The sequence below is a fragment of the Leptolyngbya sp. BL0902 genome (assembly GCF_016403105.1).
GTDB lineage: Bacteria > Cyanobacteriota > Cyanobacteriia > Phormidesmidales > Phormidesmidaceae > Nodosilinea.
On record NZ_CP046155.1, the window covers coordinates 4143764 to 4259106 of the forward strand.

Sequence of the window (115343 nt, forward strand, 5' to 3'; positions counted from 1 at the left end):
TTGTATTGCAGAGGCGTCATCGAAATGTAGCCGTCTTGGATGGCTTGGACATCCGTGGAGATGGCCAGAAGGTCGTCCCGTAGATGGGGCGGATAGGGCAACTGGGCGGCGGGGTCTTCGACGTCCTCTATAGCTTCTCCGGCCAGCCAGTAGTAGGTTTTGCCCCGTGGGTCGGTGCGTTTCGCGAATTGCTCGTGGTAGCGGCGGATGCCCTGGCGGGTGATTTTGGCCCCTTTGATGTCGGTGGCGGGCAGATTGGGGACGTTGATATTCAGCAGCAGCGCCGGAGACAGGGGCAGATGGCCATCGGGGCCGAGCAAATCCCGCACAAAGGCGGCGGCCAGGTCGAAGTTGCCGCCGCTGTAGCTGGTGAGGCTGACGGCAATGGCGGGCATTCCTTCCAGCGTGCCTTCCATGGCGGCGGAGACGGTGCCGGAATAGAGCACGTCCGTCCCTAGGTTGGCCCCGTGGTTAATGCCGGAGACCACCACATCGGGCGGGGTGTCCATCAGTGCCCCTAGGGCCAGCTTCACGCAGTCTGAGGGCGTGCCCGAACAGGCCCAGGCGTCGATGTCGGCGGGGTAAATCTCGGTGACGGGTTCGGCCCGCAGGGGCTTGTGCATGGTGAGGCCGTGGCCCGTAGCGGATCGCTCTCGGTCGGGGCACACCACCGTGACCCGATGCCCAGCGGCGGCGAGGGTTGTGGCGAGGGTGCGCACCCCCAGCGACAAAATGCCGTCATCGTTACTGACTAGGATGTTCATGCAGTTGACCCATACCCCATTAAAATAGTCAAAGCTTAGCCATCTTTGTACTATAGTCCCGCACCGCGTAACCCAGGATGACCACTGCACCCACCAGCCTAGAATCGGATTTGATGGCGCTAAAAGCCGCCGCCCAGGAGGCCATTGCCGCCGCCGCCACCCTCGACGACCTGGAGCAGTTGCGGGTGGGCTATTTGGGCAAAAAGGGGCAGTTGTCTAAGGTGTTGGGCGGCATGGGCAAACTGTCCGCCGAGGATCGCCCCCGCATTGGGGCCTTGGCCAACGAGGTGAAGGATCTGATTCAAGGCCAGCTAGAGCAGTCTAAAACCGCCCTGGAAATGGCGAAACTGGAAGCCCAACTGGCGACCGAAACCCTGGATGTCACCATGCCGGGGGTGTTTTGGCCCCAGGGGCGGGTGCATCCCATCAACAGCATCATCGACCGCATTGTGGATATTTTTGTGGGACTGGGCTACACCGTCGCCGATGGCCCGGAAATTGAAAACGACTACTACAACTTCGAGGCGCTGAATTTTCTGCCCGACCACCCCGCCCGCGACATGCAGGACACCCTCTACCTGCCCAACGGCGACCTGATGCGGACGCACACCTCCAACACGCAAATTCGCTACATGCAAAGCCATGAACCGCCCCTGCGGGCCGTGGCTATTGGCCGCTGCTATCGCCGCGACACCGTAGACGCCACCCACGCTGCCGTCTTCCACCAGATCGAATTCTTCGCGGTAGACAAAAACATCACCTTCACCGACCTGCGCGGCACCATCAAAGTGTTTTTGGAAGCCCTCTATGGCGACCTGCCCGTGCGCTTCCGCCCCAGCTATTTCCCCTTTACGGAACCCTCCGCCGAGGTGGATGTGCAGTGGCAGGGGCAATGGCTAGAGGTGCTGGGCTGCGGCATGATCGACCCCAACGTGCTCAAAGCCGTGGGCTACGACCCCGATGTCTACACGGGGTTTGCCGCTGGCCTAGGGGTCGAGCGCCTCGCCATGGTGCAGCACCAAATCGACGATATCCGCCGCCTGTATTCCAGCGATCTGCGCTTCCTGCGGCAGTTTTAAGGGGGGGCAACTCAGGCGAGTTCCCGCCAACATTCGACCGAGCGAAAATAACCGTTCAATGGATATTAAAAATCCTGCGCTACGAGATGATATCTACCAAATCGTGCAGTCTCTTTTGGGTAACGTTTGATAAATTCTCCAACCGGGTTCAAGTCGCCCAAGCGTAACAAACTATGACGGCTTCGTTGCGGTCTACAAACCTGTGCAACGTTTCTGGGCAGGGGGTTCCGTCTAGGGGAACTTACTGATAGAACAGGAACACCAGTCATTTTCGGCGGGTGGTCTTGCCATGGTCAAGTCTTCGCTCAACCCGTTTCAGCAGCGGCGTCAGGGGGATGTTCCAACCCATCACACCGCCCAGTTGGCCCTAGCAGTCGCCGATGAGGTCTACCTGCGGGCGTTATTAACCGATAGCCTGCCCACCCTCGCCCAACCCTACGAAATTGGGGCGATCAGCATTCAGGTGGGGGTGCCACTACGGGATCATCCCCAGTACAGCATCGATGGCGTCCTCACCTTCGAGCATATTCACTGCGTCCTAGCGGGGTCTGGGCCGGAGGTGCCGCCCCTGCCGGAATTTCACACCCACACCGAGTACCAGTCCGTTACCCACTGCCATTCCGACCTTGCCACCCTAGCCGAAAATGTCGCCCCCTCCGAGGCCGTGAACCTCTTGGCGCGGGCCGGATTCGACGCTGACCACATCCGCCAAATTCTGCAACTTCCCTCCCAGGCTTGGCACCATTCCTGGTGGTATGCCCTTGGCCCAGAGGGCTTTTTGACCGTGCCCTTCCAGCGCCACATCCGCAGCCGTTGCTTTGCCGATGGCACCTTCACCCTGCAATTCAAGGACGACTACGCCCAGGATCGGCCCCACGGGTTCCGCAGCCAGTCCCAGGCGGTTCCGGTGATGGTACACCAAGACAGCCTCAGCTTTGGCGAAAACCTCACCCGCCTCAACCGCGCCCGCCGCGAACTGAACGGTTCCCAAGCACTACTCATCGCCCCCGATCTGACAGAACTCGAAATTGAAGGCTACCTTCGCCAAAACGTCAGCCTCAGCAATCCACGCGGGTTGCAGCGATCCCTCACCGCCCACTGCCGCCTCTGCCACCGAGACCTCTGCCCCCTCCACGGCGTCGATTCTTCCCCGGTGATGGCCTGCCGATCCTTCCTCCCGGCAGAAGCGGTGATTTGACCGCTTAGGAAAAGCCTAGAAAATGACAATCAACACGGTTCTTCTCAGATGCTAGGGCTCGTCCGTGGGTAGATTTTTGCGCCAAGCAGAAGGCTGTCGATGAAGATGCATAATCGAAATGATGATAACCATCTCACCGTCAAGGGTATAGATGATGCCGTAGGGAAACCGTCTCAATCGACAGCGACGAACGTCCTGATCCAGCACTTGCCACGCTTTTGGATTTGCCACAATGCGTTGAATTGTGGCCTCCAGTTCATCTAGAAATTCACGGCCTAGATCGGGGCGATTGGACTCGTAAAATCGAGACGCCATCTCTGCTTCCACGAGGGCAGGCGTCAAAAAGCGATAGGGCTTCACCGGGAGAGTCTTTCCTTTAAGTCTGACAGCGACCGCTCACCGTCCACCGCTTCGATGTCACCTTGGCGGTAGGCACGAAGCCGATCCTGAGACTCCTCTAACCAAGCTTGATCGATAGCCCCTTGATCCGAGGAATCGAGACTTTGCCAGAGAGCATCAATCAACTGGGCTCGCTCAAAGGGAGAGAGCTTGAGGGCTTCTTCGATTAGCAAAATGCCGTCCATGTTGAAAAATGCGACTCCCAACAAAACTGTAGAGGTAAAAATGGGGGATTGCGTCAGCCCCAAGCGCGAGGATTGAACGCCAGCCTTACCACTCCTCCGCTTCGCCACCCACGACCACGTTTTTGATGCGCAGACTGGGGCCACCGCAGCCCACGGGCAGACCATTTTGCCCTCCCTTGCCGCAGCCGCCGGATTCGTCCCAATAAAAGTCATCGCCGATGGCCACAATATCCGCCAAGGTGCGAAACACATTGCCCGACAGGGTGACATCCCGCACGGGTTCCGCCAGTTCGCCGTTGCGAATCATCCAGGCTTCCCCGGCGGTGAAGGTGAACATTTCGCCGTTGGTCATCCCCTCCAGCCAGTTGCGGGCATAGACGCCTTCCTTGATGTCGGCAAACAGGTCGTTGACGGGGGTGGTGCCGCGCTCAATCCAGGTGTTGGTCATCCGCACCAGGGGCGAGTAGTGGTAGTTGAGGCAGCGGGCGTTTCCGGTGGGTGCTTCGCCCAGTTTGCCAGCGGTTTCGCGGGAATGCAGCCGCCCCACCAACACACCGTCTTGGATCAGTTGGGTGGTGGTGGCGGGGGTGCCTTCGTCGTCGTAGAAATAGCTGCCCCGATGGCCTTGGGGGGAGGCTCCGTCAAAAATTTGCAGTGCCTCTGGGCCAAACCGACGGCCCATGCTCATGGCCTCCAGCAGGTCGGGGTTTTCGTAGGCCATGTCGGCCTCGGAGAGGTGGCCAAAGGCTTCGTGGACAAACAGCCCGCTCAAAATCGGGTCAATCACCACTTCGTAGGCGGCTCCGCGCACGGTGGGTAAATCCAGGGCATCCACGGCACGTTTGGCGGAGGCCATTACCTGTTGATCCAGCCCCTCCAAATCCTCGTAGGCGCGGCGAGATCCGGTGGTTTCGCGCCCGGTTTGCACCTGATCCCCATCGCGGGCGGTGGCGGCAAAACGCATTTCCATATCCGACCACGCCTGATCGATGTGGCTGCCCTCGGACGTGACCAGCAGCACCCGCTGGGTAATGTCGCCGTAGCGAACGGAGGTGGTGGCAATGCGGTCGTCGATGCTCTGCAACAGGTCGGCGTAGTGGCGACAGAGGTCTTTTTTGCGGGCCAGGGAAATGTGGCGGGGGTCGGTGCCCGTCAGGGGGAGACGTTGCACCACCTGCACCGGATCCACCGGAGCCAGCAGAGTTTCGTCTTGGCCGACCATCCGCGCCGCCGACACCGCATCCTCCACCTGGGCCGCGAGTTCAGCTAAATCGTTAAAACTGGCAAAGCCCCAGCCGCCTTTGTAGCAGGCCCGCACATGGCCCCCAATCGCCAAGCCCTCGCTGAGGGTTTCGATGGTGCCGCCGCGCAGAAAAATATCGGTGCCCTCCGATTGCTCTAGGCGGATGGCCAGGTAATCGACCCGTTTGCCCCAGGTGGCGCAAAGCTCGTCTAGGCAGGTCTTAGCGTCATCGATGGAAAATGCCATGGCGTTAGGGAATCGAAAGCCTGCCTTACTGTAGCACTGGGCTGGCCTCTCCCAACCCTGGCTTACCGGGTTATTCGTCCCGATTTAGCTATCCAATCCAAAGGCTTGGGCCGGGGGCAGTTGCAGCAGAATTAGCAGGCCATCCAGCATATATTGCACCGCCAAAGCTGCCAGCAAAACCCCCAAAACTCGCGTCACCACATTAATCCCAATTTGGCCTAAGACCTTAGCAAGCGGTCGAGATAAAAGCAGAAAAATATAGCACAGCAAAATGACCACTGCCGCCGCCGCCAATACCACACTCAACCCTAGGTAATAGTTGGTGGATTCGCGTGAGAGCACTAAGATACTCGCCAAGCTGCCGGGGCCAGCAATCAGCGGAATGGCCAAAGGAAACACACTCACATCCTGGCGCGATTCGGCTTCCTTGGCTTCGGCCTGGGTTTCGCGTTCTTGGTGGACAAAAATCATATCTAAGGCAATTTTAAACAGCAGCACTCCTGCCGCAATTTGAAAGGCTTGCAGGCTGATGCCGAGGTTGTGCAGCACGTAGGCTCCTGCCAACCCAAAGGCGAGCAAAATGATTGCCGATACCACCACCGCCCGAATCGCAATTTGTGATTGCTCCTCCTCGGATCGGTCGTGCACAAGGGCTAGGTAGAGCGGCACTAGACCCACCGGATCAATCACAACAAAGAGGGTGAGAAATGCCTTGGCAAACAGCGGCAGAATAATCGGCATGGTAGCAGCACAACAACTGCCTTAAATGTATAGCGAATTTGAGCTAAAAGACAAAAGAACAGCCCCAACCCTGAAATCAGAGTCGGAGCTATTCTACAAACTAGACGGAAATCAAACGAAAATGAGTTGAACGAAATCGAAACAATGAAAGTGAACCACTGAGGATCTCAGCAGTGCCCAGACCAGCTACTTAGGAATGCCTTCTCACATAGAGACTGATACTTTAGAGATGGGTCGATACCGTCGTGAAGAGATGGTTACGTTTCTAGGTATCTAATGCAGGGCTCTCTATCAGGCTAGGGGTAGAAACATCAGTAGCGTGAAGTAGGGCAGGGCTGACGTTGAAGCTATAGACTGAGATGTATCCGAAGTAACAACCTCCTGAAATCAAGAAGACTGAACTTTTCAACCATGAACAAAGGCGGTCTATCTCTTCAAGAGAAAAGATGTATCTACAGCCTTCCCAATGCCATGTGAGGGATTTCCTCAAATAGGTTTCAACTAAGTAAAGATGGGTCGATACCGTCGTAAAGGTTGTTGCGTCTCTGGGTATCTAATGCAGAGCTCTCTAGGGATTAGGGGAGGAAATATCAGCCGAGAAACGGAAAGGCTGCGTTGTTGTGCGAGATAGATTCAGACGTTAACGAGATAACAACCTCCTATTTAACGGGGACTGAACTATTCGATGTGGGAGGGAGGCTTGCCTCACCTCTTGTTATTACCATAGCGCTTTCTAGAACCACTGCTAGGGAATGATACTAAAGTTTATCTTTCGGTTAAGGGTTACTCTCATGGAAGCTAAAGGATGTGTTTAGGATCCCAGAACCTTTGGCAGAGTTCCTTTGGCAGAGTTGGGCTCCACGCCGTTCCCCCTAACTGACTGGGACAAACAGGGATCACGCCTCGGTTTGGGTGACATTGTAGATTTGGTAGCGCTCCTCAATTAGGCGATCCACGTCCTCGGAGGCTAGCCGTTTCACATAGTTCAGTTTCACTTCTTCTAAAAAGTCCACTAGCAGGGTTTCCAGTTCCTCTAGGTTTTCGCTTTCTTGGATCTGCCGTTTGAAGGTATCGGTGAACTTCTTCACCAGCGATTGGGTGAGGGCAACGCCTTCCTGGTCTTCTAGGCCACCCTTCAGCACACCGTAGGCGTTGGTAGAGAGTTGGGCCACCACCCGCTGAGCAATTTGGTCGGGCAGGTTGCCGAGCCCCGGCAGTTGGCGAAATCCTTGATAACCGGGGGCCTGATCAAAGGCCGTGGTGACGGTGTGCTTCAGCAGCGCATCCAGTTCGGGCTTGAGTTGGGGCAATACGCTGTAGACCGTGAGGGTTCCGAGGCGCTGGGCCAGCACTTCCAAATCGTTGACGCCACTGACATCAATGTAGCGGCGGTTGCCCTGGTCGCGCAGCAGCATTTGAGACAGGCTACCATCCCGAATCAGCGACTGCATTTGGTCGATGATGCGGAGCACCACAATTTCCGTGATTTCAACGGCCACATGGCTGATGGCAAAGCGGCTGATGCTGTGCTGGACAGGCTCTAGGTCAATCAGGTTGGACTGGTTGATGCGAATGACGACGGGGATCGCACGGGACAGGGCCAGCCAGGGCATCCGCAGGGCACTGAAGGGAATGATCAGCAGCAGATCGTACCAGCGCCAGAGCATGGCATCGCGCCAGGTGAAGTTTTTGTAGCGCCGCCCCAGGTAAAAACTACGGGCCAGGAGTTCTACCGCAAATAGGAGATTAAACCAAACATCAATGCGCCAAAACAGGTCAGTAAAGCCGCCATGTACCGCCAAACTGCGAAAAAAGTTGGTTTCAATCCGAGGCCGCACCTCGCTGTGGAAAAAGGCGATTTCCTGGGGAAAACCCGCCTCGCTCAGGTGCTCATAGCTCCAAAAGGTGGTAAACGACTCGGTGGCCGACTCCAGCCCGATCCGATCCCGCATGTCGTTTTTAATCTGCTCCAGGGTACCGGATCGATTCGCCAACTGAAACGGATTTTCCGCCACCATGGCCGCACTCTGCTGCTGCAAATCCGCCAAAATCTCCTGGGCCTGGGGAGAGGTCAGCCCCGTCAGCGCTACCTGTTGCTCCAGCTTGGCCACCGTATCTAGATAGTGGGTGGTGAAGCGGTGGGGCTCAATGCCCTTAAAGGTTTCGCCATACCAAGTAGTGGCCCTGGGCAGAAACCGCAGGTACAGATCTCGCATGGGAATGTAGCTCAAATCCAACACCACTAGGCCCAGGTTTGCCATCGCGATCAACGCCATCAACCGCTCGAACCATCGCGCCCCTGCCCGCCGCGCATCGTACTTAGAAAACTGCCGACTCTTTGTCGCTGACCGAGGACGAGATAGCGCTGCCATAGCCTCTGAACTCCACCTATTTCAATGCCACAATGCCCCGGATTGGTCGGTTTGTCACCTGGGCGGCGATGGTGCCCCAGATTCGCTACTATTTAGGTTAAGTTTTGTAAAATCCTCTCGCAGCATCACTCTGTAACCTCTCATCCCTGTGTAATCCCCGCCATGACTGCCACCCTCCCCGCCACCGCCTACCGCGCCCCCAGCCAGTACTGGACTTGGCGAGACCAGGCCATCCACTACGTCGTGGCGGGGGAGCCGCACCCCAGCCGTCCGCCGCTGCTGTTGGTGCATGGCTTTGGCGCTTCCACCGACCACTGGCACAAAAACATCCGGGGTCTGCAAGCGGATTTTGAGGTGTGGGCCATCGACCTGCTGGGGTTTGGGCGTTCTGCCAAGCCCAACTGGGACTATAGCGGCAGTTTGTGGCAGGCCCAACTGCATGAATTTATCCAGGAAAAAATCGGACGTCCCACGGTGCTGGCCGGGAACTCCCTGGGGGGATATACCTCCCTTTGCGTGGCGGCGAACCATCCCGAATCCGCCGCTGGGCTGGTGTTGCTGAACAGTGCGGGGCCATTTTCGGACTCAGCTTCCGATTCAGCCCCCGCTGCCAAGCCCAACCCCGTGGCCAAGTTCATCCAATCGGTGATGCTGCAACCGTTGCCCAGTTGGCTGTTGTTCCAGTACGTACGCCAGCCCTCGGTGATTCGCCGCACCCTGAATCAGGTGTATGTGGATAAGTCCGCCATCACCGACGAACTGGTGGAGGACATCCGCCGCCCCTCCTGCGATCCGGGCGCACCCCAGGTGTTCGCCTCGGTATTCAAATCCCGCCAGGGCGAAAAGGTGGACGAACTGCTGCAAAAAATGGCCTGCCCCCTGCTGATGCTGTGGGGCGAGGGCGATCCCTGGATGAACTGCCGCGACAAGGGGGCCAAATTCCGTCAGTATTACCCCGCCCTGACCGAGCACTACCTGCAAGCAGGCCACTGCCCCCACGACGAAGTGCCCGACCAGGTAAACGGCCTGCTGCGGGATTGGGTGATCGGGTTAGGGGCGTAGGCTGGCGCTACTCCACAATCACGCAGGCTCCACTGCGGCGGGCATCGCCAATGCCAGAAAAGTCTCCGGTTTCTGAACGACCGACGGCATGGACACCGCCAAAGAACATATTGGGCGCTTGCCACCAGGTACAGTCGTCCTCGGCCCCAATGCCCTGCTGTTCTAGGGTTGAGCGGTCATAGCCCGGTTCGAGGTGGAAGGATCCCCGTTCCCAGTGGATCCGAGGAGCGGTAACGGCGGCTTCAATATCCATGCCGAAGTCCAGCACGTTGGAGACCACCTGCAAAATGGCGGTGCGGATGCGGTTGGATCCGCCTGACCCCAGCACCAGCCGAGGCTTGCCCTGCTCCAGCACCATGGTCGGGGCCATCATCGAGGAAATGCGCTGGTTGGGTTGCCACTGGTGGAAGCCGTTGGGGTTGAGGTCTTCCTCGCCCAGCATGTTGTTCAGCATCACCCCGGTGCCGGGGATCACGTAGGCGGAACCTTCGCCGTTGGAGGTGGTCATGCTGACGGCATTGCCCTCGCCATCGATAACGCTGATGTGGGTGGTGCTGCCCCATTTGTTGAGGGTCGTCGGTTGCAGGGCGTCGAGTAGCTGCTGACGATAGGGCGCGAGGTGTGGAGAGCCTAGAAACTCTTCTAAAACGTCATCGCGATACAGATGGGCATCGTAGCCATCCTGACGGGCCAGGTTGGTGAGGCGCATCACCTCCCGCAGGGTAGCGACGTGGCGAGGGCTGCGGTGCTCGGTGAGGTCGGCGGTGGCCAAGAGTTCCAGCGCAAAGGCGATCAGTGCCCCGCCAGAGCTAGGGGGTGGGTTGGTCAGCAACAGAGCATCGCGGTAGGGAATGGCGAGGGGTTGGCGTTCAATCACCGGGTACTGCTGTAAGTCGTCCATCCTCAGATAGCCGCCCTGGCGTTCGCTGGCTTGAACGATCTGCTCAGCTAGGGGGCCGCGATACATCAGGTCGGCTCCGTCCTGGGCGATCTGATCCAACAGGGCCGCAAAATCAGGCAGGTACAAGCGATCCCCTTCCTTCAGCAAGGTGCCCTGAGGGGCGTAGAGGGCGCTGGCGGCGGGGGTGGCGGTGAGGATGCTGGCCAAGAGCTGGTAGCAATAGGCTTGAAACCCGTTGACCGTGATTCCCTGGGTGGCCCAGTGCTGGGCGGGGGCCATCACCGTTTTGAGCGGCAAGCGTCCCAGTTGTTCGTGTACCGTCAATAATCCGGCCAACGTCCCCGGTACCGCCACGGAGCCCAGGCCAATGTGAAACTCCTGCACCGTGTCGCCAAAGTTAGCCTGGATGGGGAAAAACTGCACTTGGTCAGCGGGGATCTTGTGGCGGGGCGTTTGGCAAAAGAAGTCGAACAGACGGTTTTCGCCCTCGGCGGTGTGGGCCAGCAGAAACCCACCCCCGGCGAGGGAGGTCAACACCGACTCGGTCACACAGGCCGCAAACGCCGCCGCCACCACCGCATCAAAGGCATTGCCCCCCTGGCGCAGCATCTCCGCCCCCGCCTCTGCCGTCAGCGGATGGCCCGCTGCAATCACCCCTCGACCCGATTGAACTGAAGCAGCGGCCATGGCAGATGGTGGAAGATAAGGAATGTGCTAATCAAACGGATTTTTCGCGCCGCTGTCAATTTTTGCCCTCGTTGCACCCATGAAGACCCAATACTACACAGCCAGCAGTCTCGATGGGTTCATCGCCACCGAGGCCGACTCGATAGAGTGGCTCTTTCCCCTCGGCGATCCCCAAGATTCTAGCTATCCCGACTTTGTGGCGGAGGTGGGAGCCCTGGCCATGGGATCGGCCACCTACGATTGGATTCTGCGCCACGGCGATAGTGTCATGGCCGAAACCGGATCTCCCTGGCCCTACACGCAGCCTGCCTGGGTGTTCACCCGTCGCCGATTGCCCACCATCGCTGGGGCCAAAATTCACTTTGTGCAGGGGGATGTGCGCCCCGTTCACCACGCTATGCAGACCGCAGCGGCAGGGAAAAATCTCTGGATTGTGGGCGGTGGCGACTTGGCGGCCCAGTTCTACGACGCCGGACTCCTCGACGAGATCATCGTTCAGATTGGTTCAGTGACCTTGGGTGGCGGCAAACCCCTGTTTCCCCGACGGGTACTCAGCCCCCAGCTATCCCTAAGTTCGGTGCGGCACCTCGGCCCTGGTCTGGCAGAACTCCGGTATGCCATTCACAGAGAAGATGAAGCCCTTGCCGACCTCATCGAAGCCGTAGAAGACGATGAATCCTATGAACAATCCGAAGGGATGGAAGTCTATCGCGCCCTGCTAGATCCAGACCCAGCCCACAAAAAAGGACAGCCCTAAGACCGTCCTCTGCGGAGATTGCATCATGGTTGAACCGGACAAACTTATTCGCTCAGAGCGTGCAGAACAATAGCATCCCAATCATCAAACCAGAGCGACTCAATCTCAGGAACCCTAGGCCAGGGTTTCGGGGCAATAGCCCAGCCCCATCACAAACTGGCGGCGGAAGGCTTCAATTTCATCCCGATCAGGCCGACCGTGGGACACGATGGCGACTTGGTAGCGGCGCATCACATCTACGGGAGACTGGCCTGTTTCGAGACCCCACAGGGCCATGCGAACACGGATACCCGGATCGTAGGCGATCCCCAGTTCGTTCATGTAGGCCCGAAAATCTTCGGAGTCGTCAGCACAAAGGCTGTCATTCATTTTGATGCGAATGACCCAGCCGTCGATCTGATGGATCACCGTCATAAATTCGAGGGGTAGCCTGGGGGTGCCCAGCAAATGCTCGACCACTCGGAGAGTCAGGCTAGCGTTCGCGAGATAGTAGGTGTATTCCATCGGATGACCTTTGACCAGGTGCTACATTTCTATTGTTGCGTCCAGGCCCCCTTTCCGTTAGGGGCATTCCCCCCGTCCTGACCTGGGTGTATACCCCCAACCTTTCTGACCTATGCCCGAATCCGACTCCCTCGACTACTCCCTCTCCGCCTATCAATACCACCTGCCACCGGAGCGCGTCGCCCAAAATCCTGTTACACCAAGGGATACGTCTCGGCTGTTGGTGGTCGATTCCTGCACCAGTCACCGCCATCAGAATTTCTATGATCTACCCAACCTGCTGCAACCGGGGGATCTGCTGGTGGTGAACAATACCCAGGTGATCCCCGCCCGCCTGCTGGGCTACAAGCCGGAGGGGGCCAAGGTGGAGGTCTTTTTGCTGGAGGAGAAGGGCCATCACCAATGGCTGGCGCTGGTGAAACCCGGTCGTCGCCTCAAGCCGGGGGCCATCATCCACTTTGGCCATGATCCCCAGCAGCCCGATCTCATCGCCCACGTCCTAGAGACCGATCCCGACACCAACGGTCGCCTGCTGCGGTTCGAGTTTGGCGAAAACCAGCCCCCCGGCGAATCCCTCTATGCCCTGTTTGAGCGGCTGGGTAATGTCCCCCTCCCCCCCTACATCACCGAGACCACCGCTTCCCCAGAGCAGTACCAGACGATTTACGCCGAAACGCCCGGAGCCGTGGCCGCACCCACCGCAGGGCTGCACTTCACTCCCCAAGTGTTTGAGGGGCTAGACCAGCGGGGGATTGCCCGTGCCCAGTTGACCCTCCATGTGGGGGTGGGCACCTTCCGGCCTGTGGAAGCCGAGAACATTCTGGAACACAAAATGCACGGCGAATGGATCGACCTCCCTGCCGACACCGTGGAGAAAATTCTGGCCACCAAGGCCAACGGCGGACGGGTGATTGCTGTCGGCACCACCGTTGTGCGTGCCCTAGAGGGAGCTGCCCAAGGGGGATCGCTAGAACCCCTCCAGGGCAAAACGGAACTCTACATCTATCCCGGCTACCAGTTCCGGGTCATCGACGGCATGATTACCAACTTCCACCTGCCTGGATCCAGCCTGATGATGTTGGTCAGCGCCTTAATCGGTCGGGAACGGCTGCTCAGCCTCTACGAAACCGCCATCCAAGAGTCCTATCGGTTCTACTCCTTTGGCGATGCCATGCTGATTTTGCCGGAGGCGAGAGTCATTTAGGCAGCGGGGATCCGCTTAGCCTAGGGGCATGGTTAAAGGTGGCTCAGTAAATTCTAAAAATTCTCCAAAAAATACTTCCTAGGGGCGTAAATTTTGAACCGAAACCGCTATCTTAGTATTGTGTTGATTTACTGACGAGCAATGCCGTAGCTGCCGCCTAGAAATTGCTTCTGGGATGGGTCTGGCTAGGGGTTGGGAAGCCTATCCCAATGGATGAATTGCCCGCCAAAATCATCATCAGCGATGGGTAGCCGACGCTAGAACAAGCCCATAGTTTGGTTTTGCATAGTTCGTCTGCGATACAGAGCGTTTGCCTTTGAAGCTGAGGCCACGACGGTATCGGTCGTTTTGAATGCTACAGATTCACCGTCCATAGGCTGGGGTCAAGTCACACTTGGCTCTACTTTTGGCGGCCTAACTTCAAAGCAAGATCGTGCGCTTCCTAGATGAGCGTTGATCGTTTCATTCGATGAACGCCCATTCATCTATAGGTGCTCTGCCTCTCCACTTCTATAGTTAACTTCCTAAACAACTGAAATCAATGGCTATTTTTGAGACCGTAGCTCAACCGTTTTCCCTAGCGTTGATGACCGCAGCCATGATAAGTACAGCGGGAGGTCTGAATCAATCGACGTCCCTATCGGTCATGGCCCCATCGGTGGCCCAGGCGCAATCCGTTGATCCCCAATTTTTAGACAATGCTCTCCCGGTGGAGGTTTGCCTAGACTTGCCCCACTGGCAACGGCCCTCGCCCCAAGCCCAGCAAAAGCACCTGCAAACGATCCCCCAGTACGGTGCTGCGCTACAGTCTGAGCCGTTACTGAGCGTGGCCAAAGACTGGTGGAGCCATGAAATCTTTTCCTTTACCACCTACGGCCTCAGCGCCCGCACCGATCCCCTCTATCTCTCAGGGCTGTGGACGGTGGTGGATCAAACCTGGGCCTGCTACGAAGGCACCCAGCCAGAGGCCATCAACCAGGGCACCTTGGCGGAGGTCTGGCTGATGAATCATCGTCTGCTGGCGGTGCAGTGGCAGCAAGATCGCTACGTGATGACGGTGGAACCCGCCGAATCGGGGCTGCAACTGGTGCAGTTTCCCCGCCAAGAACAAGGCCCATCTCTGCCCATCGCCCTGATGACCCTAGCCGGAGATACCCTAGCCGTCATGTCCGGTGACTGGTAAAACCAGCGATCCCCAGATGCCAACCCCTTAGGGGCGAGGTCTCCTCGCCCTTCCACTCCATGGAGATCATGAATCCGAATTTAGGCTGAATTGGGGCCGAATTTGGCTGAGCTACCGAGACCGATCCCAGGGTGCTTGATCCAGGGGCGACGGCCTAGAATTCACCCAACCTTAGAACCCTGGGATCTCGCGGCACAGGTTAATCAATCGCTGAAATCGTTTGGGCCAGGGCGAAATCTTTTTCCGTCAGGCCACCCGCATCGTGGGTGGTCATTTCAATCACGACCTTATTGTAGGAAATGGAGAGGTCGGGATGATGGCCTGCGGCCTCAGCGGGTTCGACGAGGCGGTTTACAAAATCCACCGCCGCAATGAAGTTTTTGAAGGTGCGGGTGCAGGTAATTGCCTTGCCCTTGAGGCTCCAGTCGGGCAGGTCGCTAAGCTTGGCTTGAATGGCATCGGCGCTGAGTAGGGTGGCCATGGTGGGGTTTCATAACGCTACGCCCTGATCCTAAAGCATTCCAGCCTAGCGATCCCCGTGACAGCGATGGGGCTAGAGGTACTCACCCAGGCTTTAACGTCTGCCACCCCGTTTAAAAGACTATCCGCCCTGCCTGGGGAAGAGAAACTCTTCAAAGGCGAGGGCGGTCTAGCTGGATCTTCGGTTAAACCTGACTGCCGGGAGGAACCCTTATCAGCCAGCTTCAGAAGCTTAGTTCGCTAGGCGAACACTGAGTCTTAGAGAACGGCCCCGGCGCACAGCCGGCTATCGTTAACCTGAAGACCCATACGTTTACTACTCTCTTGCATGGGCATCACCTCCTGAAGGACTAAAGGGTACAATCTCAAGGGTTCTCCTGCTGGACTTGTCAGCATTAGTGGTTAAGGTAGCACAGTCTTTTTGTCTGTGGTAGAACTTTACCCGTTGTTACGTAAAAAATTAGTCCCAAACCTCATCTATCTTGAAATCAGGCTTGGCCCTCACCCCCAGCCCCTCTCCCACGGGGAGAGGGGAGCTAGAGGGATACTTCAAAGTCCCTCTCCCAATTTGGGAGAGGGATTTAGGGTGAGGGCCAAGACAACGCATTTCACCATGGACTTTGTTTATGCCCTCCGATTTACCCCTTTCTCTGCCCGCCATTCTGCTCGATCCCCCCCTGCAAAGCTGGCTGCAAGAGGACATTGGCCGAGGCGATTGGTCTACGGCGGGCCTAGGGGACTTGGCGCGGCGACCGGGGGAGGCGATCTGGGTGGCCAAGGCTCCGGGGATCATCGCTGGGTTGCCCGTGGCGGCGCGGGTGTTTCACTTGCTGGATCCAGCGTCGAGGTTTGATCCCCAAGTGGCCGAGGGCACATTCTGTGAACCGGGAACCGTGGTGGCCAAGCTGCGGGGATCGCTGGGCACCCTGCTGATGGGGGAACGGGTGGCGCTGAACTTGGCCATGCGACTGAGCGGCATTGCCACGGCCACGCGGCAGTATGTGGAGGCGCTGGCGGACTCTCCCACCCAGTTTGTGGATACCCGCAAAACCACCCCCGGATTGCGCCTGCTCGAAAAGTACGCCACCCGTGTGGGCGGAGCCTGCAACCATCGCCTGGGGCTGGATGATGCGGTGATGATCAAAGACAACCACATCGCCGCTGCTGGGGGCATTCGGGCGGCGGTGGAACAGGTGCGAAAAGCGATTCCCTACACCCTCAATATCGAAGTGGAGACCTCAGATTTAGATCAGGTCAACGAAGCCCTGGATTGCGGAGTAGACATCATCATGCTCGACAATATGCCGCCCGATTTGATGGCCGTGGCGGTGCAGATGATTCGGCAGGCCAACCCCCGCATTAGGATCGAAGCCTCCGGCAACGTCACCCTCGATACCCTGCGCCCCATCGCCGAGACGGGGGTGGATTTTATCTCCAGCAGCGCCCCCATCACCCGCGCCCCCTGGCTAGACCTCAGTATGCGGATGGTAGAGTAGGTCGCTAGAGTCAGCCTCCTCAGCCAATCCCCCATCCGCCGTTGCCTGCTCAGGATCCAGACTCTCGCCGGACATGATGCGGTTGCGCCCCTCCTGCTTGGCCCGGTAAAGCTGCCGATCCGTGGACGCCACCAGCCGATGGGATGCCTGACCAGCCTGCGGCACCACACTCACCACCCCCAGGCTGAGGGTGATGTAGTGGCTCACTTGGGAACTGGCGTGGGGAAGCTGAAGCTGGGCCACAGCGGCCTGCATTTGGTTAGCCAGGGCGAGGGCACCGGACAAATCCGTGTCTGGCAAAATGACGGCAAATTCCTCCCCGCCATAGCGGCTGACCAAATCCGTGGGGCGATTGACGCTATTTTGCAGGGCTTGGGCCACGTAGGTGAGACAGCTATCGCCGAGGAGATGGCCGTAGGTGTCGTTGTATTGTTTGAAATAGTCAATGTCGGCCAAAATGAGCGAAATGGGGGACTGTTGATCGGTCATCAATGGCCACTGTTCCGCCAAATATTCATCAAAACGGCGGCGATTCGGAATTTGGGTGAGGCTATCTACCCCGGCAATATGATTCGCTTCTTGAACTTTGGCGTGCCATTGATCATGAATAGCATCCCCATGTTCGCGCAGGGTGTCGAGGATGATTTCTAAATCAACATTGCGCTGGGAAATAGCGGCCACTAACATTTGCAGACGAGCTTCGGCCTGCTTTCTTTCTCGAATTTCAAGCTGGAGTCTTTTATTGGCCGTTTGGAGTTCCGCCTCAATGAAACTGCCGTGATCGGCCATAATTTGAATCACAACTTCTAAATCACGAAGCTGATCCTTCAGCTGATTATTCTCTGCCTGCAAAGTTTTGATTTGTTGCTCAAAATTTGGGGATGGCGGGTCGCTCGGCATGGCAGGGGAAGGGGAAAGACGCAGGGACAGAGAGGAGCGGTGGGCCGGGGAGGTATTATCGCTCTGACAGGGACGGGGCGCATGGGTGCTGAATCTCCCCACGGACAAAGTGAGACTCCAAAGCCTGAGAGTCTTTACTTTAGGCTGGCTACAACCGGGGGCTATGCAGTCATTTTAGTCGGAAAAATGCCGTAGGATGGCAGTATAGGTCACACTCTTAGTCTGAGTAATGGCTGAATAGCACGTCCCCCCGACGCGATGCCCCTCCACCCCTGACCCGTTACCCCAATCGATGGCCTCCACCTTCCAACCAAGCCGCAGGATTTCTCTGCGATCCCTGCTTATCGTCCCCTTTGTGCTGCAAATTGTAGGGGCTGTCGGCTTAGTGGGCTATCTCTCCTTTCGTAATGGCAACCGCGCCGTTAATGATGTGGCGGCCCAACTACGGAATGAACTCACCGCCCGCATTGATCAACAACTGCGGGACTACATCGAAATTCCCTTTCGTATCAACCAAATCAACGCAGCCTCCTTTGGGCGTGGGGAGATTGTGCTCACACAGTTGGAAGATGCCTACCCGTTTTGGCAACAATCTAAGACCTTTCCAACGACCAATTTAATCTACTGCGGTGGCGAGGCCGATGGCGCTTTTTTGAGCGTAGGCCGCGACAACAACCTAGAGATCCGACTGCTGTACAGCAACCCTGCTACAGACCTGCTCTTGCAATACCGAGAACTGGATGCGGAAGGCAACATTGGAGCACTCACCCAGGTGGGTCAAAGCCCCTACGATCCCCGCCTGCGCCCCTGGTATGAAGCAGCCGAAGCCGCCGGAGTGGCCACTTGGAGCGAAATTTATCTAGATTTTGATGCCCAAGTACCTGTGGTGACGGCTAGTCAGCCTGTTTATGACGCAACGGGTGCCTTGAAAGGCGTGTGTGCCACAGACTTTTTGCTGTCTGTGGAGATGGATGAATTTCTAGGACAGTTGCAGATTGGCCGGTCGGGGGAAGTGTTTGTGATGGAGCGGTCGGGGCGACTGGTATCTAGCTCCACCGCCGATGAAGAAGGTCTGATTCGGGGCGAGGGGGATGCCATCGAGCGCATTGCCGCCACCGAGAGCCAAAACCCCCTAGTTCGTAGCACGGCCCAATATTTGCTAGATCGATTCGGCGACCTTAACGCGATTCAGGCAGCCCAGCAGCTCAGCTTTGTGCTGGATGGGCAGCGAGAGCTAGTGCAAGTGTCGCCCTTTCAAGATGATCGGGGTCTAGATTGGCTGATTGTGGTGGCGGTGCCCGAAAGTGATTTCATGGCCCAAATTAATGCCAATACTCGCAATACCATTCTCCTAAGTTTAGGGGCGCTAGGGCTGGCGACTGCCCTAGGATTGTTGACCGCCACTCGCATTGCAAAACCTATTTTGCAAATCAATCAAGCCTCCCAAGCCATTGCCGATGGCCAACTCGATCAACACATTCCGGCCCAAAATATCGGTGAACTGGATGGCCTAGCCCAATCCTTCAACGGCATGGCCCAGCAGTTGCAGCAAGCGTTTCACGCCCTAGAGGCGGCCAATCGAGATTTGGAAAAGCGAGTTGAAGAACGCACTGCTGAATTGCAAGCCGCCAATGATAAGATTCTTTCCCTAAATCAACAATTGCAGTCTGAAAATCTGCGCATGAGCGCAGAACTAGCCGTAGCTAAGCAAATTCAGCAAATGATTTTGCCTCGGCAAGAAGAACTATCTCAGCTCGAGGAATTAGATATTGCTGGATTTATGCAATCTGCCGATGAAGTAGGTGGTGATTACTACGATGTCTTGCGCCATAATGGAAAAATTAAAATCGGCATTGGTGATGTGACTGGTCACGGACTAGAGAGCGGCCTCGTGATGCTAATGACGCAAACGGCTGTTCGCACGCTGCAAACCCACGACGAAACCGATCCTGTGAAGTTTCTGGATACTTTAAATCGCACTATTTATGACAATATCCAGCGGATGAATTCAACTAAAAACCTCACGCTTATGCTGCTAGATTATGCAGAGGGCCATTTGCAGCTAAGTGGCCAGCATGAAGAGGTTATTGTGGTTAAGGCTGACGGTGATACTCAGCAAATTGATACCTTTGACCTTGGCTTTCCCCTTGCTCTAGAAAACGATATCCGACCCTTTATTCAGCCCCTACAGCTTCAGCTAGACTCAGGAGATATCGTGGTTCTTTATACCGATGGTCTGACAGAAGCTATCAATGCCCAAAAACAGCAGTATGGACTAGAGAGATTAAAAAATATGATTCAGAAGCATCGCCAGCAGTCTGCCACTGACATTCGACATGCCATCATTGCTGATGTGCAAGACTATATTGGAGAAGAACCACTACGCGATGACTTAACCCTTGTTGTGCTCAAACAAAAATAATCCATCTCTGGTACCCCCCCCCATGAGTCACGTACTAACGGCCCAAACCTTTGGCGATTTTCAAGATGAAGCCATTGTCAGTCGCGAATATTTAACTATTGTTTTTTCGCCTAGTTCCTTACCTCTGAGAGAGCGCTGGCGCACTAATCGGCTGTCGGCTAACTTTCTGGCAGACTACTTTTCAACGTTTTTCCCTGGAGAGGGACAGCCCGCTGGTATGAATGATCCAAAGTCAGAACTCATGGGAATAATTACTTTCATCGCCAATGAGCTTTTAGAAAACGCGATGAAATTTAGTGATGTTGCTGCCACAGAGGCTGTTATGTTAACTCTGCAACTCTACCCTAACCGACTTGTCTTCCTAACTAAAAATCAAGTGAGCGAAGCAACCAAAAGTCAGTTTTTATCCTTTATTCAAAATCTAATTATCTCCGATCCTTCAGAACTCTACATCCAACATATTGAACAACAGGCGATGGATGAAGCTTCTACCAGTTCTGGGCTTGGAATTCTCACTATTGTGAATGACTATGCTGCCCGGATAGGGTGGCGTTTTGAACCTGTTGAGGGGGCTGGGACTAGCGTCACAACAAAAGTGCAGCTTGAAATTTAGCCTGCCCACTCTGCTAGATACTGCTGCTGACTATTAAATAGATAACGATTAACAAACCTATGGAAGCCCAAGCGAAAAATCAGGACATTCAAGGCGATGAATATAATGTTCGCTACGATGCTGCAACCTCAACGGTATTTTTTGAGGGTTCCCTCAGCCTGCCTGGGCTCGAAGACTTTACTCCGGTGATCAATCTACTCAATGCAGTGCTGGATAGTGCACCACCAAGACTTATCTTAAATCTCCGACAACTTGAATTTCTCAACAGCTCTGGAATTAGTATTCTCTCTCGTTTTGTGATTAAAGCCCGTGGCCAGTCTGAAACGACACTGATGCTCCATGGCTCGGAGACTATTATTTGGCAAAAGCGATCTTTGAGAAATCTTCAACGGCTCATGCCTTCTATAGAACTGGAGTGGGTCTAGGCAGGTTGCGCTAGCCCCTGTCAAGGGCTTCACGCGGAATCAGATCATGATGATGCCCAGGATCGCAATCTCAATGCTAAGGTCTTGCTTCCCTGGGAGAGAGGAGCTAGAAGGAGTCAAAGTGCCCCTCTCCATGGAAGAGGGCTGTAGGGTGAGGCCCTAAAGGGCAGATGGAAGGCGTTTCTCACGATTGCAGTCCTAGTCCGATCCCGACCTCAGGTTAAGCCAGGTGGATAATGCCAGAGATGACTGGGCCCAATGATCGGGTTAACAGCGCTGATAGCGATGGCTACCGGGGGGCGTTTGGGTAACGAGGCCCTCAAGTTCCAGATGCAGCAAGCTACTGAGGATATCTCCAGTGGGCCGATTGAGGGTTTGCACCAGGTAGTCCAGGGTAATGGGGGCGGTGGTGACGGCGGCCAAGACGGTGGCGAGATCGGAGGGGAGGTCTGCTGGGGCGGCTGTGGGCACGGGTAAAACCTGGGGATTTGCGGATTTTGGGGCGGTGAGGGCGGTGGCAGATTGGGCCGAGAGCGGCGGAGCATCGAGTTGAGGAATTTGACCGAGGTCTCGGATCAGGGTGGTGTCGTCCCAAATCATTTGGGCACCTTGGCGAATCAGGTCTAGGCACCCCAGACTGGAGGGGCTATCTAAGGAACCGGGCAGGGCGTAGACTTCGCGGCCATAGTCATTGGCAAGGCGGGCGGTGATCAAAGCACCGGAGCGCAGGGGGGCTTCAGTAACGACGGTGGCACGGCTAAGTCCGGCGATGATGCGGTTGCGGCGGGGAAAATGCGTGCGGTCGGGCGGGGTGTTGTTGGGGTGTTCGCTCAGCAGCAGCCCTTCTTTGGCAATGCGAGCTTGGAGGGCACGATTCTCCCAAGGGTAGCTATGGTCTACCCCAGTACCCAGCACGGCGATAGTCAGCCCTTTGCTGTCGAGGGCTTGGCTGTGGGCATAGCGATCAATACCACTGGCCAGCCCCGACACCACAATCACATCATGGCTGGCTAGTTGTTGCACAATGCGGCGCGTCCAGCGTTGGCCATAGGCCGATGGTTCGCGGGTGCCCACCATGGCCACCGAGGGCATGGTTTGTACAGCCTGGGCTAGCTCGGTGCGACCTTTGTAGTAGAGCAGGGGGGGTGGGTCAGTAATTTCGTAGAGCAGGGCGGGATAGTCTGGGTCGGCGGGAGTCCAAAAGTTGGCTCCCTGTTCCTCGTGGTGGCTCAGAACGTCATCGGGGTTCGTCCGCTGGCGATGCTCCGACATTTGTGCCGCCAGCAATAGCCCAATGCCCTCCACCTCCAGCAGGGCCGACTCTTCCGCCTGCCACGCCGTCGCCAAGCTACCAAAGTGGCTATGCAACCGCTTCAGCAATACTGGCCCCATCCCCTTGGCCTGAGCCCAGGCTACCCAGTAGGCACGTTCTGTGGTCAATGGTTCATCCCCCATGGTGTGCTGTTATTGTGCCCACGCCAGGGCGGTTATACACCCCATGGTCGTGGGCTTTCCTCCCTGCCCTCCCACCACTTCAACCGCCATGATCAAAGTAAGCCACGGAGAGGACGCATCGGCCAGACGTTCCCCTCGGTTCTCCGCCAGATTGCTGATCCGTACCTTCGGGCTACCGCTGTTCCATTGCTGCCAGGGAGGACGTTATGCCAAATACCCAATGGTCATCCGTTTGGGATCTCGCCGCTGCCCAGGCGCAACTTGAGGCCATTACCACCGCCATCATGCCGCTGGCGGTGGCTTCCCCAGGACGGGCACAGGTGCCCTCTATCGAAATCCAAGAGGCGGAAGAGACAGTCATTGTCACCGCCTTCTTTCCCGGTGTAGATCCCCAGGCTGTGCAGGTACGAGCCAGCGCGACGGGCCTCACCTTTTTGGGACAGCGCCAATCGGGCTATCGTCGGCCCCTCGGCCAGGGCCTCAGCCTCAACTACTTTCAGCACAGCGTACCCCTGCCTGCCCCTGTACACGATGGGGCCATGGAGGTTCGCTATAGCCAAGCATCCCTTATCGTTGCTTTGCCAAAACGTAAGGCCCTATGGCAGCGGGGATGGGTCATCCTAAAAAGCGCCTACCAGCGAGCTATCGCCAGGATTACGGCCATTGCAAAGAGTTTCTGAGCACATCCATTCTGCACATCCATTCTAATGTGAGCGCTTTTCTGTCTGGCTATCCTGCTGGTAATCCCTCGGATAGCCCTGTTTTTCCAGGCACCAGAGGTTAAGATACGTAACGACCCATCAGTGTCGATGATACTTAGCGGGTCGTTACTTTTTACGGTTAAATTCGGTACCTTCGTGCAATTAGAGTCTCTACATCTTCAACCGGAAGGGTTGCCTCAGGGAAATAGCGCCACCGATTCTGGCTTACCCTTTACCCTTCAAGATTTAAAAAACGCCATTCCAGACTATTGTTTTCAGCCCTCTGCTGGGCGATCCATTGCCTACTTCCTGCGGGATGTGGGCTTGGTGGTGGCTCTCTACGTTGCGGCCTATACGTTAGATGCCTGGTGGTTTTACCCCATCTTTTGGTTTTTGCAGGGCACCCTATTCTGGGCTCTGTTTGTGGTTGGCCACGACTGCGGCCATGGGTCTTTTTCCAAACTGGGTTGGCTAAATAACCTGGTCGGGCACCTAGCCCACACGCCGATTTTGGTGCCCTACCACGGCTGGCGCATCAGCCACCGCACCCACCACGCCAATACGGGCAACATCGACACCGACGAAAGCTGGTACCCCCTCTCGGAAACCCAGTACCGCACCCTGCCCGCCGCCCAAAAATTTGTGCGGTTCTACGCCGCCCTGTTTGCCTATCCGCTGTACTTGTTCCTGCGCTCTCCCGGTCGCCAGGGGTCTCACTTTCTGCCCAGCAGCCCCCTGTTCCGGCCCTCCGAACGGCGCGGCGTGATGATTAGCACCCTATGCTGTGCGGCCATGGTGGCGCTGCTGCTAGGGCTGGGGGTGCAGTTTGGCTTAGGCTTTGTCGTTAAGTTCTACCTGATGCCCTACCTGGTGTTCGTGGTCTGGCTGGATCTCGTCACCCTGCTGCACCACACTACCCCCGAACTACCCTGGTACCGCAACGAAGACTGGAACTTCCTGAAAGGGGCCGTCTCCACCATCGACCACGACTATGGCCTGTTCAACGACATTCACCACAACATTGGCACCCACGTTGCCCACCACATCTTTTTGGGCATTCCCCACTACCACCTGAAAACCGCCACCGAGGCCATCAAACCTGTGATGGGTAGCTACTACCACAAGTCCACAGAATCCATCTGGACGAGCTTCTGGCGGGCCTTTTGGGAATGTCGCTATGTGCCCGATCAGGGGGTTAAGGTCTATTACCAACCCGATACCCAACAACGAGCCTAAGCGGCTTGGCCTAGGTTACTGGGGTCGTCCTCGCACCCATGGGGTCTAGGCGTGAGATGTCCCTACCCAGCCCGTCTATTCCTAGGCGGGCTTTTGTATGAGCGGCCATTCCTACGGCCCCTGAGTTGGGAATTATACTAAATCCTGGCTGTCTACCCCTGATTGAGAAATCTATCCCGCTCCGCCTGGACTGGTCGAAGCCTAGACTTGCCGAAACCTAGACTTGCTGAAGCCTGGACTGGTCGAAGCCTGGACTTGCCGAAGCCTCGATTCCGCTCTGGCGGAGCTTGTCGTTGGTGTAGCCTTCTCAATGGGGAAAGCCTCAACTTATACAGGGGTTTTCTATTCGGATATCTGCCACAAAGACTTCAATCACCCATTGCAGCCTAGCTTCGCTGAAGCGCGGCTTGGGCCTGATAGAGAGCATCAGCCCTGGGCCAGGGCAACAGATCGAGACTGGCAAAACCAGGGGCGGTGCGGGTCGCAGGCTCCAGGGTCAGGCTGAGATCCAAGGCCGAAAAAGAAAGCCGCTGGTCGGATAGGTCAACCCGTACTCGCCCATGGGTAGATCCTTGGCACACCTTGGGAATGGTCAGGGTAGCCGTGAGGCCATAGTCCCCCGGCGGGAGGTCAAAGAAACAATAGTGGCCATCGCCTCCGGTGAGGGTTTGGTCGGGTCGCGGAGCCACCAACCACTGATGGCGCTCGAAGGTGTTGAACAACAGTTGGGCTAGTTTGAGGGTGTCTGGGGTGATGGGTCGATCACAGGTGAGTCGTCGATAGCTGGCGATGAGGTGGGGATGATCGGCTAAGGAGTCTTCTAGAACCTTCAGAAAACCTTGAACACAGGCGGCAGGAGCGTGGGTAATACGCACCATCACCTGGGGTAGACCCTCCTGGGTGGCGGCGTTGATCACCGTTCCAGCAATGGCGACGCGCTGGGGTGAGGCCCCCTGGGCGACCTGACGAGCGGGCTGATGGACTGACGTAAGCATGTCCGATTCTCCCTTGCGACGTGAGTATGAAATTGATGCGGCAGCACAGCGCTTAATTTTCCTAGAGCTGTCTTTTAGGACGAAATCATCCCGATATTTAGCCTGCTTGTGGCAGCCTTTTTCATGGTTCTTGATCTGCTAGAGCCCTATTCCAGGACAAAACGGCTGTCATCACAATTCTGGACAGGGCACCTTACCCTGGCCTCAGATACCCCTACCCCAGGCCTATCCTACTGTGAATTACTTCAGGGCGGTGGGATCATTGCGGGAAGTTCGCACAGGCGCAAGTCCTACTCTAGCGCCAGACTAGCGCCAGACTTTGGCACCGGATGACCTAGGCACGGGCTAACGCAGCAACGGCAAAGAACACAGCGGCAGCGGCGAAGGCTAGGGGTTGGCCCCATCGGCAATGAGAGGCGACAGGTGCAGATGATAGCGATAGAGGGCAACGGGCTGGCCAAGGGCAGCCAGAAAGTCAGGATCTTGGGGAGACAGGTAAACCGCCGTAACCTGGTCAGCTTCGATGTGATCCCCTAAATTCCAGTAGTCTGTCGTGGTTTCTACTTCGTTGAGGTAGGGCACCGCCGTACCGCGAAACACCTGCTGAAAGCGCTCGGCGGTGATGAAGCGATCCGCTTGGGGGGCCTCTGTGGTGCGGGCGGTGACGGTGGATTCGAGCTGTCGGCCTTGATCGAGCAGGGTTAGTTGGCGATTGGGATTGTTGGGGTCAACCTTGACCGCTTTCACCGCTGCTTCTCCAAGATACGCCTGGGCCATGTTGAGGCCGTTAAAGGCCCGATCCGCCACAATATCCCCCTGGCTAAGCACCCGTGGGAAAAAGCCGCTCAAAAGCGTGGGTGCTTCCACAAACCGCACCACGCAGGTAATGGGCTGATCCAGCATCGACTGGTTGCTCTCAAAGCCGGGGGTGACAATGTCGGGGGCGAGGGGAGCGGCTAAATCCACCAGGGTGCTGGTCAACTCCCAGGTGCCTGCCATCCAGTCAGGATAGGCCAAATCGCCCTTGGCCCCCGGCAGGGGCAGCTTCTCCCAGGCGGGAAAGTCCTGGAATCGATCCGACAGCGGCAGAGCCACGGCCTCCCCACTGCACAACAGCCAGACCGTCAGCAGCAGCAACAGCCAAGACAGGCGACGGCGGATCAAAATACGCAGGGGGCGAGGCATGGGACGGGCACGAAAAAGGACAGGGCTTGCTGCATTCTACCCTGCCCTTTTCGGGGTCTGCTGTCCACCCTACAGGTCTAGCCGTTGTCGGGGGGACAAGGCCCACCTCACAACCGACCTAGAACAGGTTGAGGTCAGTGACGCCACCCCGGCTGCTGGAGGACACCAGTTTGGCGTACTTGGCCAACACGCCTCGCTTATACCGAGGGGTGGGGGGCACCCAGGCAGCACGGCGCTGGGCCAGTTCTTCCTCGGAGACGTTCAGTTGCAGCAGGTTGTGATCGGCGTCGATGGTGATGGAGTCGCCCTCTTGCACCAGGGCAATGGTGCCGCCCACCGCCGCTTCGGGGGCCACGTGGCCCACCACCATGCCGTAGGTGCCGCCGGAGAAGCGTCCGTCGGTGATTAGGCCCACGGAATCACCCAGCCCTGCGCCGATGATGGCGGAGGTGGGGGCCAGCATTTCCCGCATACCGGGGCCACCCTTGGGGCCTTCGTAGCGCACCACCACGATATCCCCCGCCACGATTTTCTTGTCCAGAATAGCCCGCAGGCACTCTTCTTCGGACTCGAACACGCGGGCGGGGCCAGTGATGTGGCGGTTTTTCACCCCGGTCAGCTTGGCCACAGCGCCCTCGGTGGCCAGGTTGCCCTTGAGGATGCCCAGGTGGCCGATGGGGTACATGGGGTTGCTGAAGGGGCGAATCACGTCCTGGTCGGCGCGGGGTTCGGCGGGGATGTCGGCCAGCACTTGCTCGATGGTTTGCCCGGTGATGGTGAGGGCGTCGCCGTGGAGCAAGCCGTTGACCAACAGCATTTTCATCACCTGGGGAATGCCGCCCGCTCGGTGTAGGTCGGTGGCCACGTAGCGACCGGAGGGCTTGAGGTCGCACAGCACAGGCACCCGCTGCCGGATGGCTTCAAAGTCATCCAGAGTCAATTCCACGCCCATGGTATTGGCAATGGCCAGCAGGTGCAGCACCGAGTTGGTGGAGCCGCCCACCGCCATAATCACCGAAATAGCGTTTTCAAAGGCTTTGCGGGTGAGAATCTGGCTGGGCAGAATTTGGTTGCGGATGGCGTTCACCAGCGCTTCAGCGGATTTTTCGGTGCTGTCGGCCTTTTCGGCATCCTCAGCGGCCATGGTGGAGGAATACATCAGGCTCATGCCCATGGCTTCAAAGGCCGAGGACATGGTGTTGGCGGTGTACATGCCGCCGCAGGAACCCGCCCCCGGGCAGGCGTTGCGTTCAACGCCCAGGAGCCGTTCTTCGCCGATTTTTCCAGCGCTGTATTCGCCCACGGCCTCAAAGGCGCTGACCACGGTCAGGTCTTCGCCCTCGTAGTGGCCCGGTTTGATGGTGCCGCCGTAGACAAAAATCGCCGGAATGTTCAGGCGAGCCATGGCAATCATGGCTCCGGGCATGTTCTTGTCACAGCCGCCAATGGCCAGCACGCCATCCAGGCTTTGGCCGTTGCACACGGTTTCGATGGAGTCGGCAATCACATCGCGGGACACCAGGGAGTACTTCATCCCCTCGGTGCCCATGGAAATGCCATCGCTGATGGTGATGGTGCCAAAGAGTTGGGGCATCCCTCCGGCGGCGCGAACTCCGGCTTCGGCGCGGCGGGCCAAGCCGTCTAGGCCCATGTTGCAAGGGGTAATGGTGCTAAAGCCATTGGCAATGCCCACAATGGGCTTTGTAAAGTCGTTGTCGCCAAACCCCACGGCCCGCAGCATGGCGCGGTTGGGGGTGCGTTGAACGCCTTGAGTCACCACTTGGCTTCTGCGGTTGTCGGGCATGATCAATCCTCTAGGTGCAATGCGTTAATATTTCTATCCCACAGGGTTAGATTTTCCCTCAAAATTAAGACCATGGGAGAATCCTGCTAAATTTATTTGGCTTCTGGCCTGGCCGCTGCGTTAGCGTCTGGCTGTGCTTCTCCATTCGTTTAGCTTGAATCGTTCCAGTTCCGCCCATCGTCACCCTAGAGATCTCCTTTGGATAACCCGCAAGACCACCCCCATGCTTCCCTCCCGGTACCGCCGCCTCCGGTTGCCATCACAGCGGAAGACCTCCTAGAGCGCTATGCCCTTGGCGAGCGTGATTTTCGCAACGTGCAGTTGATCGGGGCCAACCTGTCCCGCCAGGACCTAAGCGGCGCTAACTTTCGGCAGGCCGTTCTGCGCGGCAGCAACTTTTCAGAAGCCAAACTGGTGGGCGTTAATTTTCGAGAGGCAAGGCTGGACGATACCAACTTTTACAAGGCCAATCTCACCCTCTGCAACTTTATCGGCGCTGATCTGACCGAAGCGTCTCTGGTGGAGGCCAACCTCACCGAGGCCGGGATGCGCAGTGTCAATCTGATTCGCACCAACCTGAGTCGGGCCATCCTGCGGGAGGCCAACCTGAACGAGGCCACCTTTGACCACGCCGTTCTGCCCCATGCCAATCTGACGGAGGCCAGCCTCAGCCGCGCCAAAATGCTGGGGGTGGCCATGCCCCACGCCATCCTCGATCACGCTAACCTCACTAGCGCCCTGATGAACGGCATTGGCCTAGAGGAAGCCACCTTGGTCGAAGCCCTGCTCAGCGGCGCTACCCTAGAGGGTGCCAACCTCCAAGGGGCTGACCTTAGCCGCGCCAAAATGACGGGCTCCCACTTGGTCAACGTCAACCTCTCCAGGGCTACCCTCCGGGGCACCAACCTAAGCTGGAGTACCCTGCGCGGGGCTAACCTGCGCGGAGCTACCCTCTACCGCACCAAACTCTGCTGGACTAACCTGAGCGGGGCCGATCTCGCCGATGCCGTGATGATTAACGCCAAGCTCGACTATGCCAACCTGCGCCATGCCGACGTCCAGGGCACGGTTCTTCCCGATGGATTCATCCGCTAGGGCGTCGGGTGGTTGGGGGGCGGGGTTTGGGCCTGCATCCGCCCAGGTCGGGAGGGCTGCGTTAGAGCCGCGAGGGATGGGGACGGGTTGCGCAGATACGTCACCACCTGGCGCTGGAGCAGTTGGATCTGATCTTGCCACAGCATCGACTGAAGCCGCAGCAGTGACGGCCCGTAGGCAAGGCGGCTGGCCCGTTGGTAGTTTGTTTGGTGCTGCAACCGAGGCCATGCCAAGAGCCGAGGCGGCAGAGTTTGGTTGAACCCTAACCCTAGTTCTGGGGTAGAAAATACCTCTGCGTAGGTCGGGGACAGAAAGCCTGCGTAGGCCGACGCCTGATCGGTCTGCTGCAAAATAAAGCTCAGACTTATGCCTTGCAAGAAGATGCGTAAATTGCCGCTACTGGCATCGGGCAGGGCAGGCATGAAGGGAATGGCTTGTAGGTTGGGATTGAGGTTTTCTGGATCTCCCACACTGAGGTGAGAAGCCCCCATGGCGGTAATTAAATACTTGGGCCCTGCCAATTGGCTAAAGGGGCCAAGCTGCTGAGCGGCCATCGGCGTGACGCTATCTTGGGTACCCGCCAGCATCAGCGTGGGCACCGTTACCCGGCTGAGGCCCGATTCCCCAAACAACAGCCCAGTGAGGGGGTTAATCAAGACGAGCTGGCGAATCCGGTCATCGCGCAAATTGGCATACTTGACCGGGAGATCCAGCGCCGCACACTGGAACCAGTCCGATGGGGATAGCCGGACGGGATCTATCTGCTTGCAGGCTTGACTCAGCAGGCGCAGATCCAGGGGTGCCCCCGCCAAGGCCAGCCCTGTATAGCCCCCCAGGGAATGGCCAATCAGGGTGACTTGGTTGGTGTTGATGCGACCCCTCAGGCTGTAGGAATAGCGATCCAGCCGATCCAGCCGACTCAGCACGTAGGTGATATCTCGAGGCCGATCTAAAAACTCTGTGGCCGGGAGGACGCGACTGCCCCGACTCGCCTCCGCCTCACCCGCCTGGGGCATCGACAGGAGCGCCGCCACATTACTGCCGGGATGCTCCACCGCCGCCACCGTCAGCCCATGGGACGCCAAATGCTCAGCCAAGTAGGCCAGAAAGCGGCGGTCAGCCCCAAAGCCGTGGGAGATCACCACCAGCGGCCCATGGCTGGCTTGGCTCCAATAGATATCCACCGGAATATTGCGATTGCGCTCTCGATCCCGCAGCAGCATCTCCCAGTGCTCCACCGCCGCTGGCCCGGTAGAGAAGGGATTAACGCGGCTGGGGGGCCAAATCTCTGGATCGGGAGTTTCCATATTGCGGTGCAGAATTTGCCCTAGCAGCGCACTTTCTCGCTGGGCCAGGTGAAACTGCGACGCCCAGGCTAACCAGGCCCCCACATCCACCTCCAGGGTATCCTGGGGCAACTGCTGCACAACGGTCAACAGCGTTGGCGGAAGTTCTAGGCTGGAAACCTGCTCTAGGGCCTGCTGCAAATCCGTGGGCTGGAGGTTGGGGACTAGGGCCTGGAGCGTAGCCAGCAGGGGCATCCCCCCAGGGGTATGCAAGATTTCGTCGAGGATAACCTGCCCCACCGCCGGATCCACCGCCAGCTCACTGTTTAGGGTGGCTTGCACCTGGGCATTCAGCAGAGGCCGATACAGTCGCAACCCTTGGGGCACTTGGCCTGTGGCGGCAAAGGTTTCGAGATCAGCAATGCGCACCGTTTGAGACAGAAGGCCCCAGCGCAAGGTCAGCCACTCTGCCGCCTCGGCCTGCTGTCCGCCACCGATCACCATGAGCAGGGCTAACCCTGCACGCACCCACCACCGGGCCAAATCACGTCGGCGGGAAAGACCAGGACGGAAAGGGTTTAGCACAGTCACCACATTAACAAGACCACCTATCATTTAGGGGACGATGCCCAGAGGCCAAAGGTTGCGACCGAATCCCATTTTTTTTCTGTGGATATTTTCTCTGTGGATTAGCTTAATCTAAACCACTGGAGAACGGGGGGAAGGAGGCACAATCGTCAACTTTCGTTGCACGGTTAGCGGCAGGGAGCGGCAGGCGGTGCCTTCCCCTGTAGCGGTTCACTTCTGGGGGCGTAGGGCGGTTAGGGGGTTCCCCGCATCCTGAGAATTCTCGCTATCATCGTAGGCAATCCGTCATGGGTTTCCCGCCCCAGTGAGCGTCTGGGCATACCCTAGGAATATCCGTCCTCAGCCTCACTCCCTATCCTGCCCCTAGGTGCTGCTCCTATGCCTGATCCCCAGCCCCCCTCCAAGGACGATTTCCTGTTTCCGCGCAGCAAATACTGGGGCGAGTTTAGCCCTCAGCATTTGGCCTTTAACGCCAACCTCCAGGAGTTTGCCCAGCGGGTGTCGTTCATCTGCAACCTAGAAACCGGGGGGAAAATTCCGCCCAAGCAAGCCTACGATGAAATTAAGCGCCTGTGGAAAGACCTCAAGCGCTCGAAGGCTAACTTGATAGACCCCACGACTCCCACGGACGGGTCGGCAGAGCCACCCAGCCCTGATCCCTAGACGGTCAATCTAGCCTGGGTCTGAGAAGAGAACGCCCTAGCAGCAGACATCGTCGCGGGTTGGCAGGGCCATGGACGAGAGCACGGAGCGCTAGAAGCCCTAGCGGGGCTTACCTTAAACGGCCGGAGCCTCTAGCCAGCCAGCGCTGAGGATGACGGTCAGGCCCATGAACAGCGCCGTCAGCGCCCAGGTGACTCGGTTGAGGGTGGTTTCAGCGCTCTTGGTGCTGGTGAACAGTTGCGCCTGACCGCCCAATCCGCCGAGGCCATCCCCCTTGGGACTGTGGAGCATGACCAGCGCCGTCAGCCCCAGGGCCGAGACTAACCACAGCACTTGCAGAATCGTTTTGACAATCATGGGCGCGTTCCGTTTTCAAGAGTCAGGGTCAAAAAACTTGGCTGGAGTTGGGCAACGGTAGACGCCCCATCCCAGCACAGCCTTCCTATTCTAAGCTGATTTTCAGACGACTCCCACAATCATGGCAGTCGTCCGGCTGCTGCTAGATGGACAGCCGAACCGGAGTGCGGTTGGCACGGATGTCTACGTCGGCGGAGAGGATCATGGATCGCCCCGTCATTTCGACAGGCTGGGGCAGGTTGAGGATTTGCAGAATGGTAGGGGCCACGTCCGAAAGGCGGCCGTCTTCCCGCAGTTGCACATCGCAGCCGTGGGCGGGTACCTTCAGCTTTTCCCCTTCAATCAAAATGAAGGGCACGGGGTTGGTGGTGTGGGCCGTCCAGGGTTTGTTGTTTTCGTCCCACATCAGTTCCGCGTTGCCGTGGTCGGCGATGATGATGGCAGTGCCCCCAGCTTTGCCGATAGCGTCAATCAGTTTGCCTAGGCTATGATCCACCGCTTCGATGGCGGAGACAGCAGCCTCCATTTTGCCCGTGTGGCCCACCATGTCGGGGTTGGCGTAGTTGATCACCACCAGCGAGTAGATACCCTTTTCGACGGCAGCAATGGCGGTCTTCGTGACGGCCTCGGCGGACATGGCCGGGGCTTTGTCGTAGGTGGCCACCATGGGGCTGGGCACCAGTTCGCGGTCTTCGCCCTCTAGGGGTTCTTCGAGACCACCGTTGAAAAAGTAGGTGACGTGGGCATACTTTTCGGTTTCGGCGGTGCGGAATTGCTTGAGGCCGTGACTAGCCACCACTTCACCCAGAATGTTGCTGAGGTTTTGGGGCAAAAAGGCCACCTCCACGGGCAACTCTGGGTCGTACTGGGTCATGGTGACAAAGGCGAGGTTGGGGATCAGTTCCCGCGCAAAACCCTTGAAATTGGGATCTACGAGCGCCTGGGTAATCTGGCGGGCGCGGTCGGGCCGGAAGTTGAAGAAAATCACCCCGTCCCCAGGCTCGATAGCACCAGGGGCGAGGCGGGTGGGTTCCACAAATTCGTCGTTGATATCCTGGGCGTAGGACTCGATCAGGGTTTCCACGGCGGTTTTACCTGTGCCTGTCCCTGGGTCGGTAATCACCTTGTAGGCTTTTTCTACCCGATCCCAGCGGTTATCGCGATCCATCGCATAGTAGCGTCCGCTGATGGTAACGAGGCGACCAAGCCCAGCCTGTTCGACGTAGTCCTGAATTTTTTGGATGGCGTTTTTGCCTTCGGTGGGTTTGGTGTCGCGGCCATCGGTGATGACGTGGATGCAGACTTCGTCGATGTCTTGGGCCTTGGCCATATCAATCAGGCCAAACAGGTGGTTGAGGTGGGAGTGAACGCCGCCCTCGGAACATAGGCCGATCAGGTGGAGCTTACTTTTTTGGTAGCGCACCGTCTGGCAAACCTTCAGTAGCGCTTCGTTTTCTTGCAGCGTACCGTCTTCCACGGCGTCGGAAATTCTGACCAATTCCTGGGGCACAATGCGGCCTGCGCCAATGTTGAGGTGGCCTACTTCCGAGTTACCCATTTGGCCATCGGGCAAGCCAACATCCTTGCCGGAGGTGCGAATGAGGGTGTGGGGGTAGGCCGCCCAAAGGCTGTCCATCACAGGCGTCTTGGCGGTGGCAATGGCGTTACCGTCCGCAGTATCTCGATATCCCCAACCATCGAGAATAATGAGTACCATCGGCGGCACAGACGTCTGATTCATGGGTGAGAATCCTTGTGGTTGTGACTAGCGTCTCAGCGATCATAGCATTGGCATTTTAGGGGATATCACTTGAAAAAGGCGCTTTCTTTGGCGGATAAAGCCAAGCCGCCCAGTGAATCCTCGGTTTTTAATTAGCCCCGAAAATCCTTGACTTAGCCAGGGAAAGGGCGTTGGTCTGAGCTAGATCGCACCCTGGGAAGTGCCCCGTGGGTAGGGAGTCAGGGAGGCTGGAAAACAAGTTAAAACGGGCTTTATAAAAGTTTTATAAAAGGGATTTTACTCTACAACCGTCAATTTTTATAATCTGCCCAGCATTTGCCAAGGGGTTGTGGGCTACCCCCAGGGCGGGGATCATTCCCTAGTCCGTTGATGCAGCGGATTAGACCTTAGATGGGGCTGGGCAGTTTCCGACTAAAGACAGCCCCGTCCCTACCCCGCCAGCCCGTAGGGGCGAGGTTTCCTCGCCCGTTGAAACAGTGGGTCAGCCAGCAGAACAGAAGCAGCCTAGAACTATCAGTTCAAGGCCCAGAGAGGGGTGGATTACCAGCGGGGATCGCCTAGGACTGAGCTTTTCCAACTTTGGGGGATCGCCTAGGACTGGGCTTTTCCAGCTTTGGCCGTCTGCTTGTCTTTCTGTTTTTCCTTTTGTTTTTGGCGCTTAGCCTCGGCCTTGGCTTGGCGTTCGGCTTCTAAGGCCGCTTGCTTCTCGGCTTCGGCTTCCTCGGCCAGTTTGTCCAAGTAATAGTGGTAGTCGCCCCGGTAGAGCCGCAGTTCGCCGTCGCGGATTTCCACGATTTTGGTGGCCACGCGGGAGATGAAGTAGCGGTCGTGGGAGACCAACAGCACGGTGCCGTCGTAGTGTTGCAGGGCTTCCTCCAGCATTTCCTTGGCGGGAATGTCGAGGTGGTTGGTGGGCTCGTCCAGCATCATCAGGTTGGCGGGGCGCAGCAGCATTTTGGCCAGGGCAAGGCGGGCCTTTTCCCCACCGCTGAGGGCTTCTACCCGTTTGTAGACCATGTCGCCGCTGAATAGGAATCGGCCCAGCAGGGTACGCACTTCCTCATTTGTCCAGTCGGGCACTTCGTCGTGGACGGTTTCGAGAACGGTTTTGTCTAGATCCAGCGCTTCGGCCTGGTTTTGCTCAAAGTAACTGGGGATCACATTGTGGGAACCCATCGTCACCTTGCCGTCGGTGGGGGGTTCCAGCCCAGCAATCAGCCGCAGCAGGGTGGATTTTCCGGCCCCGTTGTGGCCCAAAAAGGCGATGCGATCCCCCCGCTCGATCAGCAAATTCGCCCCCAAAAAGAGGATTTTCTCGTCGTAGGTGTGGGTCATGTCTTCGATCATCACCACCTCCCGACCGCTGCGGGGGGCGGGGGGAAAGCGAAAATGCAGCGTCCGCACCGAACCTGTCGGGGCTTCGATGCGCTCAATTTTGTCGAGCAGTTTCTCGCGGCTCTTGGCCTGGGTGCTGCGGGTGGCGCTGGCCCGAAACTTCTCCACAAAGGCTTCCTGCTTGGCCAGTTCCTTTTGTTGCCGTTCGTAGGCGCTGAGTTGGGCGGATTGGTTTTCTTCCTTTTGCAGCAGGTAGGCGCTGTAGTTGCCCAGGTACGTGGTGGAAACGCCGCGCTCGGTTTCCACAATTTGGGTGCAGAGGCGATCCAAAAACTCCCGGTCGTGGGAGACGATCACCATCGGCGTTGTGAGTCCTTTTAAATAGATCTCCAGCCACTCGATGGTGTCCAAATCCAGGTGGTTCGTCGGTTCGTCCATCAGCAGGACATCCGGCTCTTGCAGCAAAATTTTGCCCAGGCCCATCCGCATCTGCCAGCCGCCGCTAAACTCGCTGACGTAGCGATCCCCATCTCCCGCTGCAAAGCCAATTTCCGGCAAAATTTTCTCAATCCGCGCTTCTAACCCGTAGCCATCCATGGCCTCAAACCGCCGTTGCAGTTTGTCCATCTCGTGGATCAGCTTGTCCAACTCGTCGGGGTCAGCCTGCTCCATCAGGGTCGGGATATGGTGCAGCTTCGATTGCACCTCGTTGGCCTCGTCGAACACCGTCCAAAATTCTTCGCGCACGGTGCGGCTGGGGTCTACCTCAAATTCCTGGGACAGGTAGGCAATTTTCAGGCTCGGTGCCCGCACAATGGTTCCCGCCGTGGGTTCTTCTTTTCCGGTGATGATCTTGAGCTGGGTGGACTTTCCGGCTCCGTTGACCCCCACGAGGCCAATGCGATCCCCGGCCTTCACCTCCCAGTTCACATCCTTGAGAACTTCCCCGGTGGGATAAATTTTGCTGATGTGCTCTAAACGCAGCATGGAGGGTCTCCAGAGGTGAAGGATGACGGGGCTTTACAAAGAGTAACTAAAAGTGAGGGCGAGGCGGTAGGGGGTGGGCTGGCAAAGGGCTAAACCGCCAACGTAAAAAAACAGGACGCAGCTAGAGAGCGACGTCCTGGCACAACGTTGTGAGATGGGGTTGGCTAGGGACTACTTTTTGATGTCCTTGGCCATTTTGCGGAACATATCCAGGTTGGTGTCGGTTTTGAGGTTGCGGCTGGTGAAGCTGCTGCTGGAGGGGGTGGACTGGGTCGTAGACTCGGTGGGGATGGTCTTGGCCTTGGGCAAGCCGCTTTCGTCCAGCTTCACGGCTTCCATGGCCGAGATTTTGCGCACGCTTTCCTTCTCTTCGGTTTCGCCCCGCTTTTTCGCAAAGGTGCGGCGCACAGTCTTGGAGGTGCGCATAAACTCGATGTTGCCGAAGCTCTTGGCATCGTCGGGTTCGAGGAAGTAGGCACCGCCAGCGGATTCGATGGTGGGCGGGGCCTGGGCGGGCCGATCCGCTTCACCGGGGTTCTTGGCCTTGCCGCCAAACAAACCGCGAATAAATCCAGTCATAACTCAGTAGCTCCTGCGTCGGTAGGGTGGGGTCGCCAAGCCGAGGGAAAATGCGCCTGTGGGGGCGTCACTACCGAAACTGACCTGGCTAAAGTTTTGTTAATACCCATGTTAACTTTTGTTGGTCAAAACGCGGGGGCTAATTGGCTGAAAAGATTGAATTTTCTGCGGTTGACTGTTTCTGAGAGCGATGATCCTGCGGTGCGGGAGGGCATGGCTCCTCGGCGGTGTCGTTTTGCACGGACGGGGCCAATCTGACGCCATGAAAAACCCCTCTCCCGTGGGAGAAGGGTTGGGAGGGAAGCGTCCTCGCCGCAGCAGATGACCCGGTATAGGCTAGACCGACCCAGCCGCCGCCGGAACGCCCTTGGCCGATTCGTCATCCAGGCCCACCAGCTTGGCGCTCAGATCCCACAGTTTGCGGGCCTTGGCGTCGTCCTGGGCTTCATTGGAGACTTCCTGGGCAAAGGAACGGCGACCGGGCTTTTGGCGGTTGCCCCAGCTCCAGTACATGCCAGATTCCTTCAGATCGGCATCGGCCACCACAGCGGCCACCCGCTCCCCGGCCAGTTGTTGGGTGACATAGCCGCCCGTAACGTTCTTTTGGAACCAGGGAAAGATCACCTGGAACGCCTTGAAGTGGTTGCGGAACAGGGGCGTATCGGCCACACAGCCCGGATAGAGGGAGCTGAAGGTGATCCCGGTTTCGTCGTGGTAGCGGCGGTGCAGTTCGCGCATGGTGAGCACGTTGCAGAGCTTGCTGTCTTTGTAGGCCTTGCCCGACTTGAACTTCTTGCCGTTGATCATCGAAATCGGCGCTTTGAAGCCCGCCTCGAAGCCCTCCAGGTTGCCCAGATCCGGCGGGGCGGGGATGGGAATCTTGCCGCCCAGTTCCTTGGGGTTGGCGGTGACGGTGCCGAGGATAATCAGGCGCTTATCGGCGGCGGTGGACGCCTTCAAATCCGGCAGCATCAGATTACACAGCAGGAAGTGGCCCAGGTGGTTGGTGGCCACGCTGACTTCGTAGCCATCTTCGCTGTAGATTGGCTCTTTTTCGAGGGGCAGATACACCGCCGCATTGCACACCAGGGATTCCAGCGTGCGGCCCGTGGCCCGAAAGTCGCTGACAAACTGGCGCACACTGGCCAAAGACGCCAAATCCAAACGCAGAATCGTGTAGCTGCCAGCGGGCATACCAATCTCGTTGGCGGCGGCCTGGGCCTTCTCTAGGTTGCGGCAGGCCATTACCACATGCCAGCCCAGGTCGGCCAATGCCTTGGCGGCATTCAGCCCCACCCCAGACGAGGCCCCAGTCACAATCACGGTTTTTTGCTGTTCCATAGCGGTTTCAAAGACGGCTGAAATGCTTCTAATTCTCCAGTCTTAAGGATTCCACACACCATGCCGCTAACTCTTAATGTTTTTTGAGATGTCGTTACATCCGACAACTTTTCTTAGGGAGGGCGTTGGGGACTAGGGCTGCTTTTCCGCCTGGGCTTGGATGGCGGTGATGGCGACGGTGTTGATGATGTCCTCCACGGTGCAGCCTCGGCTGAGGTCGTTGACGGGTTTTTTTAGCCCTTGCAGGATGGGGCCGATGGCGATGGCTCCGGTTTCGCGCTGGACGGCTTTGTAGGTGTTGTTGCCCGTGTTGAGGTCGGGGAAGATCAGCACGGAGGCTTTTCCGGCGACTTTAGAGTCGGGCATTTTTTGGGAACCCACGGCGGCATCCACGGCGGCGTCGTACTGGATGGGGCCTTCCAGGAGCAGGTCGGGGCGGCGTTCGCGGGCAATTTGGGTGGCTTGGCGCACCCGTTCCACGTCTTCCCCTTGGCCAGAGTCGCCGGAGGAGTAGGAGAGCAGGGCGATTTTGGGTTCCACGCCAAAGGTGCGGGCGGTGTCGGCGGAGGAGATGGCGATTTCCGCCAGTTGTTCTGCCGTGGGGTTGGGGTTGATGGCGCAGTCGCCGTAGACCAGAACGCGATGCTCTAGGCACATGAAAAACACTGAGGACACCACGGAAAAGCCCGGTTTGGTTTTCACAAATTGCAGGGCGGGGCGAATGGTGTGCTGGGTGGTGTGGATGGCCCCGGAGACCATGCCGTCCGCGTCGCCCTTGTAGACCATCATGGTGCCGAAGTAGGAGACATCCATCATCACGTCGAGGGCGTTGTCGCGGGTGACGCCCTTGGCCTTGCGGAGGTCGTAGAAGGTGTCGGCATAGTCCTGAAGTCGCTCATCCTGGGCGGGGTTGAGGATGGTGAGTTGGTCGAGGTCGAGGGTGATGGCGTGTTTGTTGAGGGCTTGCTGGATGTCGTGGAGGTTGCCCAGCAGGGTGATATCCACAATGCCCCGGTTGATCAGGATGGCAGCGGCTTTGAGGATGCGGGGATCGTAGGCTTCCGGCAGCACGATATGCTGGCGATCTCCCTTAGCCTGCTCCATCAGGTTGTAGGTGAACATTTTGGGGGTCATGCCCTGCATCCGCACGGTGCTGATTTGTTTTTCCAGGCGCTCTAGGTCAACGTAGGTGTCGAAGGCTTCGATGCTGAGGTTGATTTTTTCCCGGTCGTCGGGCAGCAGGGCGCTGTGGACTTCGTTCACCTGGGCGGCGGTGGTGAAGGTGTCGGTCTTCACCGAGAGGATAGGCAGGGGGTTGGCGATGCCCTCAATCAGCCGCGCAATGGTGGGATCGGGCTTTAGCCCCGCCGTCAGCAACAGCCCCGCCAGGGAGGGATAGCTGCTGGACTGGTGGGCCTGGAGCATCCCGGCAATGATGTCGCCCCGGTCGCCAGGGGTGATAATCAGGGCGTCGGGTTGCAGCCAGTTGAGGCTATTCTGCAACTGCATCGCCGCCACAATTCGATTTGTGGCCAGGTTTCTGATTTGGCGCTGGCCGTAGAGCACCTCCGCCCCCAGTTGGGCGGCAATGTCTCGCACCCTGGGGCTACTGAGGCGATGCTGGTAGGGAATCACCGACAGCAGCCAGCCCCGCAGGCCAAAATGCTGAAACAGCGACTCCTTAATCGCCTCAATCTGCTCCGGCTCGGCCTTGTTCATCACCACCCCCACCACCTCGCAGCCGTGCTCTAGGTAGGCATCCACCGCCCGCTGCACGGGGTTAATCATTTCCTCGATGGTGCGCCCGTGGGCGCTGGCCAAAATTAGCACCGGAGCCCCCAGATTTTTGGCCACCTCCTGGTTAAAGCCAAACTCAAAGGCCGAGTTTTCGTCTAAATAGTCCGACCCTTCGCACAGCACAAAATCCGCCCGACTTTCCAGCGCCTTGTACTTGCTGATAATCGTGTCAATCACCTCATCGGCCCGCTGCTCCACCAGCAAATCATTCGCCTCCGGGGCCAGCAGCCCATAGGATTCCTCATAGGTTTGCTTGAGGTTGAAGTGGCTGATGAGAAGATCAATGTCCTCGTCCCAATTGGGATGGGCCGGGTCGGCGGAGTGGGCCACATCGGGCACATGCACCAGGGGCCGAAAAAACTGCACCTGGGTGGTACGCCGCAGGATTAACTCAATAATGCCGAGGGAAACCAGCGCCTTGCCGCTGCCCGATTCGGTGGTGCTGATGTAGAGAGAGTGGGTCATGGCGCAGAACCTCCGCCCCGGATAGGCCACCCCCATTCAACACCAGCCCGCGAGGGGATCAGGGTTTATTAACGATGACTTTTGAATCTTGGCCCTTGGCTGAATTCTCACTGTTGGCGGTGCGAACCCCGGCGAAGAGAGCGCATGATTCCTAGGCCAGCGGCGCGGTTTGGTTCGACCTGGGTGCCCCACTTGGGGACTGCGAGAGGGCGTGAATTGCCTGACTGAGTAAGTGATCGCCCTCCTCCACGGTCTGAATTTGGCAGAGCTGATCCCGCAAGGGGGCCGCGCCTTCAAACCCTTTGACGTACCAAGCCATGTGCTTGCGGGCCTGGTGGATGCCCTTTTGCCCTTTGTAGCGCCACAGCAAATGCAGATGCTCCTGGGCGCAACGCAGGCGATCTAGGGGCGTGGGTAGCGTCGGCCACTGCCCGGTTTTGATGGCCTGATCAATTTCGCCCACCAAAAAGGGATAGCCCAGGGTGCCCCGCGAGCACATCACCCCATCGGCCCCAGTTTCGGCCAAACAGCGCAGGGCCGACTCGATGGAAACAATGTCGCCATTGGCAATCACCGGAATCGACAGCGCCGCCTTGACGCGGGCAATCCACTCCCAGCGGGCGGGGCCGTGGTAGCCCTGGCGACGGGTGCGTCCGTGGAGGGTCAACATCTGCGCCCCAGCCGCTTCCATGCGACGAGCAAATTCCACCGCATTGATGTCGTCGTCATCCCAGCCAATCCGGGTTTTGACGGTGACAGGCACCGCCACCGCCTCCACCACGGTTTTCACAATCGCCTCCGCCACCTCCGGCTGACGCAGCAGGGAAGACCCGCCCCCCTTTTTGGTGATTTTGTTGACCGGGCAACCCATGTTGATATCAATGGTTTTGGCCCCCTCGGCCTCCGCCATCCGCGCCGCCTCGGCCATAAAGTCGGGCCGACAGTCGAATAGCTGAATGCTGATTGGCTGCTCTTCGGGGCCAATGTCCATAATTTTCTCTAGCTCCCGCGCATGGCACAGCCCCGATGCCTGCACCATTTCCGTATAGAGCATCGACTCCGGTGCATAGCGGCGCACCAGTTCCCGAAAGGCCCGATCCGTCACCCCCGACAGCGGCGACTGAAGGACTCGGCTGTGGAGGGTCACATCGCCAATCCTCAACGGTTCGCGCAGGTGGGGGGCCAGGTCAGTCAGGCTTGGGGCAGAAGGAGGATCACCCACCGCTAGGCGCTGGGCTGCAAGAGGATCAGTCATAGAAGCAGTCATACCAACTGAGGGGAAAACGGCGACACGGCAGAAAATGGGACGTATCCCACGAAGGCAAGGTCTTCAACCAACAGATCCAACCCCTGGAAACGCGCTACCCTAGCGCTAGCCTATGGTTCATTATGGCTCCATATCGGCTACCCCCGATTCTGGGGCAACAAGGGCGGCAAAGCGGCTTAAGATCGAGAAGCAATTTTGCAGGCAGTTCACGGCGTTTGTGGTTTCTCCGGTGGCTTCTTCAAAACACTCTATCGAGCGGGTTCAGGCGGCGGCATGGCGGCAGTCTTGGTCTAGCTTGGGCCGCTGGCGTCCCTCCCCGCAGCAGGCGTACCTGTGGGGGCTGGGGCTGGGCAGCTTTGCCCTGGGCCTGGTGAATGGAGCCCTGGTGATTTCTACCGGAATTGGCGTCTTGGCCTATCGCCAACTGGCCCAGCTTTCCCCCGCCCAGCAGCAGGCCCTGCGGCAACGGATTCAGTCTGCGGTGCCCCTGCCCCGTTCCCTGGGTCGGCAGGCGCTGGTGCTGAGTCTGATGCTGGGAGCCAGCACCTACAGCGTCACCGCGCTCTGGCAAAGCACCCACTCTCTGCTGATGGCCCTGGTGCTCACGGGGCAAACGGCCCTGACTTTCTTTGTGGTTGTGGCTCTGCTGCGTTCCCCGACTGACCCAACGGCCAATCCTCATCCAACGAAACGAGCCGACGATGGCCGGAGGTCGTCTGCCACGGGGTCGGTTGATCCGCTGACGGTGCCCCAAACCCTAGACGTTACACCCGCCCAGTCCGCCGCCGCCGCCCCAGCGCCCACCGAGGCCGACCGCCTAGAGCAAGCCCTCGCCCACCTCACCCAGGCCGATTCCCTCCAGCGGTTGATTGCCGTGCGTCAACTGGTGCGCCTCGCCCACCAAGCCGACGCCGAAACCGCCTATATCGCCGGGGCCGAAGTCTCGCTCCAAGATCACCTGATCGACTGCTTCCACCTCATGCTGGCCCACGATCCAGAGCCCGTAGTGCGGTCGGCGGTGCGGGAAGGGTTAGCCCTCCTGCGCCAGGGGGCTCAACCCGGCCACCAACTCCCCGCCGGGGGAGAGGCCCTACCCGATCTGTCGGCGGTGGCCCCCGATCCCTGGTTTGAGGTGGCCCCAGCCCCCCCGCCGCCGGAGCGCTTAGCTCCAGCCCAGCCCCAGGCTAGCTCCCCGCCGAGGGCAAACCCAGCCCCCCGGCGCACCGTTGAATACATTGAAGTTGAGATTTGAGGCATTCTTATGGATCGGTTTACGGTTGAGGTCATTTCCCAAACCACCAACCCCCAGCAGACCATGTATGCCGCCATGCATCAGGACTATGCTGAGGGCTTTGTGGCCCACGAACGAGACAAATGGCCCAGCGAAGAACGCTGCGGTGACATTCTAGTCACCAATTTACTCAAGGGTGGCCGTGGTCACTATGGCCCTCTCGAACACCCCCAAATTGTCTTCAATATCGGCTGGTTTCCCCACAGCACCATGCAACAAATCCGAACTCATCGGGTGGGAATTTCCTTCGATGTTCAATCCTTTCGATATACAGGTCAGCGAATTTTAGACGTGGTGGACGGCAAGCGCGAGGTCGAAGAAGTCTTCTATCTGCGGCCTTTGGGGTTCTACAGTGATCGTCAGGGCAAGAAGTATGAATACACCGCCGAGGCCCGACAGCAGGATATCAACTGGTGTTTAGAGGCTAGCCGTCGCTATAAACAGCGCATTGAGCAGGGCTTTGCCGAAGAGCACGCCAGGGGGCTGATTCCCTTTGATATTCGCCAGCATTGGGTGATGTCGGCCAATGTGCGCTCGGTGATGCATCTGCTGGATTTGCGCTGGAAAGCCGATGCCCAGCTTGAGGCCCAAAAGCTCTGTGAGGAAATTTGGCCCCACTTCCAAGCCTGGGTGCCTGCCATTGCCGCCTGGTACGAAGAAAACCGCCTGAAAAAAGCGAAGCTCTCACCCTAGCCTTTCTCCAAGGCGACGGGAGGGAGGGAGATCCCCTGGGCCGACTCTACAACGGGAGCGATCATCCCGGCCTGAGTGCTACGACACGATGGGCTGTGGGATGGCCCCAGATTGGGAGAAGCCGCTAGCCCTATGGTTCTCAACCTGCCTGCAATCGGCAAGTTGGGGATAGTGTTTATGCGGGGTAATATCTTGCTTGTTTCAGTAGTTGTACTGAGTCAAGATGCCTCGGCTGACGGTTTTGCATGAAAAAGTTGCAAAACATTATGAGCACACATAAATCTTCTGAAAAGGAAGCGTGATCTCCCGGATTCTTTAGACTAGAAAACGGGGCTTAATATAAGATAGGCACTCAAGCTTTGCTGGCTTCCCTCGGGTTGCCCCCGGCCTGTCTAGCATCGACCCGCCACACTCTCTAGGGAAAGCGATTGGCCCATGGCGCTTCCCCCTCTAGACTGGGGCCAGCATGTTGAGGAAAGATTGGCTTTTTCACGTTTCTTGTCTATCCAGCCCGTCTCCTGCTCTCCTGTTGGGATAAGTCCATGAATACCGTTGCCGCTCAAAAGCGCTTGGTTGAGATAATCCGGGACTTGTGCTTTGCCCCCAGTCTAGATATCGTGATGACCCTGGTGGCGGTGGCTGCCCGTGAACTTACCCATGCCGATGGGGCTACCTTTGTTCTCAAGGAAGACGACCAGTGCTTCTATGCCCACGAGAACGCCATCGCCCCCCTCTGGAAAGGGCAGCGGTTTCCCCTACATAGCTGTATCTGTGGCTGGGTGATCAACCACAAACAGGCCGCCATCATTGAGGATATCTACAGTGATGCCCGTATCCCGGTGGAAGCCTATACCCCCACCTTTGTGAAAAGCCTGACCGTGGTGCCCATCGACGAATCGGATCCCCTAGGGGTAATTGGGGTTTATTGGGCCGACCGCCACCAGCCCCTAGAGGACGAACTCGATCTTCTGAAAAGCCTTGCTGAGACTACGGCAACGGTGCTGCGGCGGATCTGTGGCCCCGATGCCTCCCACAAGGCAGGCTTTGAGGAATTGGACGAGAAGACCCTCTCCCGCATGGAACAGCTTGAGCGCACCAACGCTAAACTGCGGGCTGAAGTGTTGCAGCGCCATACCCAAGAGGCCGAACTGATTCGCCTCTCCCTCACCGATGGGTTGACGGGGCTTTACAATCGGCGTGGCTTTTACCTAATGGCCAATCCCAAGCTGCGGCAGGCCCGTCGGCAGCGACAATCGGCCACGGTAGCCTTTATTGATGTGGATTATCTCAAGCAGGTGAATGATCACTTTGGCCATGAGGCAGGCGACTGGCTGATTTTGGGCACCGCTGAAGCCCTACACCGCACCTGCACCGAGGGTGATGTTTTGGCCCGATTGGGGGGCGATGAATTCGTTGTCTTTTTGTCTTCCGAGGCCGATGCTGCGACCCTCACCGACCATCTCCGCACCAACGCCGACGCTTTTGTAGCCGAGAACCAACTGCCCTATCCTCTGTCCTTCAGTGTGGGACTGGCGGTAGGCACCTGGGACGAAGCCCATCTCTCCCTGCGAGACCTAGTAAACCGGGCCGATGTTGCCATGTATGCCCAGAAGCAGCGCCGCCGCCCCGTCAATATAGCTGCCCTCAAGGCGGCCCAGCACTGGAGCCAAAGCCAAGTGAGCCTCTAGCTAAATCTGCCTACCTCCCTCTGCCCGCTTTCCTCGGTTCCCCCCATCGCTTCGGCCCAATCCTGAGCAACTCCGCCGCTAAAAAGGAAAGGGCTTAAAGGGAATCCACTGCGCCCACAGGCGGGCTAGGGTGCCGTCTACCATGAGCTGGGTGAGGGCTTGGTTGAGGGCATCTAGGAGTTCTCGATTGCCCGGTAGCACCCCCACGCCAAAGGGTTGCTGGGTAAATCGCTGAAAGGCAACCCGCCACCTGGGGTTATCCGCCTCCGCTGTTAGCAGCAGCACCGCATCCTCTAGCACCGCGTCAATCTCATGGTGGTCTAGGGCGGAAAGCATGGTGGTAAAGGCGGCATCGCGGTCGGCAAAGGCGACCCACTCTAGGTCAGGGAAATCCTCCTGAGGCAGCATCGGCAACCGGGTATCTAGGGTGCCCAGCCGTTTCTCGGCCAGATCTTGCACATGATGGATGGGGCTATCCTCACGCACCAGCACCGCCTCATCAAAGCGGCCATAGGGACGGGTAAAGTCTGCCCAGGCGCGGCGTTCCTGGGTAATGGCCTGGTTAAACCACACCACATCGTGCTGGCCGCTGCTAAGCACAGGGTAGAACTGATCGATGGGATAGTTTACCCAAACGGGTTCGAGGCCAAGATGCTGGCACACGGCCCTAGCCACCGCTGGCTCATAGCCGAGGCGCTCGTCTCCTTGCAAAAAGCTCATAGGCCGAGCATCAAAGCGGCTGGCAATAATCGACAACTGACCGGGAAAAACCGTCGTGAAGGCCATAGTCGCTGCTAAACACCTAGGGTCATTGTGGCATTAAACACCCTGGCACCCAAGCGGGGCTTGCCCCCCAAGCCCCTTGAAATCCTTGACCTTTCATGGAAAGGTGAGGGCAGTACTCCCACAACACCCTGCTGGTATGACTGTTGGTAATCCTGCCGTAGATCCGGCCTTTGACCAAATCCGCGAACTGCGCCCCCTGCTGCTGAAGGCCCACAAACACCTGATGGAGGCCGAGAAGGACATCTACGAAGCCGCCCATGGCCCCATTCCCCACAAGGGCGAGTATCTGCGCCTGGTACTCAGCCATGAGCAGTTTAGCTGGCTGCGCCCCATCTCCCAGTTTATTGTGCAACTGGATGAGGTGCTGATGTCTAAGCAACCCCAGCCCCTGGCCCGCGCCGAAGAACTCATGCAGGAGGCCCGTCACCTGCTCCAGGCTACGGAAATTGGCCATGCCTTCCAAGAAAGAAGCGCCCTCGCCGCCCAGAATAATCTTGAAATGGCGGCTATGACGCTGCGGATCACAGAATTACTAGCGGACGGAGCACCCTCGGCAGACTAGCCCAGCATCACTAGGTGCTGCTGACGGTCGTAGTGAACTCGGCCTCGGTCTACCATGTCGCACAGGCTGTCGGCCAGGGGGGTCATAATTTCGCACATGGGCTCATGGAGTTGCTGGGCGCATTCCTGAGCCAGTTCGCAAATGCTGTAGGCATGGTCAGCGAGCAGGTTCACCACCAATTGCTGAAGGGACGCCATGAAGGTCGTATCTGAAGAGTCAACCATGAGTATATTTGCCTAACGCTTCATCTCCCATTACGCCACGATCTGCGAAACGATGCAGGCATTGTGGCAAAGCTGATAGAAAACCATAGGGTTCGTAATCTGTGGTTAGGGAGGTTAACGGTGCTCTCAGAAAAGTGCCCTGCCCTGCCGGAGAGAATGCAGGCCGTGGCCCATCCTGTGTCAAGATGGTAGGGCTGTGTAGACGAAGATCCCCGCTGATTTCAGGCGTGAGAGGGGATCCAGAAAGGCGAGTGTGTGTTTATGAATGTCGGAAATCGAGTTCGCATCAAAGCATCGGTTATTTTTTACCACCACCCGCTGCACCGCAATGAAGCCTTTGATGCCAATGGGTTAGAAGGCACCGTTGTCGGTGTGCTCAATGACTATCAAGGTCGCCCCATCAGCCCCAACTTTCCGGTGCAGGTGGAGTTTGCCGTGGAAGGTGTCAAGCGTCCCTTCCGCGCCCACCTCAAGGCCGATGAGCTAGAGGTGGTATAGCTTAGGGCGGAGCCGACTCCTCGCGGCGCAGTCCCCAGAGGGTGCCTGCCGATGCCCCATCTGGTTGGCGGCTTTCCCCTAGGCCAGAGCTAGAGGCAGTGCGGTTTGACCGTCGCTAGGATGCCTGGGACTCGACGGGATTGGCCAAAAACTGGCGCAGACGCACCATCACCAAACTTTGGCCCAGGCTAATCGGCAGGGCCGAAACCCCCTCCAATTGCGACTGCACCCAGCGGTCGCCCCAGTACCACTCGTGGAAGCCGTCGATGCCGCCAGAGAGAATCAGGCGCAGGTGATTGTTAGAAAGCTCCTGGACTTCGTGGCGGATTTCCACCGGGCCAAAGTAGCTGTGGAAAACCAGATCGCCGTGGAGGGCATCGGGCAGTCCGGCCTGGAAGCGCTGGGGCCAAAGCCATCGCCGAAACTGGTCGGGCTGGAGCAGGCTGGCCTGAATGCGCCCAGCGGCGGCATCCACTTCAATACGGAGGCGGCTTTGCTGAAAGGTGCCAATCATAAACCCGTGGGAAAAACCGCGACAACACCTCCCAGTATGCCAAAAGTCCCAGCCTCAGCCCAACCCTCTGGGTAAGGAGGGCGAGGAGACCGCGCCCCTACCCTGTAAATCATGGCGTCCTAATCCCTAACTCCCCCTCTCCCGTCCCCGGTTCTCCGACTCCCCCCTCTTCCCCTTCCCGTCACCCTCCCTCCCCACAGTGAACCCCTTGTTTGCTATAACTGTCCATTGATCCCACCGGATATGAGGCGTCCATGATTGAAGTTGAGCACCTCGGTAAAACCTATGGCTCTACCCCGGCCATTCGCGATGTCACTTTTGAGGCGCAGCCGGGGGAGATTTTAGGCTTTTTGGGGCCAAACGGGGCAGGTAAAACCACCACCATGCGGATTTTGTCGGGCTACCTGCCAGCCTCGGAGGGGACGGCCCGGATTGCGGGCTACGATGTCCACACCGATTCCATGGCGGTGCGCCAGCGAATTGGCTATTTGCCGGAGTCGCCGCCGCTGTATCCACAGATGACGGTGGAGGGCTATTTGAACTTTGTGGCCAAAATTAAGGGCGTTCCGGCGGGAATGCGGCCCCAGCGGGCGCAAATTGCCATGGAGCGTTGCGGGTTGATAGATCGGCGCAACACGTTGATTCGCAAGCTGTCTAAGGGGTATCGGCAGCGGGTGGGCATTGCCCAGGCGATTATCCACGACCCGCCCGTGATTATTTTGGACGAACCCACCGTGGGCCTCGATCCGCGCCAAATTAACGAAGTTCGCCAGTTGATTAAGAGCCTCGCCGGAAGCCACACCATCATCCTCTCCACCCACATTCTGCCGGAGGTGAGCATGACCTGTGACCGGGTGACGATCATCAACCGAGGGCAGGTGGTGGCGACGGATACGCCGGACAATCTCACCGCTCGTCTGGCTGGGGAAACCGCCTATGAGGTGGAGATTCGGGGGGATGTGAACCGGGCGCAGTCGTTGTTAACCCAGCTCTCCGAGGTGCGGCAGGTGGATATCCTCAGCCCCGACCATGTGCCGGAGCATCACCATCGCCTGTGGGTGGCGGGAAACCAGGGCGCAAACCTGGGCCAAGCCATTGCGGCCAGTCTGGTGAACGCAGGGATAGAACTCCACGAACTGCGCCGCCAACAGGCCACCCTAGAGGATGTGTTCCTCAACCTGACCACCACCGAACCCAGTGATCCCCCCGTGCCCCCCGTGGAGGTGTCCCAATGACGAACGCAAACCCAAAGTTGACTCCACCCTTGAAGAATAATTTGAACAACCTCATCTTCAAAAACATCCTGGCCATCTACCAGCGGGAACTGCAAAGCTACTTCACGGCCCCTCTGTCCTACGTGATTGCGGCGGTGTTTTGGTTGCTGGGGGGCTTTTTTCTGGTGGCGATTTTGCTGGGGCCGCAGGGGCTGATTGCCGCCGCTGCCCAGGCCGACCAAGCCGCCCAGATGGGCATGACCCCGCCCTCCTTTGATGTCGCCTACGAGTTCAACAAAGCCTACGTGGGCCTGTTGGGGTCGCTGTCGATGTTTGTGCTGCCGATGCTCTCCATGGGCCTCTACACCGACGAACGCAAGCAGGGCACCCTGGAGCTTTTGGCCACCTCGCCCCTGCCGAACTGGGCCGTTGCCCTGGGCAAGCTGCTGGCGGTGGTGACGTTCTACATCGGCATGGTGCTGCCGTTGATGGTGAGTCAGTCCGTGGCCTTGGGGGCGGCGTCTCCGGCGGTGGGTTCATCTGGATTTGTGCTGTCCTACGTGGGCCTGGTGCTGATGGCCGCAAGCCTGCTGGCCCTGGGGATGTTCGTGTCCTCCCTCACCGATAGCACCGTCTTGGCGGCGATTATGACCTTTGCCCTAATTCTGCTGCTGTGGCTGGTGGATGCCGTGGCCCAGGGGTTGCCCGGTGCCCTAGGGGAAGCCTTCAGCCATCTTTCCCTGCTGCGCCATTTCACCACCTTCACCGAGGGCGTGTTCGACTCTAGCAGCCTCGTCCTGTTCCTGTCCTTCATCGTCCTCGGCATTTTCCTCACCGCCCAATCCGTCGAAGCACTGCGTTTCCAGCGATCTTAGGGCGGAGGATCCCCCTAAATCCCCCTTAAAAAGGGGGACTTTGATGGTGATTCTCTCTTTCAATAGGGAGGACTTCGACTCCAGTTCCCCCCTTACTAAGGGGGGCTAGGGGGGATCCACCAACGCCTCCCTCTCCCCAGATTTATTCGTAACCATCTCCCCCTAACCCGTCCCGTTTGGTATACATCCATGAACGTTAAGGTGGCCTATCAGAAGTATCTCAAGTACCTTGCCCTGCCCGGTTTGGCCCTGGCTACGGCGGGGTTGATTGCGGGCTTTGTGGCGGGTTGGACGCCCCTGCCCTCGGCGCTGCTGTTGGGCGGGTTGGGGCTGATGGTGGTGGGCTTGGGCTTTAGCGAGTATGGCCGCAACCGCTTCTGGAGTCAGCGTTCCACGGAGGCGGGGGCCAATGCCCTGGTGTCCATTCTGGCGGTGCTGGCCATTTTGGGGTTGGTGAACTTCCTGGCGGTGCGCTACTCCAGCCGGGTGGATCTCACCGAAAACCAAATCTTCACCCTGGCCCCAGAGTCGCGCCAAGTGGTGGCATCTCTGGCAGAACCAACGCGGGTGCTGGTGTTCGACCCCAGCCAAAACCCCCAGGATCGGCAGCTTTTGGAAAGTTATCGACGGGCGGGGGATAACTTTGCCTTCGAGTTCGTCAACCCCTACGATAACCCCCGTTTAGCCCAGTCCTTCAACGTTACCCAGCCGGGAATGGTGTTTGTGGAGCAGGGCGACAACCGCCGTCCCGTGCAGACCCTCACTCCCTCAGATCGCCTGTCGGAGCGCACCCTCACCAACATCCTGGCCCAATTAGGCACCGAAAGCGCCCTGACGGCCTACTTCACCCAGGGGCATCAAGAATTTGCCATCGACGGTAGCGAAACCGGATTCCTCCAGGCCGCCACCGCCCTAGGGGAAAAGGGCTTTACCGTGGAGCCGCTGGACTTGTCTACCACGCCCACCGTGCCGGAGGACGCCAGCGTCGTCATTGTAGCTGGCCCCGCGACGGAATTTTTTGATGCCGAGGTGGACGCCCTCCAAGCCTACCTGGATCGTGGGGGTAGCCTGATGCTGATGATCGACCCGCGCACCAACCCCAATTTGGATAGCCTGCTCGACCCCTGGGGCGTCACCCTCGATGACCGCATCGTGCTGGATACCTCCGGCACCGGGCAACTGGTCGGCCTTGGCCCCGCCGCCCCCCTCGTCACCAACTACGGCGACCACCCCATCACCCGCGACTTTGGCACCGGGCGCTCCTTCTTTCCCCTGGTACGTCCCGTCAATATCGAAGAAGTGCCCGATGTCATGGCAGTCTCGATCCTCAACAGCAACGCCCAAAGCCGCGCCGAAGCCATCTCCGAAGCCGGGGAACTTCAGTTCGACGAAAACGCCCCTCCCTCTGGCCCCTACAGCCTCGGTGTTGCCCTCAGTCGTCCTATTAGCGAAAGCAGCAACGACGATCCGGCGGCGGACTCCCCATCGGAAAATTCCGCCACCGAGGAAGGTGCTGATACGGAGGAAGCCGATCCCCTAGAGGATTTGGTGGGTTCAAATTCAGAGGATGATCCTGGGAGCCAAGAAGCCCGCCTGGTGGTGATCGGCAATGCCTCCTTTGCCACCGATGGCCTGTTCGAGCAACAGCTCAACGGCGATGTCTTCCTCAACTCCGTGAGCTGGCTGGGCCAAGCCAACGACGCCACCCTGTCGATTCGCCCCCGTGAAGTCACCAACCGCCGGATTGTGATGACGGTGCAGCAACAACTTGGCCTAGGGGTGTTTGCCCTGCTGATTCTGCCCTTGGTGGGCGTGATCCTAGCCGTGCTGCTCTGGCTCAAACGGCGTTAGAAAAGGTTGAGGCCAGGTGGAGTGGGAATAGCGCCTATTTTCCTACCAGGCGGGAAAAGCCCTCCACCAGCACCTCGGCCTTGTCTAACACGCTGCCAAAAATGACTACCGTCGCCGCCGCAATAATCACTGTGCGAGAAATCGCGAGGTTGTCTTTCGACAGTTGCAAAAAGCGCTCTTCCCACTTGTCGGTGCGTTCATCCAGGCGCTTGATGTCGGCATCCAGCTTGTGTTCAATGCCTTGGATGTTGTGCTCTAGGTCTTGAATATTCTGTTCTAAACCTTGGATATTCTGCTCTAAACCTTGGATGCGGTGATTGAGGCTTTGATCCAGGCGATCAATGCGTTCCAGCACTTCCACTTGCAGGTCTCTAGGTTCCGGCGTCAGGGTCATCGTCCATCACAGGGTAGGAAGCCAAGCTGTGGCGATCATAGCAAACCTGTAGGAGGGCCAAAACTGCTAAGGGCGGTGGTTCGGTGGATTGGCGTACAGACTAGGCGTGTCCTAGGCGCGTCCCGCCCATATGGGCCAAGGCCGAGTATGATAGTGATAACGGTTATCATTTTTGGCGGCTTTGGCGATCATGCTAGAAGTTCACAACCTATCCGTCCACTATCGAGGCGTCTCTGCTCTGCGGCAGGTGTCTGTGGCGCTGGCTCCGGGGGAGCTAGTGGGCTTAGTAGGGCCAAATGGGGCTGGGAAAAGCACGTTTATTAAGGCGCTGCTGGGGTTGGTGCCCCACCAGGGCCGGGTGATGTTCCAGGGGGTGCCCCTGCGGCGGCGGCGGCGGGCGGTAGCCTATCTGCCCCAGCGATCCCGCATTGACTGGGACTACCCCATCACCGCTTGGAATGTGGCCCTGATGGCTCAAGCGGCCCTAGCAGGTTGGTTTAAAGCCCCTAACCGTCAGGCTAAACAGCGCGTCACCGTGGCCCTAGAGCGGGTGGATATGCTGCACTTGGCCCATCGGCCCATTGGCGAACTTTCTGGAGGACAACAGCAGCGGGTGTTTTTGGCCCGTGCCCTAGCCCAGGACGCTGACCTACTGCTGCTGGATGAGCCTTTCACAGCCATCGACAAAAAGACTGAAGCCCTGATGCTCAGCATTTTTGCTGAACTCAAGGCCCAGGGCAAAACCCTAGTCGTATGCAGCCACGAATGGGGTGAGGCGCTGCACCGCTATGATCGACTACTGCTGTTGAACCGCACCCTGCTGGCCAATGATGTGCCCCAGGCGGTGATGACCTTTGAAAACATCCAGCGGGCCTACGGTCAGACCCTGACTTCAGAACCTACGCAGCCAGCCTACGCCGAGTTTTTCTGCTAGACCAAAATGTGTCTTTTCTGGGGTGGCGACGTCTTAGTGACGCTGGGCTAGAGCGGCATAGAACCGCCAGTTAAGGGTAGGCTAGGGGCAGATTTTTCGTTGGATAGCCTATTGCCCCATGAAAGTTGCGGTTTTTAGCACCAAGCCCTACGACCAACTCTCCTTTGAGCAGGCCAATGCCCCCTACGGCCACGAGTTCACCTTCCTTGAAGCTCGTCTGACCTCCCACACGGTCTCCCTGGCCCGCGAGGCCGAGGCCGAGGCGGTGTGCGTGTTCATCAACGACGAGGTGAACCGCAGAGTCTTGGAAAAACTGGTGAATCAGGGCATTCGGCTGGTGGCCCTACGCTGTGCCGGGTTTAACAATGTGGACTTGGTGGCCGCCAAGGAATTGGGGATTACGGTGGTGCGGGTGCCAGCCTATTCGCCCTATGCGGTGGCCGAGCACGCGGCGGGGTTGATCCTAATGCTTAACCGCCGACTCTATCGGGCCTACAACCGCGTGCGCGACGACAACTTTGCCCTCAACGGCCTACTGGGGTTTGACCTCCACGGCAAAACCGTGGGCATCATTGGCACCGGGAAAATTGGCCAATGCTTTGCCCAAATTATGCACGGTTTTGGCTGTCGGCTGCTGGCCTACGACGTTTACCCCAACCAGTCCTGTATCGACCTGGGCGTTACCTACGTTGAGCTACCCGACCTATTCGCCCAGGCAGATGTGATTTCTCTGCACTGCCCCCTGCTGCCCGCCACCTACCACCTGATCAACGACGAAACCATCCAGCAAATGAAGCCGGGGGTGATGCTGATTAACACCAGTCGTGGGGCGCTGATGGACACCAAGGCGGTGATCGAAGGAATTAAGTCGGGCCAGATTGGCTACCTGGGCACCGATGTCTATGAGGAAGAAGAGGATCTCTTTTTTGAAGACCTCTCAGACACCATCATCCAAGACGACACCTTCCAACTGTTGCAGTCCTTCTCCAACGTGGTGATCACGGCCCACCAAGCCTTTTTTACCAAAGAAGCCCTGGGCAACATTGCCGACACAACGCTGGCTAACATCAGCACCTTTGCAGCCGGAGAACCCTGCCCCAACGAAGTCAAGTAACTCTCACCGCCGCCCTCTCTGCGGCTATTATGACCAGGGGGCGGTGCTGGGGCCAGATGATCTGTCATGGCGATCTGTTGGTGGGGCAACGCCTGACCCTCGGCAGGTGGATTAAGCCATTTTCCAGGTCAGTTCCTCCCCGGCCCGCAGCGGCACCAGACCCGATTCACCAAAGGGCAGCTCATCGGGGATGCGCCAGGGGGTTTTGGTCAGGGTGATCGTATCGGTGTTGCGAGGCAGGCGGTAGAAGTCTGGGCCGTAGAAGCTGGCGAAGGCTTCTAGCTTGTCCAGGGCCTCTGCCGCCTCGAAGGCTTCGGCATAGAGTTCTAGGGCATGGAGGGCCGAGAAGCAGCCCGCACAACCGCAGTCGCTTTCCTTGCTGTGGCGAGGATGGGGAGCGCTGTCGGTGCCCAGAAAAAATTTGGGGTTGCCGGAGGTCGCCGCTTCGACAAGGGCTTGGCGGTGGGTTTCCCGCTTCAAAATTGGCAGACAGTAATAGTGGGGACGCAGGCCACCCTGAAACAAAGCCGTGCGGCTAAAGAGCAGATGCTGGGGCGTGATGGTGGCGGCGATGCGGTCGGTGCTTTGCACATAGTCCACAGCCTCGGCGGTGGTGATGTGCTCCAGTACAATCCGCAGTTTGGGAAAGCGTTGCCGCAGGGGCATCAGATGGGTTTCGATGAAGACCTTTTCGCGGTCAAAAATGTCGATGGTGGCGTGGGTCACTTCTCCGTGCAGCAACAGCGGCAGGTCGGCCTCTTCCATGGCTGCAAACACCGCGTCGCCCTTGCGAATATCCGTGACCCCAGAATCGGAATTTGTCGTCGCCCCAGCGGGATAGTATTTCACAGCCTTGACAAACGATGATGCCTTGGCCGCTAGGATTTCCTCTGGACGGGTGTTGTCCGTCAAATACAGCGTCATCAACGGCTCAAAAACCTGCCCCGCTGGCAACGCCGCCAGAATGCGATCTCGGTAGGCTGCGGCTTCCGCCACCGTCCGCACCGGGGGCTTCAGGTTGGGCATCACGATGGCGCGGGCAAACTGTCGCGCCGTATAGGGCAGCACGGTCTTGAGGGCCTCTCCGTCGCGGAGGTGCAGGTGCCAGTCGTCGGGTCGAGTCAGGGTGATTGTATCCATACGATCCATCATATCGGCTTCCCCACCTTCGTTGATCTTGCACCTGGATAGGCAATGGATAGCCCGTCTGCCCTCTACCCTTCGGAGTCTTTACCTGACTTGCCGCCGATGCGAGGTTTTTCTACCTGGGTTTGCGATTCCCCAATAAAACGCAAAAAAGGAGGCCGTGGGGGCCTCCTAGAGTTTGGGTTTGGGGCTGATGGCGTAACGCCCCAAACACCGGGATAGACTGCTTTACCCTTACAGAGCGTTGCCGCGAGGCAGCACTTCTTCGGGGAAGACAAACTTTTCGTGGGGTTGGTCGGTGGGAGCCATCCAAGCCCGGATACCTTCGTTCAGCAGAATGTTCTTGGTGTAGAAGGTTTCAAATTCAGGGTCTTCCGCCGCCCGGATTTCCTGGGAGACGAAGTCGTAGGCCCGCAGGTTCAGACCCAGACCCACCACGCCCACGGCACTCATCCACAGGCCCGTCACAGGCACAAACAGCATGAAGAAGTGCAGCCAACGCTTGTTGGAGAAGGCGATCCCAAAAATCTGAGACCAGAATCGGTTCGCCGTCACCATGGAGTAGGTTTCTTCGGCTTGGGTGGGTTCAAAGGCGCGGAAGGTGTTGGCGTTCTCGCCGTCCTTGAACAGGGTGTTCTCCACCGTGGCTCCGTGGATGGCGCAGAGCAGCGCACCGCCCAGCACCCCAGCAACGCCCATCATGTGGAAGGGGTTGAGGGTCCAGTTGTGGAAGCCTTGGAAGAACAGCAGGAAGCGGAAGATGGACGCCACACCAAAGCTGGGGGCAAAGAACCAGCTACTTTGGCCGAGGGGGTACATCAGAAACACGCTGACGAACACCGCAATCGGCGCGGAGAAGGCAATGGCGTTGTAGGGCCGCAGACCCACCAGACGGGCCACTTCAAACTGACGCAGCATGAAGCCGATCAGACCGAAGGCACCGTGCAGGGCCACAAAGCTCCACAGGCCGCCCAGTTGGCACCAGCGGACGAAATCGCCCTGGGCTTCGGGACCCCAGAGCAGCAGCAGGGAGTGACCCAAGCTGTTGGCCGGGGTCGAAACGGCCACGGTCAAAAAGTTAGCCCCTTCCAGGTAGGACGACGCGAGGCCGTGGGTGTACCAGGAGGTGACGAAGGTGGTGCCAGTCAGCCAGCCGCCCACCGCCAGATAGGCGCAGGGGAACAGCAGGATGCCAGACCAGCCCACAAATACAAAGCGATCGCGCTTCAGCCAGTCATCGAGGACGTCGAACCATCCCCGTTGAGCTTGCGCGCGCCCCATTGCAATGGTCATACGCGGATCTCCGTAATCATCAATGGACAGGTATATACACGGAAGATAATGGCGCTTCCCCAGTGTTTCGTGAGCCAAGCCCGACAACCTGTCAAGACCGCAGCCCCGAATTATGAGGAGTGTTTACTATTCTTTACCGTAGTGATCATTATAGGGGGTGTTTTTGATGTTCCCAACCTCTAATCGCCGAATTCCTTAAGATTTAAGGCTTTGAATAGGTTGATATACCTAATCTAGATGAGAGAAATCTGGCCCATGTCAGCTTTGGCGTGCCCAGCACTACACTGATAACTATGGTGGGAACATCTATATTGGGTGGAAACATCACGCCATTGGCCATCGTTAACGTTACGAGTACTCCTTAACCTATGTTTACGATTGAATTGACCCTCAAGAACACGGCTATGCCCCTCTCGGTGCAAAAAAAGGAGCAGGAGGCCGCAGAAGCGCTCTACGGATCCCTTGTGAACGACGTTCGCAGTGGCGGTAGCCAATGGCTAGAAATGACCTGCGATCAAATCCCCAACAAAAAAGTAACGGTGCTCGCCAGCGAAGTCGCCGCCGTGCAAATCTTCGAGAAAGCGGCGGGTGTAGCGGGTGGGCGTCCCCCCGGTTTCTTTGCCCTCAGCGCTGATCAATAGGTTCAGTCGATTACAAACGCGCTCTTGATCCCATAGTCTAGCCCTCACCCTACATCCCTCTCCTAAGTTGGGAGAGGGACTTTGAAGGATCTTCCGGCTCCCTTCTCCCTCCTGGGAGAGGGGCTGGGGGTGAGGGCTGGCAAGAGACTTTGCAATTTACCAAAGCTCAAATTCATTGATCGGCCTATGACTGCCACCCACCCCAACGCCGCCATCGCCGTTCACAACCTGCAATTTCAGTGGCCTTCGGGGCAACCTGTGTTGCAGAACTGTTCCCTGACGGTGGAGCGGGGCGAGTTTTGTATGCTGCTGGGCAACAACGGCAGCGGCAAATCCACCCTGCTGCGGATTTTGGGTGGGTTGCTGAAGCCCCAGGCCGGGGAGTGGTTCATTGAATCCCCCGTCGGCTTTGTGTTTCAAAATCCCGATCACCAACTGGTGATGCCCACCGTAGGAGCGGATGTCGCCTTCGGTCTGGTCGAAGAAAAGCTGCCCCTGGCGGACATTCGCAACCGGGTAGACGATGCCCTCGCCGCCATCAATTTGTTAGACCTCAAGCGCCGCCCCATCTATGCCCTCAGCGGGGGCCAAAAACAGCGCGTCGCCATCGCCGGAGCCATTGCCCGCCACTGCCATGTGCTGCTGCTGGACGAACCCACCGCCCTTTTAGATCCTGACAGCCAAATCGACCTCGTAAAACGGGTGCGAGAACTGGTGAAAGAACGTGGCCTGACCGCCCTGTGGGTCACGCACCGCCTGGTGGAACTAGACTACTGCGACCGAGCCTTTCTGCTGCAATCGGGCCAAGTGACCGATGAGGGCGACCCAGAGCGCATGAAGGCGTTATTGCAGACGGCCTAGTCTAACTACAAAGTCACTGGCCACCACACCCCCGCCCTGTAGCCAGAGCAACCCCAAACCCCTAAAATCCCCGGTAAGATGAGATTAAGGGATCATGTCGTTATGTAACTGGGGCGGGGGATGGGGCCATGGATCAGGGGGATTGCATTGCCAAGCTATTGGTAGACGGCTACAACATGATCGGCGCATGGCCGTTGCTGGTGCAAAAAAAGCAGCAGGAAGGCTTTGAGGCCGCCCGTCGCGAATTAATTGAAATCCTAGCCAACTACAGCGCCCGCAAAGGGTTGGATACGCACCTGGTGTTCGACGCCCACGGAGTACCCTCGCCCAGCGTTCAAGAAGTCGTCACCGACCGCCTTTCGGTACACTACACCGACTTTGGCCAAACCGCCGACACCTACATCGAAAAAGTCTGCGCCAGACTCATGCACCAATCCCGCCGCAACCACCGGATCATTGTTGCTACCTCCGACCGTGTGCATCAACTCACCGTCACGGGTTACGGGGCTGAATGGATGTCGGCCCGCCAACTGGAAAGCGATATCCACCTCATCCACCAGCAAAGCCTGCGCCGCCGCCCCCGGCGTTCCCAGCCAGCCCGTCGTTCGTTGATGAGTGGTTTGGATCAAGAAGCCCAGGAAAAACTGATGCGCTTGCGATTTGGCCACCGGGGCTAGGTGCAAGGGTGGGTCAGACTCGCAGAAGGTGGGCCGATTCCGGGAAAAAAAACTTTTTTCGAGAAAGGGGTTGTCAAAGGGGGGCTTTTCTCGTTACTATTAGTTTCGACTTAATCCTCAGTAGCTCAGTGGTAGAGCGGTCGGCTGTTAACCGATTGGTCGTAGGTTCGAATCCTACCTGGGGAGTTTTGAAAAATCACCGTTTTTTCAAGCCTAGTTGGTTTGAAGAGAGTTGGCGCTTAGTCGCCAAAATAGCCGAGTATTAGTGGTCTGCCCTGGGTTAGTTCTGTGGCTCAGTAGCTTCAGCTATTTTCTAGATGGGGAATTCAGGTGGGCAATAGCGGGCTAAAACAGGCTGGCTAAGGCGATCACCAGCGGCCCTAGGGCCAGGGCTGGCAGAAATGACGCCACCCGAATTTGAGCCACCTCCAACAGGCTGAGGCCGATACCGAGAATCATCAGCCCACCCATGCCCGTAATCAGCAGAATGTACGGGTTGGTGGTGGGGTCGGGAATTGCCGCCCCAGACACACTGGCCAGCAGCGACAAACTGCCCTGCACCACCAGCACGCTCAGGGCCGAAAACCCCACCCCCACGCCATAGCTCCCGGTCATGGCAATGGAGGCCAGCCCGTCCATGGTGGCCTTGAGGGTGAGTAGGGTGTTATCCCCGGCTAGGCCGTTGTTGAGGCTACCCAGGATGGCCATGGGGCCAATGCAAAAGAGCAAGCTCGCCGCCACAAAGCCCTCCGTAAACCTGCCGCCGCCCTTTACCTGGGCCTTGAGCCAGTCCCCCAGTGTGGTGAGGCGCTGCTCGATTTGGCCCCATTCCCCCAGCAGCCCCCCCGCCACCATCACCAGCAACGCCAGGATGATGCCATCCAAGGGGCCAACCTGTACTGCCGAAAGACTCCCGGCCATGGCTACCCCAATCACCAGGGTCATCAGCCCCACGGCCTGGGTAATTACCTGCTGCATGGCGCGAGGCAGGCGGCTCCGCAGCAGAAGCCCCAGGCTGGTGCCTGCAATCACGGTGGCCACGTTAATCCAAGTGCCGCTGGTTTTGGCCCACAGGCTGAGCATAGATGCATCCTTGACGACTGCTTGAGGGGTTGGGGGTTGGGGCGCTGGGATCGATAGCCCTTCTCTCGGCCATGAGGAACCCCCTAGAAGCGCTCGGCTTCCAGAGGGTGATGAGGGTTCGCGTTAGGGCCAGGGGCCTCTAGTATTCGGGCACGGAGGGATCAACGTCCTTGCTCCAGGCTAGGATGCCGCCTTTGACGTTGGTACCATCGATGCCGTGCTGCTTGAGGATGCCCAGGGCCTTGGCCGAGCGCCCACCCATTTTGCAATGGACAATCAGCCGATGGCCGTTGAGCAGTTCCTTCACTTGGCTAACGCCGTCGCCGTTTTCGATATCCGGCAGAGGCACCAGCACGGATCCGGGGATCTTGGCGATTTCGTACTCGTTGGGGTTCCGCACGTCCAGCAGCAGAACGTTATCTGCACCGCTGTCGAGCACCTGCTTCAGTTCGGTGACGGTCATTTCGGGGATGCCCGCCTTTTCCTTCTCCGCCTGGGCCTGGGCCTGGGGAATGCCACAGAACATTTCGTAGTCGATCAGGCCTTCGATCACCGGGCGCACGGGGTTGGGCCGCAGCTTCAGCTCCCGGAAGGTCATATCTAGGGCGTTGTAGAGCAACAGGCGACCGCTGAGGGTTTTGCCCGTGCCCAAAATCACCTTGATGGTTTCATTGGCCTGAATGGTGCCGATGATGCCGGGAAGCACCCCCAGCACGCCACCTTCGGCGCAAGAGGGCACCATCCCCGGCGGGGGCGGTTCGGGATAGAGGTCGCGGTAGTTGGGGCCATCCTGGTAGTTGAACACCGTGGCCTGCCCCTCAAACCGGAAAATGGAGCCGTAGACGTTGGGCTTGTTCAGCAGCACACAGGCATCGTTGACCAGGTAGCGGGTCGGGAAGTTATCGGTGCCGTCTACCACCACATCGTAGGGCGCGAAAATATCCAGGGCGTTTTCGGCGCTGAGGCGGGTTTCGTAGAGGTCGATCTGGCAGTGGGGGTTGATTTCTAGAATGCGGTTTTTGGCCGATTCAATCTTGGGTTTGCCCACCCAGGATTCGCTGTGGATGATTTGGCGATGCAGGTTGGACTGATCCACCACATCGAAATCCACAATGCCGATGCGACCAATGCCAGCGGCGGCCAAATACAGCAGCAGGGGCGACCCCAGCCCGCCCGTGCCCACACAGAGCACGCTAGCGGCCTTGAGTTTCTTTTGCCCCTCTAGGCCCACCTCCGGCAGAATGATGTGGCGGGAGTAGCGCTCGTACTCCTCTTTAGTGAGTTGGATATCGTCTAGGTTGGGATTGAGCATGGTTTCCAGGGCGGAAAGGGAAGGGATGACAGCCAAAGACTATCTATGATAGCCAAAACGGTGCGGGGTATTACCGACTTGGCACATCTCTTCAGCTTAGGCCATGGTCGGAAAATTGTTAGTGGATGATCACAGGATTGTGATGCTTTCTGCCTCGAACTGCTGGGCTTCGTTGAGTCGCCAGCTTTGCACATCCACCACCTGGCCTTCGCGTACCGAGGCAATCACATAGGAATAGACAGGCCATGCCAGCTGCCGATCACATTCTGAAGGAATCGCCGGATGGTCGGGGTGAGAATGGACAATGCCGATGATTTCCAAATCCTGATCACGCGCTTCTTTCTGAATCCGCAGCAGGTCGGCAGGGTCGATCCAGTAGCGGTCGTGGGCTCCGTGGGTCAATGTCTGATGGGGCCTATCGCCACGGTTGAGATCGCCCACGGACTGGGCGTTTTTCTCCCCGCCCACCTCATCCAAAAGCCCCGGCTCCCACGCATTGGCGACCGGAATCACCTGCACCACCTCGCGGTAGGCATCCTGCGGCATCGCTTGAGCTTGTAAGCCAGGTTGGGGTGTGTCTGCCCCTAACTCAAACACCCGTTTCCCCACCAGCACCCCACAGCCCTCTTGGGGATAGGTGGCTTCCAATGCCTCCCGCATTCGTTGATACTGAGATGTAGAAATGTGAAGCGTCATTGACTCATCCTGCCATGCCCCAGACCATGCTACCCCAGCCCAAACCGCCCCAAACCTACTGGCAAAGCCTGCGGGATCCCCACTATGCCCCCACGGCGCTGCGGGTAGCCCTGGTAATTGGCACCCTTCTGTTCACGATTAACCATGGCGTGGCCCTCTGGCAGGGGCAAATGACCCGCCAGCGCTGGTTCTCTGCCGCCTTGACCTATGTTGTACCCTACTGCGTAAGCATCCACGGCCAACACAGCCGCTCCGCTCGCCCTCGCCCTCGGCCTTAAATTCCCGTTCACCCGCTCTAGGCGGGTCTAGGGCGGCGGCGGCGGGGCAGGGCCGTAACGTATCATTTGAATAAGGTGAGGATGCACGACCGAATTGCGCCATGATGGCCAACTAATCTGGAAACCGCCCGAATGAACCCCTGCTGGAGGGAACAGTTACCCATGGTTAGCATTCAGCTTCGGCAATTAGATGTACCACCGGGGCAGCGGTTGGTGCTGCGCGATGTCAGTTGGGCCGAATTTAACGCCATTTTGGAGGAACTGGGCGAACAGCGCAGCACCCGCATTGCCTATGACCACGGACTGTTAGAGATTATGGCCCCCTTACCTGAACACGAATACTTCAAACAGTCTCTTAGTATTGCCATTGAAGATATTAGTGAAGAACTTGATTTAGACTACGAAAGCTATGGGTCTACCACCTGGAAAAAACAGGCGGAGCAGGCTGGCATAGAACCCGATAATTGCTTTTATGTACAAAATGAAGCCTTGGTACGTGGCAAACTCACCCTAGATTTAGACCAGGATCCGCCCCCAGATTTAGCCTTAGAAATTGACCTCACCAGCAAATCAATTCATCGGTTTCCTATCTATGCACGGCTAGGGATACCCGAAATTTGGTGCTACGACCAAGGCCAACTCACGGTTTATCTGCTGCAATCGGGAGCGTATCAACCTGCCGCCCAAAGTCTGGTGTTTCCAACCCTTAAGGTGCAGGAATTACCTGGTTTAATTGAAGCCCATCGTACCCAAGGACGGCTGGCCCTACGGCGGGCGGTGAGAGCCTGGGTGAGGGATCAGATTCAGTAACGATCCTCGGCACAAGGGGAACCAGGGTTTGAATCACCCTGTTGAGCCAATCTTTTGAACTACCACAAAGCGCTTGTAGAAAAAGACTTGGTCTTGGGCGTGGAGGCGATGGGCCAGATCCTCTAGAGTTTGCCAGTGGGAAGAATTGGGCGGACAGATACGGTCGCTGAGTCGATTCCAAAAGGCCATTTTTGCCCTAGGAGCGGCGTGGTGGTGCAGGGTTTCTAGCACCGTTTGAAAGTGTGATTCGGACATATATTCAAACACATTGCTGAGGTTGAAACGGTCGATGGGCTGGTCATTTCGGCTCAGGAAATCCTCTAATGAGGTGGTGTGCCACTCTAGGCGATCTAGGTTTTGGCGGATGGGTTCAAAATTTTCGGGACGCAGGGCGTAGGGCAGCACAGTATCGTAACCACCGAGGACAATCCAGTGTAGGTAAGGGTTTTGGGCGGGGTCGAGGGCGGTGAGGGCGTAGCGGGTGCGCCCTAGCAGGTGTTCGGCCAAGGACTGATCGCCATAGCGGAGAAATTCCGGGTCGGTGCCCAAATGGCCCAATGTGAACCGTGAAAAGAAGGCTCGAAATAGCCAACGCCAGCGCCAGCCCTCCCACTGATTGGCGTACCAATTTTCGCGTTCTGTGGGGGAAAGTCCCTTGAAAATCGGTTGCCACACCTGGGGAGAATGCACTAAAGGCAACACCCAACGGCGAAAGAGGGCCAGATAGCGCTCGAATTTGCCGCTGTGCAAAATGCCTTGGGCGATGGCCTTCGGGTGGCTGTCCCAAAATTTCCTAGCGGGGGGCGAGAGTTCCTTTCGGCAGCGCTGGTAAAGCTCTGCCCGCAAAGATCTCAGGGTTCTCAAAAATCCCTGGGATCTGGCTCCCAGCAGCATCAGCATTTCGCCATGGCTCAAGCACCGAAAGGCGGCAACTTTCAGTTCTAAACAAGCGATTTGGGCGGGGCTGAGGTCTACCGCAATCACCCGCTGGGGGCCACGGCTGAGCAAGGCCAAGGTATTGTCGCCACCGGAGGCGATGGAAAGGCAGGTGTGGTGGGGCTGCACTGCCAGGGCCTCTAGCAAAATGTCGGCATCTTCCCAGCACTGGGCATAGCGCAAGTGGTCGAAGCGAGTGTGGCGTTCAATTTCGCTGGGCATGGGGTGATTCTACCGTTTCGGCGGGGGGAGATTGGGCCTAAGACTCAGGCGAAATGCGCTGCACCCGTCCCGTGCGGCCATCCACCGCCACCCAGTCACCCTCTTTCAGCAGGGTCGTCACGTTGGGGAGGTCGCTCACCATCGGCAGGCCCAATTCTCGCGCCACAATCGCCACATGGGAGAGCACACTGCCCCGCTCCACCAGAAGCCCCTGGGCATGGGGGAATAGCAGCACCCAACCCGGATCGGTGGAGGTGGCCACCAAGATTTGGGGTTCCTGATTTTCCTTGGGTGCCCCCTGCCGCTGAAGCCATTGGCGCGGATGGCTCACCAAACACACCCGCCCCTGCACCATCCCCGGCGCACAGCCCGTGCCCTGCCAGGTGTCGTTGCTATCGGTAACTTGTGAGATCCCTAAATCCGTGGAGAGTTCTGCCTCGAAGCTGGGTACCGATGGGGACGACAGTCCCAAACTCGGCAGGCCGAAGGTTTCGAGCCGTCGGGGCAAGGCCGGAGCTGCGAGGTGCTGCTGATACTGGGCTTGGCGAACGCTGACTAAGCCGCGCAAATCCAGCGTGGTGGCGGTGCCTTCCACTAATCCCATGATTTCCTCGACTTCTAGGAAAAAGATGTCGGCGGGATCATCCAGCCAGTCCAGCGCATAAAACCGTTTACCCAGTTCCACAAACACGCGCCGAGCTTGGCCGAAGACACGGGTTCGCTCGAAGCGTAGATTTTCCCGATTGCGGACGAGGCGGCGAGTGTTGTGTAGCACCCAGCGGAAGAGGATGGCCCTAACGCCCAGAACCTTGGCCCTCACCTCCAGGTCTTTGGCCCTCACCCCCGGCCCCTCTCCCACGGGGAGAGGGGAGTTAGATGGGAGAAGATCGTTAGAACAGTGAGTATTTTCTGTCCGGCCTCCCCCTCGCCCTTGGGGAGAGGGGGACTGAGGGGGTGAGGGCTTCTTCTGCGCCATGTAGCCCACGGTTCGCAGCAGGGGCAGCGGGTCGTCGGAGAGGGTAGGGCTTTCGAGTTTGAGTTCTTCTAGGCAGCGGTCGCCAAATTTGGCCAAATACTGCTGATAGGCGGCGGCTAGGGGTGGAATGGTCTTCAAAGTGCGCTGAATCTCGGCCAGAGAGCCGTTGCAGAATACGTTGATGGATTCGGGATAATCGGCCAACATTGCCGCCATTTCCGTTATGCGCTGGGCGGGTTCGGTGCTGATGATGTCGCCCGTTAGGCTGATTAGGGTATTCTGCAATGCTCCGGTGGTGTCGTCGTACCAACGAGTCACCAGTTTTTTGAGAACACCATAGAAAATCATGGCGAAGAAATCGTTAATCAGCGGTGCGTCCCAGTGGGTGAGGAGTTCGCCTTCGATGCGGCGATAGATTTTTACCAGTTCGTCGGGCCGTTGGTCGGGCAGGGTGGCCAGTTGGTCGGCAGTCATCAGCACTCGACCGAGCCGCTGGTGGTAGCGCTGGATGCGGCGATTGAGGGTGGCATAGTTGGTCAAAATGCGCCCGGTAGACCAGGCCAGCCGCAGGGCATCGGCGGCGGGATGGGTCTGATTTTGGCGGCGAATATCGGCCATCACGGCATCGGGCAAACCCTGCTGCACCCCCAGCATTTGCTCTAAAAACCGCGCATTTAGCCGATATCCCGGCAAAAACGTCAGTACCCGATACCAGCTCAGCAGATTGTAGTAAATTCGCCCCTGCAAGAAGCCAATCATGGTCTGAAACACCTGGCGATGCTGGGCAATCACCCCATCGGGCACCCCCATAAAGCGGCAAAACTGCTGATATACCTCGGTATAGGCCTTGCGGGCAAAGGAAAAGGTCAGGGGCGTGGTGACGCCGCTGTAGCTTTCCACAATGTTGCTGTTGTCCCACAGGCCATAGGTGCCGTCGGGGTCGGGTTGAGTGGCCAGGGTAGTGATGGGACGGGCTTGCAGGAGGTAGAGGTTGGCGGCCCTCACCCTAAATCCCTCTCCCAAGTTGGGAGAGGGACTTTGAAAAGTTTCCGGCTCCCCTTCTCCCCTAGTGGGAGAAGGGGTTGGGGGATGAGGGGGTTCTTCCACCCAAGCCCACTCAATATCCTGGGGGCGGGATTGGTGGTGGCTGATTTTTTGGGCCAGTTGGGCGATGTCGAGGATTTGGCTATCGGTCAGCACCGCCCGCTGCTGGGCCTCGGCGGGGACGGGTTCCCAAGTGAGATTCCCCGATGTGTCGATTCGCTGCTGCTGAGTTTGCAGAGCTAGACGACGTTCGAGAATTTGCCCCTCTCGGCTGACGAGGTACGTATCTCCCACCACATCCCCATTCACCAAGGCCGCAGAGAGACCGTAGACTGCTTGGATAACCGTTACCCCTCGCCTGCCGCTGATCGGATCGGCACTGAAGGCCACCCCTGCCGCGACGGGGTTGAGCATGAGCTGAATCAACACGGCGGGCGGTTGTAAGTGGGTGCTAGTCGCTGATGTTTGAAGACTCGACACCTCGGTATCTGAGGTTTCTGAGTTCGGGGAATCCTGAGCCTGACGATAGGCTTGCAGCGATTCGGAAAAGGCAGATTGCCAAACCTTGAGAATGGCGCTTTCCAAGTCCGCCAACGCGACACCGAGGACAGTCTCTAACTGTCCGGCGTAGCTTTGCTGGGTGCCATCCTCCGCCAAGGCCGATGAGCGCACGGCCCACCGTTGTTCTGGCGCTTCTATGGCTTTTAGACACCGCCGTACCTCGGCTATCACCGCTGGAGCGATGTGGGTTGGGATGTGGTCGTTGGTCAGGGTGAGGGCATCCCGGTGATCCAGCGGCAACGAAGCCCAAAAGGCCTGGGGCAAGAGAACAACCCCCGGTAGCACTGGGAAATGGGCCTGGGCTAGGTGCGCTAAGGTCGCGGCCTTGCCGCCCAGGGGAGGAAGGGAGTTGGGCGGCGGGGTTTGTTCGGGACTCAACCAGACGCAGTACAGCATAGCGGTCAGGGGTAGGACACAGCAGCCATCAGACTCATTCTGAGGGCTACCGTGGTCTTGGAGTGGGCGGGGTGGCCCAGAAGCCTCACTGGCTGTCCGTCATCCGCACGGGCACCTGGTGATCTTGGAGGTAGTGCTTCACCTCGGCAACGGTTAACTGGCCATAGTGCAGCAGGGAGGCCAACAGGGCGGCTTCGGCTTTACCCTCGGTGAGGGCTTCGTAGATATGCTGGCAGTTGCCCGCCCCACCGGAGGCAATTACGGGCACGGGCACCCGGTCGGCAATGGTGCGGGTGAGTTCTAGGTCGTAGCCCGCTTGGGTGCCGTCGGCGTCCATGCTGGTGACGAGCAGTTCCCCAGCCCCCCGGTTCACCATTTCCTCGGCCCAGGCGATGGCGTCGAGGCCCGTGTTTTCTCTTCCGCCGCGCACGTAGACATCCCAGCCCGGATTGGCGGGATCGGGCCGACGACGGGCATCAATGGCGACGACGATGCACTGGGAACCAAAGCGGTCGCTGGCTTCTTGGACAAATTCTGGCCGCTTCACCGCCGCCGAGTTAATGCTGACCTTATCGGCCCCGGCCCGCAGCAGCTTTTTGATGGTATCGAGGTTGCTGATGCCGCCGCCCACCGTCAGCGGAATGAACACCTGCTCCGCCGTTTGGTAGACCACATCAATGATGATGTCTCGGTCTTCGTGGGTGGCGGTGATATCTAGAAACACCAGCTCATCGGCTCCGGCTTCGTTGTATGCCTGGGCTAGCTCAACGGGATCGCCCGCATCGCGTAGATCGACAAAATTAACTCCCTTCACCACCCGTCCCGCCTTCACATCCAGGCAAGGAAGAATTCGTTTTGCCAGCATTGCCCTTTCCGCCACCGACGCATTACCCATTCACGATAGATCATTAGGGGGCAAGCGCTGATAAACTGTGTCTTGGTTTTATCGTGACGTAAGCAGTTGGAGCCGTTGATTGCCATGGCTTTAGAGATCGGCCAGAAAGTGAAAATTGTCCGCCTGAGAGATCGTGTTTCCTCCGATGTTGCGGGCCGCCTCGGTAAAAGCGGTACCATCAGCAACTTCAAAGTGGTGGATGGCCGTGGGATCGGCGTGGTAGTGGAATTTGACGACAAGTACGCCACCTGGTTCTTTGAAGACGAGCTATCTCCCGCCTAGGCTAGGTTTTCACCCATTTTGAGAGCATTTGACTGGATTTCGCCTAGATAACGTCCACAATCAGGCCAAATCTCTAGAGCAAGGGGCTTAAGCCCCTTGTTTTGTATCGTCCCCTAAGATGGACGTCGCCCAAATCCCCTAGCCTTGCAGGGTGGGCACCGCCCACCATCCGCGCTACCTTGCTAAGTAGGATGGCTAAATTAAAATTAATTTTGGCTCTGGGTTTCGACTGCGCTCAACCCTTTTGCTGCTTGGCGTGGGGGCCTTGAGCGAAGTTGAAAGGCGTTTTACTACGGCTGGTTTCAGTGGGCATTGCCCACCCCACGGTTGGTCACATCCGCATCTACGTCCTTTAGCGTCTTTGAGCAGTTATGGCAAAAATTCTGACCTTCCTCGGCAAAGGCGGCTGCGGCAGCACCACCATGGCCATTGCCACCGCAAAGCAACTGGCAGGATCGGGCCAACGGGTGTTGCTGATGATCCAGGATGTGACGCCGGGGCCAGCCATTTTGCTGGGGCAGACGCTCAGCGCCGAGCCGACTGTGATCAGCTCCAACCTCACGGCGGTGCAGATGCACAGCGCCACCCAGCTAGAGGCCAGTTGGCAAACCCTGAAAGACCTGGAACGCCAATATCTGCGGACGCCCTTCTTGAAGGATGTCTACGGTCAGGAATTGGGGGTGCTGCCGGGGATGGATCAGGCGTTGTCGCTGAACGCCCTGCGCGAGTACGACGCCAGCGGCCAGTACGACGTGATTATCTACGATGGCACCGGGGGCATGGGCACCCTGCGGATGTTTGGCCTGCCGGAAATCTTGGATTGGTACGTGCGCCGTTTTCGGAATGTGCTGCAACAGTCTGACCTGTGGCGGTCGCTGTCGCCCTTCATTCAGCCCGTGTCGGCGGCGGTGCTGTCCACCGACTGGTCGGGGGATATTTTGGATCGACCCACCGGAGAAATGCGATCCATGCTAGAGCAGGGCCGCGATGCCGTCAGCAATCCCAACCGTACCCTCGCCTTTTTGGTGACAACCCCCGCCGCCGATGCCGTGGCTACGGCCCGCTACCTGTGGGGCAGTGCCCAGCAGATTGGCCTCACGGTGGGCGGAGTGCTGGTCAACCACGGCGATCTGGGTTCCGAGCACGAGGGAGCCTTTGCCCCGCTGCCCCACTTTGCCATCCCCAGCCAGCACAACCACGGCTGGGAGGCGGTGATCCAAGCGCTTCCCGATGTTGACCAAATCGCCGCCCAGGCTAACCCCGCCACGGTGATCGATCTGCCCAGCAAAACTGTCAAACTGTTCCTGCCCAGCTTCGACAAAACCCAGGTGAAGCTCACCCAGTACGGCCCAGAGGTGACTGTAGAAGCAGGCGACCAACGGCGTAACCTAATGCTGCCCCCAGCCTTGGCAGGTAAATCCGTGGCGGGGGCCAAGTTCCAAGATCAATACCTTGTCCTCACCTTCGGCTAGGGCATCAATACCTAGGATCGCCCCCAGCTATTGAGGATCCCCAACCTTAGCGCCCAGGTTTGGCCCATGGGGATGATCGCCTGGGCGCTGGGGTCACGCTACCTATCCTTCCTGGGGATGGATGGCGGCGGGCCTAGGTGGTCGAGGGGCGGACAGTTTTGGACTGGCCCATCGCACCAAGCGTTCCACCAGATTGGGCATCCACCGCTGCGCTAAGACGGCCCATTGGCTTTGCCACCCCACCAGAATTTCCGTCTGCCCCTGGCCTAGCCCGCGCAACAGGGCCGCCGCTACTCGGTCGGGTGGGGTGGATTGCACGCCGCGAAACCTCGATAATCCTCGCACCATATCGGTCTCGGTGAGGGAGGGCAACAGCGCCACCACCCGCACCCGATGGGGGGCCAATTCACCGCGCAGGGCCTGGGTAAAGCCTAGAATGGCAAACTTGGTGGCGGAATAGGTAGCCATGGTCGGCGCGGCCACCTTGCCCATGAGGCTAGAAACATTGATAATGCAGCCCTCACGCCGAACCACCATGCGGCGGGCCACCAGGCGGGTGATGGTGTACAGCCCCAGCAGGTTGGTGTCCAGCTCCGCCTGCACCTGATGCAGAGATGTCTGTAAAAAAGGCGCTTGGTGAGCCACTCCGGCACAGTTCACCAGCAGATGGATGGGGCCGTGCTGTTGCCAAGCCTGGGCAATGGCTACATTCACCGCCACGGGCTGGGTCAGATCGAGCGGCAAAAGCACCACCTTCGCCCCCCGTTGTTCGACCTCGGTGGCCACCTGGGCCAACCGTTGGCCATCGCGGGCCACCAGCACCAGGCACCGGGCACCGTGATCCGCCAAGGCCAAGGCAATGGCGCGGCCAATGCCCCGCGAGGCTCCGGTGATCAGGGCGGTTTTTCCATGGATGGAATAATCTGGGCGGGCCGCTCCCAGTTGGGTTAAGAAAGGCGTCTGCGTCGGGAACAACGCAGGGATGACAGCCGATGGGGCACGGCGGTTTTGGCGTCCCATCATCCATAGATGGGACATCAGATCAGTCAAAACTTGCATGGAGTTACCTCCGGCTGAAGGGTTGAAGGGTTCAGACCGCGTGATGTTGTTGGGGGGCCATCGCTCAACAGACTCGCGTATAGGAGCGATGGCAGAAGGCCGTAGAACCGAGTCCTCAGGTACAGCAAGACAGCGGTGGCCTACCCATTTTTCAGAAAGGAAAGATTAGTTCACCGAAAGCATAACGTTTCGTAACTCAATCATGGTGGGCTTTCTCCTTGCGAAGGACTATCCGAACCAATGAATACCGACCTTAGCACCGGGATCAGTCCTTGGCCATCATCCTGAGTGAAATCCGTAAACTGTATTTTTTCTTAGCTAAATTCTCATAATTAACAGTCAGCATCAAGCGCTGGCCCCTCACCATGATTTTTGCTACTACCAGAGAGCTTTGTGAGGAGGTCATCCCCCGCTGCTGCTGGGGAAAGCTGTTAAAGAACCCGGCTTTCGGCCCATTGCCGCCCGGAACGCTGAATCAGTACCGACGGCTTAGACGCGATCTATCCGCCCGAACGTTTCGGCCCCTGCCTTGCGCCCATTCCTCCGCTGTTAAATGAGAATCCCTGGGCGGCGGGAACCAAATTCTGATAGGCCCTTGGAAGGCCAGTCCGCGATCTCTGCCCGTTACCAGCTTTGGGGATGAGATTCAAGGCTAGGATCAGGGGATGGATACAGCTACATTTTTAGAGACTTTGCGACAACAGCGGGCCATTGCCGTGCTGCGTGCGCCCCGTTTTGATCTGGGCCTGCGGATGGCTGAAGCGGCGGCGGCGGGCGGGGTGCGACTGATTGAAATTACCTGGAACAGCGACCAGCCAGACAAGTTGGTTACGCATCTGCGCCAAGCCCTGCCCCACTGTTGGATTGGGGTGGGCACGGTGCTGTCCATGGCAGATTTGCAGGCGGCGATGGCCGCAGGGGCCGAGTTTGGGTTTTCGCCCTACACGGATCCCGACCTCTTGCAATGGGCGGTGGATCGGCAGTGGCCCCTAGTCTCCGGAGCCCTCACCCCCAGCGAAATTGGTGCGGCATGGCGGGCCGGAGCCCCGGCGGTGAAGGTGTTTCCGGTGTGGGCTATGGGTGGGCCAAGCTATCTCCGCAGTTTGCAAGCGCCCCTGGGCCACATTCCCCTCGTGCCCACGGGTGGCCTTACCCTTGACCAAGTAGAGTCTTTGCTACACGCTGGGGCGACGGCAGTGGGGTTGTCCACGGGGCTGTTTCCTGCCCAAGCCCTAGCCCAGGAAGACTGGGCGACGATTACCGATCTCGCACGGCAACTCATTGGGCTTTGCCAAACCGCCAGATCCGCCCAGCCCCAGGGCCAGAAAACCCAGGGCCAACACTCTCCACCCCTAGCGAATGCGCTGGAGAGTGCTGATAATGCCTAGGCTAAAGCAAAGCATAATGAATACCCACAGCACCGCCCCCGGCATAAACGCCAGCACAGAAAGCCCCCGCAGCAGCCACACCAGCAGGGTCGCACCGAGGGCCACTAGAAAGGCTTTGGTGAAGGGTTGGAGGGGGTAGCGACGGCGAGGCGTCATGGGTTATCTCCGGGTGGGTGTTCTGGGGGTGATGGCTAGGCTAGCAAGATTTAGGCAGTTGCGGGCAGACGGGTGGCCCAGAAACCAGAGTGGTCATAGGGATCTGATCTGGAATTGGCTGCTGGAATGCACGATGATCTGGAACTAACTATTTTCGGGATGCTTGGTCGGGTGGCGTAGGGCGGCAATCAACAGGCAGATGATGCCGATATTGATCCAGACATCGGCCATGTTAAAAATCGGGAAACGGATCAGGCGAAAGTCTAAAAAATCTACCACCTCGCCCGCCAGCACCCGGTCAATACCGTTGCCCAGGGCTCCGGCCAGGATGAAGCCATAGCCTACCTGTTCCCAGCGGTTGGGAAGGGCCACACCCCAGCCCAGGGCTATCAACCCAGCGCTGACCGCCATGGAGAGCCACCGAAGCCATTCGCCATTGTTGCTAAACAGGCTGAAGGCGGCTCCGGTGTTGGTGACGTAGGTAAAGTAAAACACCCCCGGCCAAAGCGGCATGGAGTCTGGCGGGTTGGTCAGTTCAAAGGTTTGCGTCACCCAGTACTTGGTGAGTTGATCGATCACCAAGCCCAGCACCGCCGCGACCCAAAACCAATGATTGCGAAGTTGCATGGGCTTAATAAAAGAGCAATTGCCGGAGGGCTAAGGACAACACAGACACCGCACAAACCACCACCAGATGACCTGGAAAGGGCAGGACGGAATAGGTCATGACTAAATCCCAGTAGGAGGCGGATACCGCATTCAGCCAGCCTAGCAGGGAAGCGAACGTGAGGTAAACCAGCCCACAGGCGTGGATCATCCCCAGGCCGCAGAGACTACTAACCGCGAGGTTCTCAAGTTTGGGGGGATCTTGAAAGGCTAGATAGCCGCACAGCCAGCCCGCTGGCAGAAAGCCGAGCAAATAGCCAAAGCTGGGCTCACGCACATAGCTGAGGCCGCCGCCCTGGGTAAACACCGGAAACTCGAAGACCCGAAATAGGGCCAACCCCAGCACCAGATAGGCGATCTGTGAAAGCGCCGCCGCATTTTTGCCGCCCACGCAGCCCGTTAGCAGCACCGCCCCCACCTGGAAACTCACGCCCAAGGACATGACGGCTAGCCCCGCTTGGCCCCACACCCAGGGCGGGTTAACGGTAAACGCCTCCATCCAGGTAGCCACAATGGTGAGTACCAGGCCAATTAGTGCCCAGAGTAGTTCAAATGGCGCTAGCACCGCAGACGACTTCACCCCCAATCTACCTCTGCCCAATACCCCTGCATCGTAGCTTACCCCTTGCCCTTCGCAGACCACCTGGCCCATCGCCCGCGCGCTGACCCGTGGGATGGGTAGCCGTGGTGCCGACGCAGCATGCCAGCCTGTCTCTCCGCCTGAACCCCGGCACGGGGCACCGCCTTGGAAAGACCATCGCGCCCGGAAAGGGGGCTTTTTTAGACCTTCAGCGTAGCAGGGTTTGCCGCCGATGGATGCGGATTCTGGCCACCCCATGGTCCCAGGGGCACAATCCGGTTGGGCGTCCGCATCCTTGGTATGCTGGTAAGGTAAATCGGGCCAACGGGATGCTGCGGTGTCTCCGGGTCGTGTTTACGCTGTAGTTGTTACTCTTGCGAGTCCAGGCAAAGACGAACGTGGACTTATTTGAAACCTTTGGAACCGATCACCCCGTCATTGGCGTTGTCCACCTGCTGCCCTTGCCCCAGTCGCCCCGCTGGCAAGGTAGCCTTCAGCAGGTCATCGACCGCGCCGAACAGGAGGCCACGGCCCTAGCCTCAGGGGGAGTTCACGGCCTGATTGTCGAGAATTTTTTTGATGCGCCCTTCACCAAAGGATCCGTCGATCCCGCTGTGGTCAGCGCCATGAGCTTGGTGGTTCATCGCCTGCAAACCCTGGTGACGGTGCCCATTGGCCTCAATGTGCTTCGCAACGATGCCCGTAGCGCCATGGCCATTGCCACCTGTGTGGGGGCCAAGTTCATTCGGGTGAACGTGCTGACGGGGGTGATGGCGACGGATCAGGGCTTGATCGAAGGCTGTGCCCATGACCTATTGCGCTATCGCCGTGAGTTGGGCAGTGAGGTCAAGATCCTCGCCGATGTGCTGGTGAAACACGCCCGCCCCCTAGGCTCCCCCAACCTAACGACGGCGGTGCAGGAAGCCATCCACCGGGGCATGGCCGACGGCATTATTCTATCGGGTTGGGCCACGGGTAGCCCCCCCAGCCTAGAGGACTTAGAACTGGCCAAGGCAGCGGCGGGCAACTGCCCGGTCTTCATCGGCAGCGGGGCTGATTGGGACAACATCGGTACCCTGATGCAGGCGGCGGACGGGGTGATTGTGGCCAGCTCCCTCAAGCGCCACGGCGACATCAACCAGCCCATCGACCCCATTCGGGTAGGACAATTTGTCGATGCCATGGCTGAAGGGTTACAAAACCCTGACCTCAGCCCCACCGTTCCTACCCTAGCGGTCTCCTAAGTCGGGGGGCATCGCCCAGTCGGGGATTCACCCTTTAAGATAGACAACAGGTTCCGGGGCACGGTTGTGGCCTAGATCATGTGGCCTAGCCCTAGATTAGATCCGTCCCGTGAGCTTCGTCTCGCGACATCCCAGTTCGCGAAACACCGTATCACCAAGCCGAATATTGCAGGTTGAGAGAACTCCGATGAGACGACGTCGTCAAGAAAGTCGCTGGATCCATCGCCGCTCCCGTTGGTTATTGGGCGGCATTGCGGCCCTAGGGGCGGTGGAAACGGCCTACCTCACGGTTATGAAATTCATGGGCAGCGACGCCTGTCCGACGGAGGGCTGTGATCGGGTGTTGAATAGCCCCTATGCCACCGTCTTTGGCCTCCCGCTGACGCTGTTTGGCTTCCTGGGCTATGCCGCCATGTTCGCTCTGGCCACCGCTCCCCTCTGGATCACCCCTGACCGCAACAAAGGTCTGCACCAAACCCTAGAGACCAAGACCTGGCCGCTGATCTTTGCCCTGTCCACGGCGATGTTGGCCTTCAGCAGCTACCTGATGGTCATCATGGCCTTTGAAATTCGGGCCTTCTGCCCCTTCTGCGTGGCCTCGGCCCTATTTGCCCTGGCGATGTTTGTGATCACCCTACTAGGGCGGCGCTGGGATGACCTGGGGCAGTTGGCCTTCATCGGCGTCATTGTGGCCACGGTGACGCTGACGGGGGTGATGGCGGTCTACGCTCCCATCCGGGCGGGCGGCGGTGCGGCTACAGCCCAAGGTCAGACTGGCCCGCCGATCACCACGGCCTCTGGCCCCGCTGAAATCGCCCTAGCGCAACACCTGAAAGACAGCGGAGCCGCCATGTATTCAGCCTGGTGGTGCCCCCACTGCCACAGCCAAAAGCAAGCCTTTGGGGCTGAGGCGGTTTCGATTTTGCCCAACGTGGAGTGCGATCCCGAAGGCATCAACCCCCAGCCCGCGCTGTGTCGCTCCAAATCTGGAGTAACGGGCTTTCCCACCTGGGAGATTAACGGCGAGTTTTACCCCGGTGCCCAGCCCCTCAGCCGCTTGGCCGAACTGTCTGGCTACACTGGCCCCACCAACTTCCTGCGCTAGGGGATGCCCTGAGTCTAGGGCCGTTTGAGGGCCAGGGTGAGGCCGTCGGCTAGGGGCAGGAGGCTCAGGACAATGCGCGGGTCGGCGGCGAGGTTGGCATTCAAATCCCGCAGGATTTGGGTACGGCTATCGGTGACGGTGGGATCGGCCACCCGCCCCGACCACAGCACATTGTCAATGGCCATCAGCCCGCCGGGGCGCAGCAGTTGTAAAACCTGCTCGTAGTAGGTGGGGTAGTGGCGCTTGTCGGCGTCAATAAAGGCAAAATCAAAGCTATCCTGCTGTCCTTCGGCGATCAGTTGGGCGAGGGTTTCGGTGGCGGGGCCAAGGCGCAGGTCTATTTTGTGGGCCACTCCGGCCCGCTCCCAGTAGCGCTGGGCGATGGCAGTGTAGTCGGGGTTGACGTCACAGGCCACTAACCGTCCCTCCGGCGGCAGGGCCAGGGCCACCCGCAGGGCGCTATAGCCCGTAAACACCCCTACCTCCAGCGCTTTGGTTGCCCCCATAAGCTGAATCAACAGCGCCATAAACTGCCCCTGCTCCGGCGCAATCTGCATTTGGGCCATGGGGTGCTGGGCCGTTTCCTGGCGCAACTCCTTCAAAAGGTCAGTCTCCTGCACCGAATGGGCGAGGAGGTAGTTGTAGAGATTATCGGTGAGGGCGAGGGTGCGGTTAGACATGGCAGTTGGATGCTTGCAACTCCTGAACGTTTCTGGCTTCTGGCTTCTGGCTTCTGGCTTCTGATTTTAGGCCCCAGTTCAGCCATGATCAGAGTAACGATCATTCAATGGCTTGGCGATGGATTCCATGACTGTGACGGTGAAGCTCTTTTCCATTTACCAGGAAGCCTACGGCGTGCCGGAGGTGGTGTGGGACTTTCCACCCCAAAGCACCGTAGCATCTGTCCTAGACCGAGCCTTGGCCGATCATCCCCGCCTAGAACCCTGGCGCGACAAAACCCGCCTGGGCCTCAACCTTCAGTTCGTCAGCGCCGATACGCCCCTGACCCAGGGGGACGAAGTGGTGCTGATTCCTCCGGTGAGCGGGGGCTGACAACCCCAGGTCTGACCCTACAGCACGTCCCCACAGCGATCCCCCAGGGCAAATTCCCCCGGCGGGGTACCTCACCCGTGGCGGCAGCGGAATTCTTTGGGGTAAGATGCTATCCCCTAGACCCCTAGCAATTTCTCCGAGGTGAGCCGATGGCCCCCCAGCGCGTTTTTTCCGGTACCCCATGGGAAGCCACCGTGGGCTATTGCCGTGCCCTGCGGGTGGGGTCGCAGATTTTTGTCTCCGGCACAGCCCCCAGCGATGGCCAAGGCGGCACCTATGCCCCTGGGGATGGCTACGCCCAAACCCATCGGTGCTTGGCCATCATTGAGGCCGCCCTGGAGGAATTGGGGGCCAGCTTGGCGGACGTGGTGCGAACTCGCCTCTACGTCACGGATCTCGACCAGTGGGAAGCCATTGCCAAGGCCCACCAAGAGCGCTTTGGCGATCATCCCCCGACCAGCACCCTGGTCAAGGTAGCGGGGTTGATCAACCCGGATATGGTGATCGAGATTGAGTCCGAAGCCTACTGTGAACCCGTGGCCCTTGCCGCGCCTCCAGAGGCTCCGGCCATGACGCGGCGGGCGATTCTGGGCCGTCCTATCCAACCCAACACCTATCCCTACGGCAGCACCTACCCGCCCACCACCGCCCAGGATTTAGACGAAGGGTGTTTAGACTAATCCTCGCTGGTAGTTCCTCCCTCCCATGGGGCATCAACGAACAGAAACCGCTGCCTGTAGATCCTGAGACCGTGCCAAGAACAGCCTAGGGTTCGGCGGGCCAGTTAAAACCACGGGACTGCAAGAGCTGGCGCTGGCGCTGGCGGGCGAGGGTTTGCAGGTCGATGCTGCGGTCGGTTTCGTCTACAATTTCCCCGGTCAACACCTCTAGCACGTCCTCCAGGGTGACGACGCCGGAAACGCCGCCATACTCATCCACCACCACGGCCAAATGTTCGCGGGCGGTTTGAAATTCTTGCAGCAGCTTATCGGCCCGCTCGGTTTCGGAGACAAAGCGCACCGGGCGCACCACATCGCGAATCAACTGCTGCCCTCGACCCTGGATGAGAGCCGCCAGCAGATCGTTTTTCATCACCAGGCCCAAAATGTGGTCGATGTCGGTGTCGCTGACCAGGATGCGGCTGTGCTGGGAGTTGAAGATTTTGTCCTGGGCTTCGGCAATGGTGAGATCCCCCGGCAGGTGGGTAAGGGCCACCCGTGGGGTCATGATGTTGATGGATTTGGTGTCGTTGAGGCGAAACACCCGCCGGATCATCTCTGCCTCGTCGGCTTCGATGATGCCCTCTTGGTGGCCGATGGTGGCCATCAGCTTAATTTCGGCTTCGTTGGTGCTGGGGCGCTGGCCAGAGTTGATAAACGGTGCTGTTACCCACTCAAGGGCCATCACAATCGGCGTAAAGAGCCAGGTCATTCCGCGAATGGGCACCGCAATGGCCAGAGCTAGGGGAATAGCATAGCGTTCGCCAAAGATCTTCGGGAAAATCTCGCCAAACAGGATTACCAACAGGGTGAGCGCCGCCGTGAACATTCCCAACAGGGCATCTTGGAAAATCGTCGCGGCCATGCCCCCAATGAAAACGCTGCCCACGATGTTGAACAGGTTGTTGAGAATCACAATGGTGGCGATGGGGCGATTCACCCGCTGACGGATGGCCAGCAGGGCGAGGGCAGCGGGCTTTTGAGTCTCGGCCAGTTGCTGCACCTTGAGGACAGGGATCGACAACAGGGCTACCTCGCTGCTAGAACATAGCGCCGAGCCGACAAGCATCACGAGAATAGCGAGTACCAGACTCAGCATAGGTTCGTTCGGGGCAGACCAATGGAGGACGAAGACACTGTTATGATTTTTCTAATCTTACGCCCTGGGGAGAACAGCACCGCTGTTGGCCGTTGGCCCCAGGGTAGCCCATCTTCCCATCCTTCCCCTAGGGCTAAGGCCCCTGGGGGCCAGTCCTCCGAGACAAAGAAGCCACGATTTCCATGCCTAGGGCCATGTCATCACCACAGCCAATGAGCGATTCTATTCTCGATGTCCGTCACCTGCGGGTGGAGTTTGCGGTGGAGGGCCGGGTTATTCCTGCCGTCAACGATATTTCCTTCCAGGTCAAACGGGGCCAAACCCTGGGCATTGTGGGCGAGTCGGGGTCGGGCAAGTCGGTGACGTCCTTAGCGGTAATGGGCCTAGTGCCCTCGCCACCGGGGCGGGTGGTGGGCGGCGACCTGATCTTTCAGGCCCCCGACACCCCCGCCGTCAACCTCATGGCCCTCAGCGACGATCAGCGCCAAGCCTACCGGGGTGGCCAAATCGCCATGATTTTCCAGGAGCCCATGAGTTCCCTCAATCCGGTGTATACCATTGGGTTTCAAATGGTGGAGGCCATCCGCCAGCACCAAAACCTCAGCCCAGAGGCTGCCCAGCGTCAGGCCATTGAACGCTTGCAGGAGGTGAAGCTGCTGCCCCAGACCGACCAGCACCGGGCCGAGCTGCGCCAAGCCCAGCCCCATCTCTCGGATCAGACGCTCACGGCCCAGATCGAAGCCCAGCAGCAGGCCATGCTCAACCGCTACCCCCACGAACTTTCCGGGGGCCAAATTCAGCGGGTCATGATCGCCATGGCGATTTCCGGCAACCCCGCCCTGCTGATTGCCGACGAACCCACCACCGCCCTAGACGTCACCGTTCAGGCCACGATTTTGGATCTGCTGCGGGAACTGCGGGATCGGCGGGGGATGTCCCTGATGTTTATCACCCACGACCTGGGGATCATCGCCGAAATTGCCGACCAGGTCGCCGTGATGTACCAGGGTAAAATCGTAGAAGCCGGATCGGTGATGGAGATCTTTGCCAACCCCAAACATCCCTACACCAAAGGCCTCTTGGCCTGCCGCCCCCAGCCTGAACAGCGGTTGCGCCGCCTGCCCACCGTGGCCGACTTCATGGGCACCGAGGTGGAGCAGGGGCATCTCACCATCCGCGAGAAGGTGTTGGATGAGACTGCGCGGGCTCAGTTTTCACCGCTGACGGAGGCGGAACTTGATGTCCGTCGGCAAACCCTGGAGGCCAGTCCTCCCCTGCTGAGGGTGGAGCACCTGAAGGTGGGCTATCCTATCCGGGGCGTCTTCGGCAAAACCCAGCGCTATACCCTAGCGGTGAACGACGTATCCTTCCACATCCAAACTGGAGAAACCTTTGGCCTAGTGGGCGAATCGGGCTGCGGCAAGACCACCCTAGGCCGCGCCCTGCTGCGCCTGGTCAACCCCCTCAGCGGCCATATCTGGTTTGAGGGACGCGATGTTCTGGCCCTCAAGCCCCAGGCCCTGCGCACCCTGCGCCGCGATATGCAAATTGTGTTCCAAGATCCCTACAGTTCCCTCGATCCGCGTATGAGTGTGGGAGCCGCCATCGCCGAACCCCTGAAAATCCATGGCGTCGTCAAAAGCCAGCGCAACCAAAAGGAGCGAGTTGCCTACCTGCTCGAACGGGTGGGCCTGCCCGCCGACTGCATGAACCGCTTCCCCCACGAGTTTTCTGGGGGCCAACGCCAGCGGATCTGCATTGCCCGTGCCCTCGCCCTCAACCCCAAATTCATCATCTGCGACGAGTCTGTTTCTGCGCTGGATGTCTCCGTCCAGGCCCAAGTGCTGAACCTGCTGAAGGAACTCCAGGCCGAATTCAATCTCACCTATATTTTCATCTCCCACGACCTCGCAGTTGTGAAGTTCATGAGCGACCGCATCATGGTGATGAACCAAGGCCAGGTCGAAGAAATCGGCCCCGCCGAAGCGGTCTATCGCCAACCCCAAACCGCCTACACCCAAAAGCTGATTCAATCCATCCCCATTGGTAGCCTAGAGCGCATTGAGGAACTACAACAAGGTCGCCTAGTGGCCTAACGGGCTGCGTAAAATAGTCTTCTGCATCCAAGATTTCGTACCCAATACTCTGCCCCTAATCTCTGCCGCCCATGACTGCCTCCCCTGCCGCTCAATCGTCCCACTCCCCACTGCCCACGGCCCACTCCCTCGCGCCCCTGGCCCAGGCCACCCGCCGCGCCGCCCAGCGCCTTGCTACGGCCACCACTGCCGACAAAAATCGCGCCATCGAGGCCATCGCCACCGCCCTAGAGCAACACGAGGCGGCGATTGTGGCGGCGAACCAGGCGGATTGTGAGGCGGCTTTACAGGATCACCTGGCCAAACCCCTCTACGAACGCCTGAAGCTGGACGCCGTGAAGCTGCGGGGAGCCATTACGGGCCTGCGCGATGTGGCCAAGCTGCCCGATCCGGTGGGGACGGTGCAAATCCATCGCGAACTGGATGCGGGGCTGGTGCTGAAGCGGATCACCTGTCCCCTGGGGGTGTTGGGGGTGATTTTTGAATCGCGGCCCGATGCAGTGATGCAGATTTCGGCCTTGGCGGTGAAGTCGGGCAACGGGGTGATTTTGAAGGGCGGCAAGGAGGCGGTGCAGTCCTGTACGGCCCTGGTGGCGGCGATTAAGCAGGGGCTAGAAACGGCGGGGTTCGATCCGGCGGCGGTGCAGTTGCTCACCACCCGCGAAGAAACCCAGGCTATGCTTGCCCTTGACGAATACATCGACCTGATTATTCCCAGGGGTTCCAACGCCTTTGTGCGCTTTGTGCAAAACAACACCCGCATCCCCGTGCTGGGCCACGCGGACGGCATTTGTCATCTCTATATTGATGCCGAAGCCGACCTGGCCAAAGCCGCCCCCATTGCCGTGGATGCCAAAGCCGCCTATCCCTCGGCCTGCAACGCCATCGAAACCCTGCTGATTCACCAGGCCATTGCCGCCACCGCCCTGCCTGCCCTCGCCACTGCCCTACGGGAAGCCGGGGTAGAACTGCGGGGAGACGACCGATCTCGCCAAATCCTGCCCGACCTAATCCCCGCCACCGAGGAAGACTGGGCCACGGAATACAGTGACCTCATCCTCGCCATCAAAGTGGTGGATGATCTAGAAGCCGCCGTCACCCACATCAACACCTACGGCTCTCGCCACACCGACGCCATCGTCACCGAAAACGCCACCACCGCCGCCCAGTTTATGGCCGAGGTGGATGCCGCCGGGGTCTACCACAACTGCTCCACCCGCTTTGCCGATGGCTTCCGCTATGGCTTTGGGGCCGAGGTGGGCATTAGCACCCAAAAAATGCCGCCCCGTGGGCCAGTGGGGCTAGAGGGCCTTGTCACCTACAAATACCAAGTGGTGGGCGATGGCCATGTCTCCACCACCTACAGCGGCCCCAACGCCAAACCCTTCACCCATCGGGATTTGTAAGTTTAGTTGTGTGACGTGTGAGTTGCCTGTTCTAGTGGGTACTCTTGAACAAGTAGAGGCATTGTAATTAAGATGCCTCTGCTATTGCTCAGAGCCTTAAACGCCTACTGAGCCTAGTCGTTTGGTCTGTTTTCCTGGTCGCCTAATCCATAACGCTCTTAACTGCACCATTTTTGGTGTGGCCCTTCAATTTGCCAGGAGAAATTACGATGACCAAAGCTACGCCTCAGAACTACAGCAGTCAGGAAATTACAGGTAAGCCGGGAGCCCTATGGGGGCCTCTTCCCATACCGATGAAACCGACATTCCGCAGGTTGACAGGAGTTAATTTAGGAGGTAGTGCTGGCAGGCCGGAAATCCCATGAGGCGGATGATCTTGCGGTGTTCATCCGAGAGGTTGCTGACCTGCTGGGATAAATCGATGCGCCGCTGTTCGTAGCCGGGTCGTTTACCAGCGCACCACCGCAACTCGAACCACTGCCAGCGGTGCAGCCATAGCAGTAGGGCCGAGTTTGCACCGTTTGCAGTTGATTTAGTCCCTCATCGGTGAGTAGGTCTGCAACGGTGAAGGGCTGGCCGTTGGGCAGGCGGCAGGGCACCCCTTCCATTTGGTTGAAGTCGCAGTCGTAGAGGTTGCCCAGGTAATCGACGGAAAGCTGGTCGCGGCACATGACATTGGCCACGGTGGCGGCATTGTGGTGCTGCGAGAGGAACTGAAGGTAGGGTTCGTAGAGATCCTGGGCGATTAGGGCTTGCTTGACGCGGCCAATGGGCAGGTTGGTGAGGGTATAGAGCTGGTTGAAGGCGATGCCAAAGTGGGCGTGCAGATAGGCGCGATAATCGGCCTCTAGCTTGGCCTGGGATGGGGTGAGGGAGAACTCGGCGGTGCGGGGCACGGGGGGATTGTAGACCAAATCTAACTTTAGGTTGGGGGCTTGGCCATAGCCCAGTTGGTTGAGCCACTGCAAGGCGCGAATGGAGGCGTCGTAGACCCCCGACCCGCGCTGCTGGTTGACGTTTTTCTCTAGATAGCAGGGCATGGATGCCACCACCTGAAGCTGATGGCGGGCGAAATATTCTGGCAGGTCGCCGTAGCCCGGTTCAAAAAAAATCGTCAAATTTGTGCGTACCATCACGGCTTTGCCCGCTGCCCTGGCGGCTTCTACTAGGGGCCGAAAGCCGTAGTTCATTTCTGGTGCACCCCCGGTTAAATCGACCGTAGCAATGGAGGGATAGCGGCGAATCACCTCAATGAGCTGGTTGCATACGGTTTCCGAGAGTTCCTCGGTGCGCTTTGGCCCCGCTTCTACGTGGCAGTGGGTGCAGGCTAGGTTGCAGCGCCGCCCCAGGTTGATTTGCAGCACCGTAATGGGGTGCTTGGTGAGGGGTTGGCCAAGGCGCTGGTCAAAGGGCGTGATGCCGAGGACAGCAGATTCAGCGGCAACGTCGGAAACGGAGGGAGAAGTGGCAACCATGGGCAAGCTCGAAACAACAGACGGCACAGTTTTAACAGAACTATGCCCTATTAGAACCGATTTGACCGAAAAATGCCGGAGCCAAGACTGTCATCGGCGCATCAGCCGCCCTAGGCAGGGCTTGGTAGAATATCGGTGGTCATGAGTCAGCGGCACAGGACATGGCTAAATTTTCCAGACCGTTTTTCCGTCCGTTTTTTCAATCGGCCCCTCGGCAGTCCCGGATCCTCACCCTAGACAGCGGTGCGGTCTACGACTGCCCTGTCTGCCGCCACGGGCACATTGAGGCCATGGCCCTGATGGATGCCTACGCCTGCAACTTCTGCCGCCACATTCTAGAAGCTAATCTCGATCAGCAGACGGTGCATGTGGTGGATGGTGTACAACCCATGGGCTGGCGCTGGCAGGGCTGGCGCTGGCAACCCCTCCACCACCCCGCCGCCGACATCACCCTCACCCTGTGGATTGTGGGCCTTGCCCTAGTTCTGTTCCCCGCTGGTTTGGTGGTGCTGGGCGGCTATATGTTTCCGCCGCTGGATGAGGCGGATCAGGGTCATTGGTCGCTGGTGTGGGCCAGCCTTACCCTCCTTGCCCACACGGCGATGGTGGGCTGGATCATCGCTGAGCATTACCAGTTTCCCTACTACGTGCTGACTAAGGTGCGGGTGCAGCGGCTCTTGGCCCGACTGCCGGGGTAAAGCCCAGGGAGTGTCGCTCCCCGCTAGAGGGCGTTTCCCCTGGGCAGTTCGCCACCGTTGTTGCGCGGTGGCGGTCTAGTTGCCAAGGGTTAGAACCGATGGCGCAGGTTGACGGAGAGACTATTGAGGTTGGCATCAAACCGACCGAGATCGGTGCGGAACAGGATTTGCCCCACGGTATTAGGGCTCAGGTCGGCGCTGACCCCAGCGGTGAGGTCAAACCAGGTGCGGTCAATGTCGTCTATGGGCAGCACAAAGCTGTCTCCACCGCCCACAAAGCGGGCCGTTATCACCGGGGCCGAATAGCCCAGGCGATGATTTAGCCCCAACCCGACAAAGGGCAAGATGTAGCGATCTCCGGTCAAAATGGGGTAGGCCACATTCAAACCCAGGTTGGCAATGGTGGAATTGCTGTTGTAGCCGTCTATCACCGTAGCCCAAGGATCAGCCCCTGTTTCGGTGTAGCCATTCACCCGGTTGCTGACATATCTCAAGCCCAGGGATGGCTCCAGAATGACTCCCCCGGTGGTGAAAAACCAGCCTGTTTCTACCCCAACATTAAATTGGTTGCCGCTGCTAGACCCCAGGGCCGTAAGGGGACTGCCAGGAATGGCAATGGTGCGGCGACTGCTGAAGCTATCAAAGCCGTAGCCGATGAAGCCCGTGGTATAGCCGCCGGAGCCGTAGGTGCCTGTGCCATAGAGGTTGAGGGAGACACTATCGGCATCCGCCGTTGCTAGGTCATTCCGCTGGCTTCCGGTGCTGTAGGCAATAGCGCCCCCCAGCAGAAAGTTAGGATTAAACGTGTAGTCTGCCCCGGCCATGATGACGTATTGATTTACATCAAAGTCTGGCACGCCCTGGGCATTTCCCCAGGCTATATCCCCAGAAATAAACGCTGACCAAGGACGGTGGATCGCGGCGGGGGTGAGGGAGGTTTCCTGGGCCACGGGGGCGACATCGGCGGAGTGTGGCGATGCCGCAGCCTTGAATAAATCCGCAGCCATGGTGGCCATGGGGTAGGCTTCAACCTCCAACCGCAGCGCCTCCCGCACAGCACGGGCTGAATCTGGGGCCGATCCAGAGACAGCGGCAGGGGGCACCCCAGAGAACGGTAGCCCTTCAGCGGTGGCCAAGGCTGAGAGGTTTAGGCCAGACAGATCTAGGCTAGGACGCGCAGCACCCATGGGGGCAGGGTTTTGCAGCATCCGTCTGCGGAGTTGAGTGCGGTCTAGGAGGTACCGAGAGACACTTTCCTGTCCTCGTTGGCTAAGGGATAGGTGGGCTACTGGGGTTTGAGGAATGAGGGACAGCACAACGGCTTCCAACTCCTCCTCCGGTAGGTTCAGGATGGCCTCTCGCTCCTCGGTGGGCAGGGTGTTTAACACCTCAGTAATGGCCTCTTGAAGGGGGATAAGCTCCTCTGGCAAAGAATCATCGTCATCAATGGTCGGTTGATCATCGTCGATAAAGGACACCTGAGACTGTAGCCAAGAGAGAAAGTCGGCCTCGGCCTGCTGTAGTTGGTCAGGTTCGGGAGATTCTTCCGATAGTTCTAGAACCAACCGCCCAAAGCTATTAATTAAAGCCGGATCATTCACCCCTTCTTGAATGACCTGGATGATGGCATCAGAGCCAGCCCTCTGAATAAACTGCCCGAGTAAAGAGTCTGAGGGCGTCTCGGCAGTGAAGGTATTCAAAAATTCAACGGCGCGAGGGCTATCCCAGGGAACAATTTCTAAGTTGGGAACAGGGATACCATCACGGGGCACAAAATACTGGGGACAAGGAGCGGGGAAACGGCTACTACAAAACTGAAGGGGGGGCAGCGTTGAAAGCTGGCCAAAGGCAGGGGCCGCTGCTATACCCACTAGGCCAACCATTACTAAAACCGATGGCAGAGGTCGTTTCATCGTTCGTTACTCCTCAGTAAAACCTAGGTTTAGCTAAAAAATGCACTTCTGCATACCTCTCAAACACTGCGGCCCAGACAGGACAAAATCCATAGACTTCAAAGGATCTCTGGACTTTCCCCTAGGAGAAAACAAAGCCCTCAAGATCTAAATTGCCGTATTTCTAGGCACCTAAAGTTAACCCCTATCTCAGCATCTTGAGGGGCAAGAATTCACTGAAAGGGCCTTTAATTGCTAGAAAGTCTTGGCGGCTGAAATCCCGCTGGCTGACTGCACTATCGCAAAGGGGACACGTTTGATTAAGTTTGAGATCGGTCAGTAAGACTGCCTATATCTTACGGTTGCCGCCTCCTAGACGCGACCATGATTCATTAATCGATCACTAATCTTTACGCTTCGTTGAAAAGGACTGGAATGCCCTAATCACTTCGATCTGGAGGCAAGAGAAACCATCAAAACCTGGCTTCTGATCAGGTGCCTCGACAGCAACTGGAAACGCCACAAAAATGCCCCAGGCAATAGATGACTGGGGCAACCCTGACTAGCTGACCGAAGATTCTGCATCGGGCACGAAACCACGCCCCTACAGCCTTGGGTTCGCGTGGGGGTCAGGTCTCCTGCCCCTCCAGCAGCTATGGGCTCTAGCCAGGTTTGTCCGTCAACCAGGGGGCAAACCGAAGCAGACGGAAGGGATGGCTCAGCCCTATAGCGTCAAGGATTGGGGATTATTTTCAATGACGTCGGCCAGATCCTTGAGGAAGCTGGCGGCATCGGCTCCGTAGATAATTCGGTGGTCGCAGGTGATGTTAACGCGCATCTGTCGCTTCACGCCCATCAGGCCGTCGGCGGTGGCCACCACAGTGGGCTTGGCGGCCCCAATCGCTAGGATGGAACCCTGACCAGGGGGCAGAATGGCGTCGAAGCTATCCACCCCAAACATCCCCAGGTTCGACAGGGTAAAGGTGCCAGAGGTATATTCTTCGGGCTTGAGCTGCTTCACGCGAGAGCGCTCTACCAGATCGCGCCAGGTGCGCGAGAGAGAATAGATGTCTTGCTGGTCGGCGTTTTGCAGCACGGGGGTAATCAATCCGCCGCCCTCCATAGCCACGGCCACAGCCACATTGATGTTGGGGCGGTACTGCAAACCTTGGTCGGTGTAGTAGGCGTTGAGGACGGGATGTTTCTTCAGCGCTACGGCCACGGCCTTGGCCAGCAGCCCAGTCATGGTCACGCCTTTAGATTTGATTTGCTTGTAGAGGGCATCTAGGGCATCGGTGGTGATGGTGTAGCCGACGTGGAAGACGGGTACCGTGAGGCTAGCGTTCATATTCCGCACCACCGACTGTTGCAGGGTGCTGAAGGGCACCAACTGCCCCAGGGGAGCCGTACTAGGGGCGGGAGCTGGGGCAGCGGCCACCACGGGCAGGGGAGCCGGAGCCGGAGCCGCCACCAGGGCCGTCGTGGCGGGGCCAGTGGGGGTGGGGGTTTTCCCTGCGGCCAGTTCTACATCTTGGGCCACAATCCGACCGTGGGGGCCGCTGCCTTGTAGGGTAGCAAGGTCTACCTTGAGGTCTTTGGCTAGCTTGCGGGCACGGGGCGAAATGACGACACGGCCACTGCGAGGGCTAGCAGTGGTTCCGTTTTGGGCTGAAACTGCCGCAGGGGCTTCGGCCACGGCCACGGGAGCAGCGGGAGCAGCAGCGGCCTCACCCCCCATCGTGCTGGCTTTGGCGGCGGCCTGCTGTTTAGCCGCTTCGACCTCGGCCTCCGTTTCAGCAAGGAGGGCAATGGCTTCGCCTACGGGAGCGGTGCCGCCCGCCTCCACCACAATGGCCGCAAGGATGCCTTCATGGAAGGACTCCACATCCATATCCGCCTTGTCCGACTCAACAATCACCACCGTTTCGCCCTTTTCCACCTTGTCGCCCGGAGCTTTTACCCAGGAAACAATTTTGCCTTCGGTCATGGTGGAGCTGAGGGCGGGCATGAAGACTTCGCGAATCATGGGGTGACTTCCGAGACAGCGCTAAAACAACAACGTGGTGGCAAGACCGACTACCTATTCTAGCCCTAAGCGGAATCCATCCCCAACAATCTCCGGCGCAAACCGTTGGGAAATCAGACCCCAGCGGGGAGACGATGGCGATTGGGAAACCAGAACCCATCCGGGCGGCGATGACGATCCCTAGGGATCCCCAAACCTGTCCCCTAGCCCTGCCCTTGGTGGGCCATCGCCCTAGCCATTCAGGGCCGTCTTGAGGAAATCCTTGGGTAAGAACAAGGTGACGGTGGATAATGCCAGAGACCTATGGTGTGACAGAGTGAACGGTGAAATACTTTTTTCTTTCCGATGGTTGGGTGACGGGCCGCGTATGGGAGTTTGGTGGCCTCTGGAATGAGCGGGCTTGGCAGCGCAAACCTCACCTGCGTCGTCTCAACTTGGCGATCCATGAGCAGGGTGAAACCCTATGGCTCTACCAGGTAGAGGAGGCGGTGCTGATGGTGGAGGTCAAACCCGTCGCTGAAAGCGAGTCGGCGTTTAACCAGGTGGTGCTGAAGCGGCTGATGACCGCCGAACAGGTGATCGAGCGGCTCTGTGCCGACTACCCCACCGCTGTCGGCTAGCCTAGCGGGGCAGGGTACTCAGGTTGCTCACGGCCCGCTCTAGACGGGCTAGGGCACGGTTGTACTCTAGCTTGGCCCGAACGAGGTTGCCCTCGGCTTGGGTCAATTCGCTGGTGGCGCTGAGTACTTCGGTTTGGGTGCCCACCCCAGCCTCAAAGCGTAGGTTGGCCAGCCTCAGCGCCTGCTGGGCTTGACTGACGGCGAGGGTGGCGGTGTCAATGTTGGTTTGGTTGGCTTGCAGGGTGTAGTAGGCTTCCTCTACCTGGATGCGGATCAGGTTGCGGGCATTCTCAAACTCAAACTCGTCGATGCGGATATCCAGCTCGCTTTGGGCTGCCCGTGCGCGGGTGCCACCGCCATCGTAAAGCCGCCAAGCTAACTGTGCCCCCATGGCAAAGCCATCGTTGGTGCTCGTGGGCACGCCCTCCGGCGTAATCAGCAGGGCTTGGAAATTGTACTGGGCAAACAGCCCCACGCTGGGCCGGGTGCGGGCGAGGGTGGCCTGTCGCTGGGCCTCGTTAAATTCCCGCTCGACGAGGAACTGCTCTAGTTCGGCTCGGTTCTGGTAGGCCAGCACAATGCTTTCCTCCAGGCTCAGGGGCCAGGTGCCCATCACCTCCACGCCCAGGGTGGTGAGGTTGATGGAGGGGGGGACATTCAGGCGGCGGGCCAGTTGGCGCTGGGCAATGTCGCGCTGGCTTTGGGCTTGGGTAATGTTTTGGCGGGCATTGGCCACCTGCACCTCGGCCCGCAGCACATCAAACCGGGTGCCCACGCCTACTTCCTCCCGCAGCCGGGTAATGCGCAGGTTTTCCTCGGCTTCTTGCAGGAAGGCTTGGTTGATGCGGATTTGCTCACTGGCCTCCTGCACCGCGTAGTAGTCGGTGATGGTATTCAGGCGCAGTTCAACCTGGGCGCGTTCCACCTGAAGCGTCGCTAAGCGCACCTGCTCTTCAGCCACCCGAATACGGGCCGCCCGCTCCCCAGACACCCCCAGGTCATAGTCGGCGCGGATGCCGCTATTGAAGCGGGTGGCGGTGTTGTTCAGCCCTAGGCCAAAGTTGGTTTGATCCGTGACCTCCAGGGTGGCATTGAGGTCGGCGGTGGGCAACCGGAGCGCCTGCTCGGCCCGCAGCCCTTCATAGCTACGCTCAAGCTGAAGCTGGGCGATCCGCAATTCCTCGCTGTTGCGGTAGGCCAGTTCAATGGCGGTTTCTAGGGAAATGGGCTGGGTGCCGACAATTTCCACCTCAGCAGGCTGGGTTTGCAGCCGCAGGGGATTGGGATGGGGCCTGAGGTAGTCCAGATCCAGGTCAGACCGAGGCGCTGTGACCTCGGTAGGCAAGGTAGGGTCGACCAGATTTGTGGGAACGGGTTCGGCTGAATTTGGCTCAGCGGCCTCGGAGGCCGATCCAGCGTCAGGCCGATCCCCCCCCTGGAGAGGCAGGGTGTCTTGGTCAGCAGGCGCAGGGGTTGCCTCTGGATCTAGGGCGAGCAAAGCCCTATCCCCCTGGATCAGATTGAGGGTCGTGGGGTCTCCCTTAGCCGAAGTGGCGGGAGTTTTTGGGGAAGACAAAAGAACAGGAAGGCTAGATCCCGCACTGACCAGGGTCTCAGGCTGGGCCACAGCGGGCAACGTAGGCCAAGCCAGGGCAGCCGCCCCCAAACCAAGACGGATCAAGCGACGACGGCACGAGTCACGCATAAACACCACAGGCCACAGCAACGATAAACATTAACATCGCACTCAAAAAAGAACCGCCGCCAGAACCCCAGGGGTGCTGACCCAGTCCTCCAGTGTTTTAGCATATCGGCACTTGGCCAGACGAGAAAGCCGTTTGCCCCGTGACCTACCCTAGGGTAGAGATCCACGAACACTTGGGGGCCAACCTGGGATTAACGCTGGGGAAATTGGCGATCTACCCTAGGGGCATCCTGTAGGCAAATTGCCTAGATCCAACCCTAGGACGGAGCCCAGTAGCCCACGGCGGGTTGCAGATTAGTGTAGGTTGCCTTGGGCACCACGCCGCAGCAGATTTTCACCAGGGCATCGGTGTCTTCGATGGGCAGAATGGGCACCTTGAACCGCTGCCCTACCTCCGCCACGCTCACGTCATCCAAAAAGAGGGTGTCTTCGGGTTGGCCGCTATCGCTGGGCTTCAGCATCACCGTAGGCAGCAGCAGGGCATCTCCCAGTTCCTTCCCGTCTAGGCCCGCCATCAGGTCTTGCCCGGTCAGCAGTCCGGTGACAGTGAGGTCTCGGCCCCAATAGTCGCTAGCTAGGGCCACGAGCTGCACGGTCAGGTCTTCCACTTGGTTGAGCCGATCCACAATGGGCTGGAAGGCGTGCTCCACGGCATTGCCCACCACCCAGGTGAGGGTGCGGGGCGGGTGAACGGCGTCGGGCAGATAGTTGCTGGCGGAGTCCTCAAACTGGGTGAGGAACTGGCGGATGGAGCCCACGCCGTTGTCCAGTTGGGGATAGTCTTCGTAGTCGTCGGCACTGGGTACTTCTTGGTTGGCCAACAGGTACCATTCATCGGCCAGCCAAGCAAAGCGGGTGCCAAATTGGGCCATAAATTCGGCCTGGAGGGCTTCGACCTGGGCAATGGTGGCGGCGGCTTGGTCGGCGGTGACGGGGGTCAATTCATCCTGGGGCGGGCGGAAGCGGGTCAGCCCCACAGGCACCACGGCCACGGAGGTGACGGCGGGAATATCGCCCTGGTGGAATTTAGCGAGATCCCGCAGGGTGGTTTCGAGGTGGTCGCCATCGTTAATGCCGGGGCAAACGACAACCTGGGCGTGAATTTGCAAGCGCTGGGCTTGGAACCAGGCCAGTTGTTCTAGGATTTGGCCCGCCCGTGGGTTTTTCAGCAGCCGCGACCGCACCTCTGCCTCGGTGGCATGGACGGAGACGTAGAGGGGTGACAGCCGCAGTTGGGCAATGCGCTCCCACTCCTGGGGCAGCAGGTTGGTGAGGGTGAGGTAGCTGCCGTAGAGGAAACTCAGGCGATAGTCGTCGTCTTTGAGGTAGAGGGTGTCGCGCTTGCCGGGGGGCTGCTGGTCGATGAAGCAGAAGGGGCAGGCGTTGTTGCACTGCATCAACCCATCGAACAGAGCGGTTTCAAACTCTAGCCCTAGGTCGGCGTCGATGTCTTTTTCGAGCTCCACCCGATGGGTTTTGCCGTCGCGGTCGAGCACCTCTAGGGTCAGTTCCTCATCGGCGCAGAGAAAGCGGTAGTCGATCAAATCCCTGGGATACTGATCGTTAATGGCGACTAGGGCATCACCGGGCTCAAACCCCAATTCCTCGGCAATGGAGCCAGGTAAAACGCGGGAAATGCGAGCTGGACGAATTGCGGATGCAGCCATGGTGTTAAGGAACCCCCATCAAACAGGATGAAGCCAATCGAGTACGTGCCTTCCACCAGGATAAGGGCTTTGGCGTGGGGCCACCCCCTGGTCAGAACCATTTGTTACTGAGTATGCCCGTCCTCAACAGCACTAACCCAGTTTTGTGGCCAACAATCTGACCCAAGGGCTGAAACCTAAGCCCCTAGGGCAGATTAGCCAAGTAACAATTCCTATCGGTTTAGTGAAGTGAGGGGTCACAAGGATTTGTAAAACGCATTTCGGCTGCGCTCAATGCCCCCGAACCAGGTAGCCAGAGGGTTGAGCGGAGTCGAAACCCAGAGCCAAAATCCAGTTTAAGGGCCGCTGGGTGCCGCTAGATATTCTGCATTCGGCCCGTCACCAGAGCCAGCAAAATGGCGGCCCCAAAGGCGAGGCGGTACCACACAAACACCCAGGTGCTGTGCTGCTTCAGGAAGTTGAGCAACCAAACAATGGAGAGATAGGAGGACACAACGGTGGTCAGCAGCCCCACCAGCAGGGGGATCAGCCCCACATTGCCGAGGCCGTTGTCTAGCAAGCCCTTCAGTTCCACCACTCCCGCCAGGGTAATGGCAGGCACCCCCAGCAAAAAGGAAAACCGCGCCGCCGTCGCCCGTTCCAGGCCCATAAACAGCCCCGCCGTCAGGGTAGACCCCGACCGAGACACGCCGGGAATCAGCGCGAGGGCCTGGGCTAACCCCATCAGCACCCCATCCTTGAGGGTGAGGTGATCAAAGGTGCGCTGCCGCCGCCCCACCCATTCCGCCGCCGCCAGCAGCAGGGCCATGACGATAGACACCACGGCAATGGTGGCGCTACTCCGCAGGGGAGAGTTGTCAAAATCGGGAATGAAGACCTTGATCAGCAGCCCACCCACCACAATCGGCAGGGTGCCCACCAGAATGCCTAGGCCCAGGCGAAAATCCGGCGCATCAAACTTGCGGTCTAGGGTGGCCTGCACCATGCCCACCGTCACCTGGCGCAGATCATCCCAGAAGTACCAGAGAATGGCCGCAATGCTGCCCAACTGAATCACCGCCGTGAAGGCCACCCCCGGATCGCCCCAGCCCAGCACCACCGGGATCATCTTGACGTGGGCGGTGCTACTAATCGGCAAAAATTCTGTCAACCCCTGCACCAGGCCGATCACGATGGCCTGAAAAATGCTCATCGTCTCCATCACCGCTGGATGACCCGCCTGGGCCAAGGGCAAGCTAGACGGGACAGATCCTAGGGATACGACGGATGCGGGGCCTAGGACATGGATGAAGGCCGTGGCTAGAGCCGTTGAAATCATAGGAATTACTCAGTTACTCAGCAATGTACTCAGAAATGACTCAGACAATAGGCGTAACACCAGGGGCGTTGTTGGGCATTGTAAGGGGTAACACGGATAGTCTTCCCTGTCCTGGGCACAGCTTTGCAGAGCCTTAACGGGATGACTAAGCCCCCAGACCTCGGCTAGCCCAGGGGATGCCACCGCCGCCGCCCTCGTTGCCCCAGGGAAAATATTAAGGAAAAGCGTAAACCTGCGGAAATTCTGCCCTGCTCGGCCCATCCCCCCTAGGGGCATGTTATGTTACAACTAGTTAAGTTGCCTCTAAGGTTTCCCTTGAGTCTCTCCCCCGGCCTCACCTCGACCAAAAGCCTATTTCTGTGGCTCTCTGCGGCCCAGGGTTGGCTCAGTCGCTCCCACCAACAGCTACAGGTTTTTGGGGCGGCCATGGGTCTCGTTATTTTACCAGTTTTTTTTCAAGCGCCCTTGGTGCGCTACTTCCCCTGGGTTAGCCTCGCGATGACGCCCCTGTGGCTGTGGCTGGGTGCGGTGCTGATGAAACGCCCCCGCTGGGAGGTGTGGGGTGATTTAATCGTAGGTTTTGGCTGGATTTGGCTAACCGGATCCCTCTACTGGGGCTGGTTTCGCTGGGAGCCCGTCATGCACCTGCCCATCGAAGCCCTGGGGATGCCCATTGCGGTGCTGTGCCTGTATTACGGCACGGGCCGGGTGGGCAGCTACTTTTTCCTAGGTTCCCTCCTCGGTACCGCCATTACTGACCTGTATATCAACTGGATGCACCTGTTTCCGGTGTGGCGGCAGCTCATGGAGGTGGAGCCCGATGTGGCCCCGGTGGTGCTGCGGGCGGCGGCGGTGGCCCTCGAAACCGATGTGGCGGCCTGTCGAGCGGTGGTGCTGGCTATCTTTCTGCTGGTGGCCACGGCCATCGCCCTAGGAACCTCCCGGCAGTTAGCCTGGTGGGCCTTTGGCGGGGCCGTTCTCAGCACCTTGATTGTCGATGGCTTGTTTTTCCTCAGCGCCATGCTGGCCTAGCGTCTATCCCGCGATTCCAACCCTTACCATCAGACCTTTGGCGGCGGTAGGTCGCGATATCATAGACCCTAGACCCTGTGTTGAGAATCGTTTGCTATCGGAGCTAGGGGAAGCACTTAGTTGCACAATAGCTCTATAGCCCCGTGGCCCCAGCCATCTCCTAGGGTTAACAAGGTCAATACGATAGTGAATGGCGCGTTAGCTGCGGTGAACACCCCTGAATCTGGCCCCTACCTCACCCTCAAAACCAACGCTGGCCCACGCTACTTGTCCCTCACGGGACTACACTGCTGGACCGTGGGCCGCAGTGATGACAACAATTTAGTCCTGCCTGACCGCTGGATATCTCGCAACCATGCCATGCTCCAAGGCATGGACAACGGATCGTTCTACCTGATTGATTTGGGAAGCCGCAACGGCACCTTCATCAACGGGCGGCGGGTGAGTGTACCCGTAACCCTGCAAGATGGCGACGAAATTATTTTTGGGCAAACGGAGATCAGCTTCTCCAACCCCAAAACCAATGCCCAGAACCTGGCGGCAGCCGGAGCAGCGGCAGCAGCGGATGCCGACCGAGAGTTTACCGCCACCGCCATGCTCCACGTCCGGCGGCTCATTTCGGTGATGGTGGTGGATATCCGCGACTTTACGGGCCTAACCCGTCAACTAGACGAGAAAGTGCTCTCCGAGGCCATCGGCACCTGGTTTCGGCGGGCGGGGGAAATTCTCACCCAGTACGGCAGCGGGGTGGATAAGTACATTGGCGATGCGGTGATGGCGGTGTGGGTACATGGCCCAGAGGGGGCCAGCCCTGACGAGATGCGGCATATTCTCCAGGCGGTCAACACCCTCGCCACCATGACGAGCTGCCTCCACGAGCAGTTTCCGTTGCCCTTTCCCCTACGCATTGGGGCCGGACTGAACACGGGCTATGCCATGGTGGGCAACACCGGATCCGCCAATCGGCCCGACTACACCGCCCTAGGCGACACCGTGAACGCCGCCTTTCGCCTAGAGTCCTCCACCAAGCAGCTTGGCCTTGACCTGGCCATGGGCGAAACCACCTACGACTCTCTCCAAACCCTAGGCTCTAGGGAAACCTATTTTCAGCACCATACGGTTATGCTCAAGGGCTACGACAGCCCCATGACTGCCCACGGTGGCACCTTTGCCCAGCTCAATCAATTTTTGGTGCAGCAAAGCTAGTCTGTGGGTTGCAGGGAAGCGGGGATCAGCTAGGCTACTGTCTATAGCCCTTGCCCTAGGGAGATTCCCTAGGAGTATCACCGAGGATCCGTACTGCCGTGGTCGATAGCCTTTCTGCCCCAGAGCGCCGCCTGTTTCGGGTGGGCACCTTTAACCTGTCTAACCTAGCCCTGCCGGAGCGTGAGTTTTATTCTGGCGAAGCCTACAGCCGCGAGGACTACCTGCAAAAACTTACCTGGATTGGCCGCCAGCTCGACCGCATGAAGGTAGATATTGTGGGTTTTCAGGAGGTGTTTCACCAGGGAGCCCTCAAGGAAGCCCTCCACCGCAGCGAGTACCACCGCCAGCACACCATTGTGATGGCCGAAGGGAGCGGACGTGGCCCTGGACTGGCCCTTGCAACACGGTTCCCGATCTTAGATCAGCGGGTCTACGAAGACTTTCCCCCCGGTAGTGCCCTGGATTTAGACGGTGCAGAACTGCCGATTCATCGGTTTTCCCACCCGGTGCTGGCGGTGGATCTGGCCCTCACCGACACGATTCAATGTACGGCCTTTGTCATCCACCTCAAGTCAAAGCGGCCCACCCTGGCGGATGGCGTAGATCGTAGTGACCCGGTGGAGGTGGCCAAGGGCTATGCGCGGTCGCTGATTCGGCGGGCGGCGGAGGCCACGGCCCTACGCTGTTTGCTGATGGAGGTGCTGCAAGATCGGCGCTATCCGGTGATTGTGATGGGCGACGTTAACGATAACCACACCGCCGTCACCACCCAAATTGTGGCCGGACAGCCCCCCTGGGAATGCTGGCCCTACCGCAAAAAAGCCCCGGTGTGGGACGTGCTGCTGTACCAGGTGAAGGACATCCAGGCCCGCCTCGGCTACGGCGATCACTACTACACCCACATCCACAACGGCCACTACGACAGCCTCGACCACATCATGGTGAGCGAAGAGTTTGCCGCCCAAAACCGCGACCGCATTGGCCGCGTCACCTACGTTTCGGTCTACAACGACCACCTGTTTGACCAAACCCTGCTCGACGAAACCATCGAACCCTGGAAGTCTGACCACGGCCAGGTCGTCGCCACCATCGAGCTAGATCCGCCCCCCTCCACCGTACCTACCTTCCCGGTGCGGCGGGGGTAGCGCTAAGCAGCCCGACTTTCGCGGGTCTCGGACACCCCCCATGGGTCTAGGGCTAATGGGTCCAGCGGGCGCGGTTGGGGCGGGCATCGAGGTGAGCCAGGTTGGGGTAGCGGCGGTAGCGGCCTAGGCCACCGGGCCACCAAGGATCGAGGAACCAGTAGATCTGGTTGCCCGTTAGGCCGGGGCAGTGGAAGTCGATGGCGTCACCCACAATGTGGCGGCTCTGGGATGCGCCTCCCACCTGGCGGTTGATGCTGGCAGGGCGATACCAACTGGTGATGATGAAGGGCCGACCCAGGCGGTCACGGGCCTGCTGGGCCAATTGGGCAATGCGAACAATGGCATCCACCGTGGCCTGGTTGGGGGGCATCCGGGCTCCGCCTCGGGTGGCTTCGGCCCAGGTGAAGTTGCCGTTGGGCACGATGCTGGCCGCGAGCTGAATGTTGTGGGGTGTCCAGCGGGAGGGGCGGGGCGGCGAGGGCAGCGCCAGGGGCACGGGCATGGCATCGGGCGAGGTGGGGGCCGCTCGTTCCATGCGCCGCACCTCCTCCAGCAACGCCTGCACGGTGGCGGTGCGGCCCTCCAGCCTGCGCCAAAGCTGCACTAGACGAATCAGGGCTTCCCGCTGGGGTTCAGTTTCGGTGTAGGTGGTGGGAAGGCGCTGCACAAAGTCTAGAAGCGCCCGGTCTAGGGTTTGGGCCGTCCCCATCAGGGCTTCGGGGTTGTCGGCGTTGGCCACTAGGTCGTCGGGGTTCACCCCCAGTTTTTCCAGGGCTTCATTGCGAGACTCTAGCTCAAACCAGCGGCGGTAGGCTTCGGTGAGGGCAAAGCGTTGGTCGCCCTGGCCCCGGTAGAGGCTGGGCAGGGTTTGCACAAAGGCGATCAGGGCTGGATCGATGATGGGCAGGTTGGTTTCGTGGGCGAAGGGATCGCTGGCAAGGAGGGTGGCGATGGTGTCTTCGCGGGAGTCCAGTTTGCGCCAGAGTTGCACCAGGCGAATCAGCGCCTCCCGCTGGTGGGGGTAGCCGGAATAGTAGCGCAGAGCCGACTGGAGAAAGGCCAGCAGGGCTTGGTCTAGGGCGGTTTCGTCGGGCACCTGATCCACCACGGGCACCTGAAGCACCCCATAGACCGCCTCGGCGGCGTCCAGTTGTCGCCACAGCCGCACCGCCTCCACTAGGGCCTGTCGCTGGCTCTCTAGGCGGCTGTAGTTGGGGGGCACCCGTTCTACAAAGGCCAGCAGGGTGGGGTCAAGCTGGGCTAGGCCCTTGGGGGGGATATCGCCACCGTCTGCGGCCAAGTCTGCCAGGTAGGCTTGTCTTAGGACTGGCCCCTCGCAGGGTTCCAGTTGGGCTGCGTCGGTTTCCTCGACGGTGGGGGTATAGCCCTCGGCCACCGTGGCGAGGAATCGGTCGCTATAGCGTCCGGCGGCGGCGTTCCACAGGTCGGCATTGGCCCAGCCTTGGTCAATCAACCGCTGGGTGAGGCGGCGCAGGGTGTTGGCCGTCACCTGCACCTGGCCGATAAAGGTTTCCACCTGGGCCAAGTCAACCTGATGGATGGGCACCAAGCCCAGGCCCGTTTCGCCATCGGCCAGAGGCGGCTGCCCCTGAACGGCATGGAGTGCCGCCAAGAGGGGCTTGTGGATACCTGTGCGGTTCGCCTCAGTGAGATAGTAATAGTTGCGCTGATCCGGTGCTAGCTTTTCCATAACCCTGTTTTCGTCTCCCCAAACCTGGTAGAACAGCGCCCTGGGCTGTTTCGGTGGCAGGCAGGATGCCTACCCTACCCTGTTCCTGTCGATGCTGTGATGGTCTGACTGATCTTTCGATCCCGTGACTCTTGTCGTCCCTAAGTGTAGAACCGATGGACAAATCCCAACCATGCACCGTCGCCGAGTTTGTCCATCAGTTTCGGCAAACCTGCCCCCGGCCTGGGTTAATCGCCACCGACATGGACGGCACCCTCACTCGCCAGGGACAATTTAGTGCCGACTTGATCCAAGCCCTGGCCCAGTTGCAGCAAGCGGGTTGGACGGTGCTGGTGGTAACGGGACGCTCGGCGGGCTGGGTGCAGGGGCTGGCCCACTATCTGCCCATTGCCGGGGCCATGGCGGAAAATGGCGGCGTTTATTTTCCTGGCCGCGACCGTCCCGAATACCTAACAGAGCAGCCCAAATGCTCGAACCACCGCGAGGCTCTAGCGGTGGTCTTCGTTCACCTACAAAAGCACGGGTTTGATATTGTTCCTGCGGAAGACAACCGTTTTCGCCTCACCGATTGGACGTTTTCCACCGACGGGCTAACCCCCGCCGACTTCACCCGCATGGCGGAAATTTGCCACAGGCTCGATTGGGGCTTTACCTACAGCACCGTGCAGTGCCATCTTTTTCCCCTAGGGCAATCCAAGGCGGCGGGGCTGAAACGGGTCTTGGAGCACCATTTTCCCCAGTTCACCCCCCACCAGGTGATCACCCTGGGCGACAGCCCCAACGATGTTAGCTTGTTCGATGCGGCCCTGTTCCCCCACTCCGTCGGCGTAGCCAATGTGAGGCACTACTGGGCTGCCTTAGCCCACCATCCCCGCTGCGTCACCCACCGGGCCGAAGTAGACGGCTTTTTGGAACTCACCCAGGCGCTTTTGGGCTAGGCGATCTTTACCTGAGTCTGGGGCTGATGCCAAATCTGAGTGAGGCGATCCCGATTCCTAACCCCACCCACGGTAGGGGCGACGTCTCCTCGCCCGCCCATGATACCGGGGGCAAACGAGTCGGATTTAGTATGAGTCTGGGCCTGGATGCGACGAAGACGCTGAACTTGCCCCAAACTGCGGCGATCTAGGTGCGAACCACCTTGCCCCGCAGGCGGCGGTAGATTTTTTCAAACTCGACCCAGACAAACAGCAGTGAGCTAAAGCCCACGCAGATCAGCAGTTCTAGGGGGCTGATGAGGTGGGTGCCGAAGAAGTTCCGCAGGGGTTCGATGTAGATCAACATTAGTTGCAGCAGGGTGGTCATCACCACGGCAAACAACACAAAGGGGTTAGACCAGGGCGAGGTTTCGATGGTGAGACGATTGTCGGAGCGGACGGCGATGGCGTGGCCCATTTGGGCAAGGCAGAGGGTGGTGAAGACCATAGTTTTCCAGCGCTCCGCCGATAGGGTCTCGGTGACGTAACCTTGGGCGTCGTGGTAGGCCCACACCATCATGGTGACGGAAATGACGGTGAACACCAGGCCAATTCGCACCATGTAGGCCCCCAGCCCACGGGCAAAGATGCTTTCCTGGGGGTCGTGGGGAGGTTGATCCATCACGTCGGGGGCGGCGGGTTCTACCGCTAGGGCCAGGGCCGGAAAGCCGTCGGTGACGAGGTTCATCCACAGAATTTGTAGAGGACTGAGGGGCACATCCAAAATCGGCAGCAGCATGGGCGAGAGGGCGATGGTGAGCAGTTCGCCAATGTTGGAGCCGAGGATATATTTGACGAAGCGGCGAATGTTGGTATAGACCACCCGCCCCTCTTCGGTGGCGGCAACGATGGTGGCAAAGTTGTCGTCCAGCAGCACCATGTCGCTGGCTTCTTTGCTCACGTCGGTGCCCGTGATGCCCATGGCAATGCCAATTTCGGCCTGCTTCAGGGCGGGGGCATCGTTGACGCCATCTCCGGTCATAGCCACGATTTGGTCATCGGCCTGGAGGGCCTGAACAATCCGCAGCTTGTGTTCTGGCGACACGCGGGCGTAGACATTCACGGTTTTGACCGCCGCTTCCAGGTCGGCTTGGCCCATGGCTTCGAGCTGGGTGCCGCTGAGTACCTGGGTGTCTGGTTCCGCAATCCCTAGGTCTTGGGCAATGGTCATCGCGGTAATTTGGTGATCGCCCGTGATCATCATGGGCCGAATCCCCGCCGCCCGACAGCGCTCCACCGCCACCTTCACCTCTGGCCGGAGGGCGTCGATCATCCCCGCCAGCCCCAGCCACACCAAATCCTGCTCCACGAGATCGGGGTTGTCGGCGCTGGGAATAGCCTCCAGAGGGCGGTAGGCAAACCCCAGGACGCGCAGCCCCTTGGCGGCGAGGGCGGTATTGTCGGCCACAATCTGCCGCCGCTGGTCTGGCGTGAGAGGCAGGGACTGGCCTTCCACTAGACCGTGGGTGCAACAGTCGAGCAGCATCTCCGGCGATCCCTTCGCCAAGAGCAGGTAGGGCGCTTCTAGCAGGTCGGCGGGCAAGGAAGGCGTGGCCTGCCGATGGGGGCCATTGTCTAGCACCACGCTCATGCGTTTGCGCTCGGAGGAGAAGGGAAATTCTGCCACCCGATGGAGGGTATGGGCCAGATGGTGACGGTCTAGGCCACCCTTAGCGGCCATAACGACGAGGGCTCCCTCGGTGGGGTCGCCGAGGATGGCCCAATCGCCCTGTTCCTTTTGCAGCACCGCATCATTGCAGAGCAGGCTATCGAGCAAAAGCGACTGAAGATCGGGGTGGGCCGCGCCCGTGGCGCTGGCGCTGATAAACTCCCCCTCTGGCGCGTAGCCGTGGCCCGTCACCTGCCACTGGTGGGAGAGGGTGCGAATGTGCTGCACCACCATTTTATTTTGGGTGAGCGTCCCCGTTTTGTCGGAGCAAATGGTGGTGACAGAGCCGAGGGTTTCCACCGCTGGCAGCCGACGAATCAGGGCATTGCGGCGCACCATCCGCTGGGTGCCAATGGCCAGGGTTACGGTAATCACGGCGGGCAAGCCTTCAGGCACCACCGCCACCGCCATACTCAGGGCCACCTCCAGCAGGGCCTCAAAGGCGGGCCATCCGCCCACGATTACACCGCCCCCCACCACCAGGGCCACCAAAATTAGGGAACCGCCCACCAGCACATTCCCCAGTTGATCCATCCGCTGCTGAAGGGGGGTGGGGTCGTTTTCCACCGATTGCAGCAGGGCCGCAATCCGCCCCAGTTCAGTCTTCATCCCGGTGGAGGTGACGATCATCTTGGCGCGGCCCTGGAGCACTTCGGTGCCCTGGAACACCAGATTTTTGCGGTCGGCCAGGGGGGTAGTTTCCGCTAGAACGACGTGGGCTTGCTTACTGGCTCCGTGGGCCTCCCCAGTCAGGGCCGATTCGCGCACTTGCAGGTTAGCCGCCTCTAGCAGCCGCCCATCCGCCGGAACCTGGTCGCCCGCCTCCAGCAACACAATGTCGCCAGGAACCAAGTCGGGGGAGGGCACTTCTTGAAGCCGTCCCTCCCGCTGCACCCGCACGCTGGGGGCAGCCATTTTTTTGAGGGCAGCTAGGGCTTTTTCGGCCCGACTTTCTTGGAAGTAGCCCAGCACCCCGTTCAAAATCACGATGGAGAAAATCGCGATGGCATCCTTAGGAAATTCCTGGTGGCGCAAAGACAGCACCCCCGACACCACCGCCACCGCAATCAACATCAGCAGCATGATGTTGGTGAACTGATCCAGCAGGATACGCCAGGGGGGCCGACCGCCCGATTCCTCCAGTTCATTCGGGCCGTACTGCTGTCGGCGTTCAATGACCGTTTGGGAAGCTAACCCCTGCTCAGCATCGCTTTCTAACCAGTCCAACGCTTGGCGAGCATCAACAACATGCCAGAGCGGATTCTCTGCGGGCTGAACTTTATCCATGAACCAGTACCGACTTGCCAATGGGCCAACGCCTTTAATGGTATAGCGGCAATCCGACTTGGGGGCTTAGGTTGAGATTTTTGCTTGAATGTAACAAAATGCCACCGTTCCACCGCTTCAGGGCCGATCTGGATTTCGGTCTGAGGGAGGATGGGGCCTAGATAGGCGCGGCGGTGAGGAGCCGCAGCGGCTAATGCGCGACTAATACAACGCCTGCATCAGACGCTTGCGGTAGGTGGTGGTGAGGCTATCCCCATCCCCCAGCAGCTTAAATATCGTCAGCATGGCCTTGCGGGCACCGTCGTTGCGGAAGCGGCGATCCTGCTGCACCAGGGCCAAAAAGCCATCTAAGGCTTGGGCATAGTCGGCGGCGAGGGTGGCCTCACAGGCCCGGCGATAGGCTTCCTCTAGGGGCGAGTCTGGCGCTGGTTCGGCCAGGGTAGCTTGCAGGTCGATCAGTTCGCCCAGCCCCGCCACCGCTGAGGCCACAGAACGGTCGTCCCCAGGGATAAGGTCGAGGTATTGGCGGGCGGTGGCCGCGTCTCCCTGCGCTAGGTAAAACCGAGCGGCCTCCATCAACACCTGGGGTTTTTCGGGAAACTGGGTGAGGATCGCCGTCAGGGCGTCCTGGGTTGCGGCCCGGTTGCCCTCGGCTTGTACCGCCGCCAAAGAGGCGAGGGCTTGGTCGAGGGTAGACCGTAGGCCCAGCTTGGTCAACAGATCCCGGATTTGTGGTTCGGGCAACACCCCCACAAAGCCCTCCATCACCTGCCCCTGGCTCACAATCCGCACATCGGGCACCCCCTCCACCCGAAAGGTGCGGGCTAGGTCTGGGTTTTGGTCAATGTCTACCTTGGCGACGGTGATATCGTATTCCTGGGCCAGCCGCTCTAGGATGGGCTTGAGGATTTGGCAGGGGCCGCACCAAGTAGCGTAAAAATCGACCAGCACCACCTGATCGACGGACTGAACCAGCACATCGGTTTCAAAGGTGGTTTGGGTAACGGTAATAGACTGTCCCATGGTGATGCAAGGAGGGATAAGGGCAAGCCGCAGGGCTCGATTCATCACCTTAGCACCGAATTCTTAGGGTTATCGTCGGGTTATCGACAGACCACACCGGGGCAACGGAACCACCTCCAGGAGCCACCAAGGCCCTAGACCCAGCATTGGCAGGAGTCCCCAGTCCGAGGGAAGAGCTATTTCGCTGACCGATGGCGGCCCTCCCATCTAGGCAACCATCGAGAAAATACTGATCCGCTTGGGCGTGGTCATCACCCTATCCACCCTGCCCAAGACGAGTACCAACGGATCTACCCTAACGCTGTAAATGCCGGGAAACTGGGCCAAACTCCCCTCCAGCCCTGGGAAAGGCAGGTTATCTCATCAGCTTTTGGAAAAGCTTTTCTTAAGATAAGCTAAGCCATCTTAAGAAAAGCTGAAACGAAAATAAGGTTTTGATAAGGATTTCGCATTCAAAAACTCACGTAAATTACTTTTTTGAGATCCAAAACCCTCTTTTTTACCCTTTATATGAGTTTATTTTTTCTCAATACTTTTATCAGTCTTGCGAATAGACAAAAATCAATAAACTCATCCCCTCTCACACTCAAAACCCTTTCTGCAAAAGCTTTTAGCAGCCCAGCACCTCCATTTCAATCAGAAATATAAGGAAAAAATAAGAAGGAAATGATAGTTCTAAAAAACACTTCTGCAAAAAATATTTACAATAACATCTGTGTTTATACTGAATAGTCTTGGGTAGCCTAGATATATGGTTGATTCAGTTGGCTAATTTCCCTGTGAATGATGCAGGCTTAACCGCCATCAGGGAGCTAAATTGCTTTAGCCATTCCATTGTTTCAAGAAAAGTTGAGACTTCTCATGAATTTGCTCAAAACGACCGCCATCGCTTCTTCCCTCGTCGCCGCCAGCTTTGTGATGGGCACTGGCATGGCCAAGGCTCAAACTGTGAACGTGCCTTTTGCTGGCACAGTTCTTGGGCTTTGCACCTTCCCTAATGCGGCTGTTCCAGGCGTGCTTGCTATCAACGCGGGCACAGGAGCAGTTACAACGACCACTCCCGGCACGGTAGCCTTAACCTGCACTGGCCCCTTTAATTTCTCCGTGGCTGCTCCGGCGGCTACGGGTGCCAATGCCCTCGCCGGGGCGGGTGCCTCAACAGCAACGCTGACTGTTCAAGGCACGACCGTGAATTCGGGCGCTGCTCCTACAGCCGTGAATGCAGCGGTTACTTTGGAGCCTGTTTCGGTCACGATGACGTACCAGGTCGATGCAGGTGCACTTCCTGTTGGCCCTGGCCTTTACGGCTTTGACGTTGTCGTTACCGCTGCTGGTAACTAGGCCCGAGATAGGTGCATGCCGTTTGTTTGGATGTAACCATGTGTCGTCTACTGGCTACTACCGTGTTGGCGGGGGTGGGGGTGTTGTTTTCGCACCCAGCCCTCGCCCAGGTCATCACCTTTCCCGCACAAACGCCAGGGGTTCTGGTGCAGCCAGCGGGAAATCCCCATCGCCTGCAAACAGGTGTTAATGGCACGGTCACGGTCAGCGTTGTGGGCGGACTTGGCGTCACATTGCAGGTGGCAGCGCCCACCTTTGTCTCTGGGCCAGGTGGACAAACTGACGATCCCCCTGGCACCATCAAAACGGCTACGGCCACGTGGCCCACGGGTAGCGCTACCAGCGGCGGTGGGGCTGCACCCTTCCCGACGGCACTCACCACCGTCGTGAGTGTGTCGATGGCGGTGGATCGCCAACCCCCCAACTTTTTTGCACCGGGTCTGTATAACTATCAAGTTGTTCTGACGGTTGCCGCGCCCTAGTAGGTGTCTGTTTTTAAGATTGCTGATTGAGCTTGCGTTTTGGTTCGTAAACTATGTTTAGCCCACGCTGGTTGGCTGTTGCCTTACGTCCGTTGACCTCTGCTGTGGTGGCGCTGGGGGCCGTTGGCTTTCCAGCCCTAGCGCAGTTGTCTGTTAGCCCCCTAGTAATTGAATCTACGGCCAGCCAGGGCCAAGGGCAAGGGGTCATCATCCTGTCCAATACGGGTGAAACGCCGACCCGGCTGCGGGTGTATGCTGAGCCATTTACCTACGGGCGCGATGGCCTGGAAGTGTTGACGGAATCGGATCAGGATCTAACGCCCTACCTACTGTTTTCCCCCCGCGAACTGGTGATAGAACCAGGGCAAACTCGCATGGTGCGGCTAGCGGCGCGACTATTACCTAGCTTGGGCGAGGGAGAATTTCGCGCCATTGTGTTTACGGAATCCCTGGAAACGATGCCCTTCGGCACTGACGGAAATGTAACCGTGGGGATTATTCCCCGCGTTGGCGTGACGATGTATGTGCGGCAGGGAAATGTAGCCCCAGCTTTAGAGGTGCTATCTGCCACTGTGCAGCCAGAGGACGGCAGAATTGCCCTGCTGGTGGCCAATGCCGGAGACGCCACCGCCCGCCCCGCCGTCAATTGGGCCTTGGTGCACAACGGCACCACCCAGGCCAGCGGTAGAGAAGGCGAAACCACGGTGATTGCAGGCGGAGACCGAAACCTGATGATTGACCATACCGCCAACCAAGAGCCCCCCCTCGCACCGGGCACCTACACCCTCAGCGGAACGCTGACTTGGACGCTGGACAATCGCCAAGAAACCCTGCCCTTTAGCGTGCCCGTTACCCTGCCAGCGCCCTAGGGTGCGGCTCTGCTCCCTGATTGCCCTCCGCCTCTCCTCACAATCAGCGCATCCTTTTCATTTCAGGCAAGTTTTATGTTAGCCCCCCTCCGCATGGTTCTCGTTGCGCCCTGTTTGGGGTTTCTCCTCGCCCTGGGCCATGCCATCCTCCCCCAACCCGCCCTCACCCAAGAGCCCACCGTCAGCGACGCTACCCACGATGCACCCGGCGATGGTAGTGCGGTAGAGGCGGCATCTCCCCAGCCCCAAACACCGCTGGCGCAAGAGGTCATCCCAGAAGCTAGCGCCCCAGAGGCTGAAATCCCCAATGGGGACGGCGTGGATGCGGTGGCGTTTGATCTCCTTCCGGTGGGCATTTTGGTGGGCGACCGTCCTCGGACAGACGTGGTTTTGGTGCGTGGGGCCGACAATGGTCTAGAGGCCGTGGCCCTAGAACGCTGGCTGGTGCCCGTTGAGGTGGTGATGCAGGCGCTTCAGCTTCAGCGCACCGTGCTAGACAGCGGCGAATGGGAACTGCGGTCTCCCGGTTTGGTGATTCGGCTGAACCCCGACGAACTGGTAATGGATCCAGACCTGGGGTTAGCGATGTCGGTGGCCGACATTGAGCAGCGCCTAGGGGTGCCCGTCAGCTTTGAGATCGCCAACTATGCCCTGCGGCTCGATCCGCCCTGGGCAGGGCAGTTTCGGCGGGGGCAGTTTGCCGATCAGCCCGTGATCACCGAGGGCTTGCCCGTGGTGCCTTCGGAGTCTTTTACCGCCACCGCCGTTGCCCAGCGGATGGATTTCTTTGGCAGCAACGGCGTCAACAATGATCAGGGACAGTTCACCGCCCTGGGGGGGCTGCTGGGCGGGAGCTGGTTTTTCCGCATGAACCAGCAGGACTTGTTTGATAGCGGCACCTGGAGTCTGTCGGAACTGCAATACCTCAACCAATCCGACGGGGCCGACTATGCCTTGGGGTCTCAGCCCACCTTTTGGCCCAGCGTTAATGGCACCAGCGGCCAACCGTTTTGGGGCGTCACCACCATTCAGCGGTTTGGCTATGTGCCTGCGTTTTTCTCTGGCAGCGGTGGGTTTAGCCCCAGTTTGCGCCAACAGGCCGATGTGGTGGGGCGCACCATCCAAGGCGAAGCCCCGCCCAATACCCTAGTGCAGCTCACCCTCAACTTTCGCAGCAACGTGATTGCCGAAACCCTAGTGGATTCCAGCGGCATCTACCGCTTTGAGAATATTCCGGGCAATACGGGCCGCTACGAGGTGCTGCTGTTTCCTAACGGCCAGCTCACCGCCGAACCAGAGGTACGTCCGGCCACGTTCTCCACCCTGCCCAGTCGGTTATCGGCGGGAACGTCGGCCCTGGTGGCCTCGGTGGGGGCGGGCCGGGTGCTTCGGCCCAACGAGTTTTTGGGCGACTTTGAAACCGTCATGGCTGGGGCCTCCTACCGCTATGGGGTGTCGGATGAACTCACCCTGGGGGCCGGGGTGGTGCAGGATAGATCGCTCTTTGGCCTAGGGGAACTCTTCTACGAACCGGATTGGGCACCCATCCGACTGGCCGCTACCCTGGCAGGCGGGGCCAACCAAGTGGCTGTCAATGCCGACTTCACCTACGAGCCGTCCACTGCCTTCCGGCTCGACCTCAATACCGACCCCTTCAGTTCCCGATTTTTGGCAAGTTGGCAGGCCATGCCTGGTTTGCGGCTGCGGCTGGGGGGCAACAGTCGGGAAAATGCCCTAATTGCCGGAGCCTCGTTTTTCTACAGCACCTTCGATTTTAATGTCAACGGCAGCGTAGACTACACCACCGATAACTTCCTGCGCTGGAGCCTGCTGTCTCGGTTTGACCGGGCCGAACTGCGCAGCTTTGGCAACGAACTGAGCACCAACAACGAACTCAATGTCAAACTCAACAACGACCGTAACTTCACCCAAGGCCACTTTATGCGCCTAGGCTACGAAACCCAAGCCGCTGGTGCGAATAACCTCGTCACCCTGGGCTGGCGCTACCGTTCTCCAGGCCGTGCCATTGATGGCCGCTACTTCTGGGAAATGGACTTGGGCTATGGCCTGGGTAGCCAGGGCAATGGGGTGGTGGCATCGTTGGGTACGGCTATTTTGCCCGGTGTGGTGCTGCGGGCCAGGTATGACGGCGTTTCGGTCTTAAGTGGAAACGACAGCTACCGCATCGAACTAGTGCCCTTCATCAACACCCAGGCGGGCGTTTGGTCGCAGGACTCCCGCTACGACTATCTACGCCAGGAGGGGGGGCTGTGGATTCAACCCTTCCTAGACCGCAACGGCAACGGCCAGCGCGACGACGGCGAACCCCTCTACCTCGACAACGCCGAACTCCTGTTTGTGGTGGATAATCAGCCCCTACTACCCAACCAGTTTGAACGGCAAGCCAACGGCATTTTCCTACGCTTGCCCCCCGGCCTCCATCGTCTAGACCTCGACCCAGCTGGGTTCCCCATCGATGGCCAACCCAGCCAAACGGCCTACGCCGTGGAAGTGACCTCCGGCAGCTATACGCCCGTGCCCATTCCCATCACCCGTGCTTTCACCGTGGCCGGACGGGTGCTCGACGCCGAGGGCAACCCCGTTGCCGGAGCACGGGTAGAAGCCATCCCCCAAAACGGCGGTGGGCCGCGCCTGTCTGTTACCAACCGGGCCGGAATTTACTACCTCGAAGATCTGAGAACGGGCACCTACCAACTACGGGTGAACGGCAGTCCCGTCCAGCCCAGCGACGTCACCCTCACCGACATGAGCGAAGGACTCCAGGAAATCAACCTGCGCCTTGCAGACTAAACCGCCTTCGTGGTAGGGCTGGGGGAAATGCCTGGTAAATGGGGTGATCTAGCCCTCGCCCGATTGAACCCCAGGCCAAGGTCAGCTCAGTGGCCCAACAGCCTAGAAACCCACCCAGCGGGAAGCAGGCTACCCCCCCAGTCCCTCTTCCTACCAAGGGTTAGGCTACGGCGGCTTGGCAATCTCCTCAGCCTGGATGCAGTCTGCGGCAGCGCCCCAGCAGGCATAAAACTTATCGAAAAGTAACTATAACTTTATGGCAGAGGCTGACAATCTTTATGAAAATAAAGGTATTCTAAGGCGGCAGTAGCATCCCAGGGTGACGGGCCGACTTCATTACCTCACCAAACCCTAGGCACAACCATCATGTATGCCCTAGCAGCCGATCACTTGCTGTACTACAAAATTACATCGGGGCCAGAGGGCTGTCGCATTCGTATTTGGGAAACCCCGGATACAGCGGAGGAAGGCGAACAGGGGTCTTACTTATACATCATCAATCTTCGGGTGGCCAACGTGGCCGAGGCGAAGGCCGTGCTCACCCACCACCTTGCCCTCAACGGAGGAGCCCTTGCCTGTGACCAGGCGGAGTTCCCCCACAAGGGCAAAATTCGTATTCTGGCCTTCCCCACCTGGAATCGTCAGGAGCCCCCGGAGAGCTAGCCCCCGTCGTCTTTCTGAGGTAGCCATCATGCTTGTCAGCCATCTCCAACGCCTGACCCAAGACGCCACCTACCGCGACCTTGCCCTCCGCTGCCAAGAGTTTTTGTACTACCACGACCATGCCCCCCGCCTAGGGCACGACGAGCACCGCCAACTGGCCGAAGATACCCTCTACAACCTGCTGGTGGAGTACCTGATTGGCACCGGAATGCCCCGTCCCCAGGCTGAGCAATTTTGTAACCAGAGGGATCACCTCGTTGAGCTGGCGCTTCGCATTGCCTCCATCCTGGGGCCGTCTGCCCATGGAGCAAGCCCCTGGCCAGCCTCCTAGAACAGCGGCACCGTGGCATCAATGGTAAAGCCAAAAATGGTGTCATTCAACCGCAGGCGCGGGTCGGAGGAACGGCCAAAGCTGCGGCCACCATAGAGGCTGAGCCGTACCCGTGGGGTGAGGCTATAGACCACCTGCCCCAGGAGTTGTTGCACGGTGTCTTGGCGGTCTTGGGTGCTGTAGTTGATCCGGTTGATCTGATAGCTGATGCCCGTGTGCCATCGGGCAGTGGGGGTATAGCCCAGGTAGGCTCCGGCGGTGTGGGACAGGCGGCTGAAGTCGGTGGTAAAAATGCTGCCGTCGATGGCTTGGCTGCGGGCCTGGGCCTGATTCCACTGCACCTGATAGAAGCTGTCGAGGGTGAGGTTGGGGGCGAGGGGATCGCTGCGACCCAGGGAGAGGGCCACGGATCGGTTATCAAAGAAGCGAAAGCCCCCCGTTCGCAGGAGTTCTTGGTAGGCAAGGCTGAGTTGGGCGTAGGCCCTGGGGGAGAGTTCCTGGCGCAGGGCTAGTCTGGCCTGCCAGCCGCTATAGTCGAGATCCAGCCGCTGACCATAGCGCTGAAGGCCTAGATCCAGTTCGCCAATGAGCAGGGTTTGGGGGCCAAGGCTAGGATAGATAGCCACACTGGCCGCAGGGCGATAGAACCGATCCCCCGTCAGGCCACCCACCTCGTTCTCCACCAGCAAAACGTTATCGCTACTCACCGCCGAAAACCGAGTGGTGAGAAACGCGATCTTGGTGGGCGGCGGCGACAACGGGGGCTGCTCACGAATACGCAAAATGCCCAGTTCGGGATCTTCTAGGGGGTTTCGCACCCGAATAATGCCCAATTCGGGATCACCCTCCCCACCGTCTGGATCGTCATCCGAGGCGAGCGGCCCAGCAGAACCCGGATCAACCTCCGGCGGCAATGGCCAACCCTCAGATGCCGCTGCGGGAGGGTCTGGGCTAGAAGGATGGGAAACAAGGGCTGATCTGGCAACAGCAGTAGATGGTGGGGTGGCCCCGTGCTCCCTTGAGACAGCCTGGGCTAGATCCGGCGGGCTAGGCGTTCTAGTCTCAGCCGGAATTGGCAGGGGCAGCAGCGCTGGGAGGGCGGGTTTCGGGGTGTCCTTAGACCCTTGTAACCACGGGGCAACGGGCGACGATGCAGCAATCTCGTGGTCGTCAGCGGGGTAGGCCCCAGGAAAATGAGGCGATGCCTTAACCTCGATGCCCTCGGTGGCGAGGGCCGCTGGGCCAAGGCCGCCTAATCCCCCCAGGCTGATCAGGGCCGAGAAAACCATCCATGGTTGGGGCCGGAGGGAGAAAATCATTCAGTCCAGGGAGAATGAATCATCCGTAAAATCACTGCATTTGCTGGGTGTTTCTTGCCGTTTTGGATTGACTTTATCAAATTTTTGTAAACTCCGTCGGCGACCTACGCCCTGCCATGGGGCGCGTTCATCCGTTGTTTTCCTGAGGCATAACGGGCTAAATCCTTGATCTACCTAGGGTTCTCCCAAGCCATGCCGTCGGCCCAGGGCTTTCCAAGGGCCGCTGAGAATGTCTGTTAGCGTTCACCCTCCCCATGAAGCAGTGACTAAGTATCGTTGTCGAGTTACGTCGTGTAAACACTGATGATTTTCATGAAGTACCATTGAAGGGAAGGTGCTTTACCCAGGACTGGGGGGAAAGTTACGCAACGGAGGGAGCGTTATCGCCAGCCGTCGCAAGATCTCCCGAAAATCCTGCCTCCAATCTCAGGCTCGCAGACCTCAGAGCTCACGTTGAATGTTGTCATTGGCCTGAATGCTATGGCTCAGCTACCTTGGATGTCCGGCCCCCGGACACTTCGCCCTCTTAGGGCTCTCGTTCTTGTTGTCTCTATGGCTATGCTAGGGGTGGTGGGAGAAGGTGGAGCCCCTGCCCATGCCAATGTGGTTCTCACCCGCGCCGACGTTGAAGCCATTCTCAACCGCGTGGAGCTGATTCAGCAGGGGCAAGCCGCCCGCATGGCCCGCCAACGCGACAGGATGACGGTGGGCGATGCCCTCCGAACGGCGGCTCAGTCCCAGGCTCAACTGCGCTTTAACGATGGTTCCTTGGCTCGAGTAGGTGAGCGGGCTACGTTTCAGTTTTCGCCCAATACCCGCAATTTCCGCCTCTCCAATGGCACAGTGCTGTTGCTCATTCCCCCAGGGCGCGGACGTAGTACCATTCAAACCCCTAGCGCTATCACCGGGATTCAGGGATCGGCGTTGGTGGTGCGCCACATTGAAGATCGCGACCTCACCATTGTGATGGCCCTGACTAATAACCCCGCTGGGCCAATGACCGTTACCCCCCTAGGCTGCGACGGGGGCGAGGTCTCTAGACCCTGTGGGCCAGAGTATCCGCTCCATGCCGGACAGATGGCTCTAGTGCAGCACAACCAGGTGCAAATTCTAGAGTTTGATTTGTTCACCTTCTATGAGACGAGTTCCCTGGTTGATGGTCTGGAACTGGATAACCCCGATGCCTCCGTGTCCCTGGGGCCAGATCTCGACCCGGTGCGAGGTGAAACCCTTGAAGCCCTCTCGCAGTTCTCAGACGACGCGGCAATGGCGATACTTAATCCCGATATCGTCTCCATTACCCCACGCGCTGGCACGCTCACCAGCGAACCTGGGTTGACCATCCCCAACCCCAATCTATTGGGACAGGGTCAGCGTCCACCTAGTATTTCCCCTTTGCTCGATCATTTACCAGGCATTTCCCCAGCCCTACCCAATCCCCAGAATTCGGCCTCGGCGTCCCCACCTGTGCAACCCACCACCACGCCGCCAGTCACGCCGCCAGTCACGCCGCAAAATCCGGTAGCGCAACCCCCAACAACTCCTCCACCCAACGCGCCGCAAAATCCCGGAACACGGCCTCCCGCTGCGCCGCCACCGAACACGCTGCAAAATCCAGTAGCGCAACCCCCAACAAATCGTCCACCTAACACGCCGCAAAATCCTGGAACACGGCCTCCTGCTGCGCCGCCAGTCACGCCGCAAAATCCAGTAGCGCAACCCCCAACGGCTCCTCCACCCAATGCGCCGCAAAATCCCGGAACACGGCCTCCCGCTGCGCCGCCACCGAACACGCCGCAAAATCCTGGAACACGGCCTCCTGCTGCGCCGCCAACCAATGCGCCGCAAAATCCGGTAGTGCAACCCCCAACGGCTCCTCCACCCAATGCGCCGCAAAATCCCGGAACACAGCCTCCCGCTGCGCCGCCAGACACAGGGGTGCAGCCTCCGGCAACTCAACCCCCAAACGCCCAGCCCCCAGGCCAACCCAATCGGCCAGGAAGCCCTAATGTTCCGGCGAGTCCGCCCCCTTTTCAAGAGAACCCAACTGTTCCCGCCCGCCCCCCCGCCAATCCACCTGTCATCTTTCAGCCCTAGCCCTATTGCTCTGTAGATACGTTAGAGGGAAGGAGGAAGAGAGATTAGGGGCTGCGTCCGTGAATACGCCGTCGCAAAACCTCGCCATTATCAGTACGGTTCTACCGACCTGAGAAACGGGGCAATATTGGTTAGCTTAGGTGTAGATGTTTGAAGTCCCTTTCCCATCCAAGTCCATCCTCAGCGGCTTGCCGTAGCACAAGCGCCCTCCGGGACTTGGTAAGCCCCCGGCGACCTACCCCTTACAGCCAGCAAAGCGAGGTATCTCCTGTGAGCAATCCTTCCGGCAAACCCCCAGAACTATTCAGCGGATTCAAGCCCTTCGAGCATGGCAACTCGCTGATGCAGTACGTTCACGCCATGAGCCCTGAAACCATCACCCAACTGTCTAACCCAGCTTCTTCAGAAGTTCAGCAGATGATGGAGCACAACATCATTGGGCTGTTGGGAGGGCTACCGTCGCAGCATTTTGATGTGGAAATTACCACCAACCGCGAAAGCCTAGGGCGGCTGTTGGCCTCTGCTATGATGAGCGGGTACTTTTTGCGCGGAGCCGAACAGCGCATGGAAATGGAGCGATCCTTTGTCCTCGCTGACGCCGCCCCTGACCATGAGTAACCTCTAGCGCCCCCGTTTATCCTTGGCCGACTCGTCCCTAGATGCCGCTTCTCAGTCTCGCCGTTGCCGCGATGGGGAAGCCGCGTATCTGACGGCGGCGCTGGATGTTTTGCCGACGGTTGAATCTGCCGAGTCCGCTGCATCCACTATTGACGCTGCGGTTGAGTTTGCGAAACACGTTGACCCTGGACATTTAAAACCTTTGAACCCGGCTGGGGCTGTCTCCCCCTGGCCGGGTTTTACTGTGCCCGATTTTGTGGTGGCGGAACTGCGATCTAACCTGCTGGATTGGTACACCCAATCGGGACGACAACTGCCCTGGCGCAATATCGACAGCCCCTACGCCATCTGGGTTTCGGAGATGATGTTGCAGCAAACCCAGGTCAAAACCGTGCTGCCCTACTACGAGCGCTGGCTGGCACAATTTCCCACCGTGGAAGCTCTGGCAGCGGCGGACTTGCAAACGGTGCTAAAAGCCTGGGAAGGGTTGGGTTACTATGCCCGTGCCCGCAATCTGCACCGGGCTGCCCAGCGCATCGTGGCGGAGCATGGGGGTCAGATTCCTCAGGATTTTGACGCCATTACCGATCTTCCCGGCATTGGCCGCACCACGGCGGGGGGCATCCTTAGCTCCGCCTACAACTTGCCCTACGCGATTTTGGATGGCAATGTGAAACGGGTGCTAGCTCGCCTCATTGCCCTGCCCGTGCCCCCAGCCAAGGCGATGAATACCCTGTGGGATCTGTCTGATCGGGTGCTAGATCCCCAAAATCCCCGCGACTTTAACCAAGCCATGATGGATTTGGGGGCCACCCTCTGCACTCGCCGTCAGC

General features: G+C 58.6%; 103 protein-coding genes and 1 tRNA gene (2 of these 104 running past the window's edge). 54 read left to right on the forward strand and 50 right to left on the reverse strand.

The window, feature by feature from the left end; translation table 11 throughout:
* On the reverse strand, positions 1–764 hold the 5' portion of the coding sequence (gene surE / locus GFS31_RS18340; protein WP_198806168.1) for a 5'/3'-nucleotidase SurE. The gene continues 67 nt to the left of window position 1, outside the view; only the first 764 of its 831 coding nucleotides appear in the window; it begins with the start codon at positions 762–764; its stop codon lies off the left edge, out of view.
* Positions 765–841: 77 nt separating this feature from the next.
* Between surE and pheS the strand changes: the two genes are divergently transcribed.
* A complete protein-coding gene (gene pheS / locus GFS31_RS18345; RefSeq protein ID WP_198806169.1) occupies positions 842–1843 on the forward strand; it encodes a phenylalanine--tRNA ligase subunit alpha in 1002 nt (333 codons plus the stop codon).
* A gap of 289 nt (positions 1844–2132) precedes the next feature.
* Positions 2133–3041, forward strand: coding sequence for a hypothetical protein (locus GFS31_RS18350; protein WP_198806170.1), 909 nt, complete (start codon positions 2133–2135; stop codon positions 3039–3041).
* Positions 3042–3092: 51 nt separating this feature from the next.
* Here the strand turns inward: GFS31_RS18350 and GFS31_RS18355 are convergent, their stop codons facing one another.
* The 5 genes from GFS31_RS18355 to GFS31_RS18375 all read right to left on the reverse strand — a co-directional run bounded on the left by GFS31_RS18355 (position 3093) and on the right by GFS31_RS18375 (position 8227).
* Positions 3093–3401 carry a type II toxin-antitoxin system RelE/ParE family toxin gene (locus tag GFS31_RS18355; RefSeq protein ID WP_225907497.1) on the reverse strand — a complete coding sequence of 103 codons (309 nt, stop codon included), beginning with the start codon at positions 3399–3401 and terminating at the stop codon, positions 3093–3095.
* On the reverse strand, positions 3398–3646 hold the full coding sequence (locus GFS31_RS18360) for an addiction module protein (RefSeq protein ID WP_198806172.1): 249 nt from the start codon (positions 3644–3646) through the stop codon (positions 3398–3400). Before GFS31_RS18360 ends, GFS31_RS18355 begins: the two co-directional genes overlap by 4 nt.
* A 64-nt stretch (positions 3647–3710) precedes the next feature.
* A complete protein-coding gene (locus GFS31_RS18365) occupies positions 3711–5114 on the reverse strand; it encodes a TldD/PmbA family protein (RefSeq protein ID WP_198806173.1) in 1404 nt (467 codons plus the stop codon).
* 84 nt (positions 5115–5198) lie between these two features.
* Positions 5199–5855: a MarC family protein gene (locus tag GFS31_RS18370; RefSeq protein WP_198806174.1), complete on the reverse strand. Its 657-nt coding sequence runs from the start codon at positions 5853–5855 to the stop codon at positions 5199–5201.
* 896 nt (positions 5856–6751) lie between these two features.
* Complete coding sequence (locus GFS31_RS18375; protein ID WP_198806175.1) at positions 6752–8227, reverse strand: hypothetical protein; 1476 nt, start codon at positions 8225–8227, stop codon at positions 6752–6754.
* 162 nt (positions 8228–8389) lie between these two features.
* Between GFS31_RS18375 and GFS31_RS18380 the strand changes: the two genes are divergently transcribed.
* Positions 8390–9289 carry an alpha/beta fold hydrolase gene (locus tag GFS31_RS18380; protein WP_198806176.1) on the forward strand — a complete coding sequence of 300 codons (900 nt, stop codon included), beginning with the start codon at positions 8390–8392 and terminating at the stop codon, positions 9287–9289.
* Between the two features lie 7 nt (positions 9290–9296).
* On the opposite strand, the gene ggt is transcribed toward GFS31_RS18380, so the two are convergent.
* Positions 9297–10877: a gamma-glutamyltransferase gene (ggt, locus tag GFS31_RS18385; protein WP_198806177.1), complete on the reverse strand. Its 1581-nt coding sequence runs from the start codon at positions 10875–10877 to the stop codon at positions 9297–9299.
* A 79-nt stretch (positions 10878–10956) separates the two neighbouring features.
* Between ggt and GFS31_RS18390 the strand changes: the two genes are divergently transcribed.
* Complete coding sequence (locus GFS31_RS18390) at positions 10957–11634, forward strand: dihydrofolate reductase family protein (protein WP_198806178.1); 678 nt, start codon at positions 10957–10959, stop codon at positions 11632–11634.
* A 114-nt stretch (positions 11635–11748) separates the two neighbouring features.
* Here GFS31_RS18390 and GFS31_RS18395 read toward each other — a convergent pair whose 3' ends face one another.
* The gene (locus GFS31_RS18395; RefSeq protein WP_198806179.1) at positions 11749–12138 is read right to left on the reverse strand and encodes a hypothetical protein; all 390 of its coding nucleotides are present in this window, start codon (positions 12136–12138) and stop codon (positions 11749–11751) included.
* Positions 12139–12250: 112 nt separating this feature from the next.
* On the opposite strand from GFS31_RS18395, the gene queA reads away from it, so the two are divergent.
* Together queA and GFS31_RS18405 are read left to right on the forward strand one after the other, a co-directional pair.
* Entirely contained in the window at positions 12251–13342 is a 1092-nt protein-coding gene (gene queA / locus GFS31_RS18400; RefSeq protein ID WP_198806180.1) for a tRNA preQ1(34) S-adenosylmethionine ribosyltransferase-isomerase QueA, read from the forward strand.
* 541 nt (positions 13343–13883) lie between these two features.
* Positions 13884–14525, forward strand: a complete 642-nt coding sequence (locus GFS31_RS18405; protein WP_198806181.1) for a hypothetical protein — start codon at positions 13884–13886, stop codon at positions 14523–14525.
* A 199-nt stretch (positions 14526–14724) separates the two neighbouring features.
* Here the strand turns inward: GFS31_RS18405 and GFS31_RS18410 are convergent, their stop codons facing one another.
* Positions 14725–15006 (reverse strand): 4a-hydroxytetrahydrobiopterin dehydratase, encoded by a 282-nt coding sequence (locus GFS31_RS18410; protein WP_198806182.1) that lies wholly within the window; start codon positions 15004–15006, stop codon positions 14725–14727.
* A gap of 625 nt (positions 15007–15631) precedes the next feature.
* On the opposite strand from GFS31_RS18410, the gene nadC reads away from it, so the two are divergent.
* Complete coding sequence (gene nadC, locus GFS31_RS18415) at positions 15632–16501, forward strand: carboxylating nicotinate-nucleotide diphosphorylase (RefSeq protein ID WP_198806183.1); 870 nt, start codon at positions 15632–15634, stop codon at positions 16499–16501.
* Here nadC and GFS31_RS18420 read toward each other — a convergent pair.
* Entirely contained in the window at positions 16472–17401 is a 930-nt protein-coding gene (locus GFS31_RS18420; RefSeq protein ID WP_198806184.1) for a diguanylate cyclase, read from the reverse strand. The two genes, nadC and GFS31_RS18420, sit on opposite strands and share 30 nt — an antisense overlap.
* Positions 17402–17693: 292 nt before the next feature.
* Here GFS31_RS18420 and GFS31_RS18425 point away from each other — a divergent pair, with 292 nt between their 5' ends.
* The 3 genes from GFS31_RS18425 to GFS31_RS18435 are packed head-to-tail and all read left to right on the forward strand — an operon-like array spanning position 17694 to position 20861.
* Complete coding sequence (locus GFS31_RS18425; protein WP_198806185.1) at positions 17694–19823, forward strand: SpoIIE family protein phosphatase; 2130 nt, start codon at positions 17694–17696, stop codon at positions 19821–19823.
* A gap of 22 nt (positions 19824–19845) precedes the next feature.
* Positions 19846–20436 (forward strand): slr1658 superfamily regulator, encoded by a 591-nt coding sequence (locus GFS31_RS18430; protein WP_198806186.1) that lies wholly within the window; start codon positions 19846–19848, stop codon positions 20434–20436.
* A 59-nt stretch (positions 20437–20495) separates the two neighbouring features.
* Positions 20496–20861: a slr1659 superfamily regulator gene (locus GFS31_RS18435; protein WP_198806187.1), complete on the forward strand. Its 366-nt coding sequence runs from the start codon at positions 20496–20498 to the stop codon at positions 20859–20861.
* Positions 20862–21128: 267 nt separating this feature from the next.
* Here the strand turns inward: GFS31_RS18435 and dprA are convergent, their stop codons facing one another.
* Positions 21129–22316 (reverse strand): DNA-processing protein DprA, encoded by a 1188-nt coding sequence (gene dprA / locus GFS31_RS18440; RefSeq protein ID WP_198806188.1) that lies wholly within the window; start codon positions 22314–22316, stop codon positions 21129–21131.
* A gap of 206 nt (positions 22317–22522) precedes the next feature.
* Between dprA and GFS31_RS18445 the strand changes: the two genes are divergently transcribed.
* Together GFS31_RS18445 and GFS31_RS18450 are read left to right on the forward strand one after the other, a co-directional pair.
* Positions 22523–22996: an Hsp20/alpha crystallin family protein gene (locus tag GFS31_RS18445; protein ID WP_198806189.1), complete on the forward strand. Its 474-nt coding sequence runs from the start codon at positions 22523–22525 to the stop codon at positions 22994–22996.
* Positions 22997–23209: 213 nt separating this feature from the next.
* On the forward strand, positions 23210–24253 hold the full coding sequence (locus tag GFS31_RS18450) for a fatty acid desaturase (RefSeq protein WP_225907498.1): 1044 nt from the start codon (positions 23210–23212) through the stop codon (positions 24251–24253).
* A 386-nt stretch (positions 24254–24639) separates the two neighbouring features.
* Here GFS31_RS18450 and GFS31_RS18455 read toward each other — a convergent pair whose 3' ends face one another.
* From GFS31_RS18455 to ilvD, 3 genes are all read right to left on the reverse strand, one after another.
* Positions 24640–25248, reverse strand: a complete 609-nt coding sequence (locus tag GFS31_RS18455; protein WP_198806190.1) for a hypothetical protein — start codon at positions 25246–25248, stop codon at positions 24640–24642.
* A 387-nt stretch (positions 25249–25635) separates the two neighbouring features.
* On the reverse strand, positions 25636–26433 hold the full coding sequence (locus GFS31_RS18460; protein ID WP_198806191.1) for a DUF6816 family protein: 798 nt from the start codon (positions 26431–26433) through the stop codon (positions 25636–25638).
* A 118-nt stretch (positions 26434–26551) separates the two neighbouring features.
* A complete protein-coding gene (ilvD, locus tag GFS31_RS18465) occupies positions 26552–28237 on the reverse strand; it encodes a dihydroxy-acid dehydratase (protein ID WP_198806192.1) in 1686 nt (561 codons plus the stop codon).
* Positions 28238–28435: 198 nt separating this feature from the next.
* On the opposite strand from ilvD, the gene GFS31_RS18470 reads away from it, so the two are divergent.
* Positions 28436–29332, forward strand: a complete 897-nt coding sequence (locus tag GFS31_RS18470) for a pentapeptide repeat-containing protein (protein WP_225907499.1) — start codon at positions 28436–28438, stop codon at positions 29330–29332.
* On the opposite strand, the gene GFS31_RS18475 is transcribed toward GFS31_RS18470, so the two are convergent.
* Positions 29329–31203: an alpha/beta hydrolase gene (locus GFS31_RS18475; protein WP_198806193.1), complete on the reverse strand. Its 1875-nt coding sequence runs from the start codon at positions 31201–31203 to the stop codon at positions 29329–29331. The genes GFS31_RS18470 and GFS31_RS18475 overlap by 4 nt on opposite strands.
* A gap of 381 nt (positions 31204–31584) precedes the next feature.
* Between GFS31_RS18475 and GFS31_RS18480 the strand changes: the two genes are divergently transcribed.
* On the forward strand, positions 31585–31869 hold the full coding sequence (locus GFS31_RS18480) for a hypothetical protein (RefSeq protein WP_198806194.1): 285 nt from the start codon (positions 31585–31587) through the stop codon (positions 31867–31869).
* 114 nt (positions 31870–31983) lie between these two features.
* On the opposite strand, the gene secG is transcribed toward GFS31_RS18480, so the two are convergent.
* The 7 genes from secG to dusB all read right to left on the reverse strand — a co-directional run bounded on the left by secG (position 31984) and on the right by dusB (position 41726).
* Entirely contained in the window at positions 31984–32226 is a 243-nt protein-coding gene (gene secG, locus GFS31_RS18485) for a preprotein translocase subunit SecG (RefSeq protein ID WP_198806195.1), read from the reverse strand.
* A gap of 142 nt (positions 32227–32368) precedes the next feature.
* Positions 32369–33967, reverse strand: coding sequence for a 2,3-bisphosphoglycerate-independent phosphoglycerate mutase (gene gpmI / locus GFS31_RS18490; RefSeq protein ID WP_198806196.1), 1599 nt, complete (start codon positions 33965–33967; stop codon positions 32369–32371).
* A 591-nt stretch (positions 33968–34558) separates the two neighbouring features.
* Positions 34559–36289, reverse strand: a complete 1731-nt coding sequence (locus tag GFS31_RS18495) for an ABC-F family ATP-binding cassette domain-containing protein (RefSeq protein WP_198806197.1) — start codon at positions 36287–36289, stop codon at positions 34559–34561.
* Positions 36290–36460: 171 nt separating this feature from the next.
* Positions 36461–36868: a hypothetical protein gene (locus GFS31_RS18500; RefSeq protein WP_198806198.1), complete on the reverse strand. Its 408-nt coding sequence runs from the start codon at positions 36866–36868 to the stop codon at positions 36461–36463.
* 336 nt (positions 36869–37204) lie between these two features.
* Positions 37205–38209, reverse strand: coding sequence for a protochlorophyllide reductase (locus GFS31_RS18505; protein ID WP_198806199.1), 1005 nt, complete (start codon positions 38207–38209; stop codon positions 37205–37207).
* A 132-nt stretch (positions 38210–38341) separates the two neighbouring features.
* Positions 38342–40471 (reverse strand): phosphate acetyltransferase, encoded by a 2130-nt coding sequence (gene pta / locus GFS31_RS18510; protein ID WP_198806200.1) that lies wholly within the window; start codon positions 40469–40471, stop codon positions 38342–38344.
* A gap of 151 nt (positions 40472–40622) precedes the next feature.
* Positions 40623–41726, reverse strand: coding sequence for a tRNA dihydrouridine synthase DusB (gene dusB / locus GFS31_RS18515; protein WP_198806201.1), 1104 nt, complete (start codon positions 41724–41726; stop codon positions 40623–40625).
* 241 nt (positions 41727–41967) lie between these two features.
* On the opposite strand from dusB, the gene GFS31_RS18520 reads away from it, so the two are divergent.
* From GFS31_RS18520 to GFS31_RS18530, 3 genes are all read left to right on the forward strand, one after another.
* Positions 41968–42990 (forward strand): hypothetical protein, encoded by a 1023-nt coding sequence (locus GFS31_RS18520; protein ID WP_198806202.1) that lies wholly within the window; start codon positions 41968–41970, stop codon positions 42988–42990.
* A 9-nt stretch (positions 42991–42999) separates the two neighbouring features.
* Complete coding sequence (thyX, locus tag GFS31_RS18525; RefSeq protein ID WP_198806203.1) at positions 43000–43722, forward strand: FAD-dependent thymidylate synthase; 723 nt, start codon at positions 43000–43002, stop codon at positions 43720–43722.
* A 542-nt stretch (positions 43723–44264) separates the two neighbouring features.
* Entirely contained in the window at positions 44265–45410 is a 1146-nt protein-coding gene (locus GFS31_RS18530; RefSeq protein ID WP_198806204.1) for a sensor domain-containing diguanylate cyclase, read from the forward strand.
* Positions 45411–45488: 78 nt separating this feature from the next.
* On the opposite strand, the gene GFS31_RS18535 is transcribed toward GFS31_RS18530, so the two are convergent.
* Positions 45489–46196, reverse strand: coding sequence for a substrate-binding periplasmic protein (locus tag GFS31_RS18535; RefSeq protein WP_198806205.1), 708 nt, complete (start codon positions 46194–46196; stop codon positions 45489–45491).
* 136 nt (positions 46197–46332) lie between these two features.
* Between GFS31_RS18535 and GFS31_RS18540 the strand changes: the two genes are divergently transcribed.
* Positions 46333–46758, forward strand: a complete 426-nt coding sequence (locus tag GFS31_RS18540; RefSeq protein WP_198806206.1) for a hypothetical protein — start codon at positions 46333–46335, stop codon at positions 46756–46758.
* Here GFS31_RS18540 and GFS31_RS18545 read toward each other — a convergent pair.
* Entirely contained in the window at positions 46755–46982 is a 228-nt protein-coding gene (locus tag GFS31_RS18545; protein ID WP_198806207.1) for a hypothetical protein, read from the reverse strand. The two genes, GFS31_RS18540 and GFS31_RS18545, sit on opposite strands and share 4 nt — an antisense overlap.
* A gap of 261 nt (positions 46983–47243) precedes the next feature.
* Between GFS31_RS18545 and GFS31_RS18550 the strand changes: the two genes are divergently transcribed.
* Positions 47244–47480, forward strand: a complete 237-nt coding sequence (locus GFS31_RS18550; protein WP_198806208.1) for a ferredoxin-thioredoxin reductase variable chain — start codon at positions 47244–47246, stop codon at positions 47478–47480.
* Positions 47481–47595: 115 nt separating this feature from the next.
* Here the strand turns inward: GFS31_RS18550 and GFS31_RS18555 are convergent, their stop codons facing one another.
* A complete protein-coding gene (locus GFS31_RS18555; RefSeq protein WP_198806209.1) occupies positions 47596–47994 on the reverse strand; it encodes a hypothetical protein in 399 nt (132 codons plus the stop codon).
* Between the two features lie 254 nt (positions 47995–48248).
* Here GFS31_RS18555 and GFS31_RS18560 point away from each other — a divergent pair, with 254 nt between their 5' ends.
* From GFS31_RS18560 to GFS31_RS18570, 3 genes are all read left to right on the forward strand, one after another.
* Positions 48249–49229 carry an ABC transporter ATP-binding protein gene (locus tag GFS31_RS18560; RefSeq protein WP_198806210.1) on the forward strand — a complete coding sequence of 327 codons (981 nt, stop codon included), beginning with the start codon at positions 48249–48251 and terminating at the stop codon, positions 49227–49229.
* On the forward strand, positions 49226–50083 hold the full coding sequence (locus tag GFS31_RS18565) for an ABC transporter permease (protein WP_198806211.1): 858 nt from the start codon (positions 49226–49228) through the stop codon (positions 50081–50083). Before GFS31_RS18560 ends, GFS31_RS18565 begins: the two co-directional genes overlap by 4 nt.
* 189 nt (positions 50084–50272) lie before the next feature.
* Positions 50273–51934, forward strand: coding sequence for a GldG family protein (locus tag GFS31_RS18570; RefSeq protein WP_198806212.1), 1662 nt, complete (start codon positions 50273–50275; stop codon positions 51932–51934).
* 34 nt (positions 51935–51968) lie between these two features.
* Here the strand turns inward: GFS31_RS18570 and GFS31_RS18575 are convergent, their stop codons facing one another.
* Entirely contained in the window at positions 51969–52328 is a 360-nt protein-coding gene (locus GFS31_RS18575) for a hypothetical protein (RefSeq protein ID WP_198806213.1), read from the reverse strand.
* A 190-nt stretch (positions 52329–52518) separates the two neighbouring features.
* Here GFS31_RS18575 and GFS31_RS18580 point away from each other — a divergent pair, with 190 nt between their 5' ends.
* Positions 52519–53262, forward strand: coding sequence for a metal ABC transporter ATP-binding protein (locus GFS31_RS18580; RefSeq protein ID WP_198808313.1), 744 nt, complete (start codon positions 52519–52521; stop codon positions 53260–53262).
* 118 nt (positions 53263–53380) lie between these two features.
* Positions 53381–54376 carry a 2-hydroxyacid dehydrogenase gene (locus GFS31_RS18585; protein ID WP_198806214.1) on the forward strand — a complete coding sequence of 332 codons (996 nt, stop codon included), beginning with the start codon at positions 53381–53383 and terminating at the stop codon, positions 54374–54376.
* Between the two features lie 111 nt (positions 54377–54487).
* Here the strand turns inward: GFS31_RS18585 and pyrC are convergent, their stop codons facing one another.
* Both pyrC and psbD read right to left on the reverse strand, forming a co-directional pair.
* Entirely contained in the window at positions 54488–55516 is a 1029-nt protein-coding gene (pyrC, locus tag GFS31_RS18590; RefSeq protein ID WP_198806215.1) for a dihydroorotase, read from the reverse strand.
* Positions 55517–55756: 240 nt separating this feature from the next.
* Entirely contained in the window at positions 55757–56815 is a 1059-nt protein-coding gene (gene psbD / locus GFS31_RS18595) for a photosystem II D2 protein (photosystem q(a) protein) (RefSeq protein WP_198805646.1), read from the reverse strand.
* Positions 56816–57183: 368 nt separating this feature from the next.
* Between psbD and GFS31_RS18600 the strand changes: the two genes are divergently transcribed.
* From GFS31_RS18600 to GFS31_RS18615, 4 genes are all read left to right on the forward strand, one after another.
* Complete coding sequence (locus tag GFS31_RS18600; RefSeq protein WP_198806216.1) at positions 57184–57456, forward strand: hypothetical protein; 273 nt, start codon at positions 57184–57186, stop codon at positions 57454–57456.
* A 186-nt stretch (positions 57457–57642) separates the two neighbouring features.
* Positions 57643–58317, forward strand: a complete 675-nt coding sequence (locus GFS31_RS18605) for an energy-coupling factor ABC transporter ATP-binding protein (protein ID WP_198806217.1) — start codon at positions 57643–57645, stop codon at positions 58315–58317.
* A gap of 128 nt (positions 58318–58445) precedes the next feature.
* Complete coding sequence (locus tag GFS31_RS18610) at positions 58446–58994, forward strand: NYN domain-containing protein (RefSeq protein WP_198806218.1); 549 nt, start codon at positions 58446–58448, stop codon at positions 58992–58994.
* Positions 58995–59108: 114 nt separating this feature from the next.
* Positions 59109–59180: transfer RNA gene (locus GFS31_RS18615), tRNA-Asn, on the forward strand.
* A gap of 159 nt (positions 59181–59339) precedes the next feature.
* Here the strand turns inward: GFS31_RS18615 and GFS31_RS18620 are convergent.
* The 3 genes from GFS31_RS18620 to GFS31_RS18630 all read right to left on the reverse strand — a co-directional run bounded on the left by GFS31_RS18620 (position 59340) and on the right by GFS31_RS18630 (position 62085).
* The gene (locus GFS31_RS18620) at positions 59340–60077 is read right to left on the reverse strand and encodes a DUF554 domain-containing protein (protein WP_198806219.1); all 738 of its coding nucleotides are present in this window, start codon (positions 60075–60077) and stop codon (positions 59340–59342) included.
* 139 nt (positions 60078–60216) lie between these two features.
* Entirely contained in the window at positions 60217–61389 is a 1173-nt protein-coding gene (moeB, locus tag GFS31_RS18625; protein ID WP_198806220.1) for a molybdopterin-synthase adenylyltransferase MoeB, read from the reverse strand.
* Between the two features lie 129 nt (positions 61390–61518).
* On the reverse strand, positions 61519–62085 hold the full coding sequence (locus tag GFS31_RS18630; protein ID WP_198806221.1) for a Mov34/MPN/PAD-1 family protein: 567 nt from the start codon (positions 62083–62085) through the stop codon (positions 61519–61521).
* Between the two features lie 14 nt (positions 62086–62099).
* Between GFS31_RS18630 and nrtS the strand changes: the two genes are divergently transcribed.
* The gene (gene nrtS, locus GFS31_RS18635; RefSeq protein ID WP_225907500.1) at positions 62100–62363 is read left to right on the forward strand and encodes a nitrate/nitrite transporter NrtS; all 264 of its coding nucleotides are present in this window, start codon (positions 62100–62102) and stop codon (positions 62361–62363) included.
* A 162-nt stretch (positions 62364–62525) separates the two neighbouring features.
* Complete coding sequence (locus GFS31_RS18640; protein ID WP_198806222.1) at positions 62526–63173, forward strand: Uma2 family endonuclease; 648 nt, start codon at positions 62526–62528, stop codon at positions 63171–63173.
* Positions 63174–63206: 33 nt separating this feature from the next.
* Here GFS31_RS18640 and GFS31_RS18645 read toward each other — a convergent pair whose 3' ends face one another.
* The 3 genes from GFS31_RS18645 to hisF all read right to left on the reverse strand — a co-directional run bounded on the left by GFS31_RS18645 (position 63207) and on the right by hisF (position 68173).
* Positions 63207–64331: a DUF3419 family protein gene (locus tag GFS31_RS18645; protein WP_198806223.1), complete on the reverse strand. Its 1125-nt coding sequence runs from the start codon at positions 64329–64331 to the stop codon at positions 63207–63209.
* A gap of 37 nt (positions 64332–64368) precedes the next feature.
* Positions 64369–67308, reverse strand: a complete 2940-nt coding sequence (locus GFS31_RS18650) for a PEP/pyruvate-binding domain-containing protein (protein WP_198806224.1) — start codon at positions 67306–67308, stop codon at positions 64369–64371.
* An 85-nt stretch (positions 67309–67393) separates the two neighbouring features.
* Positions 67394–68173 carry an imidazole glycerol phosphate synthase subunit HisF gene (hisF, locus tag GFS31_RS18655; protein ID WP_198806225.1) on the reverse strand — a complete coding sequence of 260 codons (780 nt, stop codon included), beginning with the start codon at positions 68171–68173 and terminating at the stop codon, positions 67394–67396.
* A 114-nt stretch (positions 68174–68287) separates the two neighbouring features.
* Here hisF and GFS31_RS18660 point away from each other — a divergent pair, with 114 nt between their 5' ends.
* Both GFS31_RS18660 and GFS31_RS18665 read left to right on the forward strand, forming a co-directional pair.
* Positions 68288–68485: a DUF2862 domain-containing protein gene (locus GFS31_RS18660; RefSeq protein WP_198806226.1), complete on the forward strand. Its 198-nt coding sequence runs from the start codon at positions 68288–68290 to the stop codon at positions 68483–68485.
* A gap of 371 nt (positions 68486–68856) precedes the next feature.
* Positions 68857–69957, forward strand: coding sequence for an ArsA family ATPase (locus tag GFS31_RS18665; RefSeq protein WP_198806227.1), 1101 nt, complete (start codon positions 68857–68859; stop codon positions 69955–69957).
* Positions 69958–70059: 102 nt separating this feature from the next.
* Here GFS31_RS18665 and GFS31_RS18670 read toward each other — a convergent pair whose 3' ends face one another.
* The gene (locus tag GFS31_RS18670; protein ID WP_225907501.1) at positions 70060–71016 is read right to left on the reverse strand and encodes an SDR family NAD(P)-dependent oxidoreductase; all 957 of its coding nucleotides are present in this window, start codon (positions 71014–71016) and stop codon (positions 70060–70062) included.
* A 665-nt stretch (positions 71017–71681) separates the two neighbouring features.
* On the opposite strand from GFS31_RS18670, the gene GFS31_RS18675 reads away from it, so the two are divergent.
* Positions 71682–72404: a bifunctional 4-hydroxy-2-oxoglutarate aldolase/2-dehydro-3-deoxy-phosphogluconate aldolase gene (locus GFS31_RS18675; RefSeq protein WP_198806228.1), complete on the forward strand. Its 723-nt coding sequence runs from the start codon at positions 71682–71684 to the stop codon at positions 72402–72404.
* Here GFS31_RS18675 and GFS31_RS18680 read toward each other — a convergent pair.
* From GFS31_RS18680 to GFS31_RS18690, 3 genes are all read right to left on the reverse strand, one after another.
* Entirely contained in the window at positions 72369–72560 is a 192-nt protein-coding gene (locus GFS31_RS18680; RefSeq protein ID WP_198806229.1) for a hypothetical protein, read from the reverse strand. The genes GFS31_RS18675 and GFS31_RS18680 overlap by 36 nt on opposite strands.
* A gap of 144 nt (positions 72561–72704) precedes the next feature.
* The gene (gene lspA, locus GFS31_RS18685) at positions 72705–73187 is read right to left on the reverse strand and encodes a signal peptidase II (protein ID WP_198806230.1); all 483 of its coding nucleotides are present in this window, start codon (positions 73185–73187) and stop codon (positions 72705–72707) included.
* A gap of 4 nt (positions 73188–73191) precedes the next feature.
* A complete protein-coding gene (locus tag GFS31_RS18690; RefSeq protein ID WP_315865625.1) occupies positions 73192–73806 on the reverse strand; it encodes a biotin transporter BioY in 615 nt (204 codons plus the stop codon).
* A gap of 398 nt (positions 73807–74204) precedes the next feature.
* Here GFS31_RS18690 and btpA point away from each other — a divergent pair, with 398 nt between their 5' ends.
* Together btpA and GFS31_RS18700 are read left to right on the forward strand one after the other, a co-directional pair.
* Positions 74205–75050, forward strand: coding sequence for a photosystem I biogenesis protein BtpA (gene btpA, locus GFS31_RS18695; RefSeq protein ID WP_198806231.1), 846 nt, complete (start codon positions 74205–74207; stop codon positions 75048–75050).
* A 187-nt stretch (positions 75051–75237) separates the two neighbouring features.
* Positions 75238–76155 carry a vitamin K epoxide reductase family protein gene (locus GFS31_RS18700; protein WP_198806232.1) on the forward strand — a complete coding sequence of 306 codons (918 nt, stop codon included), beginning with the start codon at positions 75238–75240 and terminating at the stop codon, positions 76153–76155.
* A gap of 14 nt (positions 76156–76169) precedes the next feature.
* Here the strand turns inward: GFS31_RS18700 and GFS31_RS18705 are convergent, their stop codons facing one another.
* Complete coding sequence (locus tag GFS31_RS18705) at positions 76170–76835, reverse strand: class I SAM-dependent methyltransferase (RefSeq protein WP_198806233.1); 666 nt, start codon at positions 76833–76835, stop codon at positions 76170–76172.
* A 118-nt stretch (positions 76836–76953) separates the two neighbouring features.
* On the opposite strand from GFS31_RS18705, the gene GFS31_RS18710 reads away from it, so the two are divergent.
* Entirely contained in the window at positions 76954–77208 is a 255-nt protein-coding gene (locus GFS31_RS18710) for a MoaD/ThiS family protein (RefSeq protein WP_198806234.1), read from the forward strand.
* Positions 77209–77357: 149 nt separating this feature from the next.
* Positions 77358–77888, forward strand: a complete 531-nt coding sequence (locus GFS31_RS18715) for a RidA family protein (RefSeq protein WP_198806235.1) — start codon at positions 77358–77360, stop codon at positions 77886–77888.
* 85 nt (positions 77889–77973) lie between these two features.
* On the opposite strand, the gene GFS31_RS18720 is transcribed toward GFS31_RS18715, so the two are convergent.
* Complete coding sequence (locus tag GFS31_RS18720) at positions 77974–79026, reverse strand: hemolysin family protein (RefSeq protein WP_198806236.1); 1053 nt, start codon at positions 79024–79026, stop codon at positions 77974–77976.
* A 212-nt stretch (positions 79027–79238) separates the two neighbouring features.
* Between GFS31_RS18720 and GFS31_RS18725 the strand changes: the two genes are divergently transcribed.
* Both GFS31_RS18725 and GFS31_RS18730 read left to right on the forward strand, forming a co-directional pair.
* Complete coding sequence (locus tag GFS31_RS18725) at positions 79239–81122, forward strand: ABC transporter ATP-binding protein (RefSeq protein ID WP_198806237.1); 1884 nt, start codon at positions 79239–79241, stop codon at positions 81120–81122.
* Between the two features lie 71 nt (positions 81123–81193).
* Positions 81194–82528 carry a glutamate-5-semialdehyde dehydrogenase gene (locus GFS31_RS18730; RefSeq protein ID WP_198806238.1) on the forward strand — a complete coding sequence of 445 codons (1335 nt, stop codon included), beginning with the start codon at positions 81194–81196 and terminating at the stop codon, positions 82526–82528.
* 329 nt (positions 82529–82857) lie between these two features.
* On the opposite strand, the gene arsS is transcribed toward GFS31_RS18730, so the two are convergent.
* A complete protein-coding gene (gene arsS / locus GFS31_RS18735) occupies positions 82858–84003 on the reverse strand; it encodes an arsenosugar biosynthesis radical SAM (seleno)protein ArsS (RefSeq protein ID WP_198806239.1) in 1146 nt (381 codons plus the stop codon).
* 161 nt (positions 84004–84164) lie between these two features.
* On the opposite strand from arsS, the gene GFS31_RS18740 reads away from it, so the two are divergent.
* On the forward strand, positions 84165–84701 hold the full coding sequence (locus GFS31_RS18740) for a hypothetical protein (RefSeq protein ID WP_225907502.1): 537 nt from the start codon (positions 84165–84167) through the stop codon (positions 84699–84701).
* An 89-nt stretch (positions 84702–84790) separates the two neighbouring features.
* Here GFS31_RS18740 and GFS31_RS18745 read toward each other — a convergent pair whose 3' ends face one another.
* Positions 84791–86614 (reverse strand): autotransporter outer membrane beta-barrel domain-containing protein, encoded by a 1824-nt coding sequence (locus tag GFS31_RS18745; protein ID WP_198806240.1) that lies wholly within the window; start codon positions 86612–86614, stop codon positions 84791–84793.
* A gap of 703 nt (positions 86615–87317) precedes the next feature.
* The gene (locus GFS31_RS18750) at positions 87318–88619 is read right to left on the reverse strand and encodes a dihydrolipoamide acetyltransferase family protein (protein WP_198806241.1); all 1302 of its coding nucleotides are present in this window, start codon (positions 88617–88619) and stop codon (positions 87318–87320) included.
* Positions 88620–88942: 323 nt separating this feature from the next.
* Here GFS31_RS18750 and GFS31_RS18755 point away from each other — a divergent pair, with 323 nt between their 5' ends.
* Positions 88943–89239: a hypothetical protein gene (locus GFS31_RS18755; protein WP_198806242.1), complete on the forward strand. Its 297-nt coding sequence runs from the start codon at positions 88943–88945 to the stop codon at positions 89237–89239.
* 1 nt (position 89240) lies between these two features.
* Here the strand turns inward: GFS31_RS18755 and GFS31_RS18760 are convergent, their stop codons facing one another.
* From GFS31_RS18760 to GFS31_RS18770, 3 genes are all read right to left on the reverse strand, one after another.
* Positions 89241–90944 (reverse strand): TolC family protein, encoded by a 1704-nt coding sequence (locus GFS31_RS18760; protein WP_198806243.1) that lies wholly within the window; start codon positions 90942–90944, stop codon positions 89241–89243.
* A 257-nt stretch (positions 90945–91201) separates the two neighbouring features.
* Complete coding sequence (locus GFS31_RS18765; protein WP_198806244.1) at positions 91202–92611, reverse strand: TIGR03279 family radical SAM protein; 1410 nt, start codon at positions 92609–92611, stop codon at positions 91202–91204.
* 355 nt (positions 92612–92966) lie between these two features.
* Positions 92967–93929, reverse strand: a complete 963-nt coding sequence (locus tag GFS31_RS18770; protein ID WP_317135048.1) for an undecaprenyl-diphosphate phosphatase — start codon at positions 93927–93929, stop codon at positions 92967–92969.
* 315 nt (positions 93930–94244) lie between these two features.
* Between GFS31_RS18770 and GFS31_RS18775 the strand changes: the two genes are divergently transcribed.
* The 3 genes from GFS31_RS18775 (at position 94245) to GFS31_RS18785 (ending at position 97312) form a co-directional block, all read left to right on the forward strand.
* Positions 94245–94961 (forward strand): DUF3120 domain-containing protein, encoded by a 717-nt coding sequence (locus GFS31_RS18775; protein ID WP_225907503.1) that lies wholly within the window; start codon positions 94245–94247, stop codon positions 94959–94961.
* Between the two features lie 207 nt (positions 94962–95168).
* Positions 95169–96167: an adenylate/guanylate cyclase domain-containing protein gene (locus GFS31_RS18780; RefSeq protein WP_198806245.1), complete on the forward strand. Its 999-nt coding sequence runs from the start codon at positions 95169–95171 to the stop codon at positions 96165–96167.
* Positions 96168–96265: 98 nt separating this feature from the next.
* Positions 96266–97312 carry an endonuclease/exonuclease/phosphatase family protein gene (locus GFS31_RS18785; RefSeq protein WP_198806246.1) on the forward strand — a complete coding sequence of 349 codons (1047 nt, stop codon included), beginning with the start codon at positions 96266–96268 and terminating at the stop codon, positions 97310–97312.
* 52 nt (positions 97313–97364) lie between these two features.
* On the opposite strand, the gene GFS31_RS18790 is transcribed toward GFS31_RS18785, so the two are convergent.
* Positions 97365–99023: a D-Ala-D-Ala carboxypeptidase family metallohydrolase gene (locus GFS31_RS18790; protein WP_198806247.1), complete on the reverse strand. Its 1659-nt coding sequence runs from the start codon at positions 99021–99023 to the stop codon at positions 97365–97367.
* Positions 99024–99178: 155 nt separating this feature from the next.
* On the opposite strand from GFS31_RS18790, the gene GFS31_RS18795 reads away from it, so the two are divergent.
* Complete coding sequence (locus GFS31_RS18795; RefSeq protein WP_198806248.1) at positions 99179–99961, forward strand: HAD family hydrolase; 783 nt, start codon at positions 99179–99181, stop codon at positions 99959–99961.
* Positions 99962–100148: 187 nt separating this feature from the next.
* Here the strand turns inward: GFS31_RS18795 and GFS31_RS18800 are convergent, their stop codons facing one another.
* Positions 100149–102956, reverse strand: a complete 2808-nt coding sequence (locus GFS31_RS18800) for a cation-translocating P-type ATPase (RefSeq protein ID WP_198806249.1) — start codon at positions 102954–102956, stop codon at positions 100149–100151.
* A gap of 201 nt (positions 102957–103157) precedes the next feature.
* Entirely contained in the window at positions 103158–103979 is an 822-nt protein-coding gene (locus GFS31_RS18805) for a tetratricopeptide repeat protein (RefSeq protein ID WP_198806250.1), read from the reverse strand.
* 861 nt (positions 103980–104840) lie between these two features.
* On the opposite strand from GFS31_RS18805, the gene GFS31_RS18810 reads away from it, so the two are divergent.
* From GFS31_RS18810 to GFS31_RS18835, 6 genes are all read left to right on the forward strand, one after another.
* Positions 104841–105320: a hypothetical protein gene (locus GFS31_RS18810; RefSeq protein ID WP_198806251.1), complete on the forward strand. Its 480-nt coding sequence runs from the start codon at positions 104841–104843 to the stop codon at positions 105318–105320.
* Positions 105321–105358: 38 nt separating this feature from the next.
* On the forward strand, positions 105359–105802 hold the full coding sequence (locus GFS31_RS18815; RefSeq protein ID WP_198806252.1) for a hypothetical protein: 444 nt from the start codon (positions 105359–105361) through the stop codon (positions 105800–105802).
* Positions 105803–105855: 53 nt separating this feature from the next.
* A complete protein-coding gene (locus GFS31_RS18820) occupies positions 105856–106671 on the forward strand; it encodes a hypothetical protein (RefSeq protein WP_198806253.1) in 816 nt (271 codons plus the stop codon).
* Positions 106672–106746: 75 nt separating this feature from the next.
* Positions 106747–109482 carry a carboxypeptidase-like regulatory domain-containing protein gene (locus GFS31_RS18825; RefSeq protein WP_198806254.1) on the forward strand — a complete coding sequence of 912 codons (2736 nt, stop codon included), beginning with the start codon at positions 106747–106749 and terminating at the stop codon, positions 109480–109482.
* Positions 109483–109848: 366 nt separating this feature from the next.
* Entirely contained in the window at positions 109849–110145 is a 297-nt protein-coding gene (locus tag GFS31_RS18830) for a hypothetical protein (RefSeq protein WP_198806255.1), read from the forward strand.
* Between the two features lie 28 nt (positions 110146–110173).
* Positions 110174–110476, forward strand: a complete 303-nt coding sequence (locus tag GFS31_RS18835; protein ID WP_198806256.1) for a hypothetical protein — start codon at positions 110174–110176, stop codon at positions 110474–110476.
* Here the strand turns inward: GFS31_RS18835 and GFS31_RS18840 are convergent.
* A complete protein-coding gene (locus tag GFS31_RS18840; protein ID WP_198806257.1) occupies positions 110473–111795 on the reverse strand; it encodes a hypothetical protein in 1323 nt (440 codons plus the stop codon). The two genes, GFS31_RS18835 and GFS31_RS18840, sit on opposite strands and share 4 nt — an antisense overlap.
* 552 nt (positions 111796–112347) lie before the next feature.
* On the opposite strand from GFS31_RS18840, the gene GFS31_RS18845 reads away from it, so the two are divergent.
* From GFS31_RS18845 to mutY, 3 genes are all read left to right on the forward strand, one after another.
* Positions 112348–113892, forward strand: a complete 1545-nt coding sequence (locus GFS31_RS18845) for a FecR family protein (RefSeq protein WP_198806258.1) — start codon at positions 112348–112350, stop codon at positions 113890–113892.
* 270 nt (positions 113893–114162) lie between these two features.
* Positions 114163–114510: a DUF760 domain-containing protein gene (locus GFS31_RS18850; protein ID WP_225907504.1), complete on the forward strand. Its 348-nt coding sequence runs from the start codon at positions 114163–114165 to the stop codon at positions 114508–114510.
* Positions 114511–114532: 22 nt separating this feature from the next.
* A protein-coding gene (gene mutY, locus GFS31_RS18855; RefSeq protein WP_317135049.1) for an A/G-specific adenine glycosylase crosses the window boundary here: on the forward strand, positions 114533–115343 show its 5' portion. It continues 506 nt past the right edge of the window; 811 of the gene's 1317 nt are visible here — the first part of the coding sequence; the start codon lies at positions 114533–114535; its stop codon lies beyond the right edge, outside the window.

Bases quoted from the DNA above. Each gene is read 5' to 3' on its own strand.
- hisF (WP_198806225.1), bottom strand. From the start codon at position 68,173: ATGCTGGCAAAACGAATTCTTCCTTGCCTGGATGTGAAGGCGGGACGG.
- GFS31_RS18535 (WP_198806205.1), bottom strand. From the start codon at position 46,196: ATGGCCTTCACGACGGTTTTTCCCGGTCAGTTGTCGATTATTGCCAGC.
- queA (WP_198806180.1), top strand. From the start codon at position 12,251: ATGCCCGAATCCGACTCCCTCGACTACTCCCTCTCCGCCTATCAATAC.
- ilvD (WP_198806192.1), bottom strand. From the start codon at position 28,237: ATGCCCGACAACCGCAGAAGCCAAGTGGTGACTCAAGGCGTTCAACGC.
- GFS31_RS18455 (WP_198806190.1), bottom strand. From the start codon at position 25,248: ATGCTTACGTCAGTCCATCAGCCCGCTCGTCAGGTCGCCCAGGGGGCC.
- nadC (WP_198806183.1), top strand. From the start codon at position 15,632: ATGCCCTCCGATTTACCCCTTTCTCTGCCCGCCATTCTGCTCGATCCC.
- psbD (WP_198805646.1), bottom strand. From the start codon at position 56,815: ATGACCATTGCAATGGGGCGCGCGCAAGCTCAACGGGGATGGTTCGAC.
- pyrC (WP_198806215.1), bottom strand. From the start codon at position 55,516: ATGGATACAATCACCCTGACTCGACCCGACGACTGGCACCTGCACCTC.
- GFS31_RS18650 (WP_198806224.1), bottom strand. From the start codon at position 67,308: ATGCTGTACTGCGTCTGGTTGAGTCCCGAACAAACCCCGCCGCCCAAC.
- GFS31_RS18600 (WP_198806216.1), top strand. From the start codon at position 57,184: ATGTTTACGATTGAATTGACCCTCAAGAACACGGCTATGCCCCTCTCG.
- GFS31_RS18540 (WP_198806206.1), top strand. From the start codon at position 46,333: ATGACTGTTGGTAATCCTGCCGTAGATCCGGCCTTTGACCAAATCCGC.
- GFS31_RS18720 (WP_198806236.1), bottom strand. From the start codon at position 79,026: ATGCTGAGTCTGGTACTCGCTATTCTCGTGATGCTTGTCGGCTCGGCG.
- GFS31_RS18410 (WP_198806182.1), bottom strand. From the start codon at position 15,006: ATGGCCACCCTACTCAGCGCCGATGCCATTCAAGCCAAGCTTAGCGAC.
- GFS31_RS18705 (WP_198806233.1), bottom strand. From the start codon at position 76,835: ATGTCTAACCGCACCCTCGCCCTCACCGATAATCTCTACAACTACCTC.
- GFS31_RS18550 (WP_198806208.1), top strand. From the start codon at position 47,244: ATGAATGTCGGAAATCGAGTTCGCATCAAAGCATCGGTTATTTTTTAC.
- GFS31_RS18700 (WP_198806232.1), top strand. From the start codon at position 75,238: ATGAGACGACGTCGTCAAGAAAGTCGCTGGATCCATCGCCGCTCCCGT.
- arsS (WP_198806239.1), bottom strand. From the start codon at position 84,003: ATGGTTGCCACTTCTCCCTCCGTTTCCGACGTTGCCGCTGAATCTGCT.
- GFS31_RS18760 (WP_198806243.1), bottom strand. From the start codon at position 90,944: ATGCGTGACTCGTGCCGTCGTCGCTTGATCCGTCTTGGTTTGGGGGCG.
- GFS31_RS18435 (WP_198806187.1), top strand. From the start codon at position 20,496: ATGGAAGCCCAAGCGAAAAATCAGGACATTCAAGGCGATGAATATAAT.
- GFS31_RS18570 (WP_198806212.1), top strand. From the start codon at position 50,273: ATGAACGTTAAGGTGGCCTATCAGAAGTATCTCAAGTACCTTGCCCTG.
- GFS31_RS18390 (WP_198806178.1), top strand. From the start codon at position 10,957: ATGAAGACCCAATACTACACAGCCAGCAGTCTCGATGGGTTCATCGCC.
- GFS31_RS18545 (WP_198806207.1), bottom strand. From the start codon at position 46,982: ATGGTTGACTCTTCAGATACGACCTTCATGGCGTCCCTTCAGCAATTG.
- GFS31_RS18645 (WP_198806223.1), bottom strand. From the start codon at position 64,331: ATGCCCAGCGAAATTGAACGCCACACTCGCTTCGACCACTTGCGCTAT.
- dusB (WP_198806201.1), bottom strand. From the start codon at position 41,726: ATGACTGATCCTCTTGCAGCCCAGCGCCTAGCGGTGGGTGATCCTCCT.
- GFS31_RS18770 (WP_317135048.1), bottom strand. From the start codon at position 93,929: ATGATTTCAACGGCTCTAGCCACGGCCTTCATCCATGTCCTAGGCCCC.
- GFS31_RS18420 (WP_198806184.1), bottom strand. From the start codon at position 17,401: ATGCCGAGCGACCCGCCATCCCCAAATTTTGAGCAACAAATCAAAACT.
- GFS31_RS18365 (WP_198806173.1), bottom strand. From the start codon at position 5,114: ATGGCATTTTCCATCGATGACGCTAAGACCTGCCTAGACGAGCTTTGC.
- pheS (WP_198806169.1), top strand. From the start codon at position 842: ATGACCACTGCACCCACCAGCCTAGAATCGGATTTGATGGCGCTAAAA.
- ggt (WP_198806177.1), bottom strand. From the start codon at position 10,877: ATGGCCGCTGCTTCAGTTCAATCGGGTCGAGGGGTGATTGCAGCGGGC.
- GFS31_RS18830 (WP_198806255.1), top strand. From the start codon at position 109,849: ATGTATGCCCTAGCAGCCGATCACTTGCTGTACTACAAAATTACATCG.
- GFS31_RS18500 (WP_198806198.1), bottom strand. From the start codon at position 36,868: ATGACTGGATTTATTCGCGGTTTGTTTGGCGGCAAGGCCAAGAACCCC.
- GFS31_RS18840 (WP_198806257.1), bottom strand. From the start codon at position 111,795: ATGATTTTCTCCCTCCGGCCCCAACCATGGATGGTTTTCTCGGCCCTG.
- pta (WP_198806200.1), bottom strand. From the start codon at position 40,471: ATGACCCACTCTCTCTACATCAGCACCACCGAATCGGGCAGCGGCAAG.
- dprA (WP_198806188.1), bottom strand. From the start codon at position 22,316: ATGGGGGATGAACCATTGACCACAGAACGTGCCTACTGGGTAGCCTGG.
- GFS31_RS18445 (WP_198806189.1), top strand. From the start codon at position 22,523: ATGCCAAATACCCAATGGTCATCCGTTTGGGATCTCGCCGCTGCCCAG.
- gpmI (WP_198806196.1), bottom strand. From the start codon at position 33,967: ATGAATCAGACGTCTGTGCCGCCGATGGTACTCATTATTCTCGATGGT.
- GFS31_RS18715 (WP_198806235.1), top strand. From the start codon at position 77,358: ATGGCCCCCCAGCGCGTTTTTTCCGGTACCCCATGGGAAGCCACCGTG.
- GFS31_RS18845 (WP_198806258.1), top strand. From the start codon at position 112,348: ATGGCTATGCTAGGGGTGGTGGGAGAAGGTGGAGCCCCTGCCCATGCC.
- GFS31_RS18725 (WP_198806237.1), top strand. From the start codon at position 79,239: ATGAGCGATTCTATTCTCGATGTCCGTCACCTGCGGGTGGAGTTTGCG.
- GFS31_RS18610 (WP_198806218.1), top strand. From the start codon at position 58,446: ATGGATCAGGGGGATTGCATTGCCAAGCTATTGGTAGACGGCTACAAC.
- GFS31_RS18380 (WP_198806176.1), top strand. From the start codon at position 8,390: ATGACTGCCACCCTCCCCGCCACCGCCTACCGCGCCCCCAGCCAGTAC.
- GFS31_RS18405 (WP_198806181.1), top strand. From the start codon at position 13,884: ATGGCTATTTTTGAGACCGTAGCTCAACCGTTTTCCCTAGCGTTGATG.
- GFS31_RS18395 (WP_198806179.1), bottom strand. From the start codon at position 12,138: ATGGAATACACCTACTATCTCGCGAACGCTAGCCTGACTCTCCGAGTG.
- GFS31_RS18815 (WP_198806252.1), top strand. From the start codon at position 105,359: ATGTGTCGTCTACTGGCTACTACCGTGTTGGCGGGGGTGGGGGTGTTG.
- GFS31_RS18820 (WP_198806253.1), top strand. From the start codon at position 105,856: ATGTTTAGCCCACGCTGGTTGGCTGTTGCCTTACGTCCGTTGACCTCT.
- GFS31_RS18375 (WP_198806175.1), bottom strand. From the start codon at position 8,227: ATGGCAGCGCTATCTCGTCCTCGGTCAGCGACAAAGAGTCGGCAGTTT.
- secG (WP_198806195.1), bottom strand. From the start codon at position 32,226: ATGATTGTCAAAACGATTCTGCAAGTGCTGTGGTTAGTCTCGGCCCTG.
- GFS31_RS18480 (WP_198806194.1), top strand. From the start codon at position 31,585: ATGCCTGATCCCCAGCCCCCCTCCAAGGACGATTTCCTGTTTCCGCGC.
- GFS31_RS18425 (WP_198806185.1), top strand. From the start codon at position 17,694: ATGGCCTCCACCTTCCAACCAAGCCGCAGGATTTCTCTGCGATCCCTG.
- moeB (WP_198806220.1), bottom strand. From the start codon at position 61,389: ATGCTCAATCCCAACCTAGACGATATCCAACTCACTAAAGAGGAGTAC.
- GFS31_RS18580 (WP_198808313.1), top strand. From the start codon at position 52,519: ATGCTAGAAGTTCACAACCTATCCGTCCACTATCGAGGCGTCTCTGCT.
- GFS31_RS18795 (WP_198806248.1), top strand. From the start codon at position 99,179: ATGGACAAATCCCAACCATGCACCGTCGCCGAGTTTGTCCATCAGTTT.
- GFS31_RS18670 (WP_225907501.1), bottom strand. From the start codon at position 71,016: ATGCAAGTTTTGACTGATCTGATGTCCCATCTATGGATGATGGGACGC.
- GFS31_RS18370 (WP_198806174.1), bottom strand. From the start codon at position 5,855: ATGCCGATTATTCTGCCGCTGTTTGCCAAGGCATTTCTCACCCTCTTT.
- GFS31_RS18750 (WP_198806241.1), bottom strand. From the start codon at position 88,619: ATGATTCGCGAAGTCTTCATGCCCGCCCTCAGCTCCACCATGACCGAA.
- GFS31_RS18730 (WP_198806238.1), top strand. From the start codon at position 81,194: ATGACTGCCTCCCCTGCCGCTCAATCGTCCCACTCCCCACTGCCCACG.
- GFS31_RS18660 (WP_198806226.1), top strand. From the start codon at position 68,288: ATGGCTTTAGAGATCGGCCAGAAAGTGAAAATTGTCCGCCTGAGAGAT.
- GFS31_RS18665 (WP_198806227.1), top strand. From the start codon at position 68,857: ATGGCAAAAATTCTGACCTTCCTCGGCAAAGGCGGCTGCGGCAGCACC.
- GFS31_RS18675 (WP_198806228.1), top strand. From the start codon at position 71,682: ATGGATACAGCTACATTTTTAGAGACTTTGCGACAACAGCGGGCCATT.
- GFS31_RS18640 (WP_198806222.1), top strand. From the start codon at position 62,526: ATGGTTAGCATTCAGCTTCGGCAATTAGATGTACCACCGGGGCAGCGG.
- GFS31_RS18745 (WP_198806240.1), bottom strand. From the start codon at position 86,614: ATGAAACGACCTCTGCCATCGGTTTTAGTAATGGTTGGCCTAGTGGGT.
- GFS31_RS18790 (WP_198806247.1), bottom strand. From the start codon at position 99,023: ATGGAAAAGCTAGCACCGGATCAGCGCAACTATTACTATCTCACTGAG.
- GFS31_RS18460 (WP_198806191.1), bottom strand. From the start codon at position 26,433: ATGCCTCGCCCCCTGCGTATTTTGATCCGCCGTCGCCTGTCTTGGCTG.
- GFS31_RS18710 (WP_198806234.1), top strand. From the start codon at position 76,954: ATGGATTCCATGACTGTGACGGTGAAGCTCTTTTCCATTTACCAGGAA.
- GFS31_RS18575 (WP_198806213.1), bottom strand. From the start codon at position 52,328: ATGACCCTGACGCCGGAACCTAGAGACCTGCAAGTGGAAGTGCTGGAA.
- GFS31_RS18430 (WP_198806186.1), top strand. From the start codon at position 19,846: ATGAGTCACGTACTAACGGCCCAAACCTTTGGCGATTTTCAAGATGAA.
- GFS31_RS18555 (WP_198806209.1), bottom strand. From the start codon at position 47,994: ATGATTGGCACCTTTCAGCAAAGCCGCCTCCGTATTGAAGTGGATGCC.
- GFS31_RS18585 (WP_198806214.1), top strand. From the start codon at position 53,381: ATGAAAGTTGCGGTTTTTAGCACCAAGCCCTACGACCAACTCTCCTTT.
- GFS31_RS18765 (WP_198806244.1), bottom strand. From the start codon at position 92,611: ATGGCTGCATCCGCAATTCGTCCAGCTCGCATTTCCCGCGTTTTACCT.
- GFS31_RS18505 (WP_198806199.1), bottom strand. From the start codon at position 38,209: ATGGAACAGCAAAAAACCGTGATTGTGACTGGGGCCTCGTCTGGGGTG.
- GFS31_RS18800 (WP_198806249.1), bottom strand. From the start codon at position 102,956: ATGGATAAAGTTCAGCCCGCAGAGAATCCGCTCTGGCATGTTGTTGAT.
- GFS31_RS18825 (WP_198806254.1), top strand. From the start codon at position 106,747: ATGTTAGCCCCCCTCCGCATGGTTCTCGTTGCGCCCTGTTTGGGGTTT.
- thyX (WP_198806203.1), top strand. From the start codon at position 43,000: ATGGATCGGTTTACGGTTGAGGTCATTTCCCAAACCACCAACCCCCAG.
- nrtS (WP_225907500.1), top strand. From the start codon at position 62,100: ATGCCCCAGACCATGCTACCCCAGCCCAAACCGCCCCAAACCTACTGG.
- GFS31_RS18560 (WP_198806210.1), top strand. From the start codon at position 48,249: ATGATTGAAGTTGAGCACCTCGGTAAAACCTATGGCTCTACCCCGGCC.
- GFS31_RS18605 (WP_198806217.1), top strand. From the start codon at position 57,643: ATGACTGCCACCCACCCCAACGCCGCCATCGCCGTTCACAACCTGCAA.
- GFS31_RS18350 (WP_198806170.1), top strand. From the start codon at position 2,133: ATGGTCAAGTCTTCGCTCAACCCGTTTCAGCAGCGGCGTCAGGGGGAT.
- GFS31_RS18740 (WP_225907502.1), top strand. From the start codon at position 84,165: ATGGCTAAATTTTCCAGACCGTTTTTCCGTCCGTTTTTTCAATCGGCC.
- lspA (WP_198806230.1), bottom strand. From the start codon at position 73,187: ATGCAACTTCGCAATCATTGGTTTTGGGTCGCGGCGGTGCTGGGCTTG.
- GFS31_RS18810 (WP_198806251.1), top strand. From the start codon at position 104,841: ATGAATTTGCTCAAAACGACCGCCATCGCTTCTTCCCTCGTCGCCGCC.
- GFS31_RS18805 (WP_198806250.1), bottom strand. From the start codon at position 103,979: ATGGGACAGTCTATTACCGTTACCCAAACCACCTTTGAAACCGATGTG.
- GFS31_RS18835 (WP_198806256.1), top strand. From the start codon at position 110,174: ATGCTTGTCAGCCATCTCCAACGCCTGACCCAAGACGCCACCTACCGC.
- GFS31_RS18495 (WP_198806197.1), bottom strand. From the start codon at position 36,289: ATGCTGCGTTTAGAGCACATCAGCAAAATTTATCCCACCGGGGAAGTT.
- GFS31_RS18620 (WP_198806219.1), bottom strand. From the start codon at position 60,077: ATGCTCAGCCTGTGGGCCAAAACCAGCGGCACTTGGATTAACGTGGCC.
- GFS31_RS18565 (WP_198806211.1), top strand. From the start codon at position 49,226: ATGACGAACGCAAACCCAAAGTTGACTCCACCCTTGAAGAATAATTTG.
- GFS31_RS18530 (WP_198806204.1), top strand. From the start codon at position 44,265: ATGAATACCGTTGCCGCTCAAAAGCGCTTGGTTGAGATAATCCGGGAC.
- GFS31_RS18630 (WP_198806221.1), bottom strand. From the start codon at position 62,085: ATGACGCTTCACATTTCTACATCTCAGTATCAACGAATGCGGGAGGCA.
- GFS31_RS18680 (WP_198806229.1), bottom strand. From the start codon at position 72,560: ATGACGCCTCGCCGTCGCTACCCCCTCCAACCCTTCACCAAAGCCTTT.